The 115,343-nt window shown below is 51.9% G+C and carries 104 protein-coding genes, 5 tRNA genes, 1 other RNA gene, 6 pseudogenes and 1 riboswitch (1 of these 117 running past the window's edge); of the genes and pseudogenes, 39 read left to right on the top strand and 77 right to left on the bottom strand.

What is annotated here, in order from left to right; all coding sequences use genetic code 11:
- Both AC3G3F_RS11890 and AC3G3F_RS11885 read left to right on the top strand, forming a co-directional pair.
- Positions 1-65, top strand: the 3' portion of a protein-coding gene (locus AC3G3F_RS11890) for an MFS transporter (RefSeq protein ID WP_023246513.1). It extends 1,237 nt beyond the left edge of the window; only the last 65 of its 1,302 coding nucleotides appear in the window; its start codon lies off the left edge, out of view; its stop codon occupies positions 63-65.
- 14 nt (positions 66-79) lie between these two features.
- On the top strand, positions 80-2,443 hold the full coding sequence (locus AC3G3F_RS11885) for a glycoside hydrolase family 31 protein (RefSeq protein WP_154714459.1): 2,364 nt from the start codon (positions 80-82) through the stop codon (positions 2,441-2,443).
- A gap of 77 nt (positions 2,444-2,520) precedes the next feature.
- On the opposite strand, the gene AC3G3F_RS11880 is transcribed toward AC3G3F_RS11885, so the two are convergent.
- A complete protein-coding gene (locus AC3G3F_RS11880; RefSeq protein WP_000961434.1) occupies positions 2,521-4,116 on the bottom strand; it encodes an ABC-F family ATPase in 1,596 nt (531 codons plus the stop codon).
- A 220-nt stretch (positions 4,117-4,336) separates the two neighbouring features.
- Here AC3G3F_RS11880 and ldtB point away from each other — a divergent pair, with 220 nt between their 5' ends.
- Positions 4,337-5,257 carry a L,D-transpeptidase gene (gene ldtB, locus AC3G3F_RS11875; protein WP_023246511.1) on the top strand — a complete coding sequence of 307 codons (921 nt, stop codon included), beginning with the start codon at positions 4,337-4,339 and terminating at the stop codon, positions 5,255-5,257.
- Positions 5,258-5,300: 43 nt separating this feature from the next.
- Here ldtB and AC3G3F_RS11870 read toward each other — a convergent pair whose 3' ends face one another.
- Positions 5,301-6,413, bottom strand: coding sequence for an anion transporter (locus AC3G3F_RS11870; RefSeq protein ID WP_063390284.1), 1,113 nt, complete (start codon positions 6,411-6,413; stop codon positions 5,301-5,303).
- A complete protein-coding gene (gene mntR / locus AC3G3F_RS11865; RefSeq protein WP_023246509.1) occupies positions 6,410-6,883 on the bottom strand; it encodes a manganese-binding transcriptional regulator MntR in 474 nt (157 codons plus the stop codon). Before mntR ends, AC3G3F_RS11870 begins: the two co-directional genes overlap by 4 nt.
- A gap of 185 nt (positions 6,884-7,068) precedes the next feature.
- Here mntR and mntS point away from each other — a divergent pair, with 185 nt between their 5' ends.
- Both mntS and AC3G3F_RS11855 read left to right on the top strand, forming a co-directional pair.
- Positions 7,069-7,197, top strand: coding sequence for a manganase accumulation protein MntS (gene mntS, locus AC3G3F_RS11860; protein ID WP_023246508.1), 129 nt, complete (start codon positions 7,069-7,071; stop codon positions 7,195-7,197).
- A 264-nt stretch (positions 7,198-7,461) separates the two neighbouring features.
- Positions 7,462-9,042 carry a phosphoethanolamine transferase gene (locus AC3G3F_RS11855; protein WP_488395039.1) on the top strand — a complete coding sequence of 527 codons (1,581 nt, stop codon included), beginning with the start codon at positions 7,462-7,464 and terminating at the stop codon, positions 9,040-9,042.
- 62 nt (positions 9,043-9,104) lie between these two features.
- Here the strand turns inward: AC3G3F_RS11855 and ompX are convergent, their stop codons facing one another.
- Positions 9,105-9,620: an outer membrane protein OmpX gene (gene ompX, locus AC3G3F_RS11850; RefSeq protein WP_023246506.1), complete on the bottom strand. Its 516-nt coding sequence runs from the start codon at positions 9,618-9,620 to the stop codon at positions 9,105-9,107.
- 352 nt (positions 9,621-9,972) lie between these two features.
- Here ompX and rhtA point away from each other — a divergent pair, with 352 nt between their 5' ends.
- The 6 genes from rhtA to ybiO all read left to right on the top strand — a co-directional run bounded on the left by rhtA (position 9,973) and on the right by ybiO (position 16,752).
- Entirely contained in the window at positions 9,973-10,860 is an 888-nt protein-coding gene (gene rhtA / locus AC3G3F_RS11845; protein ID WP_023246505.1) for a threonine/homoserine exporter RhtA, read from the top strand.
- A gap of 301 nt (positions 10,861-11,161) precedes the next feature.
- Complete coding sequence (gene dps, locus AC3G3F_RS11840) at positions 11,162-11,665, top strand: DNA starvation/stationary phase protection protein Dps (RefSeq protein WP_000100805.1); 504 nt, start codon at positions 11,162-11,164, stop codon at positions 11,663-11,665.
- 476 nt (positions 11,666-12,141) lie between these two features.
- Complete coding sequence (gene glnH, locus AC3G3F_RS11835; protein WP_000838670.1) at positions 12,142-12,888, top strand: glutamine ABC transporter substrate-binding protein GlnH; 747 nt, start codon at positions 12,142-12,144, stop codon at positions 12,886-12,888.
- 144 nt (positions 12,889-13,032) lie between these two features.
- On the top strand, positions 13,033-13,692 hold the full coding sequence (gene glnP, locus AC3G3F_RS11830; protein ID WP_001159076.1) for a glutamine ABC transporter permease GlnP: 660 nt from the start codon (positions 13,033-13,035) through the stop codon (positions 13,690-13,692).
- Positions 13,689-14,411, top strand: coding sequence for a glutamine ABC transporter ATP-binding protein GlnQ (glnQ, locus tag AC3G3F_RS11825; RefSeq protein WP_023246504.1), 723 nt, complete (start codon positions 13,689-13,691; stop codon positions 14,409-14,411). The genes glnP and glnQ overlap by 4 nt, the downstream gene beginning before the upstream one ends.
- A 118-nt stretch (positions 14,412-14,529) precedes the next feature.
- Positions 14,530-16,752: a mechanosensitive channel protein gene (gene ybiO / locus AC3G3F_RS11820; protein WP_114048689.1), complete on the top strand. Its 2,223-nt coding sequence runs from the start codon at positions 14,530-14,532 to the stop codon at positions 16,750-16,752.
- Here ybiO and rlmF read toward each other — a convergent pair.
- Positions 16,749-17,675 (bottom strand): 23S rRNA (adenine(1618)-N(6))-methyltransferase RlmF, encoded by a 927-nt coding sequence (gene rlmF / locus AC3G3F_RS11815; RefSeq protein WP_023246502.1) that lies wholly within the window; start codon positions 17,673-17,675, stop codon positions 16,749-16,751. The two genes, ybiO and rlmF, sit on opposite strands and share 4 nt — an antisense overlap.
- Positions 17,676-17,879: 204 nt before the next feature.
- Here rlmF and AC3G3F_RS11810 point away from each other — a divergent pair, with 204 nt between their 5' ends.
- Positions 17,880-18,146, top strand: a complete 267-nt coding sequence (locus AC3G3F_RS11810; protein WP_488395036.1) for a DksA/TraR family C4-type zinc finger protein — start codon at positions 17,880-17,882, stop codon at positions 18,144-18,146.
- 284 nt (positions 18,147-18,430) lie between these two features.
- A complete protein-coding gene (gene ybiJ / locus AC3G3F_RS11805) occupies positions 18,431-18,691 on the top strand; it encodes a DUF1471 family protein YbiJ (protein WP_080222384.1) in 261 nt (86 codons plus the stop codon).
- Positions 18,692-18,845: 154 nt separating this feature from the next.
- Here ybiJ and ybiB read toward each other — a convergent pair whose 3' ends face one another.
- The 3 genes from ybiB to rhlE all read right to left on the bottom strand — a co-directional run bounded on the left by ybiB (position 18,846) and on the right by rhlE (position 23,556).
- Positions 18,846-19,820, bottom strand: a complete 975-nt coding sequence (gene ybiB / locus AC3G3F_RS11800; RefSeq protein WP_053529669.1) for a DNA-binding protein YbiB — start codon at positions 19,818-19,820, stop codon at positions 18,846-18,848.
- A 29-nt stretch (positions 19,821-19,849) separates the two neighbouring features.
- Entirely contained in the window at positions 19,850-21,994 is a 2,145-nt protein-coding gene (gene dinG, locus AC3G3F_RS11795; protein WP_488395034.1) for an ATP-dependent DNA helicase DinG, read from the bottom strand.
- A gap of 203 nt (positions 21,995-22,197) precedes the next feature.
- Positions 22,198-23,556, bottom strand: coding sequence for an ATP-dependent RNA helicase RhlE (gene rhlE, locus AC3G3F_RS11790; RefSeq protein ID WP_488395032.1), 1,359 nt, complete (start codon positions 23,554-23,556; stop codon positions 22,198-22,200).
- 229 nt (positions 23,557-23,785) lie between these two features.
- Between rhlE and cecR the strand changes: the two genes are divergently transcribed.
- Genes cecR through AC3G3F_RS11765 form a run of 5 tightly spaced genes read left to right on the top strand, consistent with a single transcriptional unit; the run spans position 23,786 to position 29,445 of the window.
- Positions 23,786-24,460 (top strand): transcriptional regulator CecR, encoded by a 675-nt coding sequence (cecR, locus tag AC3G3F_RS11785; protein ID WP_046093640.1) that lies wholly within the window; start codon positions 23,786-23,788, stop codon positions 24,458-24,460.
- Positions 24,460-25,455 carry a secretion protein HlyD gene (gene hlyD, locus AC3G3F_RS11780; protein WP_000743446.1) on the top strand — a complete coding sequence of 332 codons (996 nt, stop codon included), beginning with the start codon at positions 24,460-24,462 and terminating at the stop codon, positions 25,453-25,455. Before cecR ends, hlyD begins: the two co-directional genes overlap by 1 nt.
- Positions 25,448-27,184, top strand: a complete 1,737-nt coding sequence (locus tag AC3G3F_RS11775; RefSeq protein WP_488395030.1) for an ATP-binding cassette domain-containing protein — start codon at positions 25,448-25,450, stop codon at positions 27,182-27,184. Before hlyD ends, AC3G3F_RS11775 begins: the two co-directional genes overlap by 8 nt.
- Positions 27,177-28,307, top strand: coding sequence for an ABC transporter permease (locus AC3G3F_RS11770; protein WP_046093642.1), 1,131 nt, complete (start codon positions 27,177-27,179; stop codon positions 28,305-28,307). Before AC3G3F_RS11775 ends, AC3G3F_RS11770 begins: the two co-directional genes overlap by 8 nt.
- Before the next feature lie 31 nt (positions 28,308-28,338).
- Positions 28,339-29,445, top strand: a complete 1,107-nt coding sequence (locus tag AC3G3F_RS11765) for an ABC transporter permease (RefSeq protein WP_000469042.1) — start codon at positions 28,339-28,341, stop codon at positions 29,443-29,445.
- On the opposite strand, the gene AC3G3F_RS11760 is transcribed toward AC3G3F_RS11765, so the two are convergent.
- Positions 29,407-29,817: a YbhQ family protein gene (locus AC3G3F_RS11760; protein ID WP_000871970.1), complete on the bottom strand. Its 411-nt coding sequence runs from the start codon at positions 29,815-29,817 to the stop codon at positions 29,407-29,409. The genes AC3G3F_RS11765 and AC3G3F_RS11760 overlap by 39 nt on opposite strands.
- Positions 29,818-29,949: 132 nt before the next feature.
- On the opposite strand from AC3G3F_RS11760, the gene AC3G3F_RS11755 reads away from it, so the two are divergent.
- The 3 genes from AC3G3F_RS11755 to AC3G3F_RS11745 are packed head-to-tail and all read left to right on the top strand — an operon-like array spanning position 29,950 to position 32,908.
- Positions 29,950-30,708: an endonuclease/exonuclease/phosphatase family protein gene (locus tag AC3G3F_RS11755; RefSeq protein WP_488395027.1), complete on the top strand. Its 759-nt coding sequence runs from the start codon at positions 29,950-29,952 to the stop codon at positions 30,706-30,708.
- Positions 30,705-31,946: a cardiolipin synthase ClsB gene (clsB, locus tag AC3G3F_RS11750; protein WP_053529665.1), complete on the top strand. Its 1,242-nt coding sequence runs from the start codon at positions 30,705-30,707 to the stop codon at positions 31,944-31,946. The genes AC3G3F_RS11755 and clsB overlap by 4 nt, the downstream gene beginning before the upstream one ends.
- Positions 31,946-32,908, top strand: a complete 963-nt coding sequence (locus AC3G3F_RS11745) for a lysylphosphatidylglycerol synthase transmembrane domain-containing protein (RefSeq protein ID WP_488395025.1) — start codon at positions 31,946-31,948, stop codon at positions 32,906-32,908. The genes clsB and AC3G3F_RS11745 overlap by 1 nt, the downstream gene beginning before the upstream one ends.
- 93 nt (positions 32,909-33,001) lie before the next feature.
- Here the strand turns inward: AC3G3F_RS11745 and AC3G3F_RS11740 are convergent, their stop codons facing one another.
- From AC3G3F_RS11740 to moaA, 6 genes are all read right to left on the bottom strand, one after another.
- Positions 33,002-33,706, bottom strand: a complete 705-nt coding sequence (locus AC3G3F_RS11740; RefSeq protein ID WP_000373611.1) for a Bax inhibitor-1/YccA family protein — start codon at positions 33,704-33,706, stop codon at positions 33,002-33,004.
- Positions 33,707-33,753: 47 nt separating this feature from the next.
- Positions 33,754-34,206 (bottom strand): molybdopterin synthase catalytic subunit MoaE, encoded by a 453-nt coding sequence (gene moaE / locus AC3G3F_RS11735; RefSeq protein ID WP_023248169.1) that lies wholly within the window; start codon positions 34,204-34,206, stop codon positions 33,754-33,756.
- Position 34,207: 1 nt separating this feature from the next.
- Positions 34,208-34,453, bottom strand: a complete 246-nt coding sequence (moaD, locus tag AC3G3F_RS11730) for a molybdopterin synthase sulfur carrier subunit (RefSeq protein WP_023248170.1) — start codon at positions 34,451-34,453, stop codon at positions 34,208-34,210.
- Positions 34,446-34,931, bottom strand: a complete 486-nt coding sequence (gene moaC / locus AC3G3F_RS11725) for a cyclic pyranopterin monophosphate synthase MoaC (protein ID WP_023248171.1) — start codon at positions 34,929-34,931, stop codon at positions 34,446-34,448. The genes moaD and moaC overlap by 8 nt, the downstream gene beginning before the upstream one ends.
- 2 nt (positions 34,932-34,933) lie before the next feature.
- A complete protein-coding gene (moaB, locus tag AC3G3F_RS11720; protein ID WP_053510092.1) occupies positions 34,934-35,446 on the bottom strand; it encodes a molybdenum cofactor biosynthesis protein B in 513 nt (170 codons plus the stop codon).
- Positions 35,447-35,467: 21 nt separating this feature from the next.
- Entirely contained in the window at positions 35,468-36,457 is a 990-nt protein-coding gene (gene moaA / locus AC3G3F_RS11715) for a GTP 3',8-cyclase MoaA (protein WP_488395023.1), read from the bottom strand.
- Positions 36,445-36,588, bottom strand: a riboswitch (molybdenum cofactor riboswitch). (Overlaps the previous gene by 13 nt.)
- 264 nt (positions 36,589-36,852) lie before the next feature.
- On the opposite strand from moaA, the gene yvcK reads away from it, so the two are divergent.
- Entirely contained in the window at positions 36,853-37,761 is a 909-nt protein-coding gene (yvcK, locus tag AC3G3F_RS11710) for a uridine diphosphate-N-acetylglucosamine-binding protein YvcK (protein ID WP_023248174.1), read from the top strand.
- A 92-nt stretch (positions 37,762-37,853) separates the two neighbouring features.
- Here the strand turns inward: yvcK and slrP are convergent, their stop codons facing one another.
- The 6 genes from slrP to bioB form a co-directional block, all read right to left on the bottom strand.
- Positions 37,854-40,127: an SPI-1 type III secretion system effector E3 ubiquitin transferase SlrP gene (slrP, locus tag AC3G3F_RS11705; RefSeq protein WP_488395021.1), complete on the bottom strand. Its 2,274-nt coding sequence runs from the start codon at positions 40,125-40,127 to the stop codon at positions 37,854-37,856.
- Positions 40,128-40,655: 528 nt separating this feature from the next.
- Positions 40,656-42,677: an excinuclease ABC subunit UvrB gene (uvrB, locus tag AC3G3F_RS11700; protein ID WP_000042505.1), complete on the bottom strand. Its 2,022-nt coding sequence runs from the start codon at positions 42,675-42,677 to the stop codon at positions 40,656-40,658.
- 649 nt (positions 42,678-43,326) lie between these two features.
- Positions 43,327-44,013 carry a dethiobiotin synthase gene (bioD, locus tag AC3G3F_RS11695; RefSeq protein ID WP_088734185.1) on the bottom strand — a complete coding sequence of 229 codons (687 nt, stop codon included), beginning with the start codon at positions 44,011-44,013 and terminating at the stop codon, positions 43,327-43,329.
- Positions 44,006-44,761: a malonyl-ACP O-methyltransferase BioC gene (bioC, locus tag AC3G3F_RS11690; protein ID WP_023248177.1), complete on the bottom strand. Its 756-nt coding sequence runs from the start codon at positions 44,759-44,761 to the stop codon at positions 44,006-44,008. Before bioC ends, bioD begins: the two co-directional genes overlap by 8 nt.
- Positions 44,745-45,902 carry an 8-amino-7-oxononanoate synthase gene (gene bioF / locus AC3G3F_RS11685; protein WP_023248178.1) on the bottom strand — a complete coding sequence of 386 codons (1,158 nt, stop codon included), beginning with the start codon at positions 45,900-45,902 and terminating at the stop codon, positions 44,745-44,747. The genes bioC and bioF overlap by 17 nt, the downstream gene beginning before the upstream one ends.
- Positions 45,899-46,939 (bottom strand): biotin synthase BioB, encoded by a 1,041-nt coding sequence (gene bioB / locus AC3G3F_RS11680; RefSeq protein ID WP_000090726.1) that lies wholly within the window; start codon positions 46,937-46,939, stop codon positions 45,899-45,901. The genes bioF and bioB overlap by 4 nt, the downstream gene beginning before the upstream one ends.
- A gap of 86 nt (positions 46,940-47,025) precedes the next feature.
- Here bioB and bioA point away from each other — a divergent pair, with 86 nt between their 5' ends.
- Entirely contained in the window at positions 47,026-48,315 is a 1,290-nt protein-coding gene (gene bioA, locus AC3G3F_RS11675; protein ID WP_053510101.1) for an adenosylmethionine--8-amino-7-oxononanoate transaminase, read from the top strand.
- Between the two features lie 57 nt (positions 48,316-48,372).
- Positions 48,373-48,849 carry a kinase inhibitor gene (locus AC3G3F_RS11670; protein WP_000767415.1) on the top strand — a complete coding sequence of 159 codons (477 nt, stop codon included), beginning with the start codon at positions 48,373-48,375 and terminating at the stop codon, positions 48,847-48,849.
- A gap of 84 nt (positions 48,850-48,933) precedes the next feature.
- On the opposite strand, the gene hutH is transcribed toward AC3G3F_RS11670, so the two are convergent.
- The 5 genes from hutH to hutI all read right to left on the bottom strand — a co-directional run bounded on the left by hutH (position 48,934) and on the right by hutI (position 55,270).
- A complete protein-coding gene (hutH, locus tag AC3G3F_RS11665; protein ID WP_070801867.1) occupies positions 48,934-50,454 on the bottom strand; it encodes a histidine ammonia-lyase in 1,521 nt (506 codons plus the stop codon).
- Between the two features lies 1 nt (position 50,455).
- Entirely contained in the window at positions 50,456-52,141 is a 1,686-nt protein-coding gene (gene hutU / locus AC3G3F_RS11660) for a urocanate hydratase (protein WP_488395018.1), read from the bottom strand.
- 196 nt (positions 52,142-52,337) lie between these two features.
- The gene (locus AC3G3F_RS11655) at positions 52,338-53,063 is read right to left on the bottom strand and encodes a histidine utilization repressor (RefSeq protein WP_023248183.1); all 726 of its coding nucleotides are present in this window, start codon (positions 53,061-53,063) and stop codon (positions 52,338-52,340) included.
- 45 nt (positions 53,064-53,108) lie between these two features.
- Entirely contained in the window at positions 53,109-54,050 is a 942-nt protein-coding gene (gene hutG / locus AC3G3F_RS11650; protein ID WP_488395016.1) for a formimidoylglutamase, read from the bottom strand.
- Positions 54,047-55,270: an imidazolonepropionase gene (hutI, locus tag AC3G3F_RS11645; RefSeq protein ID WP_053529655.1), complete on the bottom strand. Its 1,224-nt coding sequence runs from the start codon at positions 55,268-55,270 to the stop codon at positions 54,047-54,049. The genes hutG and hutI overlap by 4 nt, the downstream gene beginning before the upstream one ends.
- Before the next feature lie 237 nt (positions 55,271-55,507).
- On the opposite strand from hutI, the gene AC3G3F_RS11640 reads away from it, so the two are divergent.
- On the top strand, positions 55,508-56,791 hold the full coding sequence (locus tag AC3G3F_RS11640; protein WP_023248186.1) for a putative acyl-CoA thioester hydrolase: 1,284 nt from the start codon (positions 55,508-55,510) through the stop codon (positions 56,789-56,791).
- A gap of 93 nt (positions 56,792-56,884) precedes the next feature.
- On the opposite strand, the pseudogene AC3G3F_RS11635 reads toward AC3G3F_RS11640, so the two are convergent.
- Positions 56,885-57,288 (bottom strand): annotated as a pseudogene (locus AC3G3F_RS11635) (hydratase); the annotation flags it as partial.
- Positions 57,289-57,537: 249 nt separating this feature from the next.
- Positions 57,538-58,533 (bottom strand): 6-phosphogluconolactonase, encoded by a 996-nt coding sequence (gene pgl / locus AC3G3F_RS11630; RefSeq protein ID WP_079795964.1) that lies wholly within the window; start codon positions 58,531-58,533, stop codon positions 57,538-57,540.
- 163 nt (positions 58,534-58,696) lie between these two features.
- Here pgl and AC3G3F_RS11625 point away from each other — a divergent pair, with 163 nt between their 5' ends.
- On the top strand, positions 58,697-59,515 hold the full coding sequence (locus tag AC3G3F_RS11625; RefSeq protein ID WP_088734682.1) for a pyridoxal phosphatase: 819 nt from the start codon (positions 58,697-58,699) through the stop codon (positions 59,513-59,515).
- Here AC3G3F_RS11625 and modC read toward each other — a convergent pair whose 3' ends face one another.
- The 4 genes from modC to AC3G3F_RS11605 all read right to left on the bottom strand — a co-directional run bounded on the left by modC (position 59,516) and on the right by AC3G3F_RS11605 (position 62,355).
- Complete coding sequence (gene modC / locus AC3G3F_RS11620) at positions 59,516-60,574, bottom strand: molybdenum ABC transporter ATP-binding protein ModC (protein WP_088734190.1); 1,059 nt, start codon at positions 60,572-60,574, stop codon at positions 59,516-59,518.
- 2 nt (positions 60,575-60,576) lie between these two features.
- Positions 60,577-61,266, bottom strand: a complete 690-nt coding sequence (gene modB, locus AC3G3F_RS11615) for a molybdate ABC transporter permease subunit (protein WP_000604021.1) — start codon at positions 61,264-61,266, stop codon at positions 60,577-60,579.
- Positions 61,266-62,039, bottom strand: a complete 774-nt coding sequence (modA, locus tag AC3G3F_RS11610; protein WP_488395014.1) for a molybdate ABC transporter substrate-binding protein — start codon at positions 62,037-62,039, stop codon at positions 61,266-61,268. Before modA ends, modB begins: the two co-directional genes overlap by 1 nt.
- 166 nt (positions 62,040-62,205) lie before the next feature.
- The gene (locus AC3G3F_RS11605; RefSeq protein ID WP_053510115.1) at positions 62,206-62,355 is read right to left on the bottom strand and encodes an AcrZ family multidrug efflux pump-associated protein; all 150 of its coding nucleotides are present in this window, start codon (positions 62,353-62,355) and stop codon (positions 62,206-62,208) included.
- A 128-nt stretch (positions 62,356-62,483) separates the two neighbouring features.
- On the opposite strand from AC3G3F_RS11605, the gene modE reads away from it, so the two are divergent.
- The 6 genes from modE to galM all read left to right on the top strand — a co-directional run bounded on the left by modE (position 62,484) and on the right by galM (position 69,284).
- Complete coding sequence (modE, locus tag AC3G3F_RS11600; protein ID WP_088734192.1) at positions 62,484-63,272, top strand: molybdenum-dependent transcriptional regulator; 789 nt, start codon at positions 62,484-62,486, stop codon at positions 63,270-63,272.
- A 67-nt stretch (positions 63,273-63,339) separates the two neighbouring features.
- Positions 63,340-64,812, top strand: coding sequence for a molybdate ABC transporter ATP-binding protein ModF (modF, locus tag AC3G3F_RS11595; protein WP_488395012.1), 1,473 nt, complete (start codon positions 63,340-63,342; stop codon positions 64,810-64,812).
- 213 nt (positions 64,813-65,025) lie between these two features.
- Positions 65,026-66,042 (top strand): UDP-glucose 4-epimerase GalE, encoded by a 1,017-nt coding sequence (galE, locus tag AC3G3F_RS11590; protein WP_053510119.1) that lies wholly within the window; start codon positions 65,026-65,028, stop codon positions 66,040-66,042.
- 10 nt (positions 66,043-66,052) lie between these two features.
- Positions 66,053-67,099 (top strand): galactose-1-phosphate uridylyltransferase, encoded by a 1,047-nt coding sequence (gene galT / locus AC3G3F_RS11585; protein ID WP_079817492.1) that lies wholly within the window; start codon positions 66,053-66,055, stop codon positions 67,097-67,099.
- Positions 67,100-67,101: 2 nt separating this feature from the next.
- Positions 67,102-68,250, top strand: a complete 1,149-nt coding sequence (galK, locus tag AC3G3F_RS11580; protein WP_218504960.1) for a galactokinase — start codon at positions 67,102-67,104, stop codon at positions 68,248-68,250.
- Positions 68,244-69,284 carry a galactose-1-epimerase gene (gene galM, locus AC3G3F_RS11575; RefSeq protein ID WP_023248199.1) on the top strand — a complete coding sequence of 347 codons (1,041 nt, stop codon included), beginning with the start codon at positions 68,244-68,246 and terminating at the stop codon, positions 69,282-69,284. Before galK ends, galM begins: the two co-directional genes overlap by 7 nt.
- A 37-nt stretch (positions 69,285-69,321) precedes the next feature.
- On the opposite strand, the gene chbG is transcribed toward galM, so the two are convergent.
- Genes chbG through chbC form a run of 4 tightly spaced genes read right to left on the bottom strand, consistent with a single transcriptional unit; the run spans position 69,322 to position 73,631 of the window.
- Positions 69,322-70,068 (bottom strand): chitin disaccharide deacetylase, encoded by a 747-nt coding sequence (chbG, locus tag AC3G3F_RS11570; RefSeq protein ID WP_023248200.1) that lies wholly within the window; start codon positions 70,066-70,068, stop codon positions 69,322-69,324.
- Positions 70,069-70,083: 15 nt separating this feature from the next.
- Complete coding sequence (locus AC3G3F_RS11565) at positions 70,084-71,436, bottom strand: 6-phospho-beta-glucosidase (protein WP_070801865.1); 1,353 nt, start codon at positions 71,434-71,436, stop codon at positions 70,084-70,086.
- Positions 71,433-72,260 (bottom strand): transcriptional regulator ChbR, encoded by an 828-nt coding sequence (gene chbR, locus AC3G3F_RS11560; RefSeq protein WP_023248202.1) that lies wholly within the window; start codon positions 72,258-72,260, stop codon positions 71,433-71,435. Before chbR ends, AC3G3F_RS11565 begins: the two co-directional genes overlap by 4 nt.
- A 12-nt stretch (positions 72,261-72,272) precedes the next feature.
- A complete protein-coding gene (gene chbC / locus AC3G3F_RS11555; RefSeq protein WP_023248203.1) occupies positions 72,273-73,631 on the bottom strand; it encodes a PTS N,N'-diacetylchitobiose transporter subunit IIC in 1,359 nt (452 codons plus the stop codon).
- A gap of 466 nt (positions 73,632-74,097) precedes the next feature.
- Here chbC and gpmA point away from each other — a divergent pair, with 466 nt between their 5' ends.
- On the top strand, positions 74,098-74,850 hold the full coding sequence (gene gpmA / locus AC3G3F_RS11550; protein WP_023248204.1) for a 2,3-diphosphoglycerate-dependent phosphoglycerate mutase: 753 nt from the start codon (positions 74,098-74,100) through the stop codon (positions 74,848-74,850).
- A gap of 70 nt (positions 74,851-74,920) precedes the next feature.
- Here gpmA and AC3G3F_RS11545 read toward each other — a convergent pair whose 3' ends face one another.
- The 3 genes from AC3G3F_RS11545 to aroG all read right to left on the bottom strand — a co-directional run bounded on the left by AC3G3F_RS11545 (position 74,921) and on the right by aroG (position 77,982).
- Positions 74,921-75,697, bottom strand: a complete 777-nt coding sequence (locus tag AC3G3F_RS11545) for an ABC transporter ATP-binding protein (protein WP_079813559.1) — start codon at positions 75,695-75,697, stop codon at positions 74,921-74,923.
- Entirely contained in the window at positions 75,697-76,776 is a 1,080-nt protein-coding gene (locus AC3G3F_RS11540; RefSeq protein WP_079813560.1) for a FecCD family ABC transporter permease, read from the bottom strand. The genes AC3G3F_RS11545 and AC3G3F_RS11540 overlap by 1 nt, the downstream gene beginning before the upstream one ends.
- A 153-nt stretch (positions 76,777-76,929) precedes the next feature.
- Entirely contained in the window at positions 76,930-77,982 is a 1,053-nt protein-coding gene (aroG, locus tag AC3G3F_RS11535) for a 3-deoxy-7-phosphoheptulonate synthase AroG (RefSeq protein ID WP_063390266.1), read from the bottom strand.
- Between the two features lie 319 nt (positions 77,983-78,301).
- Here aroG and AC3G3F_RS11530 point away from each other — a divergent pair, with 319 nt between their 5' ends.
- Together AC3G3F_RS11530 and zitB are read left to right on the top strand one after the other, a co-directional pair.
- Positions 78,302-78,688 (top strand): YbgS-like family protein, encoded by a 387-nt coding sequence (locus AC3G3F_RS11530; RefSeq protein WP_023248207.1) that lies wholly within the window; start codon positions 78,302-78,304, stop codon positions 78,686-78,688.
- 110 nt (positions 78,689-78,798) lie between these two features.
- The gene (zitB, locus tag AC3G3F_RS11525; protein WP_023248208.1) at positions 78,799-79,737 is read left to right on the top strand and encodes a CDF family zinc transporter ZitB; all 939 of its coding nucleotides are present in this window, start codon (positions 78,799-78,801) and stop codon (positions 79,735-79,737) included.
- Here zitB and pnuC read toward each other — a convergent pair.
- The 19 genes from pnuC to cydA all read right to left on the bottom strand — a co-directional run bounded on the left by pnuC (position 79,734) and on the right by cydA (position 91,979).
- Positions 79,734-80,453 carry a nicotinamide riboside transporter PnuC gene (gene pnuC / locus AC3G3F_RS11520; protein ID WP_023248209.1) on the bottom strand — a complete coding sequence of 240 codons (720 nt, stop codon included), beginning with the start codon at positions 80,451-80,453 and terminating at the stop codon, positions 79,734-79,736. The genes zitB and pnuC overlap by 4 nt on opposite strands.
- Before the next feature lie 24 nt (positions 80,454-80,477).
- The gene (gene nadA, locus AC3G3F_RS11515; protein WP_053529648.1) at positions 80,478-81,521 is read right to left on the bottom strand and encodes a quinolinate synthase NadA; all 1,044 of its coding nucleotides are present in this window, start codon (positions 81,519-81,521) and stop codon (positions 80,478-80,480) included.
- Positions 81,522-81,792: 271 nt separating this feature from the next.
- Positions 81,793-81,928, bottom strand: a non-coding RNA gene (locus AC3G3F_RS11510) — RtT sRNA.
- A gap of 95 nt (positions 81,929-82,023) precedes the next feature.
- A tRNA-Lys gene (locus tag AC3G3F_RS11505) sits at positions 82,024-82,099 on the bottom strand.
- A 134-nt stretch (positions 82,100-82,233) separates the two neighbouring features.
- Positions 82,234-82,309: transfer RNA gene (locus AC3G3F_RS11500), tRNA-Lys, on the bottom strand.
- 149 nt (positions 82,310-82,458) lie between these two features.
- Positions 82,459-82,534: transfer RNA gene (locus AC3G3F_RS11495), tRNA-Lys, on the bottom strand.
- A gap of 3 nt (positions 82,535-82,537) precedes the next feature.
- A tRNA-Val gene (locus tag AC3G3F_RS11490) sits at positions 82,538-82,613 on the bottom strand.
- Positions 82,614-82,749: 136 nt separating this feature from the next.
- Positions 82,750-82,825 (bottom strand) — tRNA-Lys (locus tag AC3G3F_RS11485).
- Between the two features lie 164 nt (positions 82,826-82,989).
- Positions 82,990-83,778: a cell division protein CpoB gene (gene cpoB / locus AC3G3F_RS11480; protein ID WP_023247151.1), complete on the bottom strand. Its 789-nt coding sequence runs from the start codon at positions 83,776-83,778 to the stop codon at positions 82,990-82,992.
- Between the two features lie 9 nt (positions 83,779-83,787).
- Positions 83,788-84,312 (bottom strand): peptidoglycan-associated lipoprotein Pal, encoded by a 525-nt coding sequence (gene pal / locus AC3G3F_RS11475; protein WP_001176621.1) that lies wholly within the window; start codon positions 84,310-84,312, stop codon positions 83,788-83,790.
- A 34-nt stretch (positions 84,313-84,346) separates the two neighbouring features.
- On the bottom strand, positions 84,347-85,639 hold the full coding sequence (gene tolB, locus AC3G3F_RS11470) for a Tol-Pal system beta propeller repeat protein TolB (RefSeq protein ID WP_023247152.1): 1,293 nt from the start codon (positions 85,637-85,639) through the stop codon (positions 84,347-84,349).
- Positions 85,640-85,762: 123 nt separating this feature from the next.
- A complete protein-coding gene (gene tolA, locus AC3G3F_RS11465; protein WP_053529646.1) occupies positions 85,763-86,971 on the bottom strand; it encodes a cell envelope integrity protein TolA in 1,209 nt (402 codons plus the stop codon).
- A gap of 64 nt (positions 86,972-87,035) precedes the next feature.
- Positions 87,036-87,464 carry a colicin uptake protein TolR gene (tolR, locus tag AC3G3F_RS11460; RefSeq protein WP_023247154.1) on the bottom strand — a complete coding sequence of 143 codons (429 nt, stop codon included), beginning with the start codon at positions 87,462-87,464 and terminating at the stop codon, positions 87,036-87,038.
- Between the two features lie 3 nt (positions 87,465-87,467).
- Entirely contained in the window at positions 87,468-88,160 is a 693-nt protein-coding gene (gene tolQ / locus AC3G3F_RS11455) for a Tol-Pal system protein TolQ (RefSeq protein WP_000131318.1), read from the bottom strand.
- On the bottom strand, positions 88,157-88,561 hold the full coding sequence (gene ybgC / locus AC3G3F_RS11450) for a tol-pal system-associated acyl-CoA thioesterase (protein WP_023247155.1): 405 nt from the start codon (positions 88,559-88,561) through the stop codon (positions 88,157-88,159). Before ybgC ends, tolQ begins: the two co-directional genes overlap by 4 nt.
- A 273-nt stretch (positions 88,562-88,834) precedes the next feature.
- Positions 88,835-89,128, bottom strand: coding sequence for a cyd operon protein YbgE (ybgE, locus tag AC3G3F_RS11445; RefSeq protein WP_000187861.1), 294 nt, complete (start codon positions 89,126-89,128; stop codon positions 88,835-88,837).
- Positions 89,128-89,241 carry a cytochrome bd-I oxidase subunit CydX gene (gene cydX, locus AC3G3F_RS11440; protein WP_000270278.1) on the bottom strand — a complete coding sequence of 38 codons (114 nt, stop codon included), beginning with the start codon at positions 89,239-89,241 and terminating at the stop codon, positions 89,128-89,130. Before cydX ends, ybgE begins: the two co-directional genes overlap by 1 nt.
- A gap of 14 nt (positions 89,242-89,255) precedes the next feature.
- Positions 89,256-90,395 carry a cytochrome d ubiquinol oxidase subunit II gene (cydB, locus tag AC3G3F_RS11435; protein WP_000568255.1) on the bottom strand — a complete coding sequence of 380 codons (1,140 nt, stop codon included), beginning with the start codon at positions 90,393-90,395 and terminating at the stop codon, positions 89,256-89,258.
- 15 nt (positions 90,396-90,410) lie between these two features.
- Positions 90,411-91,979 carry a cytochrome ubiquinol oxidase subunit I gene (gene cydA, locus AC3G3F_RS11430; RefSeq protein ID WP_000884369.1) on the bottom strand — a complete coding sequence of 523 codons (1,569 nt, stop codon included), beginning with the start codon at positions 91,977-91,979 and terminating at the stop codon, positions 90,411-90,413.
- Positions 91,980-92,909: 930 nt separating this feature from the next.
- Between cydA and AC3G3F_RS11425 the strand changes: the two are divergent.
- Positions 92,910-93,173, top strand: a pseudogene (locus AC3G3F_RS11425) (UTRA domain-containing protein); the annotation flags it as partial.
- A gap of 78 nt (positions 93,174-93,251) precedes the next feature.
- Here the strand turns inward: AC3G3F_RS11425 and sucD are convergent.
- From sucD to sdhC, 8 genes are all read right to left on the bottom strand, one after another.
- Positions 93,252-94,121: a succinate--CoA ligase subunit alpha gene (gene sucD / locus AC3G3F_RS11420; RefSeq protein WP_488395007.1), complete on the bottom strand. Its 870-nt coding sequence runs from the start codon at positions 94,119-94,121 to the stop codon at positions 93,252-93,254.
- On the bottom strand, positions 94,121-95,287 hold the full coding sequence (gene sucC, locus AC3G3F_RS11415; RefSeq protein WP_001048614.1) for an ADP-forming succinate--CoA ligase subunit beta: 1,167 nt from the start codon (positions 95,285-95,287) through the stop codon (positions 94,121-94,123). The genes sucD and sucC overlap by 1 nt, the downstream gene beginning before the upstream one ends.
- Positions 95,288-95,424: 137 nt before the next feature.
- Positions 95,425-96,645: a 2-oxoglutarate dehydrogenase complex dihydrolipoyllysine-residue succinyltransferase gene (gene odhB, locus AC3G3F_RS11410; protein WP_079795969.1), complete on the bottom strand. Its 1,221-nt coding sequence runs from the start codon at positions 96,643-96,645 to the stop codon at positions 95,425-95,427.
- Positions 96,646-96,659: 14 nt separating this feature from the next.
- Positions 96,660-99,461: a 2-oxoglutarate dehydrogenase E1 component gene (sucA, locus tag AC3G3F_RS11405; RefSeq protein ID WP_001181510.1), complete on the bottom strand. Its 2,802-nt coding sequence runs from the start codon at positions 99,459-99,461 to the stop codon at positions 96,660-96,662.
- A 330-nt stretch (positions 99,462-99,791) separates the two neighbouring features.
- Positions 99,792-100,508 (bottom strand): succinate dehydrogenase iron-sulfur subunit SdhB, encoded by a 717-nt coding sequence (gene sdhB / locus AC3G3F_RS11400; RefSeq protein WP_001727709.1) that lies wholly within the window; start codon positions 100,506-100,508, stop codon positions 99,792-99,794.
- A 16-nt stretch (positions 100,509-100,524) separates the two neighbouring features.
- Entirely contained in the window at positions 100,525-102,291 is a 1,767-nt protein-coding gene (sdhA, locus tag AC3G3F_RS11395; RefSeq protein WP_000775561.1) for a succinate dehydrogenase flavoprotein subunit, read from the bottom strand.
- On the bottom strand, positions 102,291-102,638 hold the full coding sequence (sdhD, locus tag AC3G3F_RS11390; RefSeq protein ID WP_000254357.1) for a succinate dehydrogenase membrane anchor subunit: 348 nt from the start codon (positions 102,636-102,638) through the stop codon (positions 102,291-102,293). The genes sdhA and sdhD overlap by 1 nt, the downstream gene beginning before the upstream one ends.
- Positions 102,632-103,036 carry a succinate dehydrogenase cytochrome b556 subunit gene (gene sdhC, locus AC3G3F_RS11385; RefSeq protein ID WP_000263340.1) on the bottom strand — a complete coding sequence of 135 codons (405 nt, stop codon included), beginning with the start codon at positions 103,034-103,036 and terminating at the stop codon, positions 102,632-102,634. Before sdhC ends, sdhD begins: the two co-directional genes overlap by 7 nt.
- A 382-nt stretch (positions 103,037-103,418) precedes the next feature.
- Between sdhC and AC3G3F_RS11380 the strand changes: the two genes are divergently transcribed.
- The 3 genes from AC3G3F_RS11380 (at position 103,419) to AC3G3F_RS11370 (ending at position 106,240) form a co-directional block, all read left to right on the top strand.
- The gene (locus AC3G3F_RS11380) at positions 103,419-103,550 is read left to right on the top strand and encodes a hypothetical protein (RefSeq protein WP_419178955.1); all 132 of its coding nucleotides are present in this window, start codon (positions 103,419-103,421) and stop codon (positions 103,548-103,550) included.
- Between the two features lie 225 nt (positions 103,551-103,775).
- Positions 103,776-105,059, top strand: a complete 1,284-nt coding sequence (locus AC3G3F_RS11375) for a citrate synthase (protein WP_023247162.1) — start codon at positions 103,776-103,778, stop codon at positions 105,057-105,059.
- A 134-nt stretch (positions 105,060-105,193) separates the two neighbouring features.
- Positions 105,194-106,240, top strand: a complete 1,047-nt coding sequence (locus AC3G3F_RS11370; protein ID WP_023247163.1) for an AbrB family transcriptional regulator — start codon at positions 105,194-105,196, stop codon at positions 106,238-106,240.
- Positions 106,241-106,294: 54 nt separating this feature from the next.
- On the opposite strand, the gene nei is transcribed toward AC3G3F_RS11370, so the two are convergent.
- The 11 genes and pseudogenes from nei to AC3G3F_RS11315 all read right to left on the bottom strand — a co-directional run.
- Positions 106,295-107,086, bottom strand: a complete 792-nt coding sequence (gene nei, locus AC3G3F_RS11365; protein ID WP_488395003.1) for an endonuclease VIII — start codon at positions 107,084-107,086, stop codon at positions 106,295-106,297.
- 87 nt (positions 107,087-107,173) lie between these two features.
- Positions 107,174-107,308: pseudogene (locus AC3G3F_RS11360) on the bottom strand (hypothetical protein); the annotation flags it as partial.
- Between the two features lie 67 nt (positions 107,309-107,375).
- A pseudogene (locus tag AC3G3F_RS11355) lies at positions 107,376-107,687 on the bottom strand (HAD family hydrolase); the annotation flags it as partial.
- Positions 107,688-107,713: 26 nt separating this feature from the next.
- A pseudogene (locus AC3G3F_RS11350) lies at positions 107,714-107,933 on the bottom strand (glycosyltransferase family 2 protein); the annotation flags it as partial.
- Positions 107,934-108,196: 263 nt separating this feature from the next.
- The gene (locus AC3G3F_RS11345) at positions 108,197-109,975 is read right to left on the bottom strand and encodes a glycosyltransferase (protein ID WP_488395002.1); all 1,779 of its coding nucleotides are present in this window, start codon (positions 109,973-109,975) and stop codon (positions 108,197-108,199) included.
- Positions 109,976-110,069: 94 nt separating this feature from the next.
- Entirely contained in the window at positions 110,070-110,780 is a 711-nt protein-coding gene (locus AC3G3F_RS11340; RefSeq protein WP_023262607.1) for an ABC transporter ATP-binding protein, read from the bottom strand.
- 3 nt (positions 110,781-110,783) lie between these two features.
- The gene (locus tag AC3G3F_RS11335; RefSeq protein WP_070801860.1) at positions 110,784-111,554 is read right to left on the bottom strand and encodes an ABC transporter permease; all 771 of its coding nucleotides are present in this window, start codon (positions 111,552-111,554) and stop codon (positions 110,784-110,786) included.
- A gap of 128 nt (positions 111,555-111,682) precedes the next feature.
- The gene (locus tag AC3G3F_RS11330) at positions 111,683-112,816 is read right to left on the bottom strand and encodes a glycosyltransferase family 4 protein (protein WP_070801859.1); all 1,134 of its coding nucleotides are present in this window, start codon (positions 112,814-112,816) and stop codon (positions 111,683-111,685) included.
- A gap of 12 nt (positions 112,817-112,828) precedes the next feature.
- Positions 112,829-113,725 (bottom strand): glycosyltransferase, encoded by an 897-nt coding sequence (locus AC3G3F_RS11325; RefSeq protein WP_170827911.1) that lies wholly within the window; start codon positions 113,723-113,725, stop codon positions 112,829-112,831.
- Entirely contained in the window at positions 113,722-114,873 is a 1,152-nt protein-coding gene (glf, locus tag AC3G3F_RS11320) for a UDP-galactopyranose mutase (protein WP_488394999.1), read from the bottom strand. Before glf ends, AC3G3F_RS11325 begins: the two co-directional genes overlap by 4 nt.
- Positions 114,874-115,159: 286 nt before the next feature.
- Positions 115,160-115,343: pseudogene (locus AC3G3F_RS11315) on the bottom strand (transport protein); the annotation flags it as partial.

Raw genomic sequence — 115,343 nt, 5'->3', positions numbered from 1 at the left:
TCGACCTGATTGGCGCCTTCTTCCTGGTCACTTTTATTGCTGAACGTCGCGCAAAACGCGCCTGAGAGTGAATGTAAATATGAAAACGCTGAAGAACTGGGTATTGCAAAAACAGTTATCCCACCACGTTGAACTACTGGTCGACGGCCAGCATACGCTGTGTCTTTACGTGCTGGAGGAGAATCTGTTTCGTGTGCTGATAAAACGCAAAGGCGAACTGGCGCTGGACCGCACCTGGAGTATCGCTCCTGCGCAGGATGTACCGTGGAAAGGCCGCAAGCGAGAAGACCTCAGCGGCTTTACCCTGCCCGCCTGGACACTACGCCAGCAAGACGGTACGCTGATTGTCGCTACCGAATCGCTGCGCGCTACCGTCCACCAGCCGCTGTGGATTGAATGGCAGTACCGCAATAACGAAGGCAAGTGGCAGCCATTGGTTAACGACCGCCCAACCGGCGCCTATCTGCTGAACGCCCACGGCGACGGCGTGGCCCACTATCAACACCGCCGTAAGGACGAGCGTTTTTATGGTTTGGGCGATAAAGCAGGCGATCTACAGCGTACCGGAAAACGCTATGAAATGCGCAATCTTGACGCGATGGGTTACAACGCAGTCAGCACCGATCCGCTGTATAAACATATTCCGTTTACCATTACCCGCCGCGATGACGTTAGCTTCGGGCTGTTTTATGACAACCTCAGTAGCTGCTGGCTGGATCTGGGCAATGAAATTGATAACTACCACACCGCCTACCGTCGCTGGCAGGCGGAAGCGGGCGATATCGACTACTACCTGTTTACCGGCGAGCGTGTGCTTGACGTCACCAAAGCCTTTGTTCGCCTGACCGGGAAAACGCTGTTCGGGCCGAAGTGGAGCCTGGGCTACAGCGGTTCGACTATGCATTACACCGATGCGTCGGATGCGCAAAACCAGTTGATGAAATTTATTCGCCTGTGCGACGAACATGCCATTCCGTGTGATTCCTTCCAACTCTCTTCAGGTTATACCTCGATTAACGGCAAGCGCTACGTGTTCAACTGGAACTACGACAAGGTGCCGCAGCCGAAGGTGATGAGTCAGGCATTCCACGACGCGGGACTACATCTGGCGGCCAACATCAAACCGTGCCTGTTGCAGGATCACCCGCGCTATCACGAAGTGGCGGAACAAGGGTTATTTATCCGCGACTCCGAAAACGATACGCCGGAACGCTCCAGTTTCTGGGATGATGAAGGCTCCAATCTCGACTTTACTAACCCGCAAACTGTCGCCTGGTGGCAGAATGGCATTACCACGCAATTGCTGGAGATGGGCATCGACGCCACCTGGAACGATAACAACGAATTTGAAGTGTGGGACGGCGAAGCGCGCTGCCACGGCTTTGGCAATGAGATAGCCATTAAACATATTCGCCCGGTGATGCCGCTGTTGATGATCCGCGCGTCGATGGAAGCGCAGCAACGCTTTGCGCCGACAAAACGCCCGTATCTGATCTCCCGTTCAGGCTGCGCCGGGATGCAGCGCTACGTACAAACATGGAGCGGCGATAACCGCACCAGTTGGGATACCCTGCGCTACAACATTCGCATGGGGCTGGGGATGAGCCTCTCCGGGCTGTATAACCTGGGCCACGACGTCGGCGGTTTCTCCGGCGATAAACCAGACCCGGAGCTATTTGTGCGCTGGGTACAGAACGGCGTGATGCACCCACGCTTTACTATCCATTCGTGGAACGACGACCATACGGTCAACGAACCGTGGATGTATCCGGGCGTCACACCAGCGATTCGCAGCGCCATTGAGCTACGCTACCGTCTGTTGCCCTACTTCTACACTCTGTTATGGCTGGCGCATGCCGACGATGAGCCGATGCTGCGCCCTACTTTCCTCGACCACGAGCACGACGCGCAGACTTTTGAGGAGTGCGACGACTTCCTGCTGGGACGCGATATTCTGGTCGCAAGTGTCGTCATACCGGGCGAACGTCAGCGCCGCCTCTGGCTGCCGGACAACAAAACGGGTTGGTATGATTTCTACACTGGCGCGTGGTTCAGCGGCGGTCAGTGGATTATCGTCGACGCGCCGCTGGAAAAACTGCCGCTGCTGGTACGCGCAGGCGCGGGACTGCCGCTGAGCGATCGCATCTCCTACGCGAACGCGGCTAAAGATACCTCGCGTGAGCTAAAACTGTTCCCGGTGAAAGGCGCAGACGTATCGTCAGGACTACTGTTTGAGGATGACGGCGAGTCATGGGGGTATAAGGAAGGTCACGCGCTGTGGCTGGAATGGGAGATGGTCTGTACCGCCACGACGATTGATCTGACGATAAACGCGCGCGGCGATTATCGCCCGGCGTGGCAAACACTGCAGGTATCATTACCGCCAGGAGAAAAACGCAAGCTGCGGGTAAATAATGAAGACAGGAGTGAGTGGGCACGGTAGTAAATATTGTCGTTTTACCGGACCTACGCGTCAGGATACGTAGGTCCGGTAAGCGTAGCGCTACCGGGCGTCAGTTTTTAGCTTTCAATCCCTTTACTACGCAAATAATCGTCGTAGTTGCCGCTAAAGTCCACCACGCGCTCCGGCGTAATTTCAATGACGCGGGTCGCCAGCGAGCTGACGAACTCACGGTCGTGTGAAACAAAGATCAGCGTGCCCTGATACAGCTCCAGCGCCATATTCAGCGACTCGATCGACTCCATGTCCAGGTGGTTAGTCGGTTCGTCCATGATCAGGATATTCGGCTTTTGCATCATCAATTTACCGAACAGCATACGGCCCTTCTCGCCACCGGAGAGTACTTTCGCAGGCTTTTTGATGTCATCCTGGCTAAATAGCAGGCGGCCCAGAATACTGCGCACTGCCTGCTCGTCGTCGCCTTCCTGCTTCCACTGACTCATCCATTCAAACACCGTCAGGTCATTTTCGAATTCATATTCGTGGTCCTGCGCGTAGTAACCAATACGCGCGTTTTCCGACCATTTAACGGTGCCGTGATCGGCGTCCAGATCGCCAACCAGCGTCTTCAGCAGCGTAGATTTACCCACGCCATTGGTGCCGAGTACCGCCAGCTTCTCACCGACTTCGAGCAGCAAATTGACATTTTTAAACAGCGGACCGTTATCAAAACCTTTCGTTAGCGCTTCCACTTCCAGAGCGTTACGGAACAGTTTTTTATCCTGCTCAAAACGGATGAACGGGTTCTGACGGCTGGAGGCTTTCACCTCTTCCAACTTGATTTTATCGATCTGCCGCGCGCGCGACGTTGCCTGACGCGATTTAGAAGCGTTGGCGCTAAAACGGCTGACGAAAGATTGCAGCTCGGCAATTTGCGCTTTTTTCTTCGCATTATCGGCCAACAGACGTTCACGCGCCTGGGTCGCCGCCGTCATATACTCATCATAGTTACCCGGATAGACGCGCAAATCACCGTAATCCAGATCCGCCATATGCGTACAGACCATGTTCAGGAAGTGACGGTCGTGCGAAATGATGATCATCGTGCTGTCGCGCTCGTTCAGCACCTGCTCCAGCCAACGGATAGTATCAATATCCAGGTTGTTGGTCGGTTCGTCGAGCAACAGGATGTCCGGATTAGAGAATAACGCCTGCGCCAGCAGCACACGCAATTTCCAGCCTGGCGCGACTTCACTCATCAGACCGTAATGCTGCTCCAGCGGGATGCCCACCCCCAGCAGCAGTTCGCCCGCGCGCGCCTCAGCGGAATAACCGTCCATCTCGCCGTATTTTACTTCCAGATCGGCGACTTTATAACCGTCTTCTTCGCTCATTTCCGGCAAGGCGTAGATACGGTCGCGCTCCTGTTTGACTTCCCACAGTTCGCCATGTCCCATAATGACAGTATCAAGTACGGTGAACGCTTCAAAAGCGAACTGGTCCTGACGCAGCTTACCGATGCGCTCATTCGGATCGAGGGAAACATTGCCCAGCGTCGGCTCCAGGTCGCCGCCGAGGATTTTCATAAAAGTGGACTTTCCGCTACCGTTGGCGCCGATCAGGCCGTAACGGTTGCCGCCGCCAAATTTGACGGAAATGTTTTCGAACAGCGGCTTACTGCCGAACTGCATGGTAACGTTGCTGGAAACTAACACAGGCTTATCCTGAAAAAAGATGTGACAAACCGCTTATTATGCCACAAGTCTGAAATAAGATCGCGCCCTGTGACAAAGGGCTACACTGAACCGTAAGGGGAAAAAAACGTGATTTCGTACACATCTGAATTCCCTGTTTACTGGAATGCACCTATAATGCGCTCCCAACATGACAGAATTCTCAACCCACTAGCCTGCTTGGCACAGAATCTCGCATAACATGAATATGAAATTAACAACGCTTTTCGCGGCGGCTTTCGCTGTAGTTGGTTTTTGTAAAACAGCCTCAGCAGTCACTTACCCGCTGCCTACCGATGGCAGTCGTTTAATTGGGCAAAATCAGGTCATCACCGTTCCGGAGGGCAATACCCAACCGCTGGAGTATTTCGCCGCGGAGTATCAGATGGGGCTGTCCAACATGCTGGAAGCCAACCCTGGCGTGGATACCTTCCTGCCGAAGGGCGGTACTGTGCTGAATATTCCGCAACAACTGATCCTGCCGGATACCGTCCACGAAGGCATTATCATCAATAGCGCGGAAATGCGCCTCTATTACTACCCTAAAGGCACGAACACCGTTATCGTCCTGCCGATTGGGATCGGTCAGTTAGGTAAAGACACGCCTATCAACTGGACGACCAAAGTTGAACGTAAAAAAGCCGGTCCGACCTGGACGCCTACGGCGAAAATGCACGCTGAATACGCCGCTGCCGGCGAGCCGCTGCCTGCCGTAGTGCCTGCGGGCCCGGATAACCCGATGGGCCTGTACGCGCTGTACATTGGTCGCCTGTATGCTATTCACGGCACCAACGCCAACTTCGGCATCGGGCTTCGCGTGAGCCACGGCTGCGTGCGTCTGCGCAACGACGATATCAAGTTCCTGTTTGAAAATGTGCCGGTCGGCACCCGCGTGCAGTTTATTGATGAACCGGTAAAAGCCACCACCGAGCCGGACGGCAGCCGTTACATTGAGGTGCATAACCCGCTGTCAACGACGGAAGCGCAGTTTGAAGGTAAGGAAGCGGTGCCGATCACGCTTAATAAGAGTATCCTGGCCGTCACCAACGAGCCTGACGTTGATCAGACCATCGTACAACAGGCGGTTCAGGATCGTTCCGGGATGCCGGTTCGTCTGAACTGACAGGCTCTGCCTACGAAGCCCGATAGACACTCTCGGGCTTCTCTTACGACATCAGTTGCAATAATCCATATCCCACCAACGCCGCCCATGCCAGCATCGGCAGCGAATAAAGATGAAATCGCCACCAGATTCGGCGATCGTTCGCCATTCGTAAAGCAATAAGATTCGCCAGCGACCCCGGCAGCAGACCAAAACCGCCGATATTCACCGCCCACGCCAGCAGCGTCGAGGCCGGTACATAGTTCAGCAGGAGAATGGTACTGGGCACATTACTGATAACCTGCGACAGGCCGATAGCGGTTAGCCAAAGTCCCAGGTGAGACAATGCGCCAACCTGGTTGAAAACGCCCTGCAACGCAGGCAGTTGCGTCAGCAGATGGACATCAATAAACATCGCCATAAATACCAGCAGCAGCGTCCAGTCCACGCTGACTATCACCCTGCGCGCCAGCGCAATAAACCCGACCGCGACCAACACCAGTCCCCATAACTCTTGCCTGAACTCCAGCGCGGTAAGAAAAACGATATATAATCCCAGGCAACTCCACACCAGACGGGGCTGCCACTGCGGCGAACGCGTACCGGTATGGTACTGTAACGCCCTACCCGGAAAACAAAACCAGCACAAGAGCAGTAACGTCAGCATCATCATGACGGCAAGCGGTGCCATTTGCCCGCTAAATTCAGCAAAGGTTAAGCCGGAGCGTCCCCACAACAGAATATTTTGCGGATTACCGACAGGCGTCAGCAGCGAACCGGCGTTCACCGCCAACGCTTCAAAAATAATCAATCGGTTGACCGGAATCGCGCACAGTTTTTTCAACGTTATCGTCAGCGGCACAACGATAAACAACGCAACATCGTTTGTCAGAAAGGTCGACAGTGCCGCCGCAGCCAGCACCAGGAACATCGCCAGTTGCCGCTCGGTATGAAATCGGCGCGTCATCTTGCGCCCCAGCACATCAAAATAGCCGCTTAACTCAACGCCTTTGGTGAGCAGCATCAAACCACTGAGGGTAATAATGGTGTGCCAGTCAATCGCGTCAGGCCAGGCACGAGGCGCAAAAGGAACAAACAGGCTTAACGCAATACCCACAATGATCAACAACTGAAAAAAACGGTCTCGCCGCAGCGCCCGTAAAAAAGCCAGATTCATTCTACAGGCGTTCCATGCTGTTGCGTGAAGGCCAAAAAGGCATCCAATGTTTCCTGGCTGACATGATGTTCCATCCCTTCCGCATCACGACGCGCAATTTCCGGACTTACGCCTAACACCAGCAAAAAATTTTCGACGATTTGATGCCGCTCGCGGCTTTCCTGCGCCAGTTTCTCCCCTTCCGGCGTCAGAAAAACGCCGCGCCAGGGGATCATTTGAATAAATCCTAACGATGCCAGGCGCTTAAGCATTTTGGCCACGGTCGGCTGGGACACGCCGAGCCGCGCCGCCATATCCACCTGACGCGCTTCCCCTACCTCAATAATTAAATCGGAAATCAGCTCAACGTAGTCATCTATCAACTCACGGCGATGCGCCTCTCTGACCTGACGAAATCCTTCAACGTGTTCTTCTACGTTCACCAATTGCGTCACTTTTTTTGTTGTTGGCGTACCTGCGCGACGACTCATTTTGCTTCCTCGTTTCTGTGACGCGTTAACGCGTCAACTGACAGAGCGCTCATTGTAAACCAGAGTTGTCCGGGCACAAAAAATTAACGTTTTAGCAATAGCTATAAAACATAGCCTGTGCTATATCTGTATGTAATGCAGACATCCCTCACGGATCGATGGGATAGAAACATCAGGAGGTTTATATGAACGAATTTAAGAGGTGTATACGCGTGTTCAGTCACTCTCCCTTTAAAGTCCGGTTAATGCTGCTCTCTATGTTGTGCGATATGATCAACGGCAAACCGGAGCAGGATAACTCTTCCACGAAATAAGGCGGCGTCGCGGTACGCCGCCTTATTTTGCATCCTCAACGGAAATGGCGCTCATTTCCCCTGTTTTTTTGTGGTTTTGTTATTCTCTTCGCAAAACATTTTCTTTCCGGCGGTTGACCTTCTTACCCACACGCTCTATCTTCTGGCAGCCCTGAATATTTTGCGACTCGCCGTTGCGAACCCAATACATTTTTTACGCATAATCAGGCAGGTAATGACCCTTCGCGCCAGGGTTAGCACATGGCGTTTTTGCAATAGTGGCATATGAATTCAACCCTTATCGATTCACTTCTGGCCCGTCGTCGGGCTGTAAGCCCGTGGGCGGGTCTCTACTTTTTACAGTCGCTGCTGATTAACCTCGCGCTCGGCTACCCCTTTAGCTTGCTTTATACTGCGGCGTTTACCTGCCTGTTGCTGCTGCTCTGGCGCTACCTGCCCCGCGGACAAAAAGCACTGCTCGGCATCTGTTCGCTGGTAGCCGCTTTCTATTTTCCCTTTGGCCAGGCTTACGGCGCGCCGAACTTTAATACTCTGCTGGCGCTGCACTCCACCAATATGGAAGAGTCAAGCGAAATCCTGACCATCTTCCCGTGGTATAGCTACCTGACCGGGCTTTTTATTTTCGCGCTGGGTATTATTGCGCTTCGCCGCCAAAAAGAAGAGGTCAGGCCGCGCTGGAATAGCCTTGATAGCCTGTGCCTGCTGATTAGCGTCGCGGCATTTTTCGTCGCGCCGGTACAAAATCTGGCCTGGGGCGGCGTTTTTAAGGTTATTGATACCGGCTATCCGGTTTTTCGCTTCGCCAAAGACGTCATCGTCAATAACAACGAAGTCATTGAAGAGCAGCACCGTATGGCGCAGTTATCCAACATAAAAGATAGCTGGACCGTTACTGCGGTGAAACCCAGATATCACATCTATGTCGTGGTGATTGGTGAAAGCGCGCGACGGGATGCGATGGGCGCTTTCGGCGGCCACTGGGATAATACCCCCTTCTCCAGCCATGTGAATGGCGACTTCTTTATGGATTACATCGCCGCCAGCGGCTCAACGCAAAAATCGCTCGGTTTAACGCTTAATCGCGTGGTGGATAACAAACCGCAGTATCAGGATAACTTCGTCACGCTGGCTAACCGCGCCGGTTTTCAGACATGGTGGTTTTCCAATCAGGGGCAAATCGGCGAATACGACACGGCCATCGCCAGTATTGCCAAACGCGCCGATGAAGCGCATTTCCTGAAAAACGGCGATTTTGAAGCGGATAAAAATACTCGCGACGACGCGCTGTTAACCATGACGGCGCAGGTATTGGCAACAGAACGCACGCAACCGCAGTTGATTGTGTTGCATTTAATGGGGTCACATCCCCAGGCCTGCGACCGTACTCAGGGAAAATACGCGACGTTTGTCCAGTCGAAAGAGACGTCTTGTTATTTATACACAATGACGCAAACCGACGATTTGCTCCGTCAGCTCTATACTCAGCTTCGTCATAGCGGCGACAGTTTTTCGCTCGTCTATTTCTCCGATCACGGGCTGGCGTTTAAAGAACGCGGCAAAGCGGTACAGTACCTGGCGCATGACGACAAATTCCAGCAAAACTTCCAGGTGCCGTTTATGGTGTTATCCAGCGACAGTAAAGCGCACAGGATCATTAAAGCTCGCCGTTCCGCGAACGATTTCCTGACTTTTTTTTCGCAATGGACGGGAATTAGCGCTAAAGAGATCAAAAATCGCTATCGGTTTATTTCGGAACAAAAAGCCGGGCCCGTTTATATCACCAATTTCAAATTACAGAAAGTGGACTATAACCATCTGGGCACCGATATATTTTCACTAAAATAATGTATGTTTCAGGCAAAAAAAATCCGCCCCGAAAGGCGGATTTTTCATTTTCACCGAAATGATTAGAAGCGGTAACCCACGCCAGCAATCCAGGTGCCAACGTCAACGCTACGAATACGGCTCTGCTCGTAAGAGAAATCCAGCGCAACATTTTCCATCGGGTTGAATTGCAGACCAGCGCCATAGGAGAAGCCATAATCGCTGGTGTCATGTTTGTAGGTTGGGTAGTCGGTAGTCTGGAATTTACCGTAACCCACACCGACCACACCGTAGATGCTCGCCCAATCGTTCAGACGATAAGCCGGGCCGGCAGTGATGCCGTAGTACTGACCTTTGTTGTAATCGCCCGCACCGTTAGTACGATCTTTTTCGGTGTAGGTGAAGGAACCGATTACGCCCAGCGGGTTGTTATCCTGCTCGTAACGATACTTCAGGTTAAAACCGTTCATTTTGTTCGCTACGCCCTGCGCATCGCTCTGAGCGTAACCACCGGTAACGGTAGAAGTAGCAGCTACTGCAGTACCTGCGGAAAAAGCCAGAACAGCGGCCAGTGCTGAAAGACATGCAATTTTTTTCATAACCACCTCAAATGTGCTTCAAGTAAGTCCTAAGTTTTAAATATATCAAAAATTAATGGGAAACTCTTTGCGATTCACGGTGTCTAAGAGCGCCTTTCATGTAACAGAACGTTTCCATACCGCGCTATCTTGTTCAATTAACATCACTTTTCCGGTTGATTGCACCAATAATGCGCGTGCGGCGCGATACATTCATCCAGATTATTCCTAAACTATCAGTCTATTTATCCATCAATTAAAGTTCATTTTATGGAATCCTGGAAATTTTTTTCAACGAATCCTGAACTACCCCGGGGAATTTCCATTACACTGCCACTTTTACTCGTACTGACATTTTTTGACAGGAGAAAGGATGCCGGGGTCGACACGTAAATTACCAGTCTGGTTGCCCATTTTGGTTTTGCTCATTGCCATGTCTTCTATTCAGAGTGGCGCTTCACTGGCAAAATCGTTATTTCCTCTTGTCGGCGCGCCGGGCGTAACGGCGCTTCGTCTGGCGCTGGGAACGCTTATCCTTATCGCCTTTTTCAAACCCTGGCGCTTGCGTTTTGCCAAAGAACAGCGGCTGCCTTTACTGTTTTATGGTCTGTCGCTGGGGGGGATGAACTATCTATTCTATCTGTCGATTCAGACGGTGCCGTTAGGTATTGCAGTCGCGCTGGAGTTCACCGGTCCTCTGGCGGTCGCGCTGTTTTCATCCCGGCGGCCGGTAGATTTTATTTGGGTCGTACTGGCGGTGCTTGGACTGTGGTTTCTGCTGCCATTAGGACAAGATGTGTCTCACGTTGATCTTACCGGGGCGGCGTTAGCGCTCGGCGCTGGCGCGTGCTGGGCTGTCTATATTCTTACCGGCCAGCGAGCAGGCGCGGAACATGGTCCGGCCACGGTAGCGGTAGGCTCGCTGATTGCAGCCCTCATTTTCGTGCCGATTGGCGCAGTTCAGGCTGGCGACGCGCTATGGCACTGGTCGATTCTTCCCTTAGGGTTAGCGGTAGCTGTACTTTCTACGGCGCTACCTTATTCACTGGAAATGATTGCACTGACGCGGCTGCCAACCCGCACTTTCGGTACGCTGATGAGCATGGAACCCGCGCTTGCCGCCGTTTCCGGAATGATTTTTCTGGGCGAAACGCTTACGGGCGTACAAATGATGGCCCTGTGTGCCATCATTGCCGCCTCTATGGGGTCTACCCTAACGATTCGACGCGAACCGCAAATTAAACAGATTGAAGTAAAATAGTTTCTTATTCTGCATGATATGCATAATCATGCAGAATATCACCTCATTATTCACCGTTTATTATCGCTCTATTACTTCGTCATTTTTTGTCATATTTTTTCTCATTTTTACATTAAAATGAGAATTATTACCCACCAAACAACACCTTAACATAACCCATTGATTTAAAATTAGAATAAATATTAAACCTTGTCTGTACTATTAAAGTGATAGGTAAATTCAGAAAAGCAAAGTGAAAAACCGGTGCTATACTTACTTTCGTTAATTACCTGGGACACAAACATCAAGAGGATATGAGATTATGAGTACCGCTAAACTGGTAAAAACAAAAGCGTCTAATCTGCTTTATACCCGTAACGATGTATCAGAGAGCGATAAAAAAGCGACGGTTGAGTTGCTTAATCGTCAGGTGATCCAGTTCATTGACCTGTCGCTGATCACAAAACAGGCCCACTGGAACATGCGCGGTGCTAACTTTATTGCCGTACATGAGATGCTGGATGGCTTCCGTACTGCGCTGACCGATCATCTGGATACTATGGCCGAGCGCGCTGTACAGCTTGGCGGCGTGGCGTTAGGCACTACGCAAGTTATCAACAGCAAAACCCCGCTGAAAAGCTATCCGCTCGACATTCATAATGTGCAGGATCACTTAAAAGAACTGGCCGATCGTTACGCCGTTGTAGCTAATGATGTTCGCAAAGCTATCGGTGAAGCCAAAGATGAAGACACTGCCGATATCTTTACCGCCGCATCACGCGACCTCGATAAATTCCTGTGGTTTATCGAATCCAACATCGAATAAACCTATCTCTACCCTGAATAATTCGAGTTGCAGGAAGGTACAAACGCAGCGAATCCCCGGGAGCTTGACTTCCGTCAATGACTGGGGCGAACGCACCTGCAACTTGATGTATACGGGTAGATAAGTAATCCCTATACCCCTGCCAGGCACAGGGGTTTTGCACTTAAATAGTGCACACTTCTTGTACTCCCCTCCAGCAAAAGTAAATTATTTGTAATAATTACCTCACACAATCGTTAACTAAAGATTGTTTTAACAACAATTTTTACGCTAAATAGACCCTGTGTTTCTACGCTGTTATTCATGCACTAAATCAGTGCCCCAAAACGGTGCGATATACTGGTTTTGCCCGACTTATTGTGCACAGGAATGATTCATGCTTCTGTTAAAACAATGGGTTACAGAATTGGCATGATTTTTTCATTACGCTAAATGTTCTCGCAGGGGATCGCCCTATGGATAGAAAAGGAAATGCTATGAAGTCTCTATTAAAAGTTTCACTGGCTGCACTTACCCTGGCTTTTGCGGTGTCCTCTCATGCCGCGGATAAAAAACTCGTTGTGGCAACCGATACGGCGTTCGTGCCGTTTGAATTTAAACAGGGCGACAAATACGTTGGCTTTGATGTTGATCTGTGGGCCGCTATCGCGAAAGAACTGAAGCTGGACTACACCCTGAAACCGATGGATTTCAGCGGCATTATTCCGGCGTTACAAACCAAAAATATCGATCTGGCGCTGGCGGGTATTACGATTACAGACGAACGTAAAAAAGCGATCGACTTTTCCGATGGCTATTACAAAAGCGGTCTGCTCGTGATGGTTAAAGCCAACAATAACGACATTAAAAGCGTTAAAGACCTGGATGGCAAAGTCGTTGCCGTGAAGAGCGGGACCGGGTCGGTGGATTACGCGAAAGCAAATATCAAAACCAAAGACCTGCGTCAGTTCCCGAACATTGATAACGCGTATATGGAATTAGGCACCAACCGCGCAGACGCCGTTCTGCATGATACGCCGAACATCCTGTACTTTATCAAAACCGCAGGCAACGGACAGTTCAAGCCGGTAGGCGAATCGCTGGAAGCACAGCAATACGGAATTGCCTTCCCGAAAGGTAGCGATGAACTGCGCGAGAAGGTCAACGGTGCGCTGAAAACGCTGCGTGAGAATGGCACCTATAACGAAATCTACAAAAAATGGTTCGGTACAGAACCTAAATAAAACGGCCTGATGTTGGCTTGTGGCCCGGTAGTGAGGACGCTCACCGGGCCTACGGCTCTTTTCCGTGACGGGTAAGACACTTTCACGCCATATCGCGTCGGATAGAGCATTTGACTATTTACACCACGGTAACAGGAACAACATATGCAGTTTGACTGGAGCGCCATCTGGCCCGCCATTCCGCTTTTGCTTGAGGGCGCTAAAATGACCCTGTGGATCTCGGTCCTCGGTCTGGCTGGCGGCCTGGTTATTGGACTGGCGGCAGGTTTTGCCCGTACGTTTGGCGGCTGGTTCGCCAACCACATCGCCCTGGTTTTCATTGAAATTATTCGCGGGACGCCCATCGTTGTCCAGGTGATGTTTATCTACTTTGCCCTGCCGATGGCATTTAATGATTTGCGTATTGATCCATTCAGCGCAGCGGTCGTGACAATTATGATTAATTCCGGCGCTTATATCGCGGAAATTACTCGCGGCGCAGTACTATCCATTCACAAAGGTTTTCGCGAAGCGGGCCTGGCGCTGGGCCTTTCTCGTCGGGAAACCATCCGCCATGTTATTTTACCGCTTGCTCTGCGCCGTATGCTGCCGCCGCTGGGCAACCAGTGGATCATTAGCATCAAAGACACCTCGTTGTTTATTGTTATCGGCGTAGCCGAGCTGACCCGTCAGGGCCAGGAAATTATTGCCGGTAACTTTCGCGCCCTGGAAATCTGGAGCGCCGTGGCCGTCTTCTATTTGATCATTACGCTGGTGCTGAGCTTTATTTTGCGTCGTCTTGAAAGAAGGATGAAAATCCTGTGATTGAATTTAAAAACGTCTCCAAGCACTTTGGCCCCACCCAGGTGCTACATAACATTGATTTAAACATCCGTCAGGGCGAAGTGGTTGTGATCATCGGCCCTTCCGGTTCGGGTAAATCCACGTTATTACGCTGTATCAACAAACTGGAAGAGATCACCTCCGGCGATCTGATTGTCGATGGTCTGAAAGTCAACGATCCTAAAGTAGACGAACGGCTGATTCGCCAGGAAGCCGGCATGGTGTTTCAACAGTTTTATCTGTTCCCGCATCTGACTGCGCTCGAAAACGTTATGTTCGGCCCTTTGCGCGTGCGTGGCGCGAAGAAAGAAGAAGCGGAAAAACAGGCGAAAGCACTGTTAGCGAAAGTTGGACTGGCGGAACGGGCGCACCACTATCCCTCCGAGCTTTCCGGCGGTCAACAACAGCGCGTCGCCATTGCCCGAGCGCTGGCAGTGAAGCCAAAAATGATGCTATTTGACGAGCCAACCTCCGCTCTGGACCCTGAACTGCGCCATGAAGTGCTGAAAGTAATGCAGGATCTGGCGGAAGAAGGCATGACCATGGTCATTGTCACTCACGAAATCGGCTTTGCCGAAAAAGTCGCCTCACGGCTGATTTTCATCGATAAAGGCCGTATTGCCGAAGATGGCAGTCCGCAGGCGTTGATCGAAAACCCGCCAAGCCCACGTTTACAGGAATTTTTACAGCACGTCTCCTGAGATATCGCCCTTCCTGCCCTGTGGCAGGCAGGGCATCATGGAATAGTCCCATTTCATTTTCCCTCCCCTGTGCCATCTATACTTAGTGTTTTGCGTCTCTTTTCTCACTGGAGGAGTCATGCGGTGGACCCTGTTCATCCTGTTTTGTCTACTGGGCGCGCCTGCCCATGCGGTCGCCATACCCGGCGTGACCACAGGGACATCAACCAGCCAGCAAACAACACCAGAGCCCAGCCCTGAACAAAAAAAAGCGGCCTATGCGGCCCTGGCTGACGTACTGGAAAACGAGTCTTCACGTAACGAATTGATAGCGCAACTACGCGAAGCCTCAACCACGCCGCCGACCGAACCGGCGCCAGCGCTTGCGCCGCCTGCGGCCAAAGATGAGAAAACGGTACTGGAGAACGTCACCACCATCACCCGCCAGTACGGCGACGCTTTCGCCACCCGTTTCGCCCAGCTTTATCGTAACATCACCGATGCACCGCACAAGCCGTTTAACCCGCAGACCTTCACTAATGCGTTAACCCACTTTTTATTTCTGGCAGTCGCAGTATTTGGTTTTTATAGCGTGATACGGCTTTGCGCCCTGCCGTTATATCGAAAAATGGGTCTGTGGGCGCGCAAGAAAAACCGTGAACGCAGCAACTGGCTACAGCTCCCGGCGATGATCGTCGGCGCGTTTATTATCGACCTCCTGCTACTGGCGCTCACATTATTTATCGGTCAGATGCTCAGTGATAATTTCCATGCCGGAAGTCGAACTATCGCTTTTCAGCAAAGCCTGTTCCTGAATGCCTTCGCACTGATAGAGTTCTTTAAAGCGATTCTGCGGCTTATTTTTTGCCCTAATGTACCGGAATTACGTCCATTCACGATTCAGGACGCGACAGCGCGTTACTGGAATCGCCGTATGAGTTCGCTTAGCAGTTTGATTGGCTATGGGCTAATTGTTGCCGTTCCGATTATTTCCAACCAGGTGAATGTTCAGGTTGGCGCGATGGCTAATGTGGCGATCATGCTCTGCATCACTATCTGGGCGCTGTACCTGATCTTTAAAAACAAAGCTGAGATTACGCAGCATTTGTTAAGTCTGGCGGAACGATCGTTAGCCTTTTTTAGTCTGTTTATCCGCGCCTTCGCGCTGGTGTGGCACTGGCTGGCCAGCGCTTACTTTATCGTGCTGTTTTTCTTCTCGTTATTCGATCCCGGCAATAGCCTGAAGTTTATGATGGGCGCGACCGTCCGCAGTCTGGCGATTATTGGTATCGCGGCGTTTATCTCCGGTATGTTTACCCGCTGGATAGCGAAAACCATCACCCTGTCGCCCCATACGCAACGCAATTACCCGGAATTACAAAAGCGGCTTAACGGCTGGCTCTCCTCGGCGCTAAAAGTCGCACGCTTTCTGACCGTCTGCGTCGCCGTCATGCTGTTGCTCAACGCCTGGGGGCTATTCGATTTCTGGCACTGGCTACATTATGGCGCGGGGGAAAAGATGGTCGATATCCTCATCCGTATCGCGTTAATCTTATTCTTCTCTGCCGTGGGATGGACGATTCTCGCCAGTCTGATTGAGAATCGCCTGGCCTCCGATATTCACGGTCGCCCGCTGCCCAGCGCCCGCACGCGCACGCTGCTGACGCTGTTTCGCAATGCGCTGGCGGTGATTATCAGCACCATAACCATCATGATCGTGTTATCGGAAATCGGCGTCAATATCGCGCCATTGCTGGCTGGCGCGGGGGCGTTAGGTCTGGCGATCTCTTTCGGTTCGCAAACCCTGGTGAAAGATATTATTACCGGCGTCTTTATCCAGTTTGAAAACGGGATGAATACCGGCGACTTAGTCACCATAGGCCCACTGACGGGGACGGTCGAAAGAATGTCGATTCGTTCCGTCGGCGTGCGGCAGGATACCGGGGCATACCATATTATCCCGTGGTCCTCGATCACCACTTTCGCCAACTTTGTGCGGGGTATCGGCTCTGTTGTCGCCAACTATGACGTGGATCGCCATGAGGATGCGGATAAAGCGAATCAGGCGCTGAAAGACGCGGTAACGGCGCTGATGCAGACGGAGGATATTCGCGGGCTGATTATCGGTGAACCCACATTCGCCGGTATTGTCGGTTTAACGAACACGGCGTTTACTTTACGCGTATCGTTCACCACCCTACCGCTCAAGCAGTGGACGGTGCGTTTTGCCCTTGATAGCCAGGTGAAAAAGCATTTTGATCTGGCCAATGTTCGCGCGCCGGTACAAACGTATCAGGTTCTGCCCGCCCCCGCTGGCGGCCCGTCGCCTGATTCTCTGCCGCCGCGCGAACCGACGATTTAGCGTTTACGGGTGATAAAACGGCGACGCTGGTCGTCATCCATAAAGGTCCAGGCAATAAAGCGGCTTTGCTTTTGCCCCTGGGCCATCTCTTTTTTCACCACTTTCACCGCGCCAGCCTCCGTCAACGCCCGGTAAAGCGGCGGTAAATTCTCGCCACGCGACACCAACGTCGTAAACCACAACACCTGACGGCGGAAGGCTTGGCTTTCAGCAATCATTTTTTTAATAAAAGCGACTTCGCCGCCTTCACACCATAGCTCCTGCTGTTGACCGCCAAAGTTCAGCGCATCATCTTTATTCTGCCCCAAATTGCGGCGCTTACGCTCGCTGCCCGCGCGGGCTGCGGCGGCGGAGTCGTGAAAAGGCGGGTTACAAAGCGTTGCGTCAAAAGATTCATTTTTATGAATGATACCGGTAAAAATGGCCGCCGGATCTTTTTGCCGACGCAGACGAATCGCGCGGCTTAACCCCGCATTTGCCTGAATGATAGCCTGCGCGCTGGACATCGCCGCGTCGCTGACTTCACTACCGGTAAATCGCCAGCCATATTCATGTACGCCAATAAGCGGATAAATACAGTTAGCGCCCACGCCCACGTCCAGAATGGTTGCCTGCGCCGGAATACTCCCTGTCGTTTCACCAAGCAGATCCGCCAGATGGTGAATATAATCCGCACGACCAGGCACCGGCGGACATAAAAACCCTTGCGGAATGTCCCAGTGTGTGACGGCATAAAAATGCGCCAGCAATGCCTTATTGAGCGCTTTTACCGCTTGCGGATTAGCAAAATCAACGCTCTGTTCACCTGCGGGCGTGCGGGTAAGAAAGGAGGTCAATTCCGGCGTGGTCTGACACAGTGCGGCGAGATCATAACGGTGTTGATGGCGGTTGCGCGGGTGTAACCCCGGTTTCTGGGCGGACATGGCATTCTCCTTTTAGCAGCGGCGTAAGATACCCGTATAACGCCACGGGGTAAATATACCACCGCGAATTCCCTGCCTCGCTCGATTTATCGGATACCTGAATATCATTGGCTCTGCTCATGGTCTGAAAAGGTCGCGCGATGCGATTTTTTCGCCTGACGGCGCTACACTTAACCTCAGGCACCCTACAATCAGGAGAGCGTGATGGCATCCGGCTGGGCAAATGACGACGCAGTGAATGAACAAATCAACAATACCATTGAAGATGCCGTTGCCCGCGCTCGCGGCGAACTTCCGCACGGCGAAAGTCTCGATGAATGCGAATCTTGCGGCGACCCTATCCCTGAAGCGCGGCGTAAAGCCGTACCGGGCGTTCGGTTATGTCTATCCTACCAGCAGGAGAAAGATTTACATAATGCAACATTTTCAGGATATAATCGCAGAGGTTCAAAAGACAGCCAGTTACGCTAACCTTTCTTTACCTAAACCGCCAGTATTATCCATTCCTTTACGCTCATGCTTTTTAGCGTTCTGCGTCGCAGAATGTGCCGTTAACCTCGGCTCTGTAAAGCCAGATGACAAGAACGGTAAATTCCACCGTTGAATTAATTAATAATCAATAGGTTATTTGTCATTCAAAAATTTTGAGCAAGGCCGTCAATTCTATTCGATTTTATCTTTCGCAAAAAACCGTGATACTCATCACATCGACGAAACAACGTCCCATAAACAGAATAACCTGCGAGAGATGAACCATGAAAACCATTAAATATGCTGTTGCAGCCATCGCGCTTTCCACCCTTTCTTTTGGCGCTTTTGCCGCAGAATCGGTTAGCGCGTCTCAGACGCAAAACCTGCATAAAATCGGCGTAGTTTCTGCCGACGGCGCCACCACGCTGGATGGCCTGGAGGCTAAACTGGCCGAAAAAGCCGCTGCTGCTGGCGCAAGCGCTTATAACATCACCTCCGCCGTGGGTAATGACAAAATGAGCGGTACTGCGGTGATTTATAAATGATTTACCTGCCCGCCAGATTTCAGGCTGTAACATCGCTGTTGTTTGGATTCTGACGGGTATTACCCTCGTCTGCTTGCCAACAGACCCACTGCTCCAACCCTCATTAACCCTGTTTGTTACCCTTATTTGCCCGTCCGCCACTGGACGGGTTTTTTTATTCGCTAAAAGTCTGTTCGACTCGCGCAAGCCCGTCTTTTAACGTCGCCGCCTCTCCCGTCGCAACCAGACAACAGGCCATTTGCGTTTTTAATGATTGCGGCACCGGCTCGCGTCCGGCAACGCAGCGCTCAATCCAGCGCGCGGTGATTTCAGGATCTTTATTCGCAGGCAGTGAAAACGGCTCGTCGTGCGTGTCGCTCTGACGCTCATGTAGTACCTGCACGCCGCGGCTATCAATCAGGCTGATTTGCGGACAGCGTTGCGGGTTGGCATAGACTTCACCTTCGGTGCCATGCATCAGCAAAGCCCGCCCGCCAATGCGGCTAAAAAAGGTCGCCACACGCGGTACATATTCAGGATGAGAAACGCTTGATAAACGCAGCGCGGCATCCTCAGCAAACGGCGTCGCCAGTTTAGCCAGTGAATGCGCGCTGTTGCGCACGCCCATCCGCCAGCGCATCGCCAACTGTTTTTCCAGTGGCGGACAGAGCGCGCTCACCGGGATAAACACCGGCTGGTGTCCGTCCAGTTTGGCCTGCGCTTGTCCGCCGTGTAGGGTGGGTACAATCCCCATCAGCTCAAATAGAGTTTCCGTCAGTACGCGGGTCGGATCTTCACTGACGCCGTGCACTACGACTGGAAAGCCCAACTTATGCAGCAGGATGGCCAGCAGCGGCGTTAAATTCGCCTGTTTACGCGCGCCGTTATAGCTGGGAATAACAATCGGCAGCGGCTTATCCGCAGGCGGTGTCAGTTTGATGGTATGATTCTGCATGGCTTCATAAAAGCCCAGCATTTCGGCTCCGCCTTCGCCTTTAATACGCAGCGCCATCAATATGCTGCCCATTTCCAGGTCGGGGACGTCGCCATTCAGTATTCGGGTATACAAACCGCGCGCGGTATCCAGATCCAGATCGCGGGCGTGATTTTTACCTCGCCCGATCTCTTTGATGATCTTGCGATAATCCATTGAAAGCTCCTTAAAGTGTGCTCACAGCATTAACGCCGTCGGCGGCGTGCAGGTTTTGCTTTTGGTTTTACTATAACGTCTGGCACGGCAGGCTGCTCTATCGGAAAAACAGGTAAGGCATTCAATAAACGCTGTCCGTAGTTTTTGGTCAACAAACGCTTATCATAAATGACCACTTCTCCCCGACAGGCGTGGCTACGGATCAATCGCCCTACCTGCTGAATTAAATTAAAAGACGCACTTGGTAAGCTTTGTACCTCAAACGGATAACGATTCAGGCTTTTTAGCCATTCGCCTTCAGTGATCACGACCGGGCTGTCAATCGGCGGGAAGGCAATTTTATGGATATGGACCTGCGTCAGCAGATCGCCTTTAAGATCCAGCCCTTCGGCAAAAGACTGAAGCCCAACCAGCACGCTGCGTTCGCCGCTCTCCACCCGTTTACGGTGCAGCTCCACCAGCCGGTAACGCGGCTGATCGCCCTGGACCAGGAGGAGTAAGCGCACATCAGCGACATGCTCCAGAAAACGCTGCATCGCCCGCCCGCTGGCGAATAGCACCAGCATACCATGATGTTTTTTGCTCTCCAGTTGCTCGCGAAAATAGGCCGCCATTTCGGCTATATGCTGCTCTTCGTTATCAATGGTGGGTTCGTAGCGCATTTGAGGAATCACCAATTTCCCCTGCTCCACATGATTAAATGGCGAATCCAGCGCTACAAAGCGGTCGCCGGCTTTTTCTTTTAAGCCGCTCATTTCCTGCAGGCGCGAAAAGCTATTAAGCGAGCGCAGCGTCGCCGAGGTGACAATAATGTGCGGTACGCTGCGCCATAACAATCTTTCCAGCTGATCGCTGACGCGGATACCGACACAATGGAACCAGACGTGGAGCTGCCCTTCGCGTATTTCGCGCGTCGCCCATTTGGACACCGGCGCGCCTGAAGACTGCGCCATCGAAGCCAGCCGCCATAATTTACTTTGCGCCTCGAACATTCCCAGCGCCCGGTTCATCTGTAAAATCACCCGATGCAAACGCACAATATCGTGCGACCCGGTTTTTTCGCTGAGATCGTTGAGAAAGGACTCCGCCAGCCCACGCAGCGTTTCGGTCAGCTTCGCCAGCCGCTGGCAGATTTCCATGACCTCAGCGGGCAACTCGCCCATTGCAAAACGGTGCTCCGCCTCCTGCGCTGCGGGCATATACAGATTAAGAATGGCATTGAGCGAGGCGATCAGCTCGTATACCTCCTCGCAATGAGCGTTAAGTCGCTCAGGATTCGCTAACGGCGGCGTGGTTTTAGGACGAAATTGCTCCATGCAGGTCGCCACCAGTTTGTTGAACAGATCCAGTTGCAGACGATACCAGGAGGCGGTAATTTCCGCGCTCATCTCCAGCGCGTCGCGAGCGACATCGGGCAGATGATGACCTTCATCCAGTACCAGCAGCAGATGCTTCGGTTCCGGCAGTACGGCTTCGCTTTCCATCGCCGCCATTACCAACGCGTGATTCGCCACCACGACTTCCGCTTCCTGTATTTCACGTCGGGCGACAAAGAATGGACATTCGCGGTAATAGTGACAGTTGCGGTTCAGACAACTGGCTTTATCGGTACTTAATCGTCGCCACAGATCGTCGTCAATAGCAATGTCGGTATGATCCCGCAGACCATCCCATTTGTAACCGTCAAGATCCCCTTTCAGCCTGGCGCAGCGCTTTTGCTCTTCCTGGTTGTTAGGCGTCAGTTCGTCATCAAGAAAGGCGAGCAGATCCTGCTGCGTAGGCTCGCTACTGGCGAGCGCCGTCAGGTTTCGCGGACACACGTAACGCCCGCGGCCAAAGGCGGCGGTAAAGCGCAGATCGGGGATGATTTTTCGTAGCAGCGGCAAATCTTTGCTAAAGATCTGATCCTGTAACGCCACGTTAGCGGTACTGACCACCAGCGTTTTTTGCTCTTCCCGGGCAATGGCGATGCCGGGAATAAGATAGGAAAGGGTTTTCCCGACGCCGGTCGGCGCTTCAATAGCCAGATGTCTCCCTTCTTCCCCGGCCAGCGTTCTGGCGACGTCAGCAATCATCTGCCGCTGCGGCGCACGGGGAATAAAGTCGGGAATCTGGTCCTGAAGCGCCTTATACCAGGCGGCGATTTGCGCTTTCAGCGCAGCGGTCAATGCCATGAGAAAACCTGAAGTACTGTATAAACAGCCACTATTGTGTCACATTTCAGGGGCGGGAAATACCTTTTTTGCCGGTTCTGGAATACGGCTCGCAACGCCGCTTTTATCTGCCGGATGGCGGCGACAAGCGCCTGATCCGCCTACGCCGCGTCATACGCAGGCCCGGTAGGCGTCGCGCTACCGGGCATATTGCCGGATAAAATTTACTGGGCGGGCGTGATTCTGCGCGGGCGACGCGGCGGACGCGCTTTGTCGCCAGCGGGTTTCCCCTCGCCTGCGCGCGGTTTTGATTTCGCCTTCGGCGCCCCGCTATCCTGACGTCGCGGCTGCTGACTGCGCCCCGCTCCGCCTTGACTTTGACCGCGTCCACGACCGCCGCCGCGCTGCTGACGGCCATTCTGAATCGGCTCCGCTTTAATCGACGGGTCCGGCTCATAGCCCGGCGTCGTAATGCGTGGGATCTCTTTTTTCAGCAACTTTTCGATATCACGCAACAGTTTATGTTCGTCAACACAGACCAGCGACAGCGCCTCGCCGGTTGCCGCCGCGCGACCGGTACGGCCAATACGGTGTACATAATCTTCCGGCACGTTAGGCAGTTCATAGTTGACCACGTGCGGCAGTTCTTCAATATCCAGACCACGCGCCGCAATATCCGTCGCCACCAGCACGCGAATATCGCCGGATTTAAAATCGGCCAGCGCGCGGGTACGTGCGCCCTGCGATTTATTACCGTGGATCGCCGCGCTGCGAATACCGTCTTTATTAAGCTGTTCCGCCAGATGGTTCGCGCCATGTTTGGTGCGGGTGAAGACCAACACCTGCTGCCAGTTGCCCTGGCCAATCATTTGCGACAACAATTCACGCTTACGTTTTTTATCCACAAAATGCACGTGCTGCGTCACCTGCTCTGAGGCCGTATTGCGGCGCGCCACTTCGATTTCCAAAGGGTTGTGCAACAGCTTTTCGGCGAGCGCTTTGATGTCGTCGGAGAAAGTGGCGGAGAACAGCAGGTTCTGACGCTTCGCCGGCAGTTTCGCCAGCACGCGACGAATGTCATGAATGAAGCCCATATCCAGCATACGGTCGGCTTCATCCAGTACCAGAATCTCAATCTGATCCAGCTTCACGGCATTTTGATGTTCCAGGTCAAGCAGACGTCCCGGCGTCGCCACCAGCACATCCACGCCGCCGCGCAGTTTCATCATCTGCGGATTGATGCTTACGCCGCCAAATACCACCAGCGAGCGAATGTTAAGATATTTACTGTAATCTCTGACGTTTTCGCCAATTTGCGCCGCCAGCTCGCGGGTTGGCGTGAGGATCAACGCACGCACCGGACGACGACCTTTAGCGTGCGGCTGATGGGTAATCAGATGCTGCAACAATGGCAGGGTAAAGCCCGCCGTTTTACCGGTCCCGGTCTGGGCGCTGGCCATCAGATCGCGGCCTTCCAGCACGGCGGGAATCGCCTGCTGCTGAATAGGGGTAGGTTCACGGTAACCCTGCTCGGCAATGGCGCGCAGGATATCAGGGTTTAATCCCAGGGAATCAAAAGACATAACTACTCCGGACCGCCCCGACCGTTGCCGGTGTAGTTTTCAGGGAGATGCTCAAATTTGGAATGACAAAAACCACAATGTCATGAAGGGGCGGAGTGTAGCAGTTTTTGTGATGCGGCGCATAAATTATCCCGAAAGGTGGCAAAGACAAATTAATCGACCACACTGGACAAGTGCCATTATGAGTCATAATCTTAATCAATCGATTGATTAAGAATTAGGGCGTGTGATGAATATTCCCACCACGACCACCAAGGGCGAGCAGGCGAAAAGCCAGCTAATTGCCGCCGCGCTGGCGCAGTTTGGCGAGTATGGCCTCCATGCCACCACGCGCGATATCGCCGCGCTGGCGGGGCAAAATATTGCCGCCATTACTTACTATTTCGGCTCAAAAGAGGATTTATACCTCGCCTGCGCCCAGTGGATTGCCGATTTTCTTGGCGAAAAATTTCGCCCCCATGCTGAAAAAGCGGAACATCTGTTTAGCCAGCCAGATCCTGACCGGGACGCCATACGCGAGTTAATTCTGCTCGCCTGCAAGAACATGATTATGCTGCTGACGCAGGAAGACACCGTTAACCTGAGTAAATTTATTTCACGCGAGCAGCTCTCTCCCACGTCGGCCTATCAACTGGTTCATGAACAGGTTATCGATCCGTTGCACACCCATCTGACAAGATTGGTTGCCGCTTATACTGGCTGCGACGCCAATGATACGCGCATGATTTTGCATACCCATGCCTTACTGGGCGAAGTGCTGGCGTTTCGTCTCGGCAAAGAAACTATTTTGTTACGTACCGGCTGGCCGCAGTTTGATGAAGAAAAAGCGGAGCTGATTTACCAGACGGTAACCTGCCACATCGATCTTATTCTGCACGGTTTAACGCAAAGGAGTCTGGACTGATGAAAAAACCTGTCGTTATCGGACTGGTAATCGCAGCGATCGTCGCTGTGATTGCCGGTGGAACCTGGTGGTATCAAAGTCGGCAGGACGATGGGCTGACGCTATACGGTAATGTCGATATTCGTACCGTCAATATCAGCTTTCGCGTCGGCGGCAGGCTGGCGTCGCTGAATGTTGATGAAGGCGATACTATCAAAGTCGGACAGGTGCTCGGCGAACTGGATCACGCGCCATACGAAAACGCGCTGATGCAGGCGAAAGCTGGCGTGTCGGTCGCTCAGGCGCAATACGATTTGATGCTGGCAGGCTATCGCGATGAAGAGATAGCCCAGGCCGCCGCCGCCGTCAGACAAGCGCAAGCCGCCTATGACTACGCGCAAAACTTTTATAACCGTCAGCAAGGACTGTGGAAAAGCCGCACCATTTCCGCTAACGATCTGGAAAACGCCCGCTCATCGCGCGATCAGGCGCAGGCGACGCTGAAATCCGCGCAGGATAAACTGAGCCAGTACCGTACCGGTAATCGTGAACAGGATATCGCCCAGGCGAAAGCCAGCCTGGAACAGGCAAAGGCCCAACTGGCGCAGGCGCAGCTTGATTTGCAGGACACCACGCTTATCGCGCCTGCCAACGGGACCTTGCTCACTCGCGCGGTCGAGCCGGGCAGTATGCTGAACGCCGGCAGCACGGTATTAACGCTCTCGCTGACCCGCCCCGTCTGGGTGCGCGCCTATGTCGATGAACGCAACCTCAGTCAGACACAGCCGGGACGCGACATTCTGTTGTATACCGACGGACGTCCTGACAAACCTTACCACGGCAAGATTGGTTTCGTTTCGCCCACCGCGGAATTTACGCCGAAAACTGTCGAAACGCCGGATCTGCGTACCGATCTCGTCTATCGCCTGCGCATTATCGTCACCGATGCGGACGATGCGTTACGCCAGGGGATGCCGGTCACGGTGAAATTTAATGACGAGGCACGGCATGAGTGAGGCCGTTATTACACTGCACGGTCTGACGAAGCGCTTTGCGGGAATGGATAAACCCGCCGTCGCGCCGCTCGACTGTACCATTCATTCCGGTTATGTCACCGGACTGGTAGGGCCGGACGGCGCAGGAAAAACCACGCTGATGCGTATGCTGGCGGGCCTGCTCAAAGCCGATGGCGGCAGCGCGTCTGTATTGGGCTTCGACCCGATACAAAACGACAGCGAGCTGCACGCGGTTCTGGGCTATATGCCGCAGAAATTCGGTCTGTATGAAGATCTTACCGTCATGGAGAACCTTAATCTCTATGCCGATTTGCGCAGCGTTACCGGCGAGATACGGGAAAAGACCTTTGCCCGTTTGTTGGAGTTTACCGCCCTCGGCCCTTTTACTGGCCGTCTGGCGGGGAAATTGTCCGGCGGAATGAAGCAAAAACTGGGGCTGGCCTGTACGCTGGTCGGCGAACCAAAAGTGCTGCTGTTGGATGAACCGGGCGTTGGCGTTGACCCGATTTCACGGCGCGAGTTGTGGCAAATGGTCCACGAACTGGCGGGCGACGGGATGCTGATTTTATGGAGCACCTCCTATCTGGATGAAGCCGAACAGTGTCGCGATGTGCTACTGATGAATGAAGGCGAGCTGCTCTATCAGGGCGAACCTAAAGCGCTGACGCAAACGATGGCCGGTCGTAGCTTTCTGATGAGCAGTCCACAGGAAAACAACCGTAAGTTGCTACAGCGAGCGCTCAGACTGCCGCAGGTGAGCGACGGCATGATTCAGGGACGTTCGGTACGCCTGATCCTGAAAAAAGAGGCGACCGCAGCAGAGATTCGTCAGGCCGAAGGGATGCCGGAAATCACCCTCAATGAGACCGCGCCGCGCTTCGAAGATGCGTTTATCGATCTGCTTGGCGGGGCGGGAACCGCGGAGTCTCCGCTGGGTTCAATCCTTCATACGGTTGAAGGCACTCCCGGCGAAACGGTGATTGAAGCGCAGGAACTGACGAAAAAATTTGGCGATTTCGCGGCCACAGACCATGTTAATTTCGTCGTACAGCGCGGCGAGATTTTTGGCCTGCTCGGCCCGAACGGCGCAGGTAAATCAACCACCTTTAAAATGATGTGCGGCCTACTGGTGCCGACGTCCGGCAAGGCGCTGGTGCTGGATATGGACCTGAAAGTCAGCTCCGGCAAAGCCCGTCAGCATTTGGGCTATATGGCGCAAAAATTTTCGCTTTACGGCAACCTGACGGTCGAGCAGAACCTGCGTTTTTTCTCTGGCGTCTACGGTTTGCGGGGCCGCGCGCAGAATGACAAAATTCAGCGCATGAGCGAAGCGTTTGGTCTGAAAAGCATTGCTTCGCATCCCACCGATGCGCTGCCGCTGGGCTTTAAACAGCGACTGGCGCTGGCCTGCTCGCTGATGCACGAACCGGATATTTTATTCCTTGATGAACCAACGTCCGGGGTTGATCCCCTCACCCGCCGTGAATTTTGGCTGCATATTAATAGCATGGTGGAAAAAGGGGTCACGGTAATGGTGACGACCCACTTTATGGATGAGGCGGAATATTGCGATCGCATCGGACTGGTTTATCGCGGGAAGCTTATCGCCAGCGGTACGCCGGACGATCTCAAAGCGCAGGCCGCCGATGAGCAACAGGCCGATCCGACGATGGAGCAGGCATTTATCACTCTCATCAATGACTGGGATAAGGAGCATACGCATGAGTAAGTCTCTCTCCTGGCGCCGCGTGCGTGCGTTGTGCGTCAAAGAGACGCGCCAGATCGTTCGCGATCCCAGTAGCTGGCTGATTGCGGTGGTGATCCCGCTGCTGTTGCTGTTTATTTTCGGTTACGGCATTAACCTCGACTCCAGCAAGCTGCGGGTGGGGATTCTGCTTGAACAGCAAAGCAAGGAGGCGCTGGACTTCACTCATGCGATGACCGGTTCACCCTATATCGACGCGACCATTAGCGATAATCGCCATGAATTAATTGAAAAAATGCAGGCCGGACGCATTCGCGGACTGGTGGTGATTCCGGTGGATTTCGCGCAACAAATGGCGCGCGCCGGTGACAGCGCGCCAATTCAGGTTATTACCGATGGCAGTGAGCCAAACACCGCCAACTTCGTTCAGGGTTATGTTGAAGGCATCTGGCAAATCTGGCAACAACAGCGGGCGGAAGATCGCGGCGACACTTTTGAACCGCTCATCGATGTTCAGACGCGCTACTGGTTTAACCCGGCGGCGATCAGTCAACATTTTATTATTCCCGGGGCAGTGACCATTATCATGACGGTAATTGGCGCGATCCTCACCTCGCTGGTCGTTGCCCGCGAATGGGAGCGTGGCACGATGGAGGCGCTGCTCTCAACCGAAGTGACGCGTGTTGAACTGCTGCTGTGTAAGCTTATTCCCTATTACTTTCTCGGTATGCTGGCGATGCTGCTCTGCATGCTGGTATCGGTGTTTATTCTCGGCGTACCGTATCGCGGTTCGCTGGTGATTCTGTTTATCATCACCAGTCTGTTTTTACTGAGTACGTTGGGGATGGGGCTGTTGATTTCCACCATCACTCGTAACCAGTTTAACGCCGCGCAGGTGGCGCTGAACGCCGCCTTTTTACCCTCGATTATGCTGTCCGGGTTTATCTTCCAGATAGACAGTATGCCTGCGGTGATCCGCGCGGTGACCTATATTATTCCGGCGCGCTATTTTGTCAGTACCCTGCAAAGTCTGTTTCTGGCTGGCAATATTCCGGTCGTGTTAGGCATTAACGTACTGTTTTTAATCGCCTCGGCGGTGATGTTTATTGGCCTGACGTGGCTAAAAACCAAACGACGGCTGGACTGATGATTTGCTATCCGGCACTGAGGGCAAGACTATGTTTCATCGTTTATGGACGTTAATCCGCAAAGAACTGCAATCGCTTTTACGCGAACCGCAAACGCGCGCGATCCTGATTCTGCCGGTGCTGATTCAGGTTATCCTGTTTCCGTTCGCCGCGACGCTTGAAGTCACTAACGCGACCATCGCCATTTATAACGAAGATAACGGCAAACATTCGGTAGAACTTACCCAGCGCTTTGCCCGCGCGAAAGCGTTTACCCATGTGCTGTTGCTGAACAGTCCGCAGGAGATCCAGCCGACTATTGATACGCAAAAAGCGCTGCTGCTGGTGCGCTTCCCGGCGGATTTCTCGCGGAATCTGGATACCTTCCAGCCTGCGCCGATGCAACTCATTCTTGATGGACGTAACTCCAACAGCGCGCAAATCGCCGCCAATTATCTGCAACAGATCGTCAAGGAGTATCAGCAGGCGTTGATGGACGGCAAGCCAAAGCCCAACAATAGCGAACTGGTGGTACGCAACTGGTATAACCCGAATCTGGACTACAAGTGGTTTGTGGTGCCCTCGCTGATCGCCATGATCACCACTATCGGCGTGATGATCGTTACTTCGCTGTCCGTCGCCCGCGAGCGTGAACAAGGCACTCTGGATCAACTGCTGGTCTCTCCGCTCACTACCTGGCAGATTTTCGTCGGTAAAGCGGTGCCGGCGCTGATTGTCGCGACCTTCCAGGCTACGATCGTGCTGGCTATCGGCATTTGGGCGTACCAAATCCCCTTCGCCGGTTCGTTAGCGCTGTTTTATTTCACGATGGTGATTTACGGGCTGTCGCTGGTAGGCTTTGGCTTGCTGATATCATCGCTTTGCGCCACGCAACAGCAGGCGTTTATCGGCGTCTTTGTCTTTATGATGCCGGCGATTTTGCTCTCGGGTTATGTCTCACCGGTGGAAAATATGCCGGTCTGGCTGCAAAACTTGACGTGGATAAACCCTATCCGCCACTTTACTGATATTACTAAGCAAATTTATCTTAAGGACGCGAGTCTGGGGATTGTCTGGGGAAGTTTGTGGCCGCTACTGGTGATAGCGGCCACCACAGGTTCAGCGGCGTATGCGATGTTTAGACGCAAAGTGATGTAGCTTTTTATCTTTCGCCAGTAGCGAAACCACGGCGGGCCCGGCCAGGATAGCCAGCCCCGCCAGCGCCAGTAAAACATTATTTTGCAATACGCGGGATAGCAGCCAGAGGACAATCAGCGCGGTGCCGAAGTACCAGGTGGTAGTCAGCTCTTCCAGCACATCCGCCACATCGCGCCAGCGTTGCTCATGATGACGCTGCAACGCCAGCATCAGCAGTACCGTCACGCCATAAAGCACGCATAATCCCAGGCCGACGCGCACTAATGTGCCGCTCATCCAGCCTATTACCAGCATCGCCACTACCAGTAAATGCAACATAATCTGCCAACAACCGAGGCCGGTTGCGACACGAACGCGTTGTTGCCACTTCATGGCTTTTCTCCTGAAGCATTTTTCTCTCATTATTCAGAGTACCGAACTTTACGGAAAATTCCGTAAGACCGCATCTTTTTGTGACGACGACTACACTATTTCAATCAGGATAGTGACGCGGACAGGAAGAAAATGACTCAACACACGCGAAATTTTTCATTCAAAGTGCTCACGATTAATACGCACAAAGGTTTTACCGCCTTTAATAAACGCTTCATCCTGCCGGAGCTACGCGACGCCGTCAGAACGGTCGGCGCCGATATCGTCTGTCTGCAAGAAGTGATGGGTGCGCATGAGGTGCATCCGCTGCATATCGAAAACTGGCCGGACACCACCCATTATGAATTTTTGGCCGACACCATGTGGAGCGATTTCGCCTATGGCCGCAATGCGGTCTATCCAGAAGGCCACCACGGTAATGCGGTTCTTTCTCGCTATCCCATTGAACATTATGAAAATCACGACGTCTCGGTCGACGGTAGCGAAAAACGCGGCGTGCTCTATTGCCGCATTACGCCGCCCATGCTCAACCACCCTATCCACGTCATGTGCGTGCATCTCGGCCTGCGGGAGAGCCATCGGCAGGCGCAGTTAACCATGCTGGCGGGATGGGTGAATGCCTTGCCGGAATCAGAACCAGTACTGGTGGCCGGAGACTTTAATGACTGGCGGCAAAAGGCCGGCCCTCCGCTAAACGCAGCCGGGCTGGAGGAGATATTCACCCGCGCCCACGGTCGACCGGCGCGCACTTTCCCGGTGAGTATGCCGCTGCTGCGACTCGATCGTATTTACGTCAAGAATGCTAACGCCAGTTCTCCTACGGCGCTACCGCTGCGGAACTGGCGACATTTATCAGACCATGCCCCCCTTAGCGCGGAGATCCATCTATGAAATGCGGCTGGCGTGAAGGTAATCAAATTCAGCTACTGGAAAACGGCGACCAGTTCTATCCTGCCGTGTTTACGGCTATCGCTCAGGCACAGCAAAAAATCATTCTGGAAACCTTTATCTTATTTGAAGATGAGGTGGGCAAAAAACTCCATGCCGCTCTGCTAAAAGCCGCACAGCGCGGCGTAAAAGCCGAAGTATTACTCGACGGCTACGGCTCTCCCGATCTCAGCGACGCGTTTGTCGGTGAGTTAACCGCAGCGGGCGTTATTTTTCGCTATTACGATCCCCGCCCGCGTCTACTGGGGTTGCGAACCAATATCTTCCGCCGAATGCACCGCAAAATTGTGGTGATTGATGATCGTATTGCCTTTGTCGGCGGCATTAACTATTCCGCCGAGCATATGTCGGATTACGGCCCGCAGGCGAAACAAGACTACGCGGTACGGGTCGAAGGGCCTGTAGTGGCCGATATCCTGCAATTCGAAGTCGAGAACCTGCCGGGGCAAAGCCCTGCGCGCCGCTGGTGGAAACGCCATCATCAGGCAGAAGAAAACCGCCAGCCCGGCGAGGCGCAGGCGCTGTTTGTCTGGCGGGATAACGAAGAGCATCGCGACGATATCGAACGTCATTATCTGAAAATGCTGACCCAGGCAAAGCGTGAAGTGATTATCGCTAACGCCTATTTTTTCCCCGGCTATCGCTTGCTCCACGCAATGCGTAAAGCCGCCCGCCGTGGCGTGAGCGTAAAACTGATTGTCCAGGGGGAGCCAGACATGCCGATTGTCAAAGTCGGCGCGCGGTTGCTCTACAACTATCTGGTGAAGGGCGGCGTACAGGTTTATGAATACCGTCGCCGTCCGCTGCACGGCAAAGTGGCGCTGATGGACGATCACTGGGCCACGGTAGGGTCAAGTAATCTCGATCCGCTCAGCCTGTCGCTTAATCTTGAAGCTAACCTGATCATTCACGATCGCAATTTTAACCAGACCCTGCGCGATAATTTACAAGGCATCATCGTGAATGATTGTAAGCAGGTCGATGAGTCAATGCTGCCGAAACGCACCTGGTGGAACCTGACCAAAAGCGTGCTGGCGTTCCACTTTTTACGCCATTTCCCGGCGCTGGTCGGCTGGCTACCTGCGCATACCCCGCATCTGGCGCAGGTTCCCCCACCTGCCCAGCCAGAAATGGAAACCCAGGATCGCGTTGATCCAGAAAATACAGGAGTGAAGCCCTAATGGCTAAATCGCATCCGCGCTGGCGGCTGGCTAAAAAAGTGCTGACCTGGCTGTTTTTTATTGCGGTCGTCGTTCTGCTGGTGGTTTATGCTAAAAAGGTCGACTGGGGCGATGTCTGGACCGTCATCCGCGACTATAACCGCACGGCACTTTTAAGCGCCGTGGGACTGGTGATCGTTAGCTATCTTCTGTACGGCTGCTACGACCTGCTTGGACGGCTTTATTGCGGCCATAAACTGGCGAAGCGGCAGGTTATGCTGGTATCGTTCGTCTGCTACGCCTTTAACCTGACGCTCAGCACCTGGGTCGGCGGGATCGGAATGCGTTACCGACTTTACTCCCGCCTCGGCTTGCCAGGCAGTACTATCACGCGTATTTTCTCGCTCAGTATTACCACTAACTGGCTGGGCTATATTCTGCTTGGCGGCATCATTTTTACCTTCGGCGTTGTCCAGCTTCCCGACCACTGGTATATCGATGAAGGCACGCTACGTATTCTCGGTATCGTTTTATTGTTGATTATCGCGGTCTATCTGTGGTTTTGCGCCTTTGCAAAGCGGCGGCATATGACGATTAAAGGGCAGAAACTGGTGCTGCCGTCATGGAAATTCGCGCTGGCGCAGATGGCGATCTCCAGCGCGAACTGGATGGCGATGGGCGCCATAATCTGGCTGCTGATGGGCCAGGATGTGAACTATTTCTTTGTACTGGGCGTACTGCTGGTGAGCAGTATTGCGGGCGTCATCGTACATATTCCGGCAGGCATCGGCGTGCTGGAGGCCGCATTCCTCGCGTTGCTGGCGGGCGAACATACGTCGCAAGGCACGATTATCGCCGCCCTGCTCGCTTACCGCGTGCTTTACTATTTTATTCCCCTGTTGCTGGCGCTGGTGTGTTATCTGGTCCTGGAGAGCCGGGCGAAAAAGCTGCGGGCGAAAAACGAACGGGCGATGGCGAAATGATCGTGCGAAACTGCCTGATGGCGCATAGCTTTCAGGCCTACAAAGTGCCGTAGGCCTGATAAGGCGCTGCGCATCGCCATCCGGCAATGAAACTTAGCGACGGTTGCCAAAAATACGCAGTAACATCAGGAACAGGTTGATAAAGTCCAGGTACAGCGTTAACGCGCCGAGAATCGAATATTTACGCAGATTAGCGCTATCGCGGGTATCTATTTGCTCGCCGATATTTTTCAGTTTCTGCGTGTCATAGGCCGTCAGACCGACAAACACCACCACCCCGATATAGGTTACCGCCCACATCAGCGCTTCACTCTTCAGCCAAAAATTGACCAGCGAGGCCAGAACGATACCAATAAGCGCCATAAACAGCATATTGCCGAAACCGCTAAGATCGCGTTTAGTGGTGTACCCGTACAGGCTCATGGCGCCAAACATTCCGCCCGTCACCACAAACGTGCTGGCGATAGAGGAGTAGGTGTAAACGATAAAAATACTGGATAACGTCAATCCGGTTAGCGCCGAATAGAGCATAAACAGCGTCGTCGCCATTCCGGCGCTAAGCTTATGCACCAGTCCCGACAGAACAAACACCAGCGCAAGCTGGGCAATAATTAAGCCAAAGAAGGTGATCTTACTGGAAAAGACAAACATCATGACGGCTGGCGTATTAGCCGCATACCACGCGATAAACGCGGTCAGTAACAGTCCGACCGTCATCCAGCCATACACTTGCGCCATATAGGTCTGCAGGCCAGAACGCGCCTGCACTATTGAATCAGATCGTGGAAATCTGTCCATGATAAACTCCTGTGTGGAAATGATACCCTAAAGCGTATCACATTATGCTACCAACGTTTCGCCGACTGCTGGTCGCTGTCGCGCGCTTCAACCCAGCGATCGCCTTCCGGCGTGGCTTCACGCTTCCAGAACGGCGCACGGGTTTTCAGATAATCCATAATGAACTGACCGGCGTCGAACGCGCTACTGCGGTGCGCGCTGGTGACGCCGACAAACACGATCTCATCGCCCGGCCATAATTCGCCAACGCGATGAATCACCGTTACCCGACCCAGCGGCCAGCGGGAGCGCGCCTCAGCGACGATCTCCGCCAGAGCTTTCTCTGTCATGCCAGGATAATACTCCAGCGTCAGCGCCTTAACGCTATCGCCCAGGTTATGATTGCGCACTTTTCCGGTAAAGGTGACGACCGCGCCGTCTTCGTCGCGCGCCGCCAGCCAGGGATATTCCTCCCCGATGCTAAACGGCGCAGGACCGACTATAATTCGCGTTTCACGCATGTTAGCCTCCCGTGACTGGCGGGAAAAACGCCACTTCATCGCCCGCCGTCAGCGGATGGTCAAAACTCACCAACGTCTGGTTGACCGCCGCCAACAGCTTGCCGTCTTCCAGCGCCATCGCCCAACGATCGCTCTTTGCCGCCAGATGCTGTCGCAGCGACTCAACGGTGGAAAAATCTGCTGGAAGATCCAGCGCGTCAGTTCCTGTAAGCTCGCGAACCTGGGCGAAGAAAAGCACCTTAATCATGCGCATCCACCTTAAAATCCCCTGATTTGCCGCCGCTTTTCGCCAGCAGACGCACCGGACCAATCACCATATCTTTTTGTACCGCTTTGCACATGTCGTAGATGGTTAACGCTGCGACGGACGCCGCGGTTAACGCTTCCATTTCGACGCCCGTTTTACCGGTCAGGCGACACAGAGACTCAATACGCACGCGGCGATGCTCCGGCTCGGCCTGAAGCTGAACCTCCACTTTACTTAGCAGTAACGGGTGGCACAGCGGGATCAGCTCCCAGGTGCGTTTGGCGGCCTGAATACCGGCAATACGGGCGGTCGCGAAAACATCGCCCTTGTGGTGTTTGCCATCAATAATCATCGCCAGCGTCTCACTACGCATGGTAACGAATGCTTCCGCCCGCGCTTCACGAACGGTTTCCGCTTTGGCGGAAACGTCCACCATGTGCGCTTCGCCTGCGGCGTTTATATGGGTTAATTGCGACATCGTTATTTCTTTAAATGAGGATGAAAATTACATGGGCGCGTACGGGCATCCAACTGCGGCGCAATGATATTCTCCCATGCGGTTCTGCACGCTTTTGTGGAGCCCGGCATGGCGAAAATCAAGGTGTTATTCGCCACGCCAGCTACCGCGCGCGACTGCAGAGTTGCGGTGCCGATCTCTTCAAACGAGAGCATTCGAAACACTTCGCCAAATCCTTCCACTTCACGATCGAACAGCGGCAACAGCGCTTCCGGCGCCTGATCGCCTTCGGTCAAACCGGTCCCGCCAGTCATCAATACGACCTGCACCTCATCACTGGCAATCCAGGCGGAAACCTGGGCGCGAATCGCGTAACGGTTCTCTTTAACGATGGCTTTTGCCACTACTTGATGCCCGGCCTCCTGCGCCGAATCACGCAGATAATGACCGGAGGTATCGTCGTCTTCGCCGCGTCGATTGGAAACAGTAAGAATAGCGATGCGGGTCGGGATAAATTCAGCGCTTACCTGACTCATCTGAAATCTCCTTATTAAGGATTAACCGCCAATGTAGGATAAATTTTGCGTAATACCAGTATTGCTCTGGTGAAGGAAATGGGTCTGCTTTTTCTCCCGCAACGCGTCGGAAATACGTTCCTCAAGCGCGTATTGCTGCGCGTCATCCTGCAACAGGTCGCGCAAACTCAAGCCGCCGTCGCCAAACAGACATAAATGCAGCTTACCGACGGACGAAACGCGCAGGCGGTTACAGGTGGCGCAGAAGTCTTTTTCATACGGCATAATGAGGCCGATCTCACCGGCATAATCGGGGTGACAAAAAACCTGCGCCGGGCCATCGCTACGCTGGCGTTGCTGGTGGATCCAGCCGCGCGTAATCAGCTCGTCGCGCAGTACCTGACCAGAAATATGATGTTTACGGAAGAGGTCGCTCCCCTCGCCCGTCTCCATAAGTTCAATGAAGCGTAGCTGAATGGGGCGAGGCTGAATCCATGCAAGGAAGGTATCCAACTGATGGTGATTCACATCGCGCATCAGCACGGTATTGACTTTCACCTTTTCGAAACCGGCGTCAAAAGCGGCATCGATGCCCGCCATCACCTGGCGGAATTTATCCTGACCGGTAATCGCATGGAACTGACGCGCATCCAGACTATCCACGCTGACGTTGACGCCCGTCAGACCCGCTTCGCGCCAGTTCGCAGCATCACGCGCCAGTCGATAACCGTTAGTTGTCACCGCGATCTGGCGAATAGCGTCATTTTCACCTACGGCGGCAATGATGTCGGTAAAATCGCGACGTAATGAAGGCTCGCCGCCGGTAAGACGCACCTTTTCCGTGCCAAGACTGGCAAAAGCGCGCGTAACGCGACGAATTTGATCGACGGTAAGGAAACCATTGTTAGTGACGCCGCCTGGTTTGTAGCCATCCGGCAGACAGTAGGTGCAACGAAAGTTGCACACATCGGTAATCGACAAACGTAAGTAATAAAACTTACGCGCGAAAGCATCGGTAAGTTGTGAAGCCATGTACACCTTTCCAAATACGGGAGGCGGAGTCATTTCTTCCTGCGCCCTGGTGGCAAACGCTGAACGTTGTCACGGCCAAAACACCGTATCAAAATGACCCAGGTGCAGAGGCTAGAGTGTTTACTGTGGTTATGCCGATACTAGCGTGTAAATGACAATTTCGCCATCCCGCTTTCGCTATATAAACATATACATAGCGACATGATCGTGCTATTTAACGACAGAATACGTGAAAATCGCACTTTTATATTGATATACATCATTTAGCGGTGACAACGTCCTCGCTAAAAAGGGGTAGTTAAAAACAATTTATCGACTTTTAGCCTGCTAGCTAATTGCTGAAAACCCGCCATTTGCGCTACTGTAACGCTGTTTATCTGACTTCAGGAATTTTTATGCGCAATCGTACGCTGGCTGACCTGGATCGTGTCGTCGCCCTCGGCGGAGGGCATGGATTAGGACGCGTCCTCTCCTCGCTTTCTTCATTAGGTTCACGCCTGACCGGTATTGTTACTACCACGGATAACGGAGGGTCAACTGGCCGTATTCGCCGTTCGGAAGGCGGGATCGCCTGGGGCGATATGCGCAACTGTCTGAACCAGTTAATTACCGAACCCAGCGTCGCATCCGCTATGTTTGAGTATCGTTTTGGCGGTAATGGCGAACTTTCTGGTCATAATCTCGGAAATTTGATGTTAAAGGCGTTAGATCACCTGAGCGTGCGGCCTCTGGAAGCGATCAATCTAATTCGTAATCTGCTTAAAGTGGACGCGCAGCTGATCCCGATGTCCGAACTACCGGTAGATCTGATGGCGATTGACGAACAGGGGCATGAGGTTTACGGCGAGGTGAATATCGATCAGTTAGCGACGCCGCCGCAGGAGATCATGTTAACGCCAAACGTTCCGGCGACGCGGGAAGCGGTACAGGCCATTAATGACGCGGATTTGATTCTGATTGGCCCTGGCAGTTTTTATACCAGCCTGATGCCTGGCCTGCTGCTGGATGAACTGGCGCAGGCACTGCGGCGCACCCCGGCGCCAATGGTGTATATCGGCAATCTGGGCCGCGAATTAAGTCTGCCCGCCGCCAGTTTAACGCTGGTCGATAAGCTGGCGATGATGGAACAATATATTGGCAAAAAGGTTATTGACGCAGTGGTGGTTGGACCGAAAGTCGATGTCAGCGCGGTTAACGACCGGGTGGTGATTCAGGAAGTGCTGGAGGCCAGCGATATCCCCTATCGCCACGATCGTCAGTTATTACATAATGCGCTGGAAAAAGCGCTACAGGCGTTGGGTTAATGACATTTACCGGATGACGCTGCGCTTATCAGAAGCCTGTTTACACCGAATGGTAAACAGGCTCTCTCCCCCTTCTGATAAACTGCGCTCAGCTATCGCCAGTAGGCGCTCATGAGCGAGCTCACCCCTTTTTTCATCAATACATTCTCCATGTTCTCAGTAAAGAGGGTCTGATTAATCTCTTCCATTATCCGCATCCCAGTCATGCGCTCTGCGTCAGGATCACCTGCTATTCCTAACGCTTCCAGTTCAGCGTTGACTCGGATCTGATACTCATCCGTTTCAATACACTCAGCCCTTTTATCCATCATTTCACGCCACTCTTCTGGCGCTATACGCTCCAGCACTTTATGCCACGGCCCCCACAACGCAAACCATTTGTGAAAATCGCTATTTTCAGCAATTTTTATCCTTATTTCCGCCTCGTCCAGGTCAGACTCAGTGATACCCGAAACGTTATAGAACCGCATATCCCGAGTCATTGTTGTCAGCGACAGCGACTCTCGTAACTGATTCTGAAAACCCAGAAATACTTCAATTTCGTCAATAAAAAACAGCCGTTTTACCTTTTCTCTCGCGAGCGATTCTATTTGCTCCAGCCGAAAGATTTCACGCCCCGCCATAATCAGTTCCGCTAATTGGCTATCAAAGGCGCCTCTTTCAGCATCATGAACCAACGTCGCTTCCTGCATTTGGTGGTATGTCAGTGTGACCCGATCTTCACAGCTTATCGTTGCATCCATCGCTATAATAAATGCGGTTTCTCTTAGTGCGCTATCATCAGCCAGGCGCATTAGCCAAGCGGAGACTTGTTCCTTAAAATCCGGGTGTCTGGTATTCTGCGTATCACCAAGATAGTCCAGGAATCTGCTGAAAGCTGCAGCGTTTGCCTCTGCCTCAAACGCCCGCCATTTGTTGACATCTTCCTCCTCGAGACAGGTTAGCCAACCCTGGACAGCTTCATGCAGTGGTCGTGTTACCCGAACAATTGAAAAGTCGCCCATGGCGAAGAATACCTGGGGTCCCTGATAATCTACAGAGGACATCAGCCGCTGCATATTCTGTATTGTTCGTTCTGAAAAAGGATTATATTCTACGATTATTCTTGTAGGTTGAGGTCCTTCACCACGAAAATGGGGTAACGACTCCGGGAGACGGACCAGGTGATTGCGAGAGGCCTGCATGACTTGTAATGCCACCGGGAGGTTTTCCGGTAGGTTAATCAATTCGTTACGGGAAACGTCCAGATTTATTATCGTGGGAGGTAGTGTTTCAGGCAGAACAGTAATCTGATTTTTACTTACATCCAGAACCTGTAATTCTGGTGGTAACGATGCGGGCAGACTGGTTAAGTCATTTTCGCCGGCCTCCAGAGTCTTCAAGCCCGGCGGCAGTGTTTCGGGCAGAGCGGTTAACGAATTACTCTGCACATTCAAATGGGTAATCCCTGACGGAAGATGTTCTGGCAGTGTCCCTATGCTGTTATCATAAACGCTCAGGTACAGAAGTTCCTCAGGTAGATTTTCAGGTAAGCAACTAATTTTATTATGAAAAAGATCCAGCGATTGAAGCGCTGAAGGCAAACGTTCCGGCAATTCAGTAATAAAGTTAATGCTCAGATCCATTTCCTGTATGGTATCCGGTAACGTGGCAGGGATACTGGTTAGCTGATTACTTCTGGCATACAGGGTCTTTATATTTCCCTGTAAATTTTCCGGCAAACTTTTCAGTTCATTGTGATCGAGTATCAGAGTAGTTATCTGCTCAGGAATACAGGCGGGTATAGTGTTAAGTCCTAATATATTCAGACGGAGTTCCGTCTTATTATTTTTCAGGCAGTCACGCATCCGTTGTACGGCCTCTTCACGACCTTGAGCCTCTTTCGCTGGTGCCTCTTTTGCCCACTCAGACCAGATTAACTCATAATTCACAGCATCTTTGGGGCTGAAGCCTGGAGCGCCACTCGCCTGCTCGCTTTCTGTCTCACGGGTATAGGTTACCGTCTCTCCCCCGCACTCAACGGTATAACTATCTGTATTAAAAATTATAGACAGGATCTCCTGACTATTTTCATTCAAAATACAGTATTGGTCTGTCCCCCCTCTACTACATTGAATATTATCCGCATACGCTGGGAAAGCTAACGTCCTCAAACATTCAAACTTACTTTTGATCTCTTCTGGCGAGGCGGTTTCAGGTGGATGACAAAGATAAGCGATGCAGCTTTGTACTTCAATCTGATATTCTGAAGCGAAAAAAACACTAATTTTACTCCATATCTCATCTTCCGGAAGTATCTCTTTTAATTCCTCGTTACTAATACTTTGATTCCTTACAGCAGATTGCGTATTGGTGATATTAAACATATTTTCCCTCCCTGATCTGGAAGTAACCCAAAGTAGCGGATACAGATATTCTCAACTTTAAATAAAAGGCCATATTAGTTATTATTTTGGGCTAGTCACCCAGTATTTTTAGCACCTTACTTATAAATGCCAGGACTTCCATCACCCCATTTTTACGTAGAATGATGTAATCTGCTGCCATAACACTCTTTCAACGAACTCACATAAGATTAAAATGACGACCATAAGAATAGCTATACCGATAATACGAAGCAGTTTTTCTCATAGCTGGGGAGACAGGTACTTTTAGCGTTGAGCTCGACCTCAACGCTAATTTTCTTCAGTAGTGATTTAACCACCTAAGTTACTGTTTTTTTTGATATTTCAGGCAATCTCGTTGATCAACGCCTGTAACTGTTTTCCGTTCCTGACTAACTCAGCCCTTGCTGTTGGACTAAGACTATCAAAAGCAGGCAATTATACAGGTTATATATGTACCCCTTACCTGATGCTACTCACAATGCGAAAGCGCCGACGATCGACGCGTTGTCAGGATGCCGCGATAAACAACTCGCGTAGCTGATGCAACTGGTCGCGAATTTGCGCGGCTTCTTCAAACTCCAGATTTTGCGCGTGCTGCATCATTTGCCCTTCCAGCTCATGAATTTTCTGCTGCAACGCTTTCGGCGTCATATCCAGTTCGACAATCCCGGCTTTTGCCGTAGAACGGCCCTTGCCTTTCCCCTTCGCTTTGGTTTTCGCAATGTTCTGCCCCAGCGCCAGGATGTCGACCACTTTTTTGTTCAGCCCCTGCGGAGTGATACCGTGTTCTTCGTTGTACTTCTGCTGCTTCTCGCGACGACGCTCAGTTTCACCAATCGCCTTCGCCATCGACGGCGTGATTTTATCGCCATACAGAATCGCTTTACCGTTAACGTTACGCGCCGCGCGACCTATGGTCTGAATCAGGGAACGTTCGGAGCGCAGGAAGCCCTCTTTATCGGCGTCCAGAATCGCCACCAGCGAGACTTCCGGCATATCCAGCCCTTCGCGCAGCAGGTTAATCCCCACCAGAACGTCAAACTCGCCCAGACGCAAATCGCGGATGATTTCCATGCGCTCCACGGTATCAATATCCGAGTGCAGGTAACGCACGCGCTCGCCGTGCTCTTCCAGATATTCGGTCAAATCTTCCGCCATCCGTTTGGTGAGCGTAGTGACAAGGACGCGTTCATTAATGACCGCACGTTGACGGATTTCGGAAAGCAGATCGTCCACCTGGGTTGCCACCGGACGCACTTCAATGATCGGGTCCAACAGCCCGGTCGGTCGCACGACCTGATCCACCACCTCATCACCAGATTTCTCCAGCTCATAGTTGCCAGGCGTGGCGGAAACATAGATGGTTTGCGGCGCCAAGGCTTCAAACTCTTCAAACTTCAGCGGACGGTTATCCAACGCCGAAGGCAGACGGAAGCCATACTCGACCAGCGTCTCTTTGCGCGCCCGGTCGCCGCGATACATGCCGCCTATCTGCGGGATCGTGACGTGGGACTCATCCACTACCAGCAGTCCATCGGCGGGCAGATAATCGAACAAGGTTGGCGGCGGTTCGCCCGGCCCACGACCCGACAGGAAGCGGGAATAGTTTTCAATGCCTGAGCAGTAGCCCAGCTCGTTCATCATCTCTAAATCGAACTGCGTGCGCTGGCTTAATCGCTGCTCTTCAAGCAGCTTATTATTCGCCAACAGGACCTTACGCCTGTCCGCCAGCTCATCTTTTATCTCTTCCATCGCCTGCAGAATACGCTCGCGCGGCGTCACGTAGTGAGTTTTGGGATAGATGGTATAACGTGGCACCGTTGACTCTACCTGCCCGGTTAACGGGTCAAACAGCGACAGACGTTCCACTTCTTCATCAAACAGCTCAACGCGTAGCGCAATGTCGTCAGATTCAGCCGGGAAGATGTCGATCACTTCGCCGCGCACGCGAAAGGTGCCGCGCTGAAAAGCTTGATCGTTACGGGTGTATTGCAATTCCGCCAGCCGACGCAAAATTGCACGCTGGTCAATCAGCATTCCGACCGTCAGATGCAGCATCATTTTCAGATAGAGATCCGGATCGCCCAGCCCGTAAATAGCGGACACGGAAGCCACCACCACGACATCGCGTCGCTCAAGCAGAGCTTTCGTTGCCGACAACCGCATTTGCTCAATATGTTCGTTTACCGAAGCGTCTTTTTCGATAAACGTATCCGAACTTGGCACATACGCTTCCGGCTGATAGTAGTCATAGTAGGAGACGAAATACTCCACCGCGTTTTCCGGGAAAAACTCTTTCATTTCGCCGTAGAGCTGCGCCGCCAGGGTTTTATTGGGCGCAAGCACCATCGTTGGCCGCTGCAAGTCAGCAATGACGTTGGCAATGGTGAATGTCTTCCCGGAGCCGGTTACGCCCAATAGCGTCTGATGCGCCAGCCCGTCCTCCAGTCCCTCTTCCAGGCGACGTATAGCGTCCGGCTGATCGCCAGAAGGTTTAAAAGCGGAATTCAGTTTGAACGGTTTACTCATGGGCGGCTACCTGAAGGTGTGAGCGGGCAGGTGTATAATTTTACTCCTGGCGGTGAATATTGCCAATAAAAAATACTGGATGAAAAAACAGTAACACTTTAATGTATAGTGGCTATCGGCAAATAACCCACGCCGTCGCGAGGCAAAATGTAGACAGTCGCGGAATAAAATTCCAGCAGCATGCGGTTATCCCCAGACCAGAGTCTTTTTTAACATTTGTCAAGACGTATGATGAAAGTTTTATGTCAATGCCTCCCCCTTCCTTTACAACCATTGATTTTATATAACTCGCTGTCTAAAAAGGGATATTTTCTCAAGCCGTCTTTCGCGCCAATTTAGTCGCAGGCCGCGTCGCCTCTCGCTTACGTTGTGTTTTCTAACTCTAATACACAAGGTTATCCACAGGAATAGTGGATAACTGCTTCCAGCCCGTATCCCCTGCCGCCTGGCAAAATCAGCGCCGGACGTTTTCGCCGGGCGATAAAAAAAAATTATCGCTATTTTTGGCTGATTATTGGCTAACGTAGCGGGAAAAACTGATGCGTACACGCTCACATTTTGCACATTTTTATCAGGATGAAGCCAGGAGGGTCTGGCGAAAGAACAGCAGGATCGTCTGATCCTGCAAGAAGGCGGTTTTTAAGCGAGGTTATGCCCGCTCCAGGGGGCTAAGATCAAGATACTGTCCTGTTGCAGCCTGAGAGGGGGAAACGCCCAGCCACGGAATTTCCCCTAATAGCGGGGCCGGTATGACGCGGCGAAGCGTAGCGAGATATTCACCATGACGCGCGCCCGGCGGCTGTACGTCGTTGGCTATCCATCCGGCAAGCGGCAACCCGGCCTGTTTTACCGCCAGCGTCGTCAGCATGGCGTGATTAATACAGCCCAGCTTGACGCCAACGACCAGAATCACCGGCAACCGCTCCGCCTGTACCCAGTCGGCAAACGTCAGTGTGGCAGAGAGCGGCGTAAACCAGCCGCCTGCCCCTTCTGTCAACACCCAATCTGCCTGCGCCTCCAGCGTTCGCAATCCACGTGATAACACCACCGCCTCTATCGTCCGGCCTTCGTCGGCGCTAACGATGTGGGGAGAGGTAGGCTCGGCAAAAGTATAAGGATTGATAGCAGAATAAGGTTGCGGCAGGCTGCTGTTACGCTGCAAGGCCAACGCATCGCTATTGCGTAGCCCGTCGGTTGTCATTTCGCTGCCGGAAGCGACGGGCTTATAGCCTACGGTTTGATAACCTAACTGCGTTGCGGCCTGCAATAAGGCGCAACTGGCGACCGTTTTACCGACTTCGGTATCAGTACCGGTGACGAAATAGCGTTTAGTCACGTTCAATCACTCCCATAAAAAGATGGTACGTCAGCGGATATTTCCCCTGCCGCTGCGGCCATGCCAACTGAATTTTTCTAAGCCGGGCGCGGGTTAACACATCAGACTCCCGCCCTTCATGAAGATGAGTGGCGCCAATTCCTTTGAGCGAGCGCATCGCGCTCAGGGCATCCTCAAACCACAATGTCATCGCCTGAGTATGACGATACGCCCGCCAGCCGCGCAGCGCGTGGTCAATTGCCTCTTCCGGCAAAAAGCTATTCGCGTGAGCGCGATTATCGACGGCCTGCCATGCCTGACGCAGTTCCGGCAACGATCCCTGGCACAACGTGGTAAATGCCACCACGCCGCCGGGCCGTACGACCCGGTACAACTCGCTCAACGCGTCGCGTAAATCACCGCACCACTGGACCGCCAGGTTGCTCCAGGCCAGGTCAAAAATGCCGGCGTCATGGGGAATCGCTTCGATATCCGCCAGCAAATAGTGATGCGCCGCCTTACGATCGCGCGCCTGTTGCAGCATCGGCAGCGAAAGATCCAGGGCAGTCACTTCGCTCCCCCGTTCACGCCAGTAACGGCTCATACGTCCGGGGCCACAGCCTGCGTCCAATACACTGGCAAAGTGACGGCCTGCCAACAGCGTCAGCAGCGCATCCGCGCTGTGTTGCTGCAAAGAGGCGTGCTGTTCATATTGCGATGCGGCCCGGCCAAACGCCGCCGCAATAGCCTGCTTATTCACCTGCGCCATGCAGCACCTCCAGCAGACGATCAATATCGCACGCTTCATGCGCCTGCGTTAACGTTAAGCGCAGGCGCGCCGTACCGACAGGCACCGTCGGCGGGCGAATCGCCGTCGCCCAGCATCCTTGTCGACGCAGCGCCTCCGCCAGGCGCAGCGCGCGGCTGTTATCGCCCACCATTAACGGCTGGATGGCACTATGGGCATTCAGTAGCGTAAATCGGGACGCGTTAACGCCCGCCCGAAAGCGCTGAACCAGAGCGGCGAGTTTTTCGCGCCGTTCACAACCTTCATCGCTACGGATCACGGCCAGCGAGGCGCTTAACGCCTGCGCCTGCGCGGGGGGCATACTGGTGCTGTAAACCAGATGACGGGCGAATTGCAGCAGATAATCCGCGACGCTTTCCGAACAGAGCACCGCGGCGCCGCTGACGCCAAATCCTTTACCGAAAGTCACCACCAGCAACTCAGGCTTCACCCCCTGTTGCCAGCAGGTGCCCCGCCCCTCATCGCCAGTCACGCCGATGCCGTGCGCATCATCAACCAACAGCCAGGCATGATGCTTGTGGGCAATGTGCTGGATTTCCGCCAGCGGCGCGCTATCGCCGTCCATACTGTACATACCTTCCGTCACGACCAGTTTCTGACCCAGGCAGGGCGATTGCAGTAAACGCGACAGATGCCGCGTATCATTATGGATAAAGCGACGAAGCTGCGCCGGACTCTGATTAGCGGCCTCCAGCAACGAAGCATGACTCAACCTGTCGGCCACAATCCGGTCGTTTTTTTTCATTAACGCGGTAATAACCGCCTGATTCGCCGCAAAGCCAGAGATAAACAGCAACGCGCGCGGATATCCTAACCATTGCGCCAGTTCCTCCTCTAACGCCTGGTGCGCCACGGAATAACCGCTGATATGCCCCGACCCGCCGCTGCCGACGCCAAAACGCGTCGCCGCCTGTTGCCAGGCGCGAATGATCTGCGGATGCTGACTTAAGCCGAGGTAATCATTGCTGGAGAAGTTAAGATACTGTCGCCCGTTCGCTACCAGCCAGCGTCCGGCGCCCTGCGACACCACATAGCGGCGGCGCAACGTATCCGTCGCCCGACGCGCCGTCAGCGCATCGTCGACGCGTTGTTGCCAACTCATAATGCTGCCGCGTTGTAATAATCATCAGTGTCCGGCGTCATCAGCGTCTGCTCCAGACGTTGCTGCTGCTCGTTATCGCCCGCCAGCACCCTGGTCTGCTGCGGATTCAGTCCCAGCTTGCGGAATAACTGCAGATCCTTGTCCTCTGCCGGATTTGGCGTAGTTAACAATTTGCAGCCATAGAAAATCGAGTTCGCCCCGGCCATAAAACACATCGCTTGAGTCTGCTCGTTCATCTGTTCACGCCCTGCGGAAAGACGCACGTATGAGGTCGGCATCATGATGCGCGCCACGGCGATAGTACGAATAAAATCAAACGCATCCACGTCATCGTTATCCGCAAGCGGCGTGCCTTTCACCTTCACGAGCATGTTGATTGGCACACTTTCCGGCGGCGTCGGCAGATTCGCGAGCTGCAACAACAGTCCGGCGCGATCGTTGACCGTTTCGCCCAGACCGACAATGCCGCCGGAGCACACTTTAATCCCTGCTTCACGGACTTTTTCCAGCGTGTCGAGGCGCTCCTGATAGGTACGGGTGGTGATGATATTGCCGTAAAACTCCGGCGAGGTATCGAGGTTGTGGTTGTAGTAATCCAGCCCGGCGTTAGCCAGACGCTGCGCCTGGCTCTCGTTCAACATGCCGAGCGTCATACATGTTTCCAGCCCCATCGCTTTGACGCCCTGTACAATCTGCTCCAGATAAGGCATATCGCGTTCATGCGGATTCTTCCAGGCCGCCCCCATACAGAAGCGGGTCGAACCGGCGTTTTTCGCTTTGCGGGCGGAGTCCAGTACCTGCTCGACCTCCATTAAACGCTCGGCTTCCAGTCCGGTTTTATAGCGCGAGCTCTGCGGGCAGTATTTACAATCCTCCGGGCAGGCGCCAGTTTTGATCGACAACAGCGTGCTGACCTGTACCTGCTGCGGATCGAAATGCTGGCGATGAATTTGCTGCGCTTCAAACAGCAATTCCAGCAGTGGTTTTTCAAATAATTCGGTTACTTGCGACAGTGTCCAGCGTGGGTGGCGAGCCATCGGGCTTCTCCAAAATATGTTGTTTGTTTTTGATATGGTGTAGACTCGTAAACCTAAATCTTTTTAATTTGGTTTACAAGTCGATTATGACAACGGACGATCTTGCCTTCGATAAACGCCATATTTGGCATCCTTACACTTCCATGACCTCGCCGCTGCCGGTATATCCCGTTGAGCGGGCCGAAGGCTGCGAACTGATCCTCGCCTCGGGCGAACGCCTGATTGAGGGGATGTCCTCCTGGTGGGCGGCCATTCATGGTTACAACCACCCGCAATTGAACGCGGCGATGAAATCGCAAATTGACGCCATGTCGCATGTGATGTTCGGCGGCATAACCCACAAGCCTGCGGTGAATCTGTGCCGTAAACTGGTCGCGATAACGCCTGAGCCGCTGGAGTGTGTCTTTTTGGCCGACTCCGGTTCGGTGTCGGTGGAGGTGGCCATGAAGATGGCGCTGCAATACTGGCGGGCGCGGGGCGAATCGCGTCAGCGTTTCCTGACGTTCCGCAACGGTTATCATGGCGACACGTTCGGCGCGATGTCAGTGTGCGATCCGGATAACTCCATGCACAGCTTGTGGAAAGGCTATCTGCCGGAAAATCTGTTCGCGCCGGCGCCGCAAAGCCGGATGGATGGCGAATGGGATGAAAGCGACATTGCGCCATTTGCCCGCCTGATGGCCGCGCATCGCCATGAAATAGCTGCCGTGATTCTGGAACCCATCGTCCAGGGCGCGGGCGGGATGCGCATATATCATCCACAATGGCTCAGGCGTATCCGTAACATGTGCGATCGCGAAGGCATTCTGCTGATTGCCGATGAAATAGCCACCGGGTTTGGCCGTACCGGCAAACTGTTCGCCTGCGAGCACGCCGGGATCGCGCCGGATATTCTGTGTCTCGGCAAAGCGTTAACCGGCGGCACCATGACCCTCTCGGCAACGCTCACCACACGCCAGGTTGCAGAGACTATTAGCAACGGCGAGGCGGGGTGTTTTATGCATGGCCCGACGTTTATGGGGAATCCGCTGGCCTGCGCCGCCGCCTGCGCCAGCCTGACGCTGCTGGAAAGCGGCGAATGGCGCCAACAGGTGGCGTCCATCGAGTCTCAGTTACGCGCTGAGTTAGCCCCCGCACAACGTTCGCCCTGGGTGGCGGATGTGCGGGTGTTGGGCGCGATTGGGGTGGTTGAAACCACACATCCGGTCAATATGGCGGCGCTTCAGCGCTTCTTCGTCGGGCAAGGCGTCTGGATCAGGCCGTTCGGCAAACTAATCTATCTGATGCCGCCCTACATTATTCGTCCAGAGCAGTTGCGCCGTCTGACCCAGGCGGTTAATGACGCGGTACACAATGAAACATTTTTTAGCCATTAATCAGCGGTAAGCGGCGCGGCTTCTGGCTACACTTCTGGTGAGTCAAAAGGAGAGCGCATGAAACTTATCAGCAACGATCTGCGCGATGGGGATAAACTTCCTCATCGTCACGTTTTTAACGGTATGGGCTATGATGGCGATAATATTTCGCCACATCTGGCCTGGGACGAAGTACCGATGGGCACCAAAAGTTTTGTCGTGACCTGTTACGATCCTGACGCGCCAACCGGCTCCGGCTGGTGGCACTGGGTGGTGGTTAACCTCCCGGCGGATACACGCGTACTGACCCAGGGGTTCGGCTCAGGTCTGGTGGCCGTACCAGACGGCGTCATTCAGACGCGTACCGATTTCGGTAAAGCGGGTTACGGCGGCGCGGCGCCGCCTAAAGGGGAAACGCATCGCTATATCTTTACGGTTCACGCGCTGGACGTCGAACGTCTTGACGTTGATGAAGACGCCAGCGGCGCAATGGTTGGCTTTAACGTGCATTTCCATTCGCTCGCCAGCGCCTCGATAACGGCGATGTTCAGTTAAACGCTGTGCCGGATGGCGGCGTAAACGTCTTACCCTGCCAACGGGTTGGGTAGGTCGAGTAACCGCCTCGCCATGCGGCAGCATTCACATAAAGTCCGGCACCAGACGCTGTAACGCGCCTTGCGCCAGCAGCGTCGTCGCACACTCAATATCGGGCGCGAAAAAACGATCCTGCGTATAGTGCGCCACCTGTTCGCGCAGTATCTGCCGCGCCTGTTCCAGTAACGGGCTGGAGGTTAACCCTTCCCGTAAATCTATCCCCTGACAGGCAGCCAGCCACTCCACGGCAATGACGCCGCGGGTATTCGCCGCCATTTCCCAGAGTCGCCGCCCTGCCGACGGGGCCATTGAGACATGATCTTCCTGATTCGCCGAGGTCGGCAGGCTATCCACGCTGTGCGGGTGCGCCAGCGCTTTATTCTCGCTGGCGAGCGCCGCGGCGGTGACCTGGGCAATCATAAAACCGGAATTAACGCCGCCATTTTTCACCAGAAACGGCGGTAGCTGCGACATATGTTTATCCATCATCAGCGCGATGCGCCGCTCCGACAGCGCGCCGATTTCCGCTATCGCCAGCGCCAGATTATCCGCCGCCATAGCGACCGGTTCAGCATGGAAATTACCGCCGGAGATCACCTCCCCCGCATCGGCAAAGACCAGAGGATTATCGGACACCGCGTTGGCCTCAGCTAATAGCACCTCTTTCGTCTGGCGTAACTGGGTCAGACAAGCGCCCATCACCTGCGGCTGGCAACGAAGGGAATACGGGTCCTGAACTTTATTGCAATGGTGATGTGATTCAGCAATGGCGCTGGTATCGGTCAACAGATGCCGGAACAACCGCGCGGCGTCAATTTGCCCCTGCTGTCCGCGCGCGGCATGAATACGCGCATCAAAAGGACGGCGCGATCCCAGTACGGCTTCGGTGGTCAGCGCGCCGCAGACGACGGCGGAGGCAAATAACTCCTGCGCCTCAAATAAGCCGCGCAGCGCGAAGGCCGTTGACGCCTGGGTGCCGTTAAGCAACGCCAGCCCCTCTTTGGCCGCCAGCGCGACAGGCTCCAGTCCGGCCTTTTTTAGCGCCATCTGCGCCGGAAGCCATTCGCCCTGCCAGCGCGCTTTTCCTTCGCCAAGCAGCGTCAGCGACAGATGCGCCAGCGGCGCTAAGTCGCCCGACGCGCCGACCGACCCTTTTGCCGGAATCAGCGGATACACTCCGGCATTCACCAGAGCGATGAGCGCTTCTATCACGCTCAACCGAATCCCGGAAAACCCGCGTGCCAGACTATTGATTTTCAATACCATGATCAGACGTACCATCGCGTCATCCAGTGGGTCGCCTACGCCCGCTGCGTGAGACAACACCAGCGATCGCTGTAGATTTTGCAAGTCTTCATCGGCGATGCGCGTCTGCGCCAGCAGGCCGAAACCGGTGTTGATGCCGTAGGCGGTACGCCCTTCGGCAACGATACCATTGACGCACGCGACGCTGGCATTAATGCCGTCAATGGCGCTGGCGTCCAGGCGAAGCTGTACCGGATGACGCCAGACGTCGTACAGTTGAGAGAGGCTTAACTGCCCCGGAGTGAGTGTCATGGTATTCATATCAGCCTTTCCCCTGCGTCGCCGCAACCATGGGTAGATGTAAACCTTGCTCAACAGCGCATTCCACCGCGAGATCATACCCGGCATCGGCATGGCGCATGACGCCCGTCGCCGGATCGTTGTGTAACACGCGGCGAATACGCGCAGCGGCCTCGTCAGTGCCATCACAGACAATCACCATACCGGCGTGTTGCGAAAAACCCATCCCCACCCCACCGCCATGATGGAGCGATACCCATGTCGCCCCGCTGGCGGTATTGAGCAACGCATTTAACAACGGCCAGTCGGAAACCGCGTCGGAACCGTCGCGCATCGCTTCGGTTTCACGGTTAGGGCTGGCGACAGAACCGGAATCCAGATGATCGCGGCCAATCACAATGGGCGCGGATACCTCGCCGCAGCGCACCATTTCGTTGAATGCCAGCCCCAGTTTTTGCCGCCACTCCAGGCCTACCCAGCAGATACGCGCCGGTAGTCCCTGAAAATGAATGCGCTCGCGCGCCATATCCAGCCAGTGATGCAGATGTTTATCCTCAGCCACTATCTCTTTGACTTTGGCATCGGTTTTATAGATATCCTGCGGATCGCCGGACAGCGCCACCCAGCGAAACGGCCCGATTCCTCGACAAAAAAGCGGACGAATATAGGCTGGCACAAATCCCGGAAAATCAAAGGCGTTTTCCACCCCCATCTCTTTCGCCATCTGGCGAATATTGTTGCCATAGTCAAAGGTCGGCACGCCCATTTTACTGAATGTCAGCATCGCCCGAACGTGCGCCGCCATTGAACGTTTCGCCGCCTGCATCGTCCCCTGGGGATCGGATTGCGCGTTTTCCTGATACTCCTCCCAGCGCCAGCCGGAAGGCAAATAGCCATGTAGCGGATCGTGGGCGCTGGTCTGATCGGTCACCAGGTCCGGGCGCACGCCGCGATTAACCAGCTCCGGCAGGATATCCGCCGCGTTCGCGCACAGGGCCACGGACACGGCTTTCCCCTCGCGGCTGTAGTGCGTAATGCGGGCCAGAGCGTCATCCAGCGTGGCGGCCTGCTCATCCACGTAGCGAGTACGCAGACGAAAATCGATACGGCTTTGCTGGCATTCAATCGTCAGCGAACACGCTCCGGCCAGCGTCGCAGCTAGCGGTTGCGCGCCGCCCATGCCGCCCAGTCCGGCAGTAAGCACCCAACGTCCCGCCAGCGTGCCGTTATAGTGCTGACGCCCCGCCTCGACAAAGGTTTCATATGTTCCCTGCACGATTCCCTGGCTGCCGATATAGATCCAGCTTCCGGCCGTCATCTGACCGTACATCGCCAGCCCTTTCGCATCCAGTTCGTTAAAGTGTTCCCATGTCGCCCAGTGGGGGACAAGGTTGGAGTTGGCGATTAATACCCGCGGCGCGTTGTCGTGCGTTTTAAATACGCCGACCGGTTTGCCAGACTGAATAAGCAACGTTTCGTCCGCCTCCAGCCGGGTGAGCGCATCAACAATAGCGTCATAGCATTCCCAGTTGCGCGCGGCGCGACCAATTCCGCCGTAGACCACCAGCTCATGCGGATTTTCCGCCACATCAGGATCAAGATTATTCATTAACATCCGCAGCGGGGCTTCAGTTAGCCAGCTTTTCGCCGTTAATACCGTGCCTCTGGGAGCGCGGATAGTCTGCTGACGACACTTACTTTCAGGCATAGCAATGACTCCTCATTATTATCGGTCTGCCATCGCCGAATAACGCTAAAACGTCACTATCAGGCACTGCCGCAGACCCACAGATAAGAACCAGACATATACTTGTCTATACAAGTAAGAACAAGAGTAAAATTAACAAAAATGATACAATTTCGTTATATTGTGTCAGCAATCACGTTTTCCGGCAGCGGCCCGCTCAGGAGATAAATCGTCCCTGTAACCGGTAGCGCGACCCGGGGAAAAGTAAGCGGGCGTGAGAGACAATCTGCGACGCGGACCAGGTCGTGCGACGAATGAGCAGGCAGGGCTCATGCTCTTTGATAGTTAACCACGCGCACTCTTGCGCCGTGGCGCGCACCGCCTCCACAATATGTTCCCCTTCCGTTAGCGGCGCGATCCGCGACAAATAAGCGTGTGGAGTGGTCTGACGGTAATCCTGCGTCAGGTAATCCACGGCAATATCCGCATTCACGCAGCGATCTTCAATTTGTACCGGCAGATCGTTTTCATAATGCACCATGATGGAATGGAAAATGACATCGCTCTCATTGACGTTGAGAGCGCTGGCCTGTACGACGTTTGCCCGCACGCGCTCCAGCGTCAGTACCTCACAACGATGCTGATGATGACGGGCGGCAATCTCCTCGGCGATACTGCGGACTTCAAACAGCGCGGACTGGCCTTTTGGTTCGGCGACAAACGTCCCCACGCCCTGTAAACGCACCAGCCAGCCTTCATCCGTCAGCTCGCGTAGCGCCCGGTTGATGGTCATTCGGCTAAAGCCATACTGGGCGACCAGCTCGGCTTCAGACGGAATGCGATCGTGCGGTTGCCAGACGCCGCCGGCAATTTTTTTACAGATGTCCTGTTTCACCGTTTCGTAAAAAGGGGCAGGTGCAGAACGGGATCGGGATGAATACATGCGTGAAGCCTTCCTTATGCAGATAGTATTTTCCGGGATGACAGATTAACGCCACCAGTGCGCAATTTGCCAGCCAAGCCGCGCCGCCACGCGCGCCGCTGCGCCATCTTCATCAAAGTGTGGATTAAATTCAACCAGATCCGCCGCCTGTAATTTTCCGCTGCGGCAAACCGGCTCAATTAAACGCAGAACCTGTATCAGCGGCACGCCCGGAGCGGCGGGAGCGGAGACGGCCGGCATTTCCCAGACAGGCAATACGTCGAGATCGATAGTCAGATAAATTTTATCCACCTTGTCGATAAACTGCGTCATCTGCGCCAGAGCGTCATGGCAGTCCAGATCCTCCACCACGGTAACATTCCGCCGCGTCGCTTCCCGCCATAACGCCCGCGTATTCGCCGCACGGCTCACGCCGAAACAGGCATAATGAAACGCGCGGCGCTGCGCGTCGCATAGCTGCGCCAGTTGACGAAACGGCGTACCGGACGTCGCCCGATCGGCCTGACGGAGATCCAGATGCGCATCAAGATTAATGATCCCTATGCTCTCCTGCGCAAACGCGTCCAGCACACCCGCGCCGTGTCCAAACGCGGTTTCATGACCGCCGCCCAGCACCAGCGTGTGCATCCCGGCCCGCAGACAACGGCTTACCGCATCGCGCAAAGCCTGCTGCGCGCCTTCCAGATCGGGCGTCGGCGCAACCCAATTGCCTAAATCCACCAGCCGCTCATGACCATCATGGCAGGCCATATTCGCCAGCGCTTTACGCAACGCGTCCGGGGCGCCTGCCGCGCCGGGACGGCCTGCATTGCGTTTTACCCCTTCATCGCAGGCAAATCCCATTAACGCGATCTGTTGCGGCCAGTTTTCGGGCACAAAAGCCTCGCTGCGCGTTACGGTCTGAAACAGACGCCGCGCATCCGGCGCTTCTGTGCTGTCATCGCGCCCCTGCCAAAGCGCCAGGGAAGCCGGATACCATTGCATCATGTGATTTGCCCCCGGTATACCCGCTGATATAAAGGATTACGTCCCGGCTCATACACTATCTCTACCGGTTGTTCAGCATCCCATACGACAAAATCCGCCCGGTAGCCGGCCCTGATCTGCCCATGCGTCGCCTGTCTTCCTAGCGCGCGTGCGGCATGGCGTGTAACGCCCACCCATGCCTCTTCCGGTGTCAGACCAAACTGTACGCAGGCCATGTTCATCGCCAGATGCAAACTGCAAAACGGGCTGGTGCCGGGATTGAAATCGCTGGCGACGGCGACAGGCACCTGATAGCGGCGTAGCAGTTCCACTGGCGGACGCTGCGTCTCGCGCAGAAAATAAAACGCGCCGGGCAATAGCACGCCGACAGTACCGCCGTCACGCATCGCCGCGACGCCCGCTTCATCAAGATATTCGATATGATCCGCCGATAAGCCCTGATAACGACTCACTAACTGCGCGCCGCCCAATAGCGAAAGCTGCTCAACATGGCCTTTAACGGGAATACCTAACGCCTGCGCCGTCTGCAATACGCGCTCACTCTGCGCCACATTAAAGCCGACACTCTCGCAAAAGAGGTCTACCGCATCAAATAGCCCTTTTTTCCATAGCTGCGGAATCATCGTCTCGCAGACCAGAGCGATGTAGCCGTCCGGATCGTCACGATACTCCGCTGGCGTGGCATGAGCGGCAAGCAGCGTGGGGCTAATGTCGATAGCGTTTTCGGCGGCAAGCTTTGCAGCGACGCGCAACAGCTTTTCTTCTGTCGCCAGTTCCAGACCGTAGCCGGATTTAATCTCCAGCAGCGTGACGCCTTCGTTGGCAAGACGCATCATGCGTTCGCGCGCCAGCCAATAGAGCGTCTCCTCCGCACAGGCGCGGGTCGCTGATACCGTCGCGTTAATGCCGCCGCCCTGAGCGCTAATATGCTGGTATGACGCGCCGTTAAGCCGCTGTTCCCACTCTCCGGCGCGGTTGCCGGCAAACACCAGATGCGTGTGGCAATCGATAAGTCCCGGCGTTACCAGTCGTCCCTGCATATCATGAATATTGTCCCCGCTGACGGGAAGCTGCGTCTCTGGCACGATATCGCAAATATGCCCTTCGCGCACAATCAGCGCCTGGTTATCCACCAGCCCATACGGGGCTTGCCGCTGCGGGTCCATTGTCGCCAGCCTGATGTTTCGCCAGACAGTATCGCCCGGTAAAAGTTGCCGCATTCCTGTCGCTCTCTTGCCTGTCATGAGTTGTATAGACATTTATTTTCTTTCTGCTCCAGATTGTCAACTCAAAGTGCGAAAGTTGTTACTTAATTGTGACAAAACCATCTAATGCTAAAGGTGTTTCCAGCCTGAAAAGGAACTTTTTACCTTTTCGCCTTCCCGTTTCGTTCAACTTAGTATAAAAAAGCAGGCTTCAATGGATGTCATTTAACTTTTTCAAGCCCGGAGCAACCTGTGAATACATTATCGGTTTCCCGTCTGGCGCTGGCAGTGGCTTTTGGCGTGACGCTGAGCGCCTGTAGCTCTACGCCACCCGATCAGATCCCTTCCGATCAAACCGCGCCTGGCACCGCCTCGCGCCCGATTCTGTCGGCAAAGGAAGCGAAAAACTTCGTTGCGGCGCACTATTTTGCCTCCCTGACGCCGAATACCGCCCCGTGGTCGCCGTCGCCGATTACCCTACCCGCGCAGCCTGACTTTGTCGTGGGTCCGGCAGGTACGCCTGGCGTTACGCACACCTCGATTCAGGCCGCCGTCGATGCGGCAATGGTTAAACGCACGAACAAACGCCAGTACATCGCTATTATGCCGGGCGACTATCAGGGGACCGTGTATGTTCCCGCCGCGCCGGGAAGTCTGACCCTGTACGGGACCGGTGAAAAACCGATCGATGTGAAAATTGGTATGGCGATTGATGGTGAAATGAGTGCCGCTGACTGGCGCCGCGCGGTGAATCCCGGTGGGAAATATATGCCAGGTAAACCCGCCTGGTATATGTTCGATAACTGCCAAAGCAAACACGCTACGACGATCGGTGTGATGTGTTCTGCCGCGTTCTGGTCGCAGAATAACGGCCTGCAGCTACAGAATCTGACCATCGAAAACACATTGGGCGACAGCGTCGATGCCGGAAACCATCCGGCGGTGGCGCTGCGTACCGATGGCGATAAGGTCCAGATTAACAAGGTAAATATCCTTGGCCGCCAGAACACCTTCTTTGTGACCAACAGCGGCGTGCAGAACCGTCTGCAAACCGATCGCCAGCCGCGTACGCTGGTGACGAATAGCTATATTGAAGGTGATGTGGATATGGTTTCCGGACGCGGCGCCGTGGTGTTCGATAACACCAACTTCCAGGTCGTCAACTCACGCACACAGCAGGAAGCTTACGTCTTCGCCCCGGCGACGCTGTCCAATATTTACTATGGCTTCCTGGCGATCAACAGCCGCTTTAACGCATCCGGCGATGGCGTTGCGCAGCTTGGCCGCTCGCTGGATGTCGACGCCAACACCAACGGTCAGGTGGTGATCCGCGACAGCGTGATTAACGAGGGCTTCAACGTCGCCAAACCGTGGGCCGACGCGGTCATCTCGAAACGTCCGTTTGCCGGAAATACGGGAACCGTGGATGACAAAGGCGAGGTGCAGCGTAATCTGAACGACACTAACTACAACCGCATGTGGGAATACAACAACCGCGGTGTAGGCAGTAACGTGGTGGCGGAACCTAAGCAGTAATCGCAGTTCCGGTTCAGGCTTATAAACGGGCCGCCGCATCAGATGCGGCGGCCCGTGGTTTTACTGCAAGCGGTGTTTATTGAAATTGATCAGGCTTGCCGCCTGTTCCCGCACCGAGCCGTCCCCCGGTTTAACGGCATAAATCAGGCTCCCTATCCCGGTATCCTCGGGGCGTACATTTTCCTGACCAGCAATCTGCTGAATACACGCGAACATCGGGGCCAGTTCGGCGGCCTCGCCGTCCTGTCGCCGTTTTTCCAGCGCGGCGACGGCTTTACTTCTGCCGACATAGCCCGGACGCGGTGCGAGAGGGTAAATTCCGCCAGCCCCACCGGATTTGAGCGGTAAGAGGAGGTCTCGCCGGAAGGGAGCGACTCGTCGGTGGTAGTCACCTTATCGAGAATTTTCGAGCAGACCCTGAATAGAGTATTCTCTGTCAGCGTGCCTGACGCCAGCCAGTCTTTAATGTTGGGTCCATAAATAAGCGTCTGCTGCGTCATGCGCGCCGATTCTATTTCCGTCTGGCGAAGAATATCCGCCAGATTTTCATTTAAAGTATCGCTTTCATAGACGTTGCTGGGGTGGAAAGGCAGCGCGATCATCGCCAACGCAACATCCTGCGGCCCTACATACGCCGCCGGCTGGCCGGTCAGATACACGGCGACCACATCGGGATAATCAATATCCCAGGTATCATTCAGCAGTTGTTTAACAAGCTCGCCGCCGCCATCCGGCAGACAGCGTCTTTAGTACGCGTTCACCACAACCCACATCGGCCCCTGGCCGACGGCATAACGACCTTTTTCCGTCAGCAGTCCCTGGGTGCCTGTAATTTCATAGACCGCGATATGATGTGACTTTTGACCCGCTGCAATCAGGTATTTCCCGCTGTGATCGATATTAAAGCCGCGCGGTTGGGCTTCCGTCGGCTGGAAGCCTTCAACGCTCAGTACGCTGCCGTCTTCGGAGACGCTGAAGACGGTAATCAGACTGGCGATGCGGTCACAGGCATACAGATGCCGTCCATCCGGCGTAATATGAATATCCGCCGCCCAGCGCGTATCGGAAAAATCGGCGGGCATCATATCCAGCGTTTGTACGCACTCTATCTCGCCATGCGGATTTTTAAGCTGCCAGACATCCACCGAACTGTTCAGCTCATTGACGCAATACGCATATTGTTGATTCGGGTGGAAGGCCATATGGCGCGGGCCAGCCCCTTCAACCGTATTCACTTCCGCCGGCTCCTGGGCCACCAGATGACCGTCATCGCTTAGCGTAAACAGACAAATGCGATCCTGTTTCAGTGCAGGCACCCACAGAGTACGGTTATCAGGCGTAATATTCGCCGAGTGACATCCGTCCAACCCCTCCACCACATCCACCAGCTCAACCGGCAGACCATCCTGTAAGCGCGTCACGCTGACATTACCGGCGTTATACGATCCGACAAAGACAAAACGACCATGATGATCGGTAGAAATATGGGTCGGGCTACCCGGCAGGGCGGATTCGGCGGCAAACGTCAGCGCGCCATCATCCGGCGCAATACGATACGCCAGCACACGAAACTCCGGGCGCACGCCGACATAGAGGTAGCGTTTATCCGGACTGACCACCATCGGCTGAACCTGACCGGGCACATCCACTACCTGCACCAGTGTCAGCGTCCCTTCGTGATTCAGGCTCCAGACGTGAATTTGCTGACTCTCAGGACTGGCGGTATAGACTGTTTGTTTCATGAATACTCCTTTGCATATGGCATGTAGCTGCAATGACAGGATACAGCTTAACGTAGTCGCTTTTGACGGCAAATGCTGAATTCAGACGCAGAATTTTGTCTGCTTACCGTCCCGGTGTACTATGCCGACAGACGGAATTATTACTCTTAATCTGGAAAAAATTATGACTGCACGCGTGATTGCCCTCGATTTAGACGGAACGTTATTAACTCCGCAAAAAACCTTACTCCCCTCCTCACTCGATGCGCTTTCACGCGCCAGAGAAGCGGGCTTTCAACTTATCATCGTTACCGGCCGCCATCATGTTGCTATTCATCCTTTTTATCAGGCGCTGGCGCTGGAAACACCTGCTATTTGCTGCAACGGCACCTATTTGTATGATTATCAAGCGAAAACGGTGCTGGATGCCGATCCTATGCCCGTGGATAAGGCGTTGCAGTTGATTGATTTACTGGATGAGCATCAGATTCACGGCCTGATGTATGTTGATGACGCTATGCTTTACGAGCGCCCGACCGGTCACGTCGTGCGTACCTCCCGGTGGGCGCAAACCTTGCCGCCGGAACAACGTCCGACCTTTACGCAGGTCTCTTCGCTGGCGCAGGCGGCGCGCGACGTGAATGCCGTGTGGAAGTTTGCGCTTACCGATGAAGATATTCCCAGGCTACAGCGGTTCGGTCAGCATGTTGAACAGGTGCTGGGCCTGGAGTGTGAATGGTCATGGCACGATCAGGTGGATATCGCGCGCAAAGGCAACAGTAAAGGCAAGCGCCTTACCCAGTGGATAGAAGCGCAGGGAGGGTCAATGAAGAATGTGATCGCTTTCGGCGATAACTACAACGACATCAGTATGCTGGAGGCGGCAGGCACCGGCGTTGCGATGGGCAACGCCGATGAGGCGGTGAAAGCGCGCGCTGACGTCGTGATCGGCGATAACACTACCGATAGCATCGCCAAATTTATATACACCCACCTGCTATAGTCAGGCGGTGATAGAAACGCTTTTCACCTGCGCGTAAAGCCACAGGCCAGGCTTGATATTCAGCTCATCCCTGGCCCACGGGCTTATTCGCGCCCACAGCGTTCTGCCGCCTATCTCAAGCTGGACTTCCACCTGTCCGTTATCGTCATAACAATTCGCCACTTTTGCCCGCAATACGTTGCGGATACTGGTCTGCTGCGGCGGCTGTAGTACCAGCGAGACATCCGACGCCTGTATACGAATACGCAGTGTGGATTGCAGCGGCTGACTGAGTTTATTCACCCACAGGTGCTGGTCGCCAAGCGCCAGGGCGGTCATAGCGTAATGCGGGTGATGCTCCAGTACGCTGACTTTCAGAATACTGCTCTGTTGCTCTTTTGGCAGCCACGGGTGCATGACGCTGCTTCCCCAGACCTCTTCCAGCGGGCCAAACGCTTTAACCTGACCGTCTTCCAGCACCATGACTTTATCCGCCAGGTGGAGAATTTCATCGAGAGAATGGCTGACATACAGCATGGGAATATTGATTTCCCGCGCCAGCCGTTGCAGGTACGGCAGTAATTCGCGTTTACGCGGGATATCCAGCGAGGCCAACGGTTCGTCCAACAACAACAGCTCCGGGGCGGTGAGCAATGCCCGGCCTATCGCCACGCGCTGTTTTTCTCCGCCGGACAAGCTCCCCGGCAGGCGGTCAAGCAACGCCTCAATTCCCAGCAGTGACACCAGTTTGTCAAACTGACCGCTCATGCTTTTCGCCATGCCATAGCGCAAATTGCCGCGTACTTTGTAATGAGGGAACAGGCGCGCATCCTGGAAAACATAACCGATGCGGCGTTTTTCCGGCGTTAAACAGATGCCGTTTTCCGCGTCATGCAACACCCGGCCATTCAGCGCAATGCGTCCTTTTTGCGGGCGAGTCAAACCGCTGATGGCATTAATCAGCGAGGTTTTTCCTGCGCCGGAGACGCCAAAGATAGCCGTGATTCCACTGGCTGGCAGCGTTTCGTTGAGGGTTAAACAGTGCGTTCCCAGCGTCTGGGAAAAATTAAGCTCCAGCATGGTTAGCGCCCCGTCCGTTCACGGCTAATCCGCGCCAGCCATTCAGAAATCAGCAGCGAAATCAGAGCTAATACAATCGAAATCACGCACAGCCTCGCCGCCGCGCTCTCCCCGCCAGGCGTCTGGATCAAGGTATACATGGCGGAAGGTATGGTGCGGGTTTCGCCCGGAATATTGGAAACAAAGGTAATGGTCGCGCCAAATTCGCCAAGCGAACGGGCAAACGCCAGCACCGTACCGACAATAATGCCCGGCAGGGTAAGCGGTAAGGTGATAGTCAGAAAAACGCGCCAGCGCCCGGCGCCCAGCGTTCTGGCGGCCTGTTCAAGCTTGATATCCACACCCTCCAGCGCCAGCCGAATGGCCCGCACCATCAGCGGGAAGGACATCACCGCCGCCGCCAGCACGGCGCCTCGCCAGCTAAAGGCAAACGTGAGACCGAACCAGTCATACAGCCACTGACCAATAAACCCGCGTCGCCCCATCGACACCAGCAGCAGATAGCCGACCACCACCGGCGGCAGCACCAGCGGCAGATGCAGGACGCTATCAAGTAAGGCTTTGCCCGGAAACCGGCATCGCACCAGTAACCAGGCAAAAAAGATCCCAAACGGCAGGCTAAACAGCACGGCCAAGGAAGACACTTTCAGGCTAAGAAAGACAGCCTGCCATTCTGGATCGGTCAGTATCATTACTTCGTCGTAAATCCATAACGTTTAAAGATTGCCGAGGCCTGCGGTCCTTTCAGGTAATCATAGAACGCGCTGACGGTTGCATTTTTATGCCCATCCACGATAGCGATGGGGTATTCCACTTTTTTATGTGAATCTTCCGGGAACGTCGCCACCACGTTGACTCCCTTGCTGGCGACCGCATCAGAACCGTATACAATGCCCAAAGGCGCTTCGTTACGTTCGACCAGCGCCAGCGCGCCGCGCACATCTTCGCCCGGCGCCAGTTTCGGTTCAAGCGTTTGCCATACGCCCAGCTTTTGCAGCGCTTCTTTGGCATAAATTCCCGCCGGTACGTGTTGCGGATCGCCCACCGCCAGACGCCCGCCGTTCAGCAGACGAATCCAGTCCGTTTTGTTGTCGATGGTAAACGGTTTCTGCTCGCTGGCTTTCGGCGCCACCACCACCAGGCTGTTGCCAAGCAATGTTTCACGCGTCGCGGTATCCACCGCTTTTTTATCGGCTGCGTAATCCATCCACTTTTGGTCAGCAGAGATGAACAGGTCCGCCGGCGCGCCCGCTTCTATCTGGCGCGCCAGTGTTGAAGAGGAGGCGAATGAGGAGACCACATCCACATTTTTCTCTTTTTTATATTCTGCCGCAATGTCTTGCATCGCGTTCGTTAGCGACGCGGCGGCAAATACGGTAATCTTGCCTTCATCCGCCAGCGCATGACCAGCGATGGCGAAAGATAATGTAGCCCCTGCGACCAGGCGTAACCAGGAATGAGCCATCTGTAACTCCTTTTGTGTTCCGTTATGTAAATGATAATATAACGATAATTCCAGGGGTTTCCCAGCGGTTATTCATACCCATTAACGATTAAACACAGAAAATATCGGCAGGAAAAGCAGGATCTTGAGTAACAAAAACGCCCGACTGAGCGGGCGTTTGGGGAAATCAGCGGTTCTGTCTGGACTGGTCTTTCTGACCGATACCGGAAAAAATGTTGAACACCTCACCCAGACCGTAAATCAGACCGAGGATGACGGCCATCACTACCGGTACCATGATGACGGCAAATACCAGACTTTTTAATAACTCTAACATGGGCAACTCCAGATATAGTCCTTTTTATATTCTAACCGCATAACCCAGAAAAGCACTCCCCTTTTGTGCGGTCGGCTTTGCGCTGGCGCGCTTTTCAGTCACAATAGCCTTTTTACCAGGAGCTGGTTATGCAGGCCGAAATCCTTCTTACCCTGAAACTTCAGCAAAAGCTTTTTGCCGATCCCCGACGTATCTCTCTGCTGAAACACATTGCGCTTTCCGGCTCTATTAGTCAGGGCGCGAAAGACGCGGGAATCAGCTATAAGAGCGCCTGGGATGCGATAAATGACATGAACCAGCTTAGCGAACATATGCTGGTTGAACGCGCGACGGGCGGCAAAGGCGGTGGCGGCGCGGTATTAACCCGCTATGGCCAGCGTCTGATCCAGCTTTACGATCTGCTGGGCCAAATTCAGCAAAAAGCGTTCGATGTGTTAAGCGACGATGACGCCCTGCCGCTTGACAGTCTGCTGGCCGCCATCTCCCGCTTTTCACTGCAAACCAGTGCCCGCAACCAGTGGTTCGGCACCATTACCGCACGCGATCGCGATCAGGTACAACAGCATGTCGACGTGTTGCTGGCCGACGGCGAAACGCGGCTCAAAGTCGCGCTGACGGCACAAAGCGGCGAACGACTCGGTCTGGAGGAAGGTAAAGAAGTGCTGATCCTGCTAAAAGCGCCGTGGGTTGGCATTACCCGGGATGCAACCATTGCGAGCGCCGCTGACAATCAGTTGTCGGGAACGATTAGCCATATTGAGCGCGGCGCAGAACAGTGTGAAGTGTTGATGGCGCTGCCGGACGGCCAGACGCTGTGCGCCACTATACCCACTGCGGATGCCGCTACGTTAAAGGAAGGCGATGACGTTATTGCCTGGTTTAATGCGGACAGAGTGATTATTGCGACGTTGTGCTAAGCACATTGACATCCGTTGCCGAAAGACGTATCCCTGTCATTCATCGCTGCAAAAAATGGGATGCAAAATGTCATCATTGCAAATTTCGCAAGGCACGTTTCGTCTGAGCGATACAAAAACACTTCATCTGGATTCGCTAACGCTAAATGCGGGCGATAGCTGGGCATTCGTTGGGGCTAACGGGAGCGGGAAGTCGGCACTCGCCCGCGCGCTGGCGGGTGAACTGCCGCTATTAAAAGGCGAACGCCAGTGTCGGTTTACCCGCATTACTCGTCTGTCCTTTGAACAATTGCAAAAGCTGGTCAGCGATGAGTGGCAACGTAATAACACCGATATGCTCAGTCCTGGCGAAGAAGATACCGGGCGCACTACCGCGGAAATTATTCAGGATGATGTTCACCATCCCGCCCGCTGTGAGATGCTGGCGCAGCAGTTCGGCATTTCCGCTTTACTCGACAGGCGTTTTAAATACCTTTCTACCGGCGAGACACGGAAAGCGCTGCTGTGTCAGGCGCTGATGTCTGAGCCGGAGTTATTGATCCTCGATGAACCGTTCGACGGGCTTGACGTGGTCTCCCGTCAACAACTGGCGCAACGCCTGACGGCGTTGAGCCAGGCGGGTATTACCCTGGCGCTGGTACTCAACCGTTTTGATGAAATCCCGGACTTTGTTCAGTTTGCCGGCGTGCTTGCCGACTGTACGCTGGCGGAAACCGGAACGACGGCAGAGTTGCTGCAACGGGCGTTGGTCGCTCAACTCGCGCACAGCGAGCGTCTGGCCGACGTACACTTACCCGAACCGGACGAACCTCCCGCCCGCCATGCGTTACCCGATGGCGAACCACGGATCGTACTTAACGATGGCGTGGTCTCGTATAACGATCGCCCTATCCTCCACCATCTAAGCTGGCGAGTAAATCCGGGCGAACACTGGCAGATCGTCGGTCCTAACGGGGCGGGTAAGTCTACGCTGCTTAGCCTTATTACTGGCGATCATCCGCAAGGCTACAGCAACGATCTCACTCTGTTCGGTCGGCGGCGAGGAAGCGGCGAAACGATTTGGGATATCAAAAAACATATCGGCTACATCAGCAGCAGTTTACATCTGGAGTACCGCGTCAGTACCACGGTGCGCAATGTCATTCTCTCCGGCTATTTCGATTCTATCGGCATTTACCAGGCCGTTTCAGACAGGCAACGAAAGCTGGCGCAACAGTGGCTGGATATTCTGGGAATCGATAAGCGTACGGCGGATGCCCCCTTCCACAGCCTCTCCTGGGGACAGCAGAGGCTGGCGCTGATCGTGCGCGCGCTGGTTAAGCATCCGACAGTGTTGATACTGGATGAGCCGCTGCAAGGGCTCGACCCGCTGAACCGCCAACTGGTACGCCGTTTTGTCGATGTATTAATTCGCCAGGGAGAGACCCAACTGCTGTTCGTTTCCCATCATGCAGAGGATGCGCCTGCCTGTATTACCCATCGGCTGGAATTTGTGCCAGAAGGCGACCACTATCTCTATCGGCAATCTACGTTACCTTAATGCCAACCGGGGCGTGTGAAGCGCCCTTTTTTCGTGCTTTTTCAGATAAAAGGCGTGATCATTCTAAAATCCATTGATTTATCATCAAATTATTGGCGACTATTTGTGAGCTAACTCAAGTGTAAACGATTCCACTAATTTATTACATGTCACACTTTTCGCATCTTTGTTATGCTATGGTTATTCCATACCATATGCTTAACGGAGCGAATTATGAGAGTATTGGTTACAGGTGGTAGCGGTTACATTGGAAGTCATACCTGTGTGCAATTGCTGCAAAATGGTCATGACGTCGTCATCCTCGATAACCTCTGCAACAGCAAGCGCAGTGTACTGCCCGTTATCGAACGTCTGGGCGGTAAGCACCCGACCTTTGTCGAAGGCGATATTCGCAACGAAGCGCTTATAACCGAAATTCTGCACGATCACGCGATTGATACCGTGATTCACTTTGCCGGCCTGAAAGCCGTCGGCGAATCGGTCGCCAGGCCGCTGGAGTACTATGACAACAACGTCAACGGTACGCTGCGGTTGATCAGCGCAATGCGTGCGGCCAACGTTAAAAACCTTATTTTTAGCTCCTCCGCCACTGTTTATGGCGATCAGCCCAAAATTCCTTACGTCGAAAGTTTTCCTACCGGCACGCCGCAAAGCCCCTATGGCAAAAGTAAATTGATGGTAGAACAGATCCTCACCGATCTGCAAAAAGCCCAGCCGGAATGGAGTATTGCGCTGCTGCGTTATTTCAACCCGGTCGGCGCGCACCCGTCGGGCGACATGGGAGAAGATCCGCAAGGTATTCCGAATAACCTGATGCCCTATATCGCCCAGGTCGCCGTGGGTCGTCGCGAATCGCTCGCCGTTTTCGGCAACGATTACCCGACCGAAGATGGCACCGGCGTGCGCGATTACATTCACGTTATGGACTTAGCCGACGGGCACGTCGTGGCGATGGAAAAACTGGCGGACAAACCCGGCGTACATATTTATAACCTCGGCGCTGGCGTCGGCAGTAGCGTACTGGATGTGGTCAACGCCTTTAGTAAAGCCTGCGGTAAGCCCATTAATTACCACTTCGCACCGCGTCGCGACGGCGATCTGCCAGCGTATTGGGCGGATGCCAGCAAAGCCGATCGCGAGCTGAACTGGCGTGTCACCCGCACGCTTGACGAAATGGCGCAGGACACCTGGCACTGGCAGTCACGCCATCCGCAGGGATACCCAGATTAAGGATGTTGTTATGACCCCATTTAATCCCATCGATCATCCACATCGTCGTTATAACCCGCTTACCGGTCAGTGGATTCTGGTTTCGCCGCATCGCGCAAAACGCCCCTGGCAGGGGGCGCAGGAAACGCCGTCTCAGCAAATACTACCGGCGCACGATCCGGACTGCTTCCTGTGCGCGGGCAATACGCGAGTGACTGGCGATAAAAATCCCGATTACAAAGGGACTTACGTCTTTACTAACGATTTCGCGGCGCTGATGACCGACACGCCGGATGCGCCGGACAGCCACGATCCGCTGATGCGCTGTCAGAGCGCGCGCGGCACCAGCCGCGTGATCTGCTTTTCTCCCGATCACAGTAAAACGCTGCCGGAGTTGAGCCTGCCCGCGCTGACGGAAATCGTGAGAACCTGGCAGACGCAGACCGCCGAGTTAGGCAAAACCTATCCGTGGGTGCAGGTCTTTGAAAATAAAGGTGCGGCGATGGGCTGTTCGAACCCGCATCCGCATGGACAGATCTGGGCCAACAGCTTTCTGCCGAATGAGGCCGAACGCGAAGATCGTTTACAAAAAGCCTATTTCACCGAGCAGCGTTCGCCAATGCTGGTGGATTATGTACAGCGAGAACTGGCGGACGGCAGCCGTACCGTGGTCGAAACCGAACACTGGCTGGCGGTGGTGCCTTACTGGGCGGCGTGGCCGTTCGAAACGCTACTGTTACCCAAAACGCATGTCCTGCGCATTACCGATTTAAGCGACGAGCAGCGCGACTCTTTGGCACTGGCGTTGAAAAAGCTGACCAGTCGTTATGACAACCTGTTTCAGTGTTCCTTCCCCTACTCAATGGGCTGGCACGGCGCGCCGTTTAACGGTGAAGAAAACGCGCACTGGCAGTTGCACGCGCACTTTTATCCACCGCTGCTGCGCTCTGCGACCGTCCGTAAATTTATGGTCGGCTATGAGATGCTGGCGGAAACCCAGCGTGATTTAACCGCAGAACAAGCGGCTGAACGCCTGCGTGCGGTCAGCGACATCCATTTTCGCGAATCCGGAGTATAAAAATGAATCTGAAAGAGAAAACGCGCTCTCTGTTTGCTGAAATTTTCGGCTACCCTGCCACCCACACGATTCAGGCGCCAGGCCGCGTCAATCTGATCGGCGAGCACACTGATTACAATGATGGTTTTGTTCTGCCCTGCGCTATCGATTACCAGACCGTAATTAGCTGTGCGCCGCGCGACGATCGTACCGTGCGGGTGATTGCCGCCGATTACGATAATCAGGTGGACGAATTTTCACTGGATGCGCCGATCGTGACCCACGACCGCCAGCAGTGGTCTAACTATGTGCGCGGCGTAGTGAAACACCTGCAACAGCGTAACAACGCGTTTGGCGGCGTGGATATGGTCATCAGCGGCAATGTGCCGCAGGGCGCCGGGTTAAGCTCCTCCGCCTCGCTGGAAGTGGCGGTGGGCACCGTCTTCCAGCAGCTTTATCACCTGCCGCTGGACGGCGCGCAAATTGCGCTCAACGGACAAGAGGCCGAGAACCAGTTTGTCGGCTGTAACTGCGGCATTATGGACCAGCTCATCTCTGCGCTCGGCAAAAAAGATCATGCGTTGCTGATTGATTGCCGTACGCTCGGCGCCAAAGCGGTTTCCATGCCGAAAGGCGTCGCCGTGGTGATCATCAATAGTAACTTTAAGCGCACTCTGGTGGGCAGCGAGTATAATACCCGCCGTGAACAGTGCGAAACCGGCGCCCGTTTCTTCCAGCAGCCGGCCCTGCGCGATGTCAGCCTCGAGGCGTTCAATGCCGTTGCCAGCGAGCTGGACCCGGTAGTCGCAAAACGCGTTCGCCATGTATTGAGCGAAAATGCGCGCACCGTTGAAGCAGCAAGCGCGCTGGAGAAAGGTGATTTGCAACGTATGGGCCAACTGATGGCGGAATCCCATGCCTCGATGCGCGATGATTTCGAAATTACCGTCCCGCAGATAGACACGCTGGTAGACATCGTCAAAGCGACCATCGGCGATAAAGGCGGCGTGCGCATGACCGGCGGCGGCTTCGGTGGATGTGTTGTCGCGCTGATCCCGGAAGATCTGGTTCCCGCCGTTCAGCAGGCCGTTGCGCAGCAGTACGAAGCGAAAACCGGTATCAAAGAAACCTTTTATGTATGCAAACCGTCGCAAGGAGCAGGACAGTGCTAAATGAAACGCCCGCACTAGCCCCCGATGGTCAGCCGTACCGCCTGTTAACCCTGCGCAACAGCGCAGGGATGGTGGTAACGCTGATGGACTGGGGAGCCACTCTTCTTTCTGCCCGTATTCCGCTGTCTGACGGCAGCGTTCGGGAAGCATTGCTGGGCTGTGCCAGCCCGGAACACTATTCTGAACAGACGTCGTTCCTCGGCGCCTCTATTGGCCGTTACGCGAACCGTATCGCCAATAGCTGCTATACGTTTGCCGGCGAAACCGTACAGTTAAGCCCAAGCCAGGGCGAAAACCAGCTACACGGTGGACCGGAAGGCTTTGACAAGCGCCGCTGGCAAATTGTGAATCAGAACGATCGCCAGGTATTATTCGCGCTCACCTCTGATGACGGCGACCAGGGCTTTCCCGGCCATCTTTGCGCCACGGCGCAATATCGTCTGACCGATGACAATCGAATCTCCATCACCTACCGTGCGACGGTCGATAAACCCTGTCCGGTGAATTTGACTAACCACGTCTATTTTAATCTGGACGGCGATCGGACCGACGTGCGTCAACATAAGCTGCAAATTCTGGCGGATGAGTATCTGCCAGTAGATGAATACGGTATTCCACGTCAGGGGCTAAAATCGGTGGCCAACACCTCATTTGACTTCCGGATGCCAAAAGTCATCGCCAGCGAGTTTCTCGCCGATGACGATCAGCGCAAGGTTAAAGGCTACGATCATGCTTTCCTGCTACAGACGCAGGGTGATGGCAAAAAGCCGGCGGCCCGTCTGTGGTCACAGGATGGAAAGCTACAAATGATGGTTTACACCACTGCCCCGGCGTTACAGTTTTATTCCGGCAATTATCTGGCGGGTACGCCTGCCCGCGGGCCAGAACCTTATGCAGACTGGCAAGGGCTGGCGCTGGAAAGCGAACTGCTGCCGGACAGCCCGAATCATCCTGAATGGCCGCAGCCTGACTGTATCCTTCGCCCCGGCGAGGAGTACGCCAGCCTGACCGAGTATCAGTTTATTCCGTCCTGACGATATGCCCGGCGACGCTAATCCGCCGGGCTATTTATTACAGATCGTTGTAGGTTCCCAGGCGGAAACCTTGCGCCAGAATATCTTGTTTCAACGTCGCTGACGTCAGCACGTCCAGCTCATCCAATCGCGGATAACAATAGCTGCTTTGCAGAGCAATTTTATCGATAAATCCCGGGTGGCACATCAGCTCAACGGACTGTTCTTTCCCTGCTGCTGCGCGTGTCAAAGCCGCAAGAATAAAATGGGCTGAGACATTCTCTGCATAAAAATTGCTGATAAAGTTATCAACGCCTTTTACGCCTTGCGTAGAAATAGCGTGCTGTCGATCGAGACGCAACGGAAGTCCGGTTTCTCCCGCAAATCGTACAACATGCTTCCAGACCTGGGGAATAAAATGCGCATGGTGATGGCTATCAATATGCGTAGGCGCTCGTCCAAAGAGCCGGACAAAACCTTCATACTGCCTGTGTAATTCAGTCACTAGTTCATCATCCTGAATTTTCCCTTGTGCGGCGGCCTGCCAGAGCCATTTCCCCAGCATACCTTCTCTTTCCAGCGAAGGCATACTGGACAATGGCGCGCCAAAACTGAGAACAAAATGCAGACCCACGCCAAGCAAAGGAAAATCGGCGCTAATTGCTGCCGCATGTTCAATACCATCGGCATTCATCATAGCCGTTGTTGACGTAACCAACCCGTGACGATGCGCTTCAATAATGCCGTAATTTATGCCAGGACTTAAACCAAAATCATCGGCATTAACAATTAACAGTTTCGTCATTATTCTGACCTTCTATTAATGATCTCGCTGGCGAAGCAAGTTGATCGCATCAGCAAATTGAGGCAAATACGGCTGGTTAGCAAGCAGCATCTCCCGCGCCAATATTTCAGCGCCCTGATCTGAACCGACTAAAGGATTGAGATTGAGCGCCAGTAATACATCATCCATTCGTCCGCTCAAGGCCGCATTGGCGGTTGCAATTTCAAAAATTTTTATCGTGTAAATTAATCCTAAAACTTTCTCGTCAAAATGTGTGATGCGTGGATGCGGTGTAGCCCCATTCTTGCCTAACAGGCAGGTCATTTCTACGGACCAGTCCACAGGAATATTGTTGATATGACCATGATGAGGCACGTTAATATAATGTTCCGTTTGTTTATCATTATAAATTGCATTGATAACCTCACACGCCGCATCGGAATAATAAGAACCACCACGAGATTCCAGTTCCGCAGGCTTACTATTCTGTTCAGGCTTTTTATAAATCCCGAATAGCTGTTTTTCCAATTTCTGTACAACCTGCGCACGAACACTGCCTTTGTAATACTCTCCCATTTCTATTGCCAGCATTTCTTTAGATTTAAAATAATAAAGTAGATAGGAGCATGGCAGTAAATTGAGCGAACGCAGTAGCCCTCCACTAAATGGCAGGCTAAATATGTTTTTAACCGAACTGCCGCTTATAGTACCGGATGTTACCAGATTCATTACCTCAGCAAAACGTGACTGCCCGTTTACCCAAATATTGCCGATAAATACTAAATGATTGAGGCCAAACAGATCGATAGAAAGCGAGTCTTCTTTTGTTAATGACAGAAGGTCCTCAATGAGCATCCGCATCCCTACCGGGACGTTGCAGACGCCAATAAAACGTTTGAAACGAGTATGTCGATAGACGGCTTCTGTTACCATCCCGGCAGGGTTGGTGAAATTAATAATCCACGCCTGAGGACAAATCTGCTGGACATCTTTCACAATATCAAAAATAACGGGAATGGTGCGTAACCCTTTAAATAACCCGCCCGCACCATTAGTCTCTTGCCCAAGATAACCATGTGCCAGTGGGATACGCTCATCCTGCTCACGCGCCTTTAGCTGACCAACCCGGAATTGTGTTGTGACGAAATCCGCATCCTTTAACGCTTCCTGTCGATTTAAACTTTTATAAATCGCTATCGGCACTCCCGCCTGTGCGACCATACGTTGGCAAAGCGCAAAAATAATATCGAGTTTTTCGCTACCTTCTTCGATATCCACCAGCCATAACTCACTGACAGGTAACTCATCATAGCGTTTAATAAATCCATCAAGAAGTTCAGGAGTGTAACTACTTCCTCCTCCAATAGTCACTACTTTTAATTTTTTCATATATACTCCTGCTGTGAGCTCGCCAATTTCCGTCGGTAATTGCCTGGGGTGAATGAGGTCATTTTCTTAAAGTTATTGATAAAAATTCCAGGACTACTAAATCCGGCCTCAAAAGCAATATCAGCAACCGAAAAATTAGTGGTCTCCAGTTGTTTTTTACAATAGTTGATCCGAATAGCATTTATTATCTGGCCGGGCGTCTTGTGATAATAACGATTAGTAGCCCGTGTAAGATAAGATTGCGTTTTCCCGGAAAGCCTTACCATATTATTCAACGCATCATCGGAAAACATTGATTTTTTGTGCATGTCGCTGACGAGTTGTTTTAGCCAGCCGGGTATTGCATCCGACCGTGAATTATCCTCATAATGCTGCAAACGATTGACGATATAAAAAGTGAGTAATTTATTGAACTCATCACATTCTCGTTGATGAATATCCATTGTTGATAAGGTCTGCTCTATAAAAGTTAAGAAAGCATTAGACATTGCATAAGGCTGAGACGCCACAAAACATGACGGGAGTATCGCCAGATAGTGTTCATCAAAATAGCGTCTACCTACCCCCATATTTAATATTCGCGTAACTCCATAGTCATAAAACGTTTGATGGTAAGACCCTACCGGGATAAAGACAAAATCACCACGTTCCAGCATTACACGTTTACCATTTATCTCCTGACTACAGCTTCCTGTCAGAACTAGCGTAAATTCATAGTAGTCATGCTGATGCAGTCCACTCACACTCTCCGTTTTGTCCAAAATAAAGAAATAAAAATCTTTACCTTTTAAAAACTGGCTTTCATGTACCGTGTTGATTTCCATGTTCACACCTCATCAAAATTTTAAGGCATTGGCGATATCTTCTTCGCTCTCATCCTCATCAATAATGTTTTGTGCTTTATTGGCAATAATGACAAAAGGGAGATAAATTAAGGTCGCTATGGCAAGGTTCACTAATGCCATAATGAGTGCAGCGATACTGCCGTTAGAATTGAAGAATGCCCCCAGCCCTACTGGCATTGTCCACGGCGCAAAATTTGTAGAGGGTGGAATAATACCTACTGAATAGACTAATAATGTGATACCAGCCAGAATAGGCTGAATGAGTACGAAGGGAATCATTAACGCCGGATTCATGATAATGGGCAGGCCAAACAGAATCGGCTCATTAATATTAAACAGTCCGGAGGGTAATGCCATCTTAGCTACCTGCCGATAGTCAGCACGGCGTGAGGCGATAAAAATAGCGAAAATCAGACTCAACGTTGCACCAGTCCCGCCGAGATAGACGTAAGACTCCAACATTGGCCCGGTCCAGAAATGAAAGGTTTTACCCGCAGCCAGCGCTGCGTCGATAGAACCATACTCAGTATAGGTCGCCATATTTTCCATTCCCCATGGGCCCAGAATTCCACTATTGAGCGCAGTTAATGCCAGTCCTCCATGTACGCCAAAAAACCACAGTAAGGCATTAAATATCACATATGCCCATCCAACGATGCTACCGAGCGACGCTAGTGGTGTCGCAATCGAATTCATAATCACCTGATGAAAATGGGTGCCAGCCAACGACAGCCCCCATGCAATCAGTCCCATCATGAAAAGAATAATAAAACCTGGGATTAATGCCGTAAATGAGCGCGAAACCGATTCCGGTACGCTGTCAGGTAATTTGATAACCCAGTTCTGACGGATAATAAAAGTGAATATCTCAGCAACGACCAGACCAATAATAATACCCGATATAATATTTGCGCCGCCAAGCCAGTTTGCGCCAATAGCGCTAACATCTCCTACTGTAAACGGCGTAACCGTCATAAAAGAGGCAATCGATAATAAGCCGGCAGCGAGCGCATCCACTTTACGCTCTTCAGCCAACGCCATGCCAATAAAAAATGGCGTCATCAATGACATTATTCCCAACGTTCCATTATATACGCTACTGCCTATAACTTTTAGTTGTTCCAGTGATGCAAGAGTATTCGCATCCAGGCGAATACCCATAGACCAGAAAAATGATCCTTCACCAAAATTCAACAAAACATTATTTATCAGAACAAATATCGCTCCAACAAGCGTTAATGGCATTAGCCTGATAAAACCATTTTTAATAGCGTTAACATGTATCTGTTTACCCAGCGTTACCGCAACAGGTAAAATCACCCTTTCCAGGGAACTTATTGCGCCAGACATAATGAATACCCTCAAATGGAACACTTGATATGGAAAAAATGTAAACCTCTTTGACGGATAAAAACACAAACTGAATATTTCTCTCTGAATGACAAACAGGATACATGAGGCCCCTAAAAGGCAGTAATGAGCCAGATCCATAAATTCTTTTTCATTGACCTTTTGACATGACGATTTTCACATTTCAGGGAATTAAGTAGAAGTACTAAGCCAATGAGCAAGGTGAGAGAATCTTCGCGAATAGCTTGTTTAGTCACCAATAGCGGCAAGATTTAATTTGGTCTGATGACCTGGGTTATACCTGATGGATTCTCACTCTTAGTACCTAAACACAACCTCTCATTAACACATACCTTACACTCAAGCCCAATTTTCGCTATTGTATAAGGATAAGCGTTGCCGCTGATGCATTACGGCAATATAATGAGAATTATTATCATTACATATGATTTATAGGAGTGAGAGTATGGCTGTAACTAAGCTGGTTCTGGTACGTCACGGTGAAAGTCAATGGAACAAAGAGAACCGTTTCACCGGCTGGTATGATGTTGACCTGTCTGAAAAAGGCGTAAGCGAAGCAAAAGCAGCAGGTAAACTGCTAAAAGAAGAAGGTTTCAGCTTTGATTTTGCCTACACTTCCGTACTGAAACGCGCTATCCATACGCTGTGGAACGTACTGGATGAACTGGATCAGGCGTGGCTGCCGGTGGAAAAATCCTGGAAACTCAATGAACGTCACTATGGCGCATTGCAGGGGCTGAATAAAGCGGAAACGGCAGAAAAATATGGTGACGAGCAGGTTAAGCAGTGGCGCCGCGGTTTTGCCGTGACGCCACCGGAACTGACCAAAGATGATGAGCGTTATCCGGGTCACGATCCACGTTATGCCAAACTGAGCGAGAAAGAACTGCCGCTGACCGAAAGCCTGGCGCTGACCATCGACCGCGTTATTCCTTACTGGAACGACACCATCCTGCCACGTATGAAGAGCGGTGAGCGCGTGATCATCGCAGCTCACGGTAACTCATTGCGTGCGCTGGTGAAATACCTGGATAACATGAGTGAAGATGAGATTCTTGAGTTAAACATCCCGACCGGCGTGCCGCTGGTATATGAGTTCGACGAAAACTTTACGCCGATAAAACGCTACTATCTGGGCAATGCTGACGAGATCGCAGCGAAAGCGGCTGCCGTGGCGAATCAGGGTAAAGCGAAGTAATCACGTTTGCCGTATCCGGCCTACGAGCAATGGGTAGGTCGGATAAGCGCAACGTCATCAGGCAACAGTCTTAAACATCGATCACTCCGTCAAGCACCACCTGTAATCTGCCCTGCGAACAGCGCTCCACGCGTCCTCGTACCCGGTACACTTCAGCCAGACGTTCCGCGGTAATCACCGTCTCCGGCGCGCCGCTGGCGACCAGCCTGCCGTCTTTTAGCATCAGTACATGTTCACCATGACGCAGTGCAATATTAATGTCATGCACCACGACTATCGTCACCCTATTTTGCGCCTGAGTATCCCGACGCACGAGATCCATTACGTGAAACTGATAGTTTAAATCCAGCGCGCTGAGCGGCTCATCCAGTAACAAAAGTTCAGGGCAACGAATCAGCGATTGTGCCAGACCAACTAATTGCCGCTGACCGCCAGAAAGCTGGTCGAGATACTGCAACGCCAGGTGCGTTATGCCTAATTGCTCAAGGATAGCCAGTATCTGCGCCCTGCCCTGCGCATCGCCTCTGCCGCCTGATGCCCGCTGCGCCACAATAATCGACTCCAGTACATGCAGATGCACACCCTGCGGTAATGACTGCGGCAAAAACACGACCTTCTGCGCCCGCTCGGCAAACGATAACGACATAAGATCCTCGCCATCAAGTCGCGCCTCGCCGTCGGCGTTATTCAGCCCGGCCAGCGAACGTAGTAACGTCGATTTACCACAGCCGTTCGGCCCCAGCAAAACGGTAATTTTCCCGCGCGGCAGTAAGGGAACGTTGAGATCTGCAATAACCGGCTGAGTGGAATAGCCGGCGCTAAATGACCGGAGCATTAACCCACGCATCAGAGACTCCCCCGATGTCGCAATACAATGCTTAAAAAGAACGGAACCCCGACCAGCGAGGTGACAATCCCCACCGGCACCATTACGCCCGGAACACTATTTTTCGCCACAATAGAGGCCAGCGATAACACCAGCCCGCCAATCAGCGCGCTGCCCGGAAGGTAGAAACGGTGATCTTCCCCCAAAAGTATTCGCGCGATATGCGGCGCAACGAGACCAATAAAACCAATCGGCCCGACGAAAGCTACCGCCAGCGCTGATAACAAGCTGATACGCAACAATGACAGCAGACGTAAACGGCGGACATGAATCCCAAAGCTCAGCGCCCTCTCTTCGCCCAGACGTAATGCCGTTAGTTGCCAGGCGCTTCGTAACGACCCAAAAAGCACAGCAATAAACACAACGGCCAGTACGCCCAATTTTTCCCACGACGCACGGACCAGGCTCCCCATCGTCCAGAATACCAGCCCCTGCAGCGTATCTTCATCAGCCACAAACTGCATAATGGCGACCAATGCGTTAAAGGTGAATACCAGCGCAATACCGAACAATACTACCCCGGATGCGGCGACGCCTGTCCAACGGGTAATACCGTCCAGGAGTAACGCGGACAAAAGCGCAAAGATGAACGCATTGGCCGGGATAAACCAGGCGGCAGGAATACCGGGAATACCGAGCCCCAGCACAATCGCCAGCGCAGCGCCAAAAGCCGCGGCGGACGATACGCCGAGGGTAAACGGCGTTGCCAGCGAATTATTTAAAATGGTTTGCATTTCGGCACCCGCCAGCCCTAGCGCCATGCCCACCAGCAGCGCCATCAGGGCGTAGGGTAAGCGAATATCCCAGACAATAACGTGTACGCCCGCATTCACCTTTTCCGGCTGGAAAAGCGCCTGCCACAGCGCACTGAACGGTAAACCAGAAGACCCGCAGGTTACATCTACCATCAGTGAAGTCATCATCGCCAGCGCAATAGCTAACATGAGCACGGCCCTTTTGCGGATGATCTGGCGATAGCGCGGAATGACTGGCGTGGAAGCGAGACTGGGCGCTAAAAGTGATTTGTCCTGACAGGTCATGGTTCGGGCTACGTTATTAATCAGAGAAGAATTATAGCGCCGAATGATTTCGTTATATATTTATTTATATTTCGAGTGATGACTCAGTGGGCTATCTCACCTGTCTCCGATAAAAAAACCGGCCTTGCGGGCCGGTTTAACACGTAATGAAGATTAACCACGACGGGCTGTTACCGCTGCCGACAATTGACGAAGTAGCGCATCGGTATCTTCCCAGCCAATGCAGGCGTCAGTAATGCTTTTACCGTAGGTCAGCGGCTGACCGCTTTCCAGGCTCTGGTTTCCTTCTACCAGATGACTTTCTACCATCACGCCAATAATCGCTTTTTCACCGCCCGCTATCTGCTGGCAGACATCGGCACAAACCTCCATCTGTTTTTGAAATTGCTTACAGGAGTTGGCATGGCTGAAATCAATCATGACCTGCGGCGTCAGTCCCGCTTTGGTGAGGCCTTCTTTCACCTCCGCAACATGCTGCGCGCTATAGTTTGGCGCTTTACCGCCGCGCAGAATGATATGGCAGTCGCCGTTGCCGCTGGTATTCACAATCGCTGAATGACCCCATTTAGTGACGGAGAGGAAGCAGTGCGGCGCACCGGCGGCGTTGATCGCGTCAATCGCGACTTTAATCGTGCCATCAGTACCATTTTTAAAGCCGACCGGACAAGAGAGGCCGGACGCCAGTTCGCGATGAACCTGGGATTCAGTAGTCCGCGCGCCAATGGCGCCCCAGCTCATCAGATCGGCCAGATATTGCGGCGTGATCATATCGAGGAATTCACCGGCGGCAGGAAGACCGCTGTCATTAATATCCAGCAGCAGTTTGCGCGCAATACGCAGACCGTCGTTAATCTGGAAGCTGTTATCCATGTGCGGATCGTTAATCAGCCCTTTCCAGCCGACGGTGGTACGCGGTTTCTCAAAATAGACGCGCATGACAATTTCAAGCTCGCCTTTAAGCTCATCGCGTAGCGCCAGCAAACGGGCGGCATACTCTTTCGCCGCTGCCGGATCATGAATTGAACAAGGACCAATCACCACCAGCAGACGATCGTCATTGCCGTTGAGTATTTTATGGATGGCTTTGCGCGCGTGGGCAACGGTATTTGCTGCATTTTCCGTTGCGGGAAACTTTTCCAGCAGCGCGACCGGAGGTAATAACTCGTTGATTTCTTTAATGCGTAAATCGTCGTTCTGATAATTCATGTTTATTCCAGTGTTGCCGTACTTATCCCAATGAATGCAATCCCTCCAATCTATCTCTTCAATTAAATAGTGTAAACGGGCTTTTACACTTTGAACGGAATAATCCTGGAATTCAGGAAAAAAACGCACAAATGTAGCGAAAAATGGGATCTAACCTACAATTTTTAACTGTAACCACTCTGTTTATGAATTATTGCAAGATTCTCTGCTGCGTTACCAGGCGGCGGCGAAAGCTTTTTATCCCTTATTTGAGGATTTGACTGACACGTGCACTGTTGGAAGAGGTTATCCGACATATCCACCATAACAGGAGCATCTTATGAAAATGACAAAACTGACTACGCTTTTACTCACCGCTACCCTCGGCCTTGCCAGCGGCGCAGCGTTAGCTGCTGAATCTAACGCGCAGTCCAGTAATGGCCAGGCGAACTCGGCGGCAAATGCCGGCCAGGTTGCCCCGGACGCCCGCCAGAATGTGGCGCCGAATGATGTGAATAACAACGACATCAATACCAACGGCAATACTAACAGTACGATGCAGCATCCTGACGGTTCAACTATGAATCATGACGGAATGACCAAGGAAGAAGAGCATAAAAATACCATGTGTAAAGACGGTCGCTGCCCGGATATTAATAAAAAAGTGGAAACCGGTAATGGCGTCAATAATGACGTGAATACCAAAACCGACGGTACCACACAGTAATTCAGAAAAAAGTCTGATAACGGGAGAGCTTTCGCTCTCCTTTTTATTTTGTCAGCGAAAAATCAGTATGATGTCTACAGTATTGATGAGAATAACAAAGGAATGACGTTATGGCGCACTCACACTCTCATGCCGATTCACACCTGCCGAAAGATAATAATGCTCGTCGCCTGCTTTTTGCCTTTATCGTCACCGCCGGATTTATGCTCCTTGAGGTGGTGGGCGGGATACTCTCCGGCTCGCTGGCGTTGTTGGCGGATGCGGGACATATGCTCACCGACGCGGCGGCCCTTCTCTTTGCGCTGCTGGCGGTTCAATTTTCCCGTCGCCCCCCGACGGTTCGCCACACTTTTGGCTGGCTAAGACTCACCACTCTGGCGGCCTTTGTGAATGCCATTGCGTTGGTGGTCATTACGCTCCTTATTGTCTGGGAAGCGATAGAGCGCTTTTACACGCCACGTCCGGTGGCAGGCAGTCTGATGATGGTGATTGCGGTCGCGGGTCTGCTGGCGAACCTGTTTGCGTTCTGGATTCTTCATCGGGGAAGCGATGAAAAAAACCTGAACGTTCGCGCTGCCGCGCTACATGTGATGGGCGATTTGCTGGGCTCCGTCGGCGCAATAGCCGCTGCGCTGATTATTATCTGGACCGGCTGGACGCCAGCGGACCCGATTCTCTCTATTCTGGTTTCGGTACTGGTGCTACGCAGCGCCTGGCGTTTGTTAAAAGATAGCGTCAACGAATTGCTGGAAGGCGCGCCGGTTTCACTGGATATTAATGCCTTACAGCGCCATTTAAGCCGGGAAATCCCCGAAGTTCGCAACGTACACCACGTGCATGTCTGGATGGTCGGCGAAAAACCGGTCATGACATTGCACGCTCAGGTCATTCCGCCGCACAACCATGATGCGCTGCTGGAACGTATCCAGGATTTCCTGATGCACGAATACCATATTGCGCACGCTACAATTCAGATGGAGTATCAAGTGTGTCACGGCCCGGACTGCCATCTGAATCAGATGGCATCCGGGCATGTTCATCACCATTAAGGGGAAAGCGCGCGCGACCCTCGCTCCCGCGCGCTGTTTATCCACATGCGGCTACCGTTCACGGCGATAAATGTCAGGATCAGATACTCCAGCGACATCGCATAGACGCCCTGCAAAGCAAAAATCACCACGCTGATCACGTTGATTATCACCCACAGTAGCCAGTTTTCGACATATTTGCGTGTCATCAGAATCATCGCCGCGATAGACAGCACCATCATGCAGGAGTCCCAAAACGGGAAGGCGTCCGGTTGCAGTACGGGCATTGTCACCTGTAACCCCAGCATCTGCATAATGGCGACGGCCACTCGCGTCAGGACGGCGAATACGGGATCGATATATCGCGTCATCAAACCGATGGCTATCACACATATCGCCAGCCATGCCATTGCTTTTGACAACGGCAGCCAGCGGATTTTAAGCTCGGCTTCATTATCATTTGTTTGCCGCGACCACGCATACCAGCCATAAATATTGGCGGCAAAGAAAAAGAGTTGCAGCAACAGACTGGCATAGAGCTGGATCTGAAAGAAAATAATCGCAAACAGGGTGACGTTAACCAGCCCAAAAAAGTAGTTGCTGATCTTCTCCAGACTGGCAAGCCAAATACAGAGCAGGCCGGCGATGGTTCCTACCGCTTCGATCCACGAAAGATCGTAACCGCCGGTGCCGATCGGAATATGAACCAGTATGTTGTGCGTACTAAAAAAATCCATTCTCTCCCCCCAAGATTTCCGTTTTTATGCCCGAAGTGTAGCCGCAAAATCCAGCATCCGGTTGAGGGGCAGTAATGCGCCCTCGCGTTGCGCCGTATCAACCTGTATCTCATGCGCTGCGCCTCCCTGCTCCAGCCCTTCAGCGATGGCTTTCAGGCCATTCATCGCCATCCACGGACAGTGCGCGCAACTACGGCAGGTCGCCCCCTCGCCAGCCGTAGGTGCTTCAAGCAACTCTTTTTCAGGCACCGTCTGCTGCATTTTGTAAAAAATGCCGCGATCGGTCGCCACAATAAGCTGTCTGTGCGGCAGCGTTTTTGCCGCCTTAATGAGCTGACTAGTTGAGCCCACCGCATCGGCCATCTCGACAATGGACTGCGGCGATTCAGGATGAACCAGAATAGCGGCATCGGGATAGATTTTTTTTAAACGGGTCAACGCCTGGGTTTTAAACTCATCATGTACAATACACGCCCCTTGCCAGCACAGTACATCGGCCCCGGTCTGTTTTTGCACATAATTCCCCAGGTGTCTGTCCGGCGCCCAGATAATTTTTTCCCCCAAACTATCCAGATACTCAATCAGTTCTACGGCAATACTGGAGGTCACAACCCAGTCCGCACGCGCTTTAACAGCAGCCGAGGTGTTAGCATAGACCACTACGGTTCTGTCAGGATGGGCATCACAAAAAGCGCTAAATTCGTCTATTGGGCAGCCTAAATCCAGCGAACATTCCGCCGCCAGGGTAGGCATAAGAATAGTTTTTTCCGGGCTGAGAATTTTGGCGGTTTCCCCCATAAACCGTACGCCTGCTACCAGCAGCGTGGATGCGGCGTGCTTCGCGCCGAAACGGGCCATTTCCAGCGAGTCGGAAACACACCCACCTGTTTCTTCAGCAAGTTGTTGAATTTCCGGATCGGTATAATAATGCGCCACCATCACCGCATCCCGTTCGCTGAGGAGTCGTTTGATTTTCTCACGATAAAATTGCTTTTCCTCAACGCTTAACGGCGCTGGCTTTAGCGGAAACGGATAGATTGCGGCTTGTGGGTCAAACATTACGCTCATCGTGGCTTCTCGTTTTACTGGCTTAACGAAACAACCGAATGAAAGCGCAATAAACGCTACAATCGGTTAATTTGTTTTATATGCTAAACAAGATAGCCGATCAAATAAGGAAAGTCACAATAATTACGTAGCCCGTGTCTGATGGCGGCGTAACGTCTTATCTGGCCTACGTGAGCGGTAGGCATGATAAGCGAAGCGCCATCAGGCAAGAAGGTGCGAATCTATTTATACCGTAGATAGCAAAAAAGCGCCGCTAGCGCCTTTTTTACATCGGTGGGTCGTGCAGGATGACTCGCTTCGCTCGCCCTTCGGGCCGTCGCCGCAAGCGGCTCCGTTGTCTCACTGCGTTCGACACGAACCTGCCGCAGGTATACTCGTCTCATCCTGAGACTCGCCCTTCGGGCCAACGCTGTCGCGTTGTTCAAAATTGTTCCAGACAATTTTGTCGAATCATTGAATTCTGTGCATAGCAAAAAGGCGCCTTTAGGGCGCCTTTTTACATTGGTGGGTCGTGCAGGATTCGAACCTGCGACCAATTGATTAAAAGTCAACTGCTCTACCAACTGAGCTAACGACCCCTTGATAAGGGTTACTGCTTAATTCATTTCAGGATGGTGGGTCGTGCAGGATGACTCGGCTTCGCCTCACCCTTCGGGCCGTTGCTAACGCAACGTTATCCTTCACGTTCTCTACCAGTTACCACCTTGTATATTGGTGGGTCGTGCAGGATTCGAACCTGCGACCAATTGATTAAAAGTCAACTGCTCTACCAACTGAGCTAACGACCCATACGGTGGGCGCTACCTGAAATATTTTTACTCGACACCAATTAGAAAACTGATGGGTCGTGCAGGATGACTCAACTTCGCCTCGCCCTTCGGGCCGTTGCTGAAGCAACGTTATCCTTCACGCTTAACATCTGAGTTTGATGTTAAATTGGTGGGTCGTGCAGGATTCGAACCTGCGACCAATTGATTAAAAGTCAACTGCTCTACCAACTGAGCTAACGACCCGAGTGGTGGGTGATGACGGGATCGAACCGCCGACCCCCTCCTTGTAAGGGAGGTGCTCTCCCAGCTGAGCTAATCACCCGATACTACGCTGGATATTACTGACTAACCGAAATTAGTGGTGGGTCGTGCAGGATGACTCGGCTTCGCCTCACCCTACGGGCCGTTGCTGACGCAACGTTATCCTTCACGTTTTATTCTCGTTTCCACCGAACGATTGGTGGGTCGTGCAGGATTCGAACCTGCGACCAATTGATTAAAAGTCAACTGCTCTACCAACTGAGCTAACGACCCACTTTTACGTTGCTTTCGAGTTGTTTAATATCCCGTGGCAACGGCGGCATATATTACTGATTTCAGATTTGAGCGCAACAAAAATTTCGACGCAAGGGGCTCAACTGCTTAGGAATCGCACGACGCGACCAGAAAAAAGGCGTTTTCTGGTCGCATGGTACGCATTACATTGCGTTAAGACGCTTCTGCGCCTGTTTCGCGCCATCAGTGCCAGGATATTTGCTAATTACCTGCTGATAAACCGCTTTCGCTTTTGCCGTATCACCTTTGTCCTGCATGATAACGCCAACTTTGTACATCGCATCCGCAGCCTTCGGCGACTTAGGATAATTTTTCACTACCGAGGCGAAATAATAGGCAGCATCATCTTTTTTACCCTTGTTATAATTCAACTGGCCCAGCCAATAATTGGCGTTCGGCTGATAAGTAGAATCAGGGTATTTCTTGATGAAGTTCTGAAACGCCACAATCGCATCATCCTGGCGGGACTTATCCTGCACCAGCGCAATTGCCGCATTGTAATCGGTATTCGCATCGCCACTTTGTACCGGCACCCCGGAGGTTGCCGTACCGGCATCCGGGGCGGGGGTCGTAGCGGTTGCCGCCCCGCTCTGGTCGCCGGCCGCAGGCTGCGCTGCGCCGCCATTATTCAAGTTCCCTAGCTGCAGCATGATTTGCTTCTGGCGCTCCATCACCTGATTCAGTTGATACTGATTTTCCTGGATTTGACCGCGCAAAGAATCGATATCGGACTGATTATCGGAGAGCTGTTGCTGAAGTTGGGTTAAAAGCTGGCTGTGAGCGTTAGAGATACGCTCAAGTTGAGTGACGCGGTCTTCGACCGAGCCTGAGCCGACACTACTGATTGGCGCCTGAGCAAAAGCGGCCCAGGGGGCCGCTATGCCAACCAGTAACGACAGACTCAACAGATGATGTCTGAAGTTACTGCTCATGCAATTCTCTTAGTAAACCAGTACAGCGCGACGGTTCTTAGCGTAAGCCGCTTCGTCGTGGCCCAGTACTGCAGGTTTTTCTTTACCGTAAGAAACGATGGAGATCTGGTCTGCTGAAACGCCTTTACCCTGCAGGTACATTTTAACGGCGTTAGCACGACGTTCGCCCAGGGAGATGTTGTACTCAGGCGTACCGCGTTCGTCCGCATGACCTTCTACGGTGACTTTGTAAGACGGATTGCTACGCAGGAAATTAGCGTGCGCGTCCAGCATTGCCGCGAAGTCAGAACGGATATCATACTTGTCCAGATCAAAGTAGACGATATTGTTCTGCTGCAGCTGCTGCATCTGCAGACGCGCTTGCTCTTCAGATGACATGTTGCCGTTACCGTTAGCGTCCATACCCGTGCCGGCACCGTTCAGCATGCCGCCTTCGCTACCGTCATTGCTGGCGTTCTTGTTAGAAGAACATGCCGCGATTGCCATAACAGGCAGGGCAATCATCAGGCCCTTCAGCACTTTGTTCAGTTGCATTTCTTTAATTCCTTTAGTAATCAATTAATTATTATCACAGATACGGCGACCAGGCAGGCGATTTCACCTGACCATCAGTTGCCGGAAGACGCGCTTTGAAACGCCCATCTGTAGAAACCAAATTCAGCACAGATCCCATCCCCTGAGAAGAGCTGTAGATTACCATCGTGCCGTTAGGTGCCAGACTTGGCGTTTCATCCAGGAACGTTGACGACAGAACCTGTACGCCACCCGTCACCAGATCTTGTTTGGCAATGTGCTGCTGCCCGTTATTTGAGCTTACCATTACCATAAATTTACCGTCGCTGCTGACATCCGCATCCTGGTTTTGCGAACCTTCCCAGGTAATACGCTGCGCCGCACCGCCGTTAATGTTCATTTTATACACTTGCGGACGTCCAGCCTGGTCAGAGGTAAAGGCCAAAGTCTGGCTGTCAGGGAACCAGGTCGGCTCCGTATTGTTGCTACGCCCGTCCGTTATCTGACGAATCTGGCCGGAGGCGAGATCCATGATATACAGGTTCAGACTCCCGGTTTTCGATAACGCGAACGCCAGTTTCGTCCCATCCGGCGAGAAGGCCGGCGCGCCGTTGTGACGCGGGAAGGACGCAACCTGACGTACTGCGCCGTTTGCCAGCGTCTGGATAACCAGCGCGGAGCGGCCGCTTTCAAAAGTCACGTAAGCCAGTTTTGAGCCGTCCGGAGACCACGCCGGAGACATCAACGGCTGCGGAGAACGGTGCACCACGAACTGATTGTAGCCATCGTAATCTGACACGCGCAGTTCATACGGGAACTGACCGCCGTTAGTTTGCACCACGTAGGCGATACGGGTACGGAACGCGCCCTTAATACCCGTCAGTTTTTCAAAAACTTCGTCACTGGCGGTATGGCCTGCATAACGCAGCCACTGTTTGTTCACTTTATAAGAGTTTTGCGCCAGTACAGTACCCGGCGCGCCACCAGTGTCAACCAGTTGATAGGCGACATTGTAGGAACCGTCCGGATTCGGCGTCACCTGCCCAACGACGACGGCGTCAATACCCAGCGCAGACCATGCGGCAGGCTGAACTTCCTGAGCGGTGGCTGGCTGCTGCGGCAGTCGGGACCGGTCTAACGGATTAAATTTACCGCTGTTGCGTAAATCTGCCGCCACGATGCCGCCGATATCTTCAGGCGCAGCACCCGGCCCGGCCCATTTAAAAGGCACAACGCCAATCGGGCGCGCCGAGTCCACCCCCTGGGTGATCTCGATACGGACTTCTGCGTGCAGCACCGCCGCCCACAGCATCAGAAAACCAAATGCTACTCGTAATGCCTGCTTCATCATATCTCCCATACCTGGACCTGTGGCCCACGATAATTTAGCAGAATGTTAACAAACTCAAATACACAAAACCACCAGGACCAGTAACAACTCAACCGCTCCAACTTCCATAGAGGAAAGTATCTACAGTTTAAAGTCTAGTTTGGCATCCTTTATTTTCTCATAAACAGCCTGGCTTGGCGGTTTAGGAATTTTCGCGGTTTTTGCCGCCATTAACGCCGCCTGACAAAGCGCCGGATCGCCGCCCTCAGACGTAATGCTTTTTAATGAGCCATCCGGCGCCAGGCTTATATGCAAGACACATTGTTTGCCCTGGTACAGACTCGCATCATACAGACGGCTCTGAATCGCGACCTGAATCTGTTTCGCGTAGGCGCTGATATCAGCGCCTGTCGCCCCACCGTTAGCGCCCGATGTACCGCTATCTTTAGATGGCTGACCATTCCCTTTCGCGCCGCCACCGGTTTTCGGCGCATTCTTACCCGAGCTGAGATCGCCAAGCAGATCATCGACTCCCTCTGCGGCGGCCGCTTTTTCGGCAGCCGCTTTTTTAGCCGCTGCTTTATCCGCTGCGGCTTTCTTCTCTGCTGCCTTTTTATCCGCCGCGGCTTTCTCTGCAGCGGCCTTTTTGTCAGCCGCAACTTTTTCGGCGGCGGCTTTCTTCGCCGCCTCAGCCTGAGCCTGCTTCGCCGCCTCGGCTTCCGCTTTCTTCTTCGCATCCGCCGCTGCTTTCTGAGCCTCGGCCTCCGCTTTTTTCTTCGCCTCGGCCGCCGCTTTTACCGCTTCAGCCTCCGCTTTTTTCTTCGCGTCCGCCGCTGCTTTCTGAGCCGCTTCAGCCTCGGCTTGTTTCTTCGCATCGGCTACCGCTTTCGCTGCTTCAGCCTCAGCTTTCTTCTTCGCGTCCGCCGCTGCTTTCTGAGCCGCTTCTTCGGCCTGTTTCTGTTGCTGTTGCGCCAGTTTTGCCGCTTCTTCGGCCTGCTTTTGCTGCTCCTGAGCCGCTAAACGTTCCTTTTCAAGTTGTTTCAATCGCTCCTGTTCGGCAGCCTGCTTCTGCTGAAGCTCCTCTGCCTGCTGCTGTTGCAGCTTTTTACGCTCTTCTTCCGCGCGTCTGGCGCTGGCCTGTTGATCCTGCTGACGGTTGTACTGCTGCACAACGGCGCCAGGATCGACCATCACCGCGTCGATAGCGGAACCACCGCCGCCGCCGGCAGAAGTCTCTATATGCTCATCAAACGAACTCCAGATCAGCACTGCAAATAAGATGATATGCAGCACGGCTGAAATCATTATCGCCCGTTTGAGCTTGTCGTTTTGTTCGGTTGCCTTTGACACTCTCGGTTCCCAAAAAACTGTTCGCCTGTTACTCGCCGTCTTTCAAGCCAGCGGGACGCAGACTTCAGATTGGCTGCGTCATTAAGCCAACCGATTTTACGCCCGCGCTGTGTAACAAGTTCAGCGCTTTAATTATTTCATCGTACGGCACCTCTTTCGCGCCGCCGATTAAAAAGACTGTTTTCGGATTAGCCTGCAGGTGACGCTTTGCTTCTGCGATCACCTGTTCAGACGGCAGTTGATCCATTCGCTCTTTATCAACCACTACGCTGTATTGCCCTACTCCGGAAACCTCAATAATGACCGGTGGATCGTCGTTACTACTGACCGCCTGCGACTGATTCGCCTCCGGCAGATCGACTTCCACGCTCTGGGTAATAATCGGCGCGGTTGCCATAAAGATCAGCAGCAGCACCAACAGTACGTCGAGCAGCGGTACAATATTGATTTCGGACTTAAGTTCGCGACGACCTCGTCCACGCGTTCTGGCCATGGCTTACCCCTTGTTGCTTTCGCTTACGGTAAACGCCTGGCGGTGCAGAATCGCGGTGAACTCTTCCATAAAGTTGTCGTAATTCAGTTCCAGCTTGTTCACGCGCTGATTCAGTCGGTTGTAAGCCATAACCGCAGGAATGGCGGCAAACAGACCAATCGCCGTGGCAATCAATGCTTCTGCAATACCCGGCGCAACCATTTGCAGAGTCGCCTGTTTCACCGCCCCCAGGGCGATAAACGCATGCATAATCCCCCATACGGTGCCAAACAGACCGATATAAGGACTGATAGAGCCTACCGTGCCAAGAAACGGAATATGAGTTTCCAGCGTTTCCAGCTCTCGATTCATGGAGATACGCATCGCACGCGACGCCCCTTCTACCACTGCCTCCGGCGCATGGCTGTTGGCGCGATGAAGCCGGACAAACTCTTTGAAACCGCTATAAAAGATTTGTTCCGAGCCCGACAGACTATCGCGTCTCCCCTGGCTTTCCTGATACAGGCGCGATAGTTCGATTCCGGACCAAAATTTATCTTCAAACGCTTCCGCCTCACGCGCAGCGGCGTTCAGAATACGCGTTCGCTGGATAATGATGGCCCAGGATGCTATTGAAAAACCAATCAAAATCAACATGATAAGTTTAACCAGAAGGCTTGCCTTCAGGAACAAATCAAGGATATTCATGTCAGTCACTGCTTAAACTCCGCGACAATAGACTTAGGAAGCGCACGAGGCTTCATTTTGAGTGGATCAACGCAAACAATCAGAACCTCTGCTTCATTTAGCAGCGTGTTCTCTGCGTTGACAATGCGTTGCGTGAAAACCAAAGCGGTGCCACGCATTGACGTAATTTCTGTTTGAACTTCAAGCATATCGTCGAGCCGCGCAGGCGCATAGTATTCCAGCGTCATCCTGCGCACCACAAAGGCGACCCGCTCCGCCAGCAGCACCTGTTGGCTGAAGTGGTGGTGACGCAGCATCTCCGTGCGCGCTCTTTCATAAAAAGCGACATAACTGGCGTGATAAACTACACCGCCGGCGTCCGTGTCTTCGTAATAAACCCGAATCGGCCATCGAAACATATACTTATTCATTCCTGTTGCCTCTTTGTTAGCTTCATCCGCTCACCGCAGGTACTTATTCTTATAAGTTCCTGGTGGTTCGCGCACTCGCCGCCGCAATGCTTCAAGAATGCCCTTGTATATCGCGTTGTATTCACTTTACATCCCGGTAATGCAACAAAAGTAGAGCTTTTAAACGTTGCTACTATACGCGTGGGAATGAGGCTTGGGAATGGGGGAAAGTTAAGGGAGAGTAAAAATACATGGGCTTATGCAAGCCCCTATATTTTTAAGGAGGTTTCTTATTCACAAGAAGAAGAAAATCAGGCCGACGATGAGGACGATATCCGCAAGCAGCGGACAAAAAATCCCTTGCCAGTGTACGGATTCAGGGCGAAAACCCACGCCGTGGATTATGCCTGCGCAAACCGCCCACATCAGCAATAATCCGTGCCAGATTTCAAGCGTGCTGGTCCTCGCAGCAAATCGTGACGGGTCCCAGAACATACATCCTGCCAGCACTATCGCCATCACGAAGGAAAGCGCCCTTAACGGGCGCTTGTCCATTACCGCATACAGTTTTGCGATAATAGGGGTCATTAGCTTTCTTCTTGACCGGTTTTACCCGCTTCAACGTGCTCAAGCGCCAGGGCGGTAATGATCCCGAATGCACAGGCAAGAAGCGTTCCCAGAATCCATGCGAAATACCACATTTTAAGCTCCTTACTTAGTACAAAGAGTGGGTATTGCTTTCAATATGTTCTTTGGTGATACGACCGAACATTTTCCAGTAACACCAACTGGTGTAGATCAGAATGATCGGTACGAACACCGCCGCAACCCAGGTCATCAGGTTCAGCGTCATCTGGCTGGATGTCGCATCCCACATGGTCAGGCTGGCATTCATCATCGTGCTGGACGGCATCACAAACGGGAACATAGCGATACCCGCCGTCAGAATAATGCAGGCCAGAGTCAGCGAAGAGAACAGGAATGCCCACGCGCCTTTCTCCATACGGGAAGTCAGGATAGTCAGCAGCGGCAGAACCACGCCCAGTGCCGGAATCAACCACAGGATCGGAGCATTATTAAAGTTCACCAGCCAGGCGCCGGCTTCACGCGCCACTTCTTTAGTTAGCGGGTTAGAGGCGGCATGATGGTCAATCGCGGATGTCACGACATAACCATCAATACCATACATTACCCAAACGCCCGCCAGCGCAAAGCACACTAATGTCACCAGCGCCGCAATCTGCGAGGTGGCGCGCGCGCGCAGGTGCAGTTCGCCAACGGTACGCATTTGCAGGTAAGTCGCCCCCTGCGTGATGATCATCCCTACGCTTACGATGCCCGCCAGCAGACCAAACGGGTTCAGCAACTGGAAGAAGTTACCGGTGTAGTACAGACGCAGATACTCATCTACGTGGAACGGTACGCCCTGCAACAGATTGCCAAAGGCCACGCCAATCACCAGCGGCGGCACAAAACTACCGATGAACACGCCCCAGTCCCACATGTTGCGCCAGCGCGGGTCTTCAATCTTAGAGCGGTAATCAAAACCGACTGGACGGAAGAACAAAGACGCCAGCACAAGGATCATCGCCACATAGAAACCGGAGAACGCCGCGGCGTAAACCATCGGCCAGGCGGCAAACAATGCGCCACCCGCCGTGATCAACCACACCTGGTTACCGTCCCAGTGCGGGGCGATAGAGTTAATCATAATTCGACGCTCGGTGTCGTTACGACCGAGGAAACGGGTGAGCATCCCCACCCCCATGTCGAACCCATCGGTGACGGCGAAACCAATTAGCAAAATGCCAACCAGCAGCCACCAGATAAAACGTAGTACTTCATAATCGATCATTTGACGACTCCTGTCTTAGCGTGCCGGCTGAGAAGTCACGGTGGACTGCTCAAAGTGATAGCGACCGGTTTTCAGGCTGCTTGGGCCAAGGCGTGCAAATTTGAACATCAGGAACAATTCTGCCACCAGGAACAGGGTATACAGGCCGCAAATCAGGAACATGGAGAACAGCAGATCGCCCACGGTCAGCGATGAGTTCGCCACGGCAGTCGGCAACACTTCGCCGATCGCCCACGGCTGACGACCATACTCGGCGACAAACCAACCTGCTTCAACCGCAATCCACGGCAGTGGAATACCGTACAGCGCCGCGCGCAGAAGCCATTTTTTCTCACCGATGCGGTTACGAATCACGCTCCAGAAGGAGAGCGCGATGATCGCCAGCAGCAGGAAGCCGCATGCCACCATGATACGGAAGGCGAAGTACAGCGGCGCAACGCGAGGAATGGAATCTTTCGTCGCTTGCTGAATCTGCGCTTCGGTCGCGTCAGTCACATTAGGCGTATAGCGTTTCAGCAACAGACCGTAACCGAGATCTTTCTTCATGCTGTTGAACTGGTCGCGAACAGCCTGGTCGGTAGAACCGGCACGCAGCTGTTCCAGCAGTTCATAGGCTTTCATCCCGTTACGGATACGCTCTTCATGCTGCACCATGAGGTCTTTCAGGCCAATAACCGGCGTGTCCACGGAACGCGTAGCGATAATGCCGAGCGCATAAGGGATCTGAATCGCCAGATGGTTTTCCTGTTTGTCCTGGTCAGGAATACCGAACAGGGTAAAGGAGGCCGGAGCAGGTTGCGTTTCCCATTCTGCTTCAATCGCAGCGAGCTTAGTTTTCTGCACGTCGCCCATTTCGTAACCGGATTCGTCGCCAAGTACGATAACGGACAGCACGGCAGCCATTCCGAAGCTGGCGGCAATAGCAAAGGAACGTTTAGCAAAGGCGAAGTCACGGCCTTTCAACATGTAGTAAGCGCTGATACCGAGGATGAACATCGCGCCGGTAACATAGCCGGACGCCACAGTGTGAACAAATTTCACCTGTGCTACCGGGTTCAGCACCAGCTCAGAGAAGCTCACCATTTCCATACGCATGGTTTCGAAATTGAAATCCGCAGCGATTGGGTTTTGCATCCAGCCGTTCGCTACCAGAATCCACAACGCGGAGAGGTTGGACCCCAGAGCCACCAGCCAGGTGACGCACATATGCTGAACTTTACTCAGACGATCCCAGCCGAAGAAGAACAGACCTACAAAGGTGGATTCGAGGAAGAAGGCCATTAAACCTTCGATTGCCAGCGGCGCACCGAAGATATCCCCAACATAGTGGGAGTAGTATGACCAGTTTGTCCCGAACTGGAACTCCATGGTCAAACCGGTAGCCACACCCAGAGCAAAGTTGATACCAAACAACTTGCCCCAGAACTTGGTCATATCTTTATAAATCTGTTTGCCGGAAAGGACGTATACCGTTTCCATAATGGCCAGCAGGAACGCCATACCGAGCGTTAGCGGCACAAACAGAAAGTGGTACATCGCGGTCAAGGCAAACTGTAAGCGCGACAGTTCGACTATATCTAACATCATGACTCCTTGCTCATCGCATGAAGACTCCGAGAGTGAACCCCGTTAGAAAGGGTCACACGCATGCCCCAATACAAATTTATTTGCCGCCTTTCATCGTACTATCCCCTCGGGAAGGAGGCAGTAATGATGAAAAGTTACAAATACGTTAATAAAAAACCCAAATTGATCCCTCGAATATATTACGCCGTAATAACCTTACAATAAACAGGTTTTGATGAGCCGCCTTTACGTTTTACGACGTTGATCAATATATAGCGCAGGGGGTACTTTTCGCACACTTTGATCCCAGTCAATTAAACGCTTTTTTACCAATATTTCCAAGTTTTAAGTATTGATATAAATCAATATTTACCCTTATTGTTGAATATATGTTTCCACGAGAAATCCATGTGAACCCAATGTTAAATTAATGTTTTATTAATGAGACTTGTAGTTATCTAAAAGATAGATATGAGAATTATAGGTAATAATAATTAACTTAGTAACCCGCTAAAAAAATGAGCGCGTATAATGAGAATATGTTAATTGCTTCACAGTAATTTTTCTCCAGTACGTATTTCGGTATTTTCTGGCGAATTCATTCTTTTTCCCTTTCTGTGCTCTTTCCGACAACACATAAATTGAATTGATTAATTCAGATACGCTTCAAATGATTGTTAAAAACAATTAAAAAAAGAAATAGTCACCATCTGTGACTTATTTTATGCAGACCACATTTTTCCTCACAGGCGGTGCCAGAATAGATGCTAATTCACTGTTCCCTTTTACTTTTTGCCAAAGAACGCCCATGCCGTCTCGCCTGACTACTACCTTACTCGCCTGCTTAACGTTATCGCCCGTCACCATACGCATCAGCGCCGAAGATACCATCGATAAAGCTAATAACTCCCTGCGCCTTGCCACCTCTTTCTCGCTGCAGGAGTACTACACGCCTCAAGTAGGGAGGTCATGGAAAACTCGAAGTATCACTATATTGAAACGCTCAAAAAGATGGTTATCGATCGCAGCGAGCAGGAGATAATCCCGGTGATCCCGAACGAGGAGATGGTCGCCATGCTGGGGATTGCACCGGGGAAACCGGTGCTGGAGAAAATTTCTCGCGGATTCCTGCAGGATGAGCGAGTCTTTGAATACCGCCGCAACACCTTCAAAAGCGACGACTATAAATTTACGCTGGTTGCCAGACATCGCCATAAAAAAGGCCACCGCAAAGGTGGCCAACCATGTCGAAAACGGACATTTATCTGTTCCCTCAGGAACAGCGAGTTTTTATTTTATAATTGCTTTCAGCGCTTCACCGATATCGGCCAGGCTGCGAACGGTTTTCACGCCTGCGGCTTCCAGCGCGGCGAATTTTTCATCCGCAGTGCCTTTACCACCCGCAATGATGGCGCCCGCGTGGCCCATACGCTTGCCTTTCGGCGCGGTGACGCCCGCGATATAACCGACAACCGGCTTGGTGACGTGATCTTTAATGTACGCCGCCGCCTCTTCTTCCGCGCTACCGCCGATCTCGCCGATCATCACGATTGCTTCAGTCTGCGGATCTTCCTGGAACAGCTTCAGGATATCAATGAAGTTAGAGCCCGGAATCGGGTCGCCGCCGATACCCACACAGGTAGACTGGCCGAAACCGTAATCGGTGGTCTGCTTAACCGCTTCATAGGTCAGCGTACCGGAACGGGAAACGATACCCACTTTACCCGGCTGGTGAATGTGACCCGGCATGATGCCGATTTTGCATTCGCCCGGGGTGATAACGCCTGGACAGTTCGGGCCGATCATGCGTACGCCAGCTTCATCCAGCTTCACCTTCACGGTCAACATATCCAGCGTCGGGATACCTTCGGTGATGGTGATAATCAGTTTGATGCCCGCATCGATCGCTTCCAGAATGGAGTCTTTGCAGAACGGCGCCGGAACGTAGATAACGGTGGCGGTTGCGCCGGTCGCTTCTACCGCTTCGCGGACGGTGTTGAACACCGGCAGACCCAAATGCGTGGTGCCGCCTTTACCTGGCGTCACGCCGCCCACCATCTGCGTACCGTAAGCGATCGCCTGCTCGGAGTGGAACGTCCCCTGGCTACCGGTAACGCCCTGACAGATAACCCTGGTGTTTTTATCGATTAAAACGGACATTATTTCCCCTCCACTGCGGCAACAACCTGCTGAGCTGCATCCGTCAGACTTTTCGCTGCAATAATATTCAGGCCGCTGTCAGCCAGTTTCTTCGCGCCGAGTTCGGCGTTATTGCCTTCCAGACGCACCACCACCGGAACATTAACGCCCACTTCTTCCACCGCACCGATGATACCGTCGGCAATCAGGTCACAACGGACGATACCGCCGAAGATGTTAACCAGAACCGCTTTCACGTTGTCATCCGAGAGGATGATTTTAAACGCTTCGGTTACGCGCTCTTTGGTCGCGCCGCCACCAACGTCAAGGAAGTTAGCCGGTTCGCCGCCATGCAGCTTAACGATGTCCATGGTGCCCATCGCCAGGCCCGCGCCGTTAACCATGCAACCGATGTTGCCGTCCAACGCGACGTAGTTCAGTTCCCACTGCGCCGCCTGGGCTTCACGCGGGTCTTCCTGCGACTGGTCGCGCATTTCACGCAGATCCGGCTGGCGGAACAGCGCGTTGCCGTCAGCGCCCAGCTTGCCGTCGAGGCAAATCAGATCGCCCTGCTTAGTGATAACCAGCGGATTGATTTCGATTAGCGCCAGGTCGCGCTCAAGGAAAATGGTTGCCAGGCCCATAAAGATTTTGGTGAACTGCTGCACCAGTTTACCTTCCAGACCCAGTTTGAACGCCAGTTCACGCCCCTGATAAGGCATCGGGCCGGTTAGCGGATCGAGCGCAACTTTGTGGATCAGGTGCGGGGTTTCCTCCGCGACTTTTTCGATCTCCACGCCGCCTTCGGTAGATGCCATAAAGACCACGCGACGGGAACTACGGTCAACAACCGCGCCGAGATACAGTTCTTTGCCGATATCGGTCGCCGCTTCAACCAGAATCTGGTTTACCGGTTGGCCATTAGCGTCTGTTTGATAGGTCACCAGACGTTTGCCCAGCCAGTTTTCCGCAAAGGCGCGAATGTCCTCTTTGCTGTTTACCACCTTCACACCGCCCGCTTTGCCGCGGCCGCCAGCGTGAACCTGACATTTCACTACCCACGGGCCGGCTCCGATTTTAGACGCGGCTTCTTCGGCTTCACGCGGAGTAGTACAGGCATAACCCACCGGCGCCGGTAAGCCATAGCGGGCAAAAAGTTGTTTTGCCTGATATTCATGTAAGTTCATGTGTTCTGTCCATCCTTCAGGTAATCGTTATCTTTAGACCTGTAGGCCTGAAAGCTGCGCGCCATCAGGCAACCGTCGCCGGATGGCGGCGTGAACGCCTTATCCGGCCTACAGGTAGCAGGTGATGCTCTTGTTGACTACACGTCCAGCAGCAGACGGGTCGGATCTTCCAGCAACTCTTTGATGGTGACCAGGAAACCCACGGATTCGCGACCATCGATCAGGCGATGATCGTAAGAGAGCGCCAGGTACATCATCGGCAGAATTTCCACCTTGCCATCCACCGCCATCGGCCTGTCTTTAATGGCGTGCATTCCCAGAATCGCGCTCTGCGGCGGGTTGATGATCGGGGTAGACATCAGCGAACCGAATACGCCGCCGTTGGTAATGGTAAAGTTACCGCCGGTCAGGTCTTCTACGGTCAGCTTGCCGTCGCGGCCTTTGACGGCCAGTTCTTTAATTTTCTTCTCGATGTCAGCCATGCCCAGCGTATCCACGTCACGCAGTACCGGCGTGACCAGGCCGCGCGGCGTAGACACCGCCATGCTCACATCAAAGTAATTGTGGTACACCACGTCATCGCCGTCGATAGAGGCGTTCACTTCCGGATAACGTTTCAGCGCTTCAACTACCGCTTTCACGTAGAAGGACATAAAGCCCAGGCGGATGCCGTGACGTTTTTCAAACACTTCGCCGTACTGCTTACGCAAATCCATAATCGGCTTCATGTTGACTTCATTGAAGGTCGTCAGCATAGCGGTAGAGTTTTTCGCTTCCAGCAGACGCTCGGCCACGCGCTTACGCAGGCGGGTCATCGGCACGCGTTTTTCGCTGCGCGCGCCCAGAGCCGGTTGTGCTGCAGGTTCAACAGCAGGCGCTTTAGACTCGTCTTTCGCTGGTGCTTTCGCCAGATGTTTTTCCACATCTTCACGGGTAATACGGCCGCCGACGCCGGTCCCTTTGATAGCGCTGGCTTCCAGATTGTGTTCAGCCAGCAGGCGACGGATCGCCGGGCTGAGCGCATCATTGTTTTGTTCTTCCAGCGACGCCTGCTGACGCTGTGCCGGCGTAGACGCTTTCTCTTCAGATTTCGCGCTGGTCTCTTTACCCGCGCTGTTGCCTTCACGCAGGCGACCGAGGATCTGGCGAGAGGTGACAGTAGTCCCCTCCTCTTCCAGAACCGCATCCAGAATGCCGTCCGCTGATGCCGGTACTTCCAGTACCACTTTGTCAGTTTCGATTTCTACCAGCACTTCGTCACGAACAACCGCATCGCCCGGTTTTTTATGCCAGGTGGCGACGGTCGCGTCCGCTACGGACTCAGGCAGGTCGGGAACAAGAATATCTACGCTACTCATTATTTATCCTTTATTTAATCGACGTTCAGCGCGTCATTAACCAGATCTTGTTGCTGTTTCTGGTGAACGGACATATACCCTACCGCCGGAGAGGCGGAGGCCGGGCGACCTGCGTAACGCAGAGCGGCCCCAAACGGAATAACTTCACGGAAATGATGCTGACTGCAGTACCATGCGCCCTGGTTGAGCGGCTCTTCCTGGCACCAGACAAAATCATGGACGTGAGCGTATGGTTGCAGCGCTTCCTGCACCGCTTTATGCGGGAACGGATAGAGCTGCTCGATGCGCACGATAGCAACATCTTTTTGATCGTTTTTACGCCGTTGTTCCAGCAGGTCGTAATAAACCTTACCAGAACACATTACCACGCGTTTTACGGCTTTAGGGTCCAGCTCGTCAATTTCGCCAATGGCCGGCTGGAAGGAACCGTTAGCCAGTTCATCAAGCGTGGAGACTGCCAGCGGGTGACGCAGCAGCGATTTCGGCGACATCACCACCAGCGGACGACGCATCCCGCGCAGCGCCTGACGACGCAGCATATGGTAGACCTGCGCCGGGGTGGATGGCACGCAAACCTGCATATTCTGCTCGGCGCAAAGTTGCAGGTAACGCTCCAGACGCGCGGAGGAGTGCTCCGGCCCCTGCCCTTCATAACCGTGCGGCAACAGCATCACCAGACCGCACATCCGGCCCCATTTCTGCTCGCCGGAGGAGATGAACTGGTCAATCACCACCTGCGCGCCGTTGGCGAAATCGCCAAACTGCGCTTCCCAGATAGTCAGGGTACGTGGTTCCGCCGTGGCATAACCGTATTCAAAGGCCAGCACCGCTTCTTCAGACAGCACGGAGTCCCAGACTTTAAACTGTCCCTGACCGCTGTGAATATGCTGCAATGGCGTATACGTTGAGCCATTCGTCTGGTTGTGGATTACCGCATGACGATGGAAGAAGGTGCCGCGACCGGAGTCTTCCCCGGACAGGCGTACCGGAATGCCTTCATCGACCAGCGTGGCGTAAGCCAGATTTTCCGCGCCGCCCCAGTCAAACAATTTCTCGCCTGCCGCCATTGCCTGACGGTCGCCATAAATTTTCGCCACACGGGACTGCATTTCAATAGCTTCCGGCACGGTGCTGATACGTTTTGCCAGCTCCTGCAGGCGCTTCATTTCTACCTTGTTCGGGTATGCTTCATCCCATTCGTGGTTTAGATACGGCGACCAGGTGAACGAGTGCATATTCATCGGACGCCACTCTTTCACCACGCATTCGCCCGCATCCAGCGCATCGCGATAGAGGTTGACCATTTCGGTGGCGTCTTCGAGCGTTGCGACCTTATCAGCTTCCAGTTTGTCGGCGTAGATTTTACGCGGCGTCGGATGCTTTTTGATTTTCTGGTACATCAGCGGCTGGGTTGCGCTTGGCTCGTCGGCTTCGTTGTGACCGTGACGGCGGTAGCACACCAGATCGATAAAGACATCGCGTTTAAAGGTGTTACGGAAGTCCAGCGCCAGACGGGTCACAAAAGCGACAGCTTCCGGATCGTCCGCGTTGACGTGGAAAATGGGTGCCTGGACCATTTTACCGATATCGGTGCAGTAAGGCGTTGAACGCGCATCCAGCGGGTTAGAGGTGGTAAAACCAACCTGGTTGTTGATAACGATACGTACCGTACCGCCCACTTCGTAACCGCGCGCTTTCGACATGTTCAGAGTTTCCTGAACCACGCCCTGGCCGGTCACCGCGGCGTCGCCGTGAATGGTGATCGGCAACACTTTGTTGCTGCTCGGTTCGTCCAGTCTATCCAGACGGGCACGCACGGAACCCATCACCACCGGGCTAACAATTTCCAGGTGCGATGGGTTAAACGCCAGCGCCAGGTGAACCAGACCGCCTTCGGTTTCGATATCTGACGAGAAGCCCATGTGATACTTCACGTCGCCGGTACCAAGATGTTCTTTATGCTTACCAGCAAACTCGTCGAACAGATCCTGAGGTTTTTTACCCAAGACGTTGATTAGCACGTTCAGACGACCACGGTGCGCCATCCCCAGCACCACTTCGCGAGTGCCGCTGTTACCCGCATGGCGAACCATCTCTTTCAGCATGGGTACCAGAGCATCCCCCCCCTCCAGCGAGAAACGTTTCGCTCCGGGGAATTTGGCACCCAGGTAACGTTCCAGTCCTTCAGCGGCAGTCAGTTCGTTCAGGAAGCGTTTTTTCTCGTCAGCGCTAAAGGCCGCGCGACCGGATTCAATGCGCTGTTGGATCCAGCGTTTCTCTTCGGTGCTGGTGATGTGCATATACTCAGCGCCAATCGGGCCGCAGTAGGTCTGTTTGAGCGCTTCGAGCAGCTCGCCCAGCTTCATCGTCTCTTTGCCGCTGGCAAAGGAGCCAACATTGAAGGTTTCCTGGAAATCGGCCTCGGTCAAATCATGGAAAGAAGGGTCCAGATCCGCCACGCGTTCTTGTTTCCACAGTCCCAGCGGATCGAGGTTTGCATGCTGATGGCCACGGAAACGATAAGCGTTGATAAGCTGCAGGACTTTAACCTGCTTCACATTGGTGTCAGGGTCGGAAATCGTAGAAGAGTAACGTGAGCCAGCCAACGCCTGCCGCCGGAAATATTCACGTGTTTTTGAATGGAGTTGATCCGGTTTGACTCCGGTACCAGGTAACTGCTGGAACGTCAAACGCCAGTTAGCGTCTACCGAGTCAGGATCGGTTAAGAAGTCTTCATAGAGCTGTTCTATCCAGCTCTGATTCGAACCAGAGAGGTAAGAAGAGTCCAACCAGGCTTTCAAAGCGCTGTTCTGCATCGTGATCCCTTAAGCATTCGTATGCTTACTTCGCCGTGGATACTAACCACGCATACGCCGTATGCGTGCCGGGGTTCACTTGTTGCGGACTGTCGTGTCATCTGCGTCCGCTAAGGAACCTTTAAAAACTGTCTAATAATCGTCATCGTTCAGGCTGCGACTGCGTTGCGCCCCTCACTCACGCCGGTCACATAGTTAACTATGCACCCGAAGATTCGTTCCGTTTGCGCCTGGTCTCGCGCTGAACATCTCGATTATTGTTATCAATATGGCAGTTTTTAGAGATTTCCTGCACGACCGGGGAATCTCTTCCCCGGCAACTACAACTACTTATGCGCTACGCTGCAACAGCATCGACTTAATATGACCGATAGCGCGCGTCGGGTTCAGCCCCTTAGGACATACACTGACGCAGTTCATAATGCTGTGACAGCGGAATACGCTGAATGCATCGCTCATCCCTTCCAGACGACTGTCGGTCTCGGTATCACGGCTGTCGATCAGGAATCGATACGCCGCGAGCAGACCCGCCGGACCGATAAACTTATCCGGATTCCACCAGAATGACGGGCAGGATGTTGAGCAACAGGCGCAAAGAATACATTCATACAGCCCATCGAGTTTTTCACGCTGCTCCGGCATCTGTAAATGCTCACGAGCCGGTGGATTTTGCCCATTATTCAATAAGTAAGGCTTAATCTTCTCATATTGTGCGTAGAATTGCCCCATGTCTACTACCAAATCGCGGATCACCGGCAAACCGGGTAGCGGGCGAATCACAATCTTCTTACCTGGCTGATTCAGCGCCGAAATGGGGGTGATACAGGCCAACCCATTCTTACCGTTCATATTCAAACCATCAGAACCACATACACCTTCACGGCAGGAACGGCGGAAAGAAAGGCTGGGATCTTTTTCTTTAAGCTGGATTAACGCATCCAGCAGCATCATGTCACGCCCTTCTTCGCCTTCCAGGGTGTAATCCTGCATACGCGGAGCGTTATCGACATCCGGGTTATAACGATAAATCGAAAATTCGAGTTTCATCATCCTGTCTCCGCAATTAATAAGTACGAATCTTCGGCGGGAACGCCGGACGCAGTTTCGGTTCCATATTGACGCTTCGGCGCGTCATGGATTCCGTTTGCGGTTGATACAGGGTATGACACAACCAGTTGGCATCATCACGCTCCGGGAAATCGAAGCGGCTATGCGCGCCGCGGCTTTCCGTCCGGAAGTTGGCGGATACGGCAGTGGCGTAGGCGGTTTCCATCAGGTTATCCAGCTCCAGGCACTCAACACGCTGGGTATTAAACTCGCTGGACGTGTCATCCAGACGGGCGTTTTTCAGACGCTCGCGGATCACTTTCAACTGCTCAAGCCCTTTCGCCATCGCGTCGCCTTCACGGAATACGGAGAAGTTATGCTGCATACACTCCTGCAGTGCTTTGCGGATAGCCACCGGATCTTCGCCATTGCGGTTGTTGTTCCAGCGATTCAGGCGCTCCAGAGAACCTTCAACGTCAGACTCGCTGGCATCGCGCAGCACGCCCTGCTCGGCGATGGATTCCTGTAAATGCAGCCCCGCCGCGCGGCCAAAGACCACCAGATCCAGCAGCGAATTACCGCCCAGACGGTTGGCGCCGTGAACCGATACACAGGCGATTTCACCCACCGCGAACAGCCCCGGAATAACCACGTCTTCGCCCTGCTCGTTCACGGTCAGCGCCTGACCGGTCACTTTAGTCGGAATACCGCCCATCATGTAGTGGCAGGTCGGGATAACCGGAATCGGCTCTTTCACCGGATCGACGTGGGCGAAAGTACGGGACAGCTCCAGGATACCCGGCAGGCGAGATTCCAGCACCTCTTTACCCAGGTGATCCAGTTTCAGTTTAGCGTGCGGCCCCCACGGACCGTCGCAGCCGCGACCTTCACGGATTTCGATCATGATGGAACGCGCCACCACGTCACGACCCGCCAGGTCTTTGGCGTTCGGCGCATAACGTTCCATAAAGCGCTCGCCGTGTTTGTTCAGCAGGTAACCGCCTTCGCCGCGGCAGCCTTCTGTCACCAACACGCCCGCCCCGGCGATACCGGTCGGGTGGAACTGCCACATTTCCATGTCCTGCACCGGGACACCGGCACGCAGCGCCATACCGACACCGTCACCGGTGTTGATGTGAGCGTTCGTGGTGGACTGGTAGATACGGCCTGCGCCGCCGGTCGCCAGCACCGTCGCGCGGGCTTTGAAATACACCACTTCACCGGTTTCGATGCACAGTGCGGTACACCCTACCACCGCGCCATCCTGGTTTTTCACCAGATCCAGCGCATACCATTCGGAGAAAATCGTGGTATGGTTTTTCAAATTTTGCTGATAGAGCGTATGTAGCAAGGCGTGACCGGTACGGTCAGCCGCCGCCGCGGTACGTGCCGCCTGCTCGCCGCCAAAGTTTTTCGACTGGCCGCCGAACGGGCGCTGATAGATACGTCCATCATCAAGACGGGAGAACGGTAGCCCCATGTGCTCCAGTTCCAGAATCGCTTCCGGACCGGTCTTACACATATATTCGATGGCATCCTGGTCACCAATGTAATCCGACCCTTTTACGGTATCGTACATGTGCCATTCCCAGTTATCTTCATGGGTATTACCGAGCGCCACGGTGATGCCGCCCTGCGCGGAAACGGTATGCGATCGGGTTGGGAACACTTTAGATAGCAGCGCACAGGTTTGGCCGCTTTGGGAAATTTGCAGCGCCGCGCGCATACCTGCGCCACCGGCACCAATCACAACAGCATCAAATTCTCTGACTGGCAGTTTCATTACACACCCCACACCACAACAAATCCATAGATGACGTAAACCACCAGAGCAACAACGATAACGAGTTGCAGTACCAGGCGCACGGCCAGTGGTTTAACGTAGTCGGTCAACACCTGCCACATGCCGATCCAGGCATGAATCAAGATGGAAAAAAGCGCCAGCAGGGTGAAGACTTTGGTGAAGGCCGATGAGAAGAAACCGGTCCAGGCCTCAAAGGTCAGCTCGCCGCTCGTGGCGAAAAAACCCACCATGTAGATGATGTATAACGTCAGAACGATAGCGGTAGCACGGACCAGGATGAAGTCATGTACGCCATTGCGTCCTAATGCGGAGGCGTTGCTTACCATACGAGGACTCCTGCGAGAAGTGAAAGCACGACAGTGATAACAAAAGAGATTTTGGCAGAGCGTTGACCCGCTTCGAATGTTTCTTCCAGATAGCCAAAATCCATTAACATGTGACGAATTCCAACGATGACGTGATACGCCAGCGCGGTAAGGATGCCCCACATGATAAATTTAACGATGAAGCCGTCCATGATGTCGGCGGCCTGCTGGAATCCTTCCGGGGAAGAGAGGCTGGTGCCCAGTAGCCACAGTAATATGCCGACGGCGATGAAAGTAATCACACCGGATACGCGATGGAGAATGGACGCTATCGCTGTGATGGGGAACCGAATCGTTTGTAGATCCAGATTGACAGGTCTTTGTTTTTTCACATTTCTTATCATGAATAACGCCCACATGCTGTTCTTATTATTCCCTTAAGACTTCGGTTACAGAGGTGAATCTACCTGTAGCCAGAAAGACGACGGGATTTCCTTCCTCCGGTCTGCGTGCGGGTCAGACAGCGTCCTTTCTATAACTGCGCGTCATATAAAACACTGCTTCCAGTAGCTAAAACGACACGTTACAACGCTGGGTGGCTCGGGATTGCAGGGTATTCCGGAGACCTGGCGGCAGTATAGGACGTTCACAAAATCATTACAATTAACCTACATATAGTTTGTCGGGTTTTATCCTGAACAGTGACGCAGGTCACGATAACAACATTTTTTTAATTTTCAATCATCTGATTTGACAAACATTAAACAAAGTTGTTACAAACAACACCAGAAAAAGCATATAATGCGTAAAAGTTATGGGGTCACTCTTTCACCTGCGAATAAGTTATGCAACAGTGTGATGATATTGACCCATTCTTTCAGGACAGTTATTAGTGATAGACAGGTTACATTACTCGGATTGCTACGTTCCTGATTTGCTGCTAATTCGATATTAATCAAGCCGTTACCTGCAAGCGCCCATTGCTCTGTACCCAGGTCATCCCCTCTTTCACAGAGCGGCGAGCCAAATAACAAACTGGTAACGGTTGATTGATACATACACAGAATCTTTCATGCACTAACGACGAGGAAGATGACGTGGAGAAGGCAAGTCTGAGTTCCGGCAGTCTTAAGCAATAAGGCGCTAAGGAGACCGTAAATGGCTGATACAAAGGCAAAAATCACCCTCACGGGTGACACTGCTATTGAACTGGATGTGCTAAAAGGTACACTCGGTCAAGATGTTATTGATATTCGTAGTCTTGGTTCAAAAGGAGTTTTCACTTTTGACCCTGGTTTCACCTCTACCGCATCCTGCGAATCTAAAATCACCTTCATCGACGGCGACGAAGGCATTTTGTTGCATCGCGGTTTCCCGATTGACCAGCTTGCTACCGATTCCAACTATCTGGAAGTCTGTTACATCCTGCTGTATGGCGAAAAACCGACGCAGGAGGAGTATGACGAGTTCAGAACGACAGTCACACGCCATACGATGATCCATGAGCAAATCACTCGCCTGTTCCACGCCTTCCGTCGCGACTCACATCCGATGGCGGTGATGTGTGGGATCACTGGCGCGCTGGCGGCGTTCTACCACGACTCGCTGGATGTGAACAATCCGCGCCACCGTGAAATCGCGGCGTTCCGCCTGCTGTCCAAAATGCCGACCATGGCGGCGATGTGTTACAAATATTCAATCGGTCAGCCGTTTGTTTATCCGCGCAACGACCTGTCCTACGCCGGTAACTTCCTGAACATGATGTTCTCCACGCCGTGTGAAACCTATGAAGTGAATCCGGTACTGGAACGCGCGATGGATCGTATTCTGATCCTGCACGCTGACCATGAGCAGAATGCCTCTACGTCAACAGTACGTACCGCAGGCTCAAGCGGCGCCAACCCGTTCGCCTGTATTGCCGCCGGGATCGCCTCCCTGTGGGGACCCGCGCACGGCGGCGCAAACGAAGCTGCGCTGAAAATGCTGGAAGAAATCAGCTCTGTTAAACACATTCCGGAATTTGTTCGTCGTGCGAAAGACAAAAATGATTCTTTCCGCCTGATGGGCTTCGGTCATCGTGTTTACAAAAACTACGATCCACGCGCCACCGTGATGCGTGAAACCTGCCACGAAGTGCTGAAAGAACTGGGTACGAAAGACGATCTGCTGGAAGTGGCCATGGAGCTTGAGCACATTGCACTGAATGACCCATACTTTATCGAGAAAAAACTGTACCCGAACGTAGACTTCTACTCCGGTATCATTCTCAAAGCGATGGGCATTCCATCTTCAATGTTTACCGTGATCTTCGCGATGGCGCGTACCGTCGGCTGGATAGCCCACTGGAATGAAATGCACAGCGAAGGCATGAAAATCGCTCGTCCTCGTCAGCTTTACACCGGCTACGATAAACGCGATTTTAAATCGGTGCTGAAGCGTTAATTGACAACCGGATGGCGACAACCATCGCCATCCGGTACATTTTTCCTTTTTTCTTATCCTCATTATTTTATTCTTATCCCGTTACTCTCTATGATTAATTAAGGTTTCGCTAAATATCATTCAGGGAGCATGGAATGCCGATTTTGCAGTGGTTTTTGTTGTTCCTGTTATCGCTGCTTATTTCCCTTATTTTTCTCTGGCTGCACCTTCCAGCGGCGATGCTGCTCGGTCCAATGATTGCGGGTATCGTGTTGAGTTTGCGAGGTAGTTCGCTACAACTTCCGCGCGGTATTTTTCTTGCCGCGCAGGCGATTCTCGGCTGTATGATCGCCCAAAATCTAACCGGTTCGATATTGACCACCCTCGCCCTCTACTGGCCGGTCGTGCTTCTGGTGTTGCTGGTGACGCTGCTTTCCAGCGCGATAGTCGGCTGGCTGCTGGTACGTTACAGTTTGCTGCCCGGCAATACCGGCGCATGGGGGTCTTCGCCGGGCGGCGCGGCGGCAATGGTAGCGATGGCGCAAGATTACGGGGCGGATATCCGCCTGGTGGCGTTTATGCAGTATCTGCGGGTACTGTTTGTCGCTGGCGCGGCGGTGCTGGTGACACGCCTGATACTCGGCGACAGCGCGGCAGCGGTCAGCCAACAGTTGGTCTGGTTTCCGCCGCTTAGCGGTAATTTATTGACGACGCTGCTGTTAGCGATCGTGGCGGGCATTGCCGGTCGCCTGATGCGTATCCCTTCCGGCACGATGCTGCTCCCCATGCTGGCAGGCGCGCTTCTCCATTCGCACGGCATCATTGAGATTGAATTACCCGAATGGCTGCTGGCCGTGGCCTATATGGCGATTGGCTGGCGTATCGGGCTGGGCTTCGACAGACAGGTATTTTTTATGGCGCTGCGGCCATTGCCGCAAATCTTATTTTCAATTTTCGTGCTGATGGCGATTTGCGCCGCAATGGCGTGGGGAATGGCTCACTACATGCAGATTGATTTTATGACGGCTTATCTCGCCACCAGTCCCGGTGGTCTGGATACAGTTGCCGCGATCGCGGCCGGAAGCAGCGCCGATATGGCGTTAATCATGGCAATGCAAATCCTACGGCTGTTCAGCATTCTGTTAACTGGACCAGCAGTGGCCCGTTTTATTTCAACCTATGCGCCAAAACAACCTTTGTAGGCCCGATAAGCGTAGCGCCACCAGGCAATAACCGCCCGCCGATGGCGGTTCCGACTATTTCTGGCAATGTGGGCACCAGTAAAACGGGCGTGAGGAAAGCGTTGTCTTTTCAATAATACCGCCGCACCGCTCGCACACTTCGCCGTCCCGGTGGAAAACCTTAAAGCGAAACAGCGCGCCATGATGCTTGTTTTCATCCGCCTGGCCGCGAGTAGCGTAGGAAAGACGCGGAATATCCAACAGCGCGTGAGATAGCGCGTTCAGTTGCGCCTCGCTGAGATCTCTCGCTTTATGCTGTCCGGTTAACCCTATCTGCCAGAGGATTTCAACGCGCAGATAATTCCCCAGTCCCGCCAGAAAGGCCTGATCCAGCAACAGCCCGGAGAATTGTCGGTTGCGAAAACGCGGCGACAGCAATCGAGCTTTAACCTCTTCCGGGGTAAGACGCGCGTCCAGCACATCCGGACCGACTCGCTGTAAAAAAGGGTGCGTCGTGAGCTGCTCTGCTGTCAGCATTTCGATATCAGACGCGCTGTAAAGCAGAATAGTTTTATCCGACGTCTGTAGCCTGACGCGTAATATACGCGTGGTCTGCGGTATTTCACCGGTGTCGATCACCCGCCATACGCCATAGAGTTGGTTGTGGCTGTAGAGCGTCAGGCCATTTGAAAAGTGGGTCAATAACGCTTTTCCCCGCGTTTCTATCCGGGTAACAATTTGACCGGTAAGCTGCGATTCATACGGTTTTAACTGCGCAAAGGCAAACCAGACATCGGTTAAGGTTTTGCCTTTGATTGCCGCCTCCAGATTATCTGCCGCACGACGAATTTCCGGGCCTTCAGGCATGATAATATCCTTTGTTAACAGATAATTAATGGACTACACCGCCTCTGCGCAACCATAGACATAACAATCAATTGCTGCCTCTGTCGGTCTGGAATACACATCGAACGCCATAATGAACATCCACAGCGGATGGACAAACAGGCGGCGGCATCCAGTGATAATAACATTATCACGGCACGAGACCACTTCCCCGTCAGGGTTAACGTGATCGCGCCGGGGGATAGTCGACTCTGCCCTTGTCGGGTGAGCGCCCAATAATCATTATCTATCTTCCGGAATTAAATGACGCTTAGTTATATTTTACCCAAAATTTTTTCCTGTTGATCCTTTTAAAGCCTTCTTTCCAATAACTGGCATTCAACTCTTTGATATAATTTTCTCCGGGAAAAAGTTTATCCTTTAAAGGCAGTTTTTTGGCTAGCACAATTCTTTCTGCATTAGATCCTGCGGACTCTGAATGCGTGAGGGAAGATAAGGCGTCCAGTTGAGCGCTTGAGGGTCTGGCTATCAATTCAAAAAAAGGCTCTGACAATACAACGCTATTAAGTGCTGCATAATTTCCTTTTTGTATGAACGGTTTTACATACTCAAAAAAAGAAATACACTCACCAAAAGACTGAGTAGTCATGACACATATTCAGGGGTCCAGGAGTCATCATCATCTATAAAACATAAATAATTAGATTTAGACATCTTAATAGCATTAAAGATACACTTTTTGTCGTAAATAATATTGTATTTACTTGCTAACTCTTTTAGAAAAAATCATCTATATGGCGAGACACCTCCTTCCTCATACAGAAGATGATGATTGTTTTTTGAACACCTTGTCATTAATGGATTTCAAAATTCTAATTAATAGACGAGTATGACCAAGTTTATGTCTGACAATAACCAAAAGACGCTTTCCATATTCTAATTTCGCGTCTCACGGCTTATATAGATTAACACTTTATTAATGAATGCTGAAATTGGATAAGGATTATGATATTTTAGCGGACTAATAACAAATGAGACCTTGACAATGGAACCATGCTTCAGAATACTATTTTCATCATCATATAATTTAAAATATCGGTATAATCCCCATCAGAATAACTTACACCACAATTAATATTTATCTTCATATTTTTTATTGAATTTTTTATACCAGAAAAGTTTTGAAGTAAGATAGGGCAAACTATTTTTCATCTCTTTTTTTGCAGATTTAAACCGATAAAAGTTTTTTACTGCCGTAAACAAGCCATCTATAACAACACTAAAAAACTCAATTTTTGAGTGAGTAAGTTTTAACAACTTGCCATTTTCAATATTTAGATGATAGATAGTAGTTCTTCGAAATGAATACTTCGTAGGGTGATAATGACGATAATCAACCACAATTGGTTTTTTAATTAAAAAGAAAGCTGGAATTAAGTGTCCATTAAGAGTTATGCATCTAAAAATTTTATGGATGATTTTTTCTTTGCCTGAACATGGGTAATCAACACTACCATTAACAATATCAATATTTTCTAAATTGAACTTTTCATTATGAGTTATCGCATTAATTCTTTTTCTTATTTCCAGAAGATCTGCATTACCTTCCCAAAAATCCCGCCCAGAAAGACAGTCTTTATATGACATAATCATTGCTCTGGCAACTTCATAGCGACATGAAAAACTCGCAAGAAAGACTTCCCTTATAAAGAAAACACTTAATAATAGTGCAGCAAACTTTCTTTTACTAATTAATGCAGGTACAGCAACAGTCCTGAAGTTCAAATAGCTATTTAGAACCGATATTTTTCTTTCAAAATCCATTTGCCACGAAGCCACACCATTAAGAGTGACAATATCATGTTTTTTATGCATATATCCAAATAGCAAGTCATCACCACGAACAAAGAAAGGGAATGAATAATATTCAATGGCGTTAATATTAAAGGCAAAAAACCACCATCCACCGTACCCTATTTTATTTTCATTATCAAAACAATCTAAAGCGTTTATCTCGCGAGCATCCAAATAATGTTTATCTGGATAATGTAAAAAGTCTTTATGCCATATAGCACCAGATTCATGTATGATTGCTGGGTTATCCTCAAAAAGCATACAGCCAGTAACAACTGTATTTTTATCTTTAGCCATCAGTAAAAAAGCATGAGTTCGACAAATTGATTCAATTTCACATGAGCCGTCATCATCCATAAATATGACATGTTTGACATCTTTTATTTTCTCTGCTTCTATCAAACCTCTCATAAACCCACCTGACCCACCGAGATTTTCATTATTGATAACCATAATACCGTTTCCTGACGGGTGATTAATCGCCTCTCCATTATTAACCACAATCAATTTAAAACGGTCTTTAAATTCATCCTGAGTTAAGAGTGTTTTATCAATTCTATTGATTGTTTTAGTAACAGCCTCTATTCTATTATAGGTTGTTATAACTAAAGCCATAGATGATTTACTAACACGGTCTTTAGTTAGAAATTCGAATCCATTTAAAATAGAGTCTTCATCAGATTGCCAATCCACATAGATATACCCAAAATTTATTTTTGATATATCTATTTCAATTTCATCGCCGATATTAGATGATGATTTGAAATTAACTTGCTTTAATACTCTAATGACACCATTCTCTTTATGCTTTACGGTTATAGTTCCGCATCCAGTTATCCTGGCCCGCAAAAAAAGAGAGGTTAAAGTTGTGTATTTTTTCCATTTCTTAATCGAAAATGCATTATAAAATGTATCAAAACACGCAACCCTGTGACGTGGAACAAACAAATCATATGACGTATAGTTATATTTTCCACCATAGCATCTAAAATAAAGTTCTTCTTCCGCACATACATCAATTTTTGGTAAAATTATTTTTTGAAGTAAAAAATACATAACTAACCTATAAATTTAAATTATCCGGGATAACGCTATTATAAAATCGTAAAATTACTTACCGCGTAGCGATATAAATACTATAATAAGAATATTAAAATCCACCTTTGCTAACTATCTCACCGTGCTCAAGCCTGATGAATTTATTACATACAGATTTAGCCAGTTCATCATCGTGAGTGGCCATTACCATAATGCCCGCTTTAGAAATAAAGCTATTTAATCTCATTTCTGCTTTTCTTTTAAAATCGCTATCACCCACGCTCATCCATTCATCCATCAGTAAAATTTCAGGATTAATTGCAGTGGAAATAGAAAAACCAAGCCTCAGAATCATACCACTAGAATATGTTCTAACGGGGATTTTAATAAAATCACCTAACTCGCTGAACTCGATAACATCTTCTGTAATATTTTTTATTTCATTTTTTGACAGACCGAGAAATAGTCCCCTCAGCTTTATATTTTCCAGGCCGGTAAGCTCACCATCCATTCCCATCATGGGATCAATGAGGCTGGTGACCCGGCCGATACATTCATACTTCCCTGAAGTTGGTTTATAGGCCCCTGCAAGTACTCTCAGAAGAGTTGTTTTGCCCGAACCATTGTGTCCGATAAGCGCAAGACGATTACCTTCAGTAAGCGTAAAATCAATTTTTTTTAATGCCTCTACTTCAATAATCCCGGTATTCGATGAGCCAATTCGTCCACCTGAAGCAGCCTGTAAAAAAGTTTTTTTAAATGAACGGTGGCTGGAGTTAAATATGGGGAGTATTACGCCAACATTTTTGCAAGAGATTTTCATTAATTATAACCAGTATACGATTCTTGAACGATATTTAGTCAACACTAAGGCTGAGACCATCAACATAATAATAGAGGTTATTATTGTGTAAAACCATATAGTCACATCGGGTACAGTTCCCATTAATGGTTTCCTGAGCATCTCCATAAAGTAATAAAAAATATTATAATCAACAAACTCCCTTCTTCCATCTGGTAATTGTTCCGATGTCCAAATGATGGGTGTTATAAAAAAACACAACGTTACTACACTTTGAACGACCGGCCCCATATCACGATATCTTGTGCAAAAAATGGCGAGAATCATACCTGTAGAAATTAATGAGATGGATGTTATTATAATTGCAGGTATAAAAAGGAGAATATCAAGATTTACCGATGTATTGGTAAAAAAAATCACGAAAGGTATTATGATAAAGTTATGCAACATAATCATAAACTGCCGATAGAAAACACGTAATATATATAAATATAACGGAAGGTCAGATTGCTTAATAATTGATGCGGACTCATTAAATATTCCGCATGACTCATTAATCGTTGCTGATAGAAAGGCCCAAAAGATCATACCTAAAGTAAGATGCATGATAAAATTTTCGGAACCAGAACTGAACAGCGAACCGTAAAGAGGTCCCATCGCTGATATGGTGACCCCCATCGAAATCGTTATCCAAAAAGGCCCTAATACCGATCGCCGGTATCGTCCCAGGACATCATTCCAACCTAGAGAAATCCAAAGTTGGTGCCTGACCAGAGCTTCTTTCAAATCATTCATTGTTTCCGTGTCACCTTTACCTGAAGAACTTATTCTTTAACGATATGAAAATATAAATCATTTATTTTCTATAATACTTACATACTATTTATCTATACATTGACCTGCTTTATAAGCACTTTATGGCGTTAGCAACCAATAGTGTCTTTATAAATTTGCAATGTCTTATTTATAACTAATATGCTGGAAAATAATTCCTTTACACGTTTTCTTCCATTCATCCCCATCTCTAAGCGAATCTGTGGATTTTTTAACAAATACTCTAACTCTACCGCTAACTCCTGAGCTGAATTACTTTTCACAATCAATCCGTTATAGTTATGAATAATTAAGCTATCACATCCGCCGGTATCATAAGCAATACATGCGCGTCCTACAGATGATGCCTCTAATAAAAGCCGTGGAATCCCTTCAGGATAAACAGATGGTAATGCAACGATATTCGATTTCTGGATAAGCTCATATACATTCGAAGAACGTCCCAGCCAGTTAATCAGCCCCTCATTATGCCAGTGATGAATGAGTTCCAGAGGGATAGCATCTTTATCTCCCTCGGCCAAAATACCTGCAACATTCAAGATAAAATGAATATTCTTTTGTCTGAGGATCTTTTTTGCCTCAATGAGATCACCAAGACCTTTACTCCATAACATTCGACTTGCAAAAAGGACTATCGGTATCTTATATTTTTTCTCTATAGAGAATTTATAAATATCAGGGTTAATTCCAGCGCCTTCGATAACGATAGTTTTATGATAATCAATACCTACTAAACGCGATATTTTTCGCCGATCCCTGTCATGTTCAAAAATAAAAACACCACGCTTATTACCAGCAATGTATTTATAAACCAAAACGGTTAATACACGCAATGTTCTCATTAGCAATGTATTATATAAAAAGATTCGACCAAGGCCGACAAAGCTGATAACAACTGGACTATTACGTCTCCTGGCGCTAAACCCACCAATCAGGCAAGGTTTGAGTGTAATACAATGCAATAGGTCAGGATTAATCTCTTTAATAATCTTCCGAGCATTAAAGAATCCTCTAAAAAAAACAAACACATTAAACGACTGAGCAACAAGAGACACATTGTGACAAATAAAACCAAGCGTTTTAAATTTTTTTATAATCTCTTCACTAATAAAATGACTTATGATATGAATTTCATATCCCGCATCCCTTGCCGCTATTGCACGTTCTATCCAATGTAAATCAAAGTACCAGTCTGAATTCACAAAATAACATAACCTTTTCATCTCTTCGTCCTGCTAATGATATTTCCCACTAATACCTTTAAGTCCATGAAGTATTCCTTGCCAGATAAAATATAGATAAAGCAATTTCTTACGCTGCCATGGCAAAATGGCGAGGTATTTAGAGAGACGTAGCACTACAGAAAGAACACTGAATATCCTGGGAACGGGTAAAAGTTTTCTCAGCAGCAACAAATTTCTACAAAGATAATATACTTTCCATTCAGGGCAGATACATCTGCCCTGAATGGATACATCATGGGTAAATTTAATTTCTGGAGAGTAACGAATTTTCCGTCCGGATAATACTAATTTATAACCAAAGAAAAAATCATCATAATAAAGGAAAAGTTCATCATGGATATCGTTAAGATGGTTATTCAATACCTTTCGATCAATAACCATACCAACGAATGATACAGTTTGAACATCAGTAACCTGAGTTTTCGCTGGAGAAAACTTCTCTGGACGCATCGCGTAATAAATAGTCTCAAACACCGTAGATGGAACCCTGATAAAAGGTAAATTCATCCGACAAGACCGCCCATCAGTGTCCTGAACTTGTGACATAAATATACGATAGCTTGATGTATCTAATAGCGAAAAATGTTTTAAAATATTAATTTCCGGATAAGCATCATCATCATAGAAAAATACCCAATCGGCATTACTATGTGAGCATATATATTGACTACCGATTTTAAATCCGCCAGCACCGCCAAGATTATTATTAAGATTAAGTATAGTGATGCCAGGTTCACTTAATGAAGAAAGCCATTCCCTGGTGCCGTCGCTTGAGCCATTATTAACGATAACAATGGAGGAAAATCCCGCCTCAACCGTCTCTCGCATGCTTTTTTTTAATTTTTCAAGACGGTTAAAAGTGACGATTAGCGCAGTACACTTCATCAAACAGAAACTGTAAAAGCTGGCATTTCTTTTTGTTCATGTAGCGACGTTAAGTATACGTCCGCCGTCTGTAATGCTTCAGCTATCGTGATGTCCATATCGAGATAACGATAAGTGCCAAGACGACCAATGAAAGTAATATTTTTTTCTTTTTTAGCACGCGATAGATATTTATTCAGCAAATCCATTTTATCCGCTCTGCGGACAGGATAGTAAGGTATATCATCAGCTTCACATTCCCGGCTATATTCTTGATAACATATTGAAGCTTCATGTTTCTCCCACGGAGAAAAATATTTGTGCTCAGTAATTCGAGTATAAGGAATATCTATTGAACAATAATTCATTACTGCACATCCTTGATAATCCTGCTGGCAAAGGATTTTTTTAAAGTCTAATGTACGATATTCCAGTCGGCCATATTGACAGGAGTAAAAGGCATCCAGCGCACCACTGAAAAAAACATGATCATAATCTGTCCGCATTTCCTGAGCGAAGGAGCGACATAGTTCAACAGTGATATTTTCGTGTTCGACAATGGACTTGACCATTTGTGTATAACCAAATTTTGGTATTCCCTGAAACTTATGATTGAAATAGTTATCATCATAATTAAAGCGAACAGGGATACGTTTCAATACAGAAGCAGGTAACGCGGAAGGATGAAGTCCCCATTGTTTAATGGTATAACCTTTAAAAAAGGCTTCATATAACTCTTCACCAATGAAACGCAAGGCCTGTTGTTCAAAATTCTGTGGTTCCAGAATGGTGCGATCACATTTTTGAAGCAGTAATTTCCTGGCGTCATCAGGTGAGCAGGCGACACCAAAAAATTGATTTATGGTATGAAGATTAATGGGTAGAGAAAATACCTGATCGTTTACAGTGGCTTTAACCTTATTAATATAAGGCATCATCTCGGCATATTTATTCACATAATCCCATACTGTTTCATTATCAGTATGAAAAATATGAGGACCATAAACGTGCACCATGATACCCGTTTGCTCATCGCGGGCATCATAAGCGTTACCACCGATGTGTGAACGTTGATCAATAATATTGACTATATGTCCCTGCTCAGCTAACTGGCGTGCAATTACTGCGCCTGAAAGGCCAGCACCTACAATTAGTATCTTATTACGCTTCATTATTTTTATCACTCTATTCGCAGACACAGATAATGTTAAACAGTTTATCCAGAACCATTTTCAGTAATATCAGCAGGGTAAAATGAAATTTACTCAACGCATCCAGATAATTCCACGCTACCGCCACAGCGCGTAAACCTTCGCACTGGTTACAAATTCATTAACGACACACGTTCCGCTGTATTTCCAGACAACGATGAATGCCATATTTCTTTGGCGTAAAATAAATTACTCAGAACGTAACAGAATGATTCTGAATACTGCGGGGCATAACCTGAACGCGCTGTCAGCGTAAATCCGATGCGTTACCTGCCCCGGCTTTTACCAAAGCAATCGGTTGATTGATGTCCGGATTGACATCCGGCATCCTTATTCTTACCGCATCAGGTAGCGGTACTCCTGCCGGTATATCCCAGCGTTGTTTCAGCGTTTGCTCCGCGAGCCAGACCTGCCTCACGCCGGTCCCCAGC

The organism is Salmonella sp. FC25216 (assembly GCF_057751355.1).
The sequence above is the reverse complement of the archived record's forward strand: the minus strand, read 5'-3'. Positions and strand labels throughout refer to the sequence as shown.

Excerpts from the sequence above, each read along its gene's own strand:
- cydB (WP_000568255.1), bottom strand. The coding sequence starts at position 90,395 with ATGATCGATTATGAAGTACTACGTTTTATCTGGTGGCTGCTGGTTGGC.
- tolR (WP_023247154.1), bottom strand. The coding sequence starts at position 87,464 with ATGGCCAGAACGCGTGGACGAGGTCGTCGCGAACTTAAGTCCGAAATC.
- modF (WP_488395012.1), top strand. The coding sequence starts at position 63,340 with ATGTCATCATTGCAAATTTCGCAAGGCACGTTTCGTCTGAGCGATACA.
- sucC (WP_001048614.1), bottom strand. The coding sequence starts at position 95,287 with ATGAACTTACATGAATATCAGGCAAAACAACTTTTTGCCCGCTATGGC.
- cydX (WP_000270278.1), bottom strand. The coding sequence starts at position 89,241 with ATGTGGTATTTCGCATGGATTCTGGGAACGCTTCTTGCCTGTGCATTC.
- mntS (WP_023246508.1), top strand. The coding sequence starts at position 7,069 with ATGAACGAATTTAAGAGGTGTATACGCGTGTTCAGTCACTCTCCCTTT.
- AC3G3F_RS11335 (WP_070801860.1), bottom strand. The coding sequence starts at position 111,554 with ATGAATGATTTGAAAGAAGCTCTGGTCAGGCACCAACTTTGGATTTCT.
- modC (WP_088734190.1), bottom strand. The coding sequence starts at position 60,574 with ATGCTGGAGCTTAATTTTTCCCAGACGCTGGGAACGCACTGTTTAACC.
- yvcK (WP_023248174.1), top strand. The coding sequence starts at position 36,853 with ATGCGCAATCGTACGCTGGCTGACCTGGATCGTGTCGTCGCCCTCGGC.
- AC3G3F_RS11745 (WP_488395025.1), top strand. The coding sequence starts at position 31,946 with ATGGCTAAATCGCATCCGCGCTGGCGGCTGGCTAAAAAAGTGCTGACC.
- AC3G3F_RS11540 (WP_079813560.1), bottom strand. The coding sequence starts at position 76,776 with ATGACCTGTCAGGACAAATCACTTTTAGCGCCCAGTCTCGCTTCCACG.
- zitB (WP_023248208.1), top strand. The coding sequence starts at position 78,799 with ATGGCGCACTCACACTCTCATGCCGATTCACACCTGCCGAAAGATAAT.
- AC3G3F_RS11545 (WP_079813559.1), bottom strand. The coding sequence starts at position 75,697 with ATGCGTGGGTTAATGCTCCGGTCATTTAGCGCCGGCTATTCCACTCAG.
- hlyD (WP_000743446.1), top strand. The coding sequence starts at position 24,460 with ATGAAAAAACCTGTCGTTATCGGACTGGTAATCGCAGCGATCGTCGCT.
- AC3G3F_RS11655 (WP_023248183.1), bottom strand. The coding sequence starts at position 53,063 with ATGTATTCATCCCGATCCCGTTCTGCACCTGCCCCTTTTTACGAAACG.
- ldtB (WP_023246511.1), top strand. The coding sequence starts at position 4,337 with ATGAATATGAAATTAACAACGCTTTTCGCGGCGGCTTTCGCTGTAGTT.
- sucD (WP_488395007.1), bottom strand. The coding sequence starts at position 94,121 with ATGTCCGTTTTAATCGATAAAAACACCAGGGTTATCTGTCAGGGCGTT.
- galK (WP_218504960.1), top strand. The coding sequence starts at position 67,102 with ATGAATCTGAAAGAGAAAACGCGCTCTCTGTTTGCTGAAATTTTCGGC.
- AC3G3F_RS11605 (WP_053510115.1), bottom strand. The coding sequence starts at position 62,355 with ATGTTAGAGTTATTAAAAAGTCTGGTATTTGCCGTCATCATGGTACCG.
- bioA (WP_053510101.1), top strand. The coding sequence starts at position 47,026 with ATGACAACGGACGATCTTGCCTTCGATAAACGCCATATTTGGCATCCT.
- AC3G3F_RS11765 (WP_000469042.1), top strand. The coding sequence starts at position 28,339 with ATGTTTCATCGTTTATGGACGTTAATCCGCAAAGAACTGCAATCGCTT.
- AC3G3F_RS11370 (WP_023247163.1), top strand. The coding sequence starts at position 105,194 with ATGCCGATTTTGCAGTGGTTTTTGTTGTTCCTGTTATCGCTGCTTATT.
- modB (WP_000604021.1), bottom strand. The coding sequence starts at position 61,266 with ATGATACTGACCGATCCAGAATGGCAGGCTGTCTTTCTTAGCCTGAAA.
- rhlE (WP_488395032.1), bottom strand. The coding sequence starts at position 23,556 with ATGTCTTTTGATTCCCTGGGATTAAACCCTGATATCCTGCGCGCCATT.
- bioF (WP_023248178.1), bottom strand. The coding sequence starts at position 45,902 with ATGAGTTGGCAACAACGCGTCGACGATGCGCTGACGGCGCGTCGGGCG.
- AC3G3F_RS11670 (WP_000767415.1), top strand. The coding sequence starts at position 48,373 with ATGAAACTTATCAGCAACGATCTGCGCGATGGGGATAAACTTCCTCAT.
- modE (WP_088734192.1), top strand. The coding sequence starts at position 62,484 with ATGCAGGCCGAAATCCTTCTTACCCTGAAACTTCAGCAAAAGCTTTTT.
- AC3G3F_RS11330 (WP_070801859.1), bottom strand. The coding sequence starts at position 112,816 with ATGAAAAGGTTATGTTATTTTGTGAATTCAGACTGGTACTTTGATTTA.
- moaA (WP_488395023.1), bottom strand. The coding sequence starts at position 36,457 with ATGGCTTCACAACTTACCGATGCTTTCGCGCGTAAGTTTTATTACTTA.
- ybiO (WP_114048689.1), top strand. The coding sequence starts at position 14,530 with ATGCGGTGGACCCTGTTCATCCTGTTTTGTCTACTGGGCGCGCCTGCC.
- odhB (WP_079795969.1), bottom strand. The coding sequence starts at position 96,645 with ATGAGTAGCGTAGATATTCTTGTTCCCGACCTGCCTGAGTCCGTAGCG.
- ybiJ (WP_080222384.1), top strand. The coding sequence starts at position 18,431 with ATGAAAACCATTAAATATGCTGTTGCAGCCATCGCGCTTTCCACCCTT.
- clsB (WP_053529665.1), top strand. The coding sequence starts at position 30,705 with ATGAAATGCGGCTGGCGTGAAGGTAATCAAATTCAGCTACTGGAAAAC.
- hutG (WP_488395016.1), bottom strand. The coding sequence starts at position 54,050 with ATGATGCAATGGTATCCGGCTTCCCTGGCGCTTTGGCAGGGGCGCGAT.
- AC3G3F_RS11770 (WP_046093642.1), top strand. The coding sequence starts at position 27,177 with ATGAGTAAGTCTCTCTCCTGGCGCCGCGTGCGTGCGTTGTGCGTCAAA.
- AC3G3F_RS11345 (WP_488395002.1), bottom strand. The coding sequence starts at position 109,975 with ATGTATTTTTTACTTCAAAAAATAATTTTACCAAAAATTGATGTATGT.
- gpmA (WP_023248204.1), top strand. The coding sequence starts at position 74,098 with ATGGCTGTAACTAAGCTGGTTCTGGTACGTCACGGTGAAAGTCAATGG.
- sdhA (WP_000775561.1), bottom strand. The coding sequence starts at position 102,291 with ATGAAACTGCCAGTCAGAGAATTTGATGCTGTTGTGATTGGTGCCGGT.
- glnH (WP_000838670.1), top strand. The coding sequence starts at position 12,142 with ATGAAGTCTCTATTAAAAGTTTCACTGGCTGCACTTACCCTGGCTTTT.
- dps (WP_000100805.1), top strand. The coding sequence starts at position 11,162 with ATGAGTACCGCTAAACTGGTAAAAACAAAAGCGTCTAATCTGCTTTAT.
- AC3G3F_RS11530 (WP_023248207.1), top strand. The coding sequence starts at position 78,302 with ATGAAAATGACAAAACTGACTACGCTTTTACTCACCGCTACCCTCGGC.
- glnP (WP_001159076.1), top strand. The coding sequence starts at position 13,033 with ATGCAGTTTGACTGGAGCGCCATCTGGCCCGCCATTCCGCTTTTGCTT.
- AC3G3F_RS11855 (WP_488395039.1), top strand. The coding sequence starts at position 7,462 with ATGAATTCAACCCTTATCGATTCACTTCTGGCCCGTCGTCGGGCTGTA.
- cydA (WP_000884369.1), bottom strand. The coding sequence starts at position 91,979 with ATGTTAGATATAGTCGAACTGTCGCGCTTACAGTTTGCCTTGACCGCG.
- bioC (WP_023248177.1), bottom strand. The coding sequence starts at position 44,761 with ATGGCGCAGGTGAATAAGCAGGCTATTGCGGCGGCGTTTGGCCGGGCC.
- AC3G3F_RS11340 (WP_023262607.1), bottom strand. The coding sequence starts at position 110,780 with ATGAAAATCTCTTGCAAAAATGTTGGCGTAATACTCCCCATATTTAAC.
- moaE (WP_023248169.1), bottom strand. The coding sequence starts at position 34,206 with ATGCGTGAAACGCGAATTATAGTCGGTCCTGCGCCGTTTAGCATCGGG.
- ybiB (WP_053529669.1), bottom strand. The coding sequence starts at position 19,820 with ATGGATTATCGCAAGATCATCAAAGAGATCGGGCGAGGTAAAAATCAC.
- pnuC (WP_023248209.1), bottom strand. The coding sequence starts at position 80,453 with ATGGATTTTTTTAGTACGCACAACATACTGGTTCATATTCCGATCGGC.
- aroG (WP_063390266.1), bottom strand. The coding sequence starts at position 77,982 with ATGAATTATCAGAACGACGATTTACGCATTAAAGAAATCAACGAGTTA.
- AC3G3F_RS11375 (WP_023247162.1), top strand. The coding sequence starts at position 103,776 with ATGGCTGATACAAAGGCAAAAATCACCCTCACGGGTGACACTGCTATT.
- AC3G3F_RS11885 (WP_154714459.1), top strand. The coding sequence starts at position 80 with ATGAAAACGCTGAAGAACTGGGTATTGCAAAAACAGTTATCCCACCAC.
- cecR (WP_046093640.1), top strand. The coding sequence starts at position 23,786 with ATGAATATTCCCACCACGACCACCAAGGGCGAGCAGGCGAAAAGCCAG.
- glf (WP_488394999.1), bottom strand. The coding sequence starts at position 114,873 with ATGAAGCGTAATAAGATACTAATTGTAGGTGCTGGCCTTTCAGGCGCA.
- moaC (WP_023248171.1), bottom strand. The coding sequence starts at position 34,931 with ATGTCGCAATTAACCCATATAAACGCCGCAGGCGAAGCGCACATGGTG.
- bioB (WP_000090726.1), bottom strand. The coding sequence starts at position 46,939 with ATGGCTCGCCACCCACGCTGGACACTGTCGCAAGTAACCGAATTATTT.
- AC3G3F_RS11755 (WP_488395027.1), top strand. The coding sequence starts at position 29,950 with ATGACTCAACACACGCGAAATTTTTCATTCAAAGTGCTCACGATTAAT.
- chbG (WP_023248200.1), bottom strand. The coding sequence starts at position 70,068 with ATGACGAAACTGTTAATTGTTAATGCCGATGATTTTGGTTTAAGTCCT.
- sdhC (WP_000263340.1), bottom strand. The coding sequence starts at position 103,036 with ATGTGGGCGTTATTCATGATAAGAAATGTGAAAAAACAAAGACCTGTC.
- sucA (WP_001181510.1), bottom strand. The coding sequence starts at position 99,461 with ATGCAGAACAGCGCTTTGAAAGCCTGGTTGGACTCTTCTTACCTCTCT.
- slrP (WP_488395021.1), bottom strand. The coding sequence starts at position 40,127 with ATGTTTAATATCACCAATACGCAATCTGCTGTAAGGAATCAAAGTATT.
- hutI (WP_053529655.1), bottom strand. The coding sequence starts at position 55,270 with ATGCGGCAACTTTTACCGGGCGATACTGTCTGGCGAAACATCAGGCTG.
- galT (WP_079817492.1), top strand. The coding sequence starts at position 66,053 with ATGACCCCATTTAATCCCATCGATCATCCACATCGTCGTTATAACCCG.
- mntR (WP_023246509.1), bottom strand. The coding sequence starts at position 6,883 with ATGAGTCGTCGCGCAGGTACGCCAACAACAAAAAAAGTGACGCAATTG.
- hutH (WP_070801867.1), bottom strand. The coding sequence starts at position 50,454 with ATGAATACCATGACACTCACTCCGGGGCAGTTAAGCCTCTCTCAACTG.
- nei (WP_488395003.1), bottom strand. The coding sequence starts at position 107,086 with ATGCCTGAAGGCCCGGAAATTCGTCGTGCGGCAGATAATCTGGAGGCG.
- pgl (WP_079795964.1), bottom strand. The coding sequence starts at position 58,533 with ATGAAACAAACAGTCTATACCGCCAGTCCTGAGAGTCAGCAAATTCAC.
- ybgC (WP_023247155.1), bottom strand. The coding sequence starts at position 88,561 with ATGAATAAGTATATGTTTCGATGGCCGATTCGGGTTTATTACGAAGAC.
- AC3G3F_RS11870 (WP_063390284.1), bottom strand. The coding sequence starts at position 6,413 with ATGAATCTGGCTTTTTTACGGGCGCTGCGGCGAGACCGTTTTTTTCAG.
- tolB (WP_023247152.1), bottom strand. The coding sequence starts at position 85,639 with ATGAAGCAGGCATTACGAGTAGCATTTGGTTTTCTGATGCTGTGGGCG.
- AC3G3F_RS11740 (WP_000373611.1), bottom strand. The coding sequence starts at position 33,706 with ATGGACAGATTTCCACGATCTGATTCAATAGTGCAGGCGCGTTCTGGC.
- modA (WP_488395014.1), bottom strand. The coding sequence starts at position 62,039 with ATGGCTCATTCCTGGTTACGCCTGGTCGCAGGGGCTACATTATCTTTC.
- pal (WP_001176621.1), bottom strand. The coding sequence starts at position 84,312 with ATGCAACTGAACAAAGTGCTGAAGGGCCTGATGATTGCCCTGCCTGTT.
- AC3G3F_RS11775 (WP_488395030.1), top strand. The coding sequence starts at position 25,448 with ATGAGTGAGGCCGTTATTACACTGCACGGTCTGACGAAGCGCTTTGCG.
- uvrB (WP_000042505.1), bottom strand. The coding sequence starts at position 42,677 with ATGAGTAAACCGTTCAAACTGAATTCCGCTTTTAAACCTTCTGGCGAT.
- chbC (WP_023248203.1), bottom strand. The coding sequence starts at position 73,631 with ATGTCTGGCGCAATAAGTTCCCTGGAAAGGGTGATTTTACCTGTTGCG.
- AC3G3F_RS11380 (WP_419178955.1), top strand. The coding sequence starts at position 103,419 with ATGCGTAAAAGTTATGGGGTCACTCTTTCACCTGCGAATAAGTTATGC.
- chbR (WP_023248202.1), bottom strand. The coding sequence starts at position 72,260 with ATGGAAATCAACACGGTACATGAAAGCCAGTTTTTAAAAGGTAAAGAT.
- nadA (WP_053529648.1), bottom strand. The coding sequence starts at position 81,521 with ATGAGCGTAATGTTTGACCCACAAGCCGCAATCTATCCGTTTCCGCTA.
- dinG (WP_488395034.1), bottom strand. The coding sequence starts at position 21,994 with ATGGCATTGACCGCTGCGCTGAAAGCGCAAATCGCCGCCTGGTATAAG.
- ybgE (WP_000187861.1), bottom strand. The coding sequence starts at position 89,128 with ATGACCCCTATTATCGCAAAACTGTATGCGGTAATGGACAAGCGCCCG.
- sdhB (WP_001727709.1), bottom strand. The coding sequence starts at position 100,508 with ATGAAACTCGAATTTTCGATTTATCGTTATAACCCGGATGTCGATAAC.
- galE (WP_053510119.1), top strand. The coding sequence starts at position 65,026 with ATGAGAGTATTGGTTACAGGTGGTAGCGGTTACATTGGAAGTCATACC.
- sdhD (WP_000254357.1), bottom strand. The coding sequence starts at position 102,638 with ATGGTAAGCAACGCCTCCGCATTAGGACGCAATGGCGTACATGACTTC.
- ompX (WP_023246506.1), bottom strand. The coding sequence starts at position 9,620 with ATGAAAAAAATTGCATGTCTTTCAGCACTGGCCGCTGTTCTGGCTTTT.
- moaB (WP_053510092.1), bottom strand. The coding sequence starts at position 35,446 with ATGAGTCAGGTAAGCGCTGAATTTATCCCGACCCGCATCGCTATTCTT.
- AC3G3F_RS11760 (WP_000871970.1), bottom strand. The coding sequence starts at position 29,817 with ATGAAGTGGCAACAACGCGTTCGTGTCGCAACCGGCCTCGGTTGTTGG.
- moaD (WP_023248170.1), bottom strand. The coding sequence starts at position 34,453 with ATGATTAAGGTGCTTTTCTTCGCCCAGGTTCGCGAGCTTACAGGAACT.
- hutU (WP_488395018.1), bottom strand. The coding sequence starts at position 52,141 with ATGCCTGAAAGTAAGTGTCGTCAGCAGACTATCCGCGCTCCCAGAGGC.
- AC3G3F_RS11625 (WP_088734682.1), top strand. The coding sequence starts at position 58,697 with ATGACTGCACGCGTGATTGCCCTCGATTTAGACGGAACGTTATTAACT.
- cpoB (WP_023247151.1), bottom strand. The coding sequence starts at position 83,778 with ATGAGCAGTAACTTCAGACATCATCTGTTGAGTCTGTCGTTACTGGTT.
- rlmF (WP_023246502.1), bottom strand. The coding sequence starts at position 17,675 with ATGTCCGCCCAGAAACCGGGGTTACACCCGCGCAACCGCCATCAACAC.
- AC3G3F_RS11565 (WP_070801865.1), bottom strand. The coding sequence starts at position 71,436 with ATGAAAAAATTAAAAGTAGTGACTATTGGAGGAGGAAGTAGTTACACT.
- rhtA (WP_023246505.1), top strand. The coding sequence starts at position 9,973 with ATGCCGGGGTCGACACGTAAATTACCAGTCTGGTTGCCCATTTTGGTT.
- AC3G3F_RS11810 (WP_488395036.1), top strand. The coding sequence starts at position 17,880 with ATGGCATCCGGCTGGGCAAATGACGACGCAGTGAATGAACAAATCAAC.